At 40.9% G+C, this 115,343-nt stretch carries 98 protein-coding genes and 2 tRNA genes (2 of these 100 running past the window's edge); 63 read left to right on the top strand and 37 right to left on the bottom strand.

The features are described from left to right. Nucleotides 1–396: the 5' portion of a ribonuclease E gene (gene rne, locus H3302_RS08910; protein ID WP_182394960.1), read on the bottom strand. Its footprint begins 2,892 nt before the window's first position; 396 of the gene's 3,288 nt are visible here — the first part of the coding sequence; its start codon is at nt 394–396; the stop codon falls past the left edge of the window. A 622-nt stretch (nt 397–1,018) separates the two neighbouring features. Here rne and rluC point away from each other — a divergent pair. Together rluC and H3302_RS08900 are read left to right on the top strand one after the other, a co-directional pair. After that, the gene (gene rluC, locus H3302_RS08905) at nt 1,019–1,987 is read left to right on the top strand and encodes a 23S rRNA pseudouridine(955/2504/2580) synthase RluC (RefSeq protein ID WP_036967959.1); all 969 of its coding nucleotides are present in this window, start codon (nt 1,019–1,021) and stop codon (nt 1,985–1,987) included. Continuing rightward, on the top strand, nt 1,974–2,666 hold the full coding sequence (locus H3302_RS08900; protein ID WP_182394957.1) for an HAD family hydrolase: 693 nt from the start codon (nt 1,974–1,976) through the stop codon (nt 2,664–2,666). Before rluC ends, H3302_RS08900 begins: the two co-directional genes overlap by 14 nt. On the opposite strand, the gene H3302_RS08895 is transcribed toward H3302_RS08900, so the two are convergent. Next, a complete protein-coding gene (locus tag H3302_RS08895) occupies nt 2,602–3,210 on the bottom strand; it encodes a nucleoside triphosphate pyrophosphatase (RefSeq protein ID WP_036967964.1) in 609 nt (202 codons plus the stop codon). The genes H3302_RS08900 and H3302_RS08895 overlap by 65 nt on opposite strands. Nucleotides 3,211–3,351: 141 nt before the next feature. Between H3302_RS08895 and yceD the strand changes: the two genes are divergently transcribed. The 14 genes from yceD (at nt 3,352) to H3302_RS08825 (ending at nt 15,053) form a co-directional block, all read left to right on the top strand. Beyond that, on the top strand, nt 3,352–3,876 hold the full coding sequence (yceD, locus tag H3302_RS08890; protein ID WP_036967966.1) for a 23S rRNA accumulation protein YceD: 525 nt from the start codon (nt 3,352–3,354) through the stop codon (nt 3,874–3,876). Nucleotides 3,877–3,886: 10 nt separating this feature from the next. Continuing rightward, nucleotides 3,887–4,057: a 50S ribosomal protein L32 gene (gene rpmF, locus H3302_RS08885; protein WP_036967969.1), complete on the top strand. Its 171-nt coding sequence runs from the start codon at nt 3,887–3,889 to the stop codon at nt 4,055–4,057. Nucleotides 4,058–4,068: 11 nt separating this feature from the next. Then, nucleotides 4,069–5,097, top strand: a complete 1,029-nt coding sequence (plsX, locus tag H3302_RS08880; RefSeq protein ID WP_036967971.1) for a phosphate acyltransferase PlsX — start codon at nt 4,069–4,071, stop codon at nt 5,095–5,097. 71 nt (nt 5,098–5,168) lie between these two features. Further along, the gene (gene fabD, locus H3302_RS08875) at nt 5,169–6,095 is read left to right on the top strand and encodes an ACP S-malonyltransferase (RefSeq protein ID WP_036967973.1); all 927 of its coding nucleotides are present in this window, start codon (nt 5,169–5,171) and stop codon (nt 6,093–6,095) included. Nucleotides 6,096–6,106: 11 nt separating this feature from the next. After that, complete coding sequence (gene fabG / locus H3302_RS08870) at nt 6,107–6,853, top strand: 3-oxoacyl-ACP reductase FabG (protein WP_036967976.1); 747 nt, start codon at nt 6,107–6,109, stop codon at nt 6,851–6,853. Between the two features lie 238 nt (nt 6,854–7,091). After that, nucleotides 7,092–7,328 carry an acyl carrier protein gene (acpP, locus tag H3302_RS08865; protein WP_016707440.1) on the top strand — a complete coding sequence of 79 codons (237 nt, stop codon included), beginning with the start codon at nt 7,092–7,094 and terminating at the stop codon, nt 7,326–7,328. 117 nt (nt 7,329–7,445) lie between these two features. Continuing rightward, nucleotides 7,446–8,684 (top strand): beta-ketoacyl-ACP synthase II, encoded by a 1,239-nt coding sequence (gene fabF, locus H3302_RS08860; protein WP_036967982.1) that lies wholly within the window; start codon nt 7,446–7,448, stop codon nt 8,682–8,684. A 59-nt stretch (nt 8,685–8,743) separates the two neighbouring features. After that, on the top strand, nt 8,744–9,556 hold the full coding sequence (pabC, locus tag H3302_RS08855) for an aminodeoxychorismate lyase (RefSeq protein ID WP_182394955.1): 813 nt from the start codon (nt 8,744–8,746) through the stop codon (nt 9,554–9,556). After that, complete coding sequence (gene mltG, locus H3302_RS08850) at nt 9,553–10,533, top strand: endolytic transglycosylase MltG (RefSeq protein ID WP_182394952.1); 981 nt, start codon at nt 9,553–9,555, stop codon at nt 10,531–10,533. The genes pabC and mltG overlap by 4 nt, the downstream gene beginning before the upstream one ends. A gap of 15 nt (nt 10,534–10,548) precedes the next feature. Further along, nucleotides 10,549–11,175, top strand: a complete 627-nt coding sequence (tmk, locus tag H3302_RS08845) for a dTMP kinase (RefSeq protein ID WP_036967991.1) — start codon at nt 10,549–10,551, stop codon at nt 11,173–11,175. 1 nt (nt 11,176) lies between these two features. After that, complete coding sequence (locus H3302_RS08840) at nt 11,177–12,070, top strand: DNA polymerase III subunit (protein ID WP_118844363.1); 894 nt, start codon at nt 11,177–11,179, stop codon at nt 12,068–12,070. Between the two features lie 8 nt (nt 12,071–12,078). Beyond that, nucleotides 12,079–12,405: a PilZ domain-containing protein gene (locus tag H3302_RS08835; RefSeq protein WP_036967997.1), complete on the top strand. Its 327-nt coding sequence runs from the start codon at nt 12,079–12,081 to the stop codon at nt 12,403–12,405. Between the two features lie 12 nt (nt 12,406–12,417). Beyond that, complete coding sequence (locus H3302_RS08830) at nt 12,418–13,197, top strand: TatD family hydrolase (RefSeq protein WP_036968000.1); 780 nt, start codon at nt 12,418–12,420, stop codon at nt 13,195–13,197. A gap of 2 nt (nt 13,198–13,199) precedes the next feature. Next, entirely contained in the window at nt 13,200–15,053 is a 1,854-nt protein-coding gene (locus H3302_RS08825; RefSeq protein WP_182394950.1) for an alkaline phosphatase D family protein, read from the top strand. On the opposite strand, the gene H3302_RS08820 is transcribed toward H3302_RS08825, so the two are convergent. Then, nucleotides 15,050–15,865: a polysaccharide deacetylase family protein gene (locus H3302_RS08820; RefSeq protein WP_182394948.1), complete on the bottom strand. Its 816-nt coding sequence runs from the start codon at nt 15,863–15,865 to the stop codon at nt 15,050–15,052. The genes H3302_RS08825 and H3302_RS08820 overlap by 4 nt on opposite strands. Nucleotides 15,866–16,175: 310 nt before the next feature. After that, the gene (gene rsmF / locus H3302_RS08815; protein ID WP_182394946.1) at nt 16,176–17,615 is read right to left on the bottom strand and encodes a 16S rRNA (cytosine(1407)-C(5))-methyltransferase RsmF; all 1,440 of its coding nucleotides are present in this window, start codon (nt 17,613–17,615) and stop codon (nt 16,176–16,178) included. A gap of 281 nt (nt 17,616–17,896) precedes the next feature. On the opposite strand from rsmF, the gene H3302_RS08810 reads away from it, so the two are divergent. The 8 genes from H3302_RS08810 (at nt 17,897) to H3302_RS08775 (ending at nt 31,095) form a co-directional block, all read left to right on the top strand. Next, on the top strand, nt 17,897–18,598 hold the full coding sequence (locus H3302_RS08810) for a GntR family transcriptional regulator (protein ID WP_036968009.1): 702 nt from the start codon (nt 17,897–17,899) through the stop codon (nt 18,596–18,598). Between the two features lie 87 nt (nt 18,599–18,685). Further along, entirely contained in the window at nt 18,686–19,561 is an 876-nt protein-coding gene (gene prpB / locus H3302_RS08805) for a methylisocitrate lyase (protein ID WP_036968012.1), read from the top strand. Nucleotides 19,562–19,585: 24 nt separating this feature from the next. Next, nucleotides 19,586–20,710 (top strand): 2-methylcitrate synthase, encoded by a 1,125-nt coding sequence (prpC, locus tag H3302_RS08800; RefSeq protein ID WP_118844358.1) that lies wholly within the window; start codon nt 19,586–19,588, stop codon nt 20,708–20,710. 116 nt (nt 20,711–20,826) lie between these two features. Further along, on the top strand, nt 20,827–23,418 hold the full coding sequence (acnD, locus tag H3302_RS08795; protein ID WP_036968020.1) for a Fe/S-dependent 2-methylisocitrate dehydratase AcnD: 2,592 nt from the start codon (nt 20,827–20,829) through the stop codon (nt 23,416–23,418). Between the two features lie 2 nt (nt 23,419–23,420). Then, a complete protein-coding gene (gene prpF / locus H3302_RS08790; RefSeq protein WP_182394944.1) occupies nt 23,421–24,590 on the top strand; it encodes a 2-methylaconitate cis-trans isomerase PrpF in 1,170 nt (389 codons plus the stop codon). 362 nt (nt 24,591–24,952) lie between these two features. After that, nucleotides 24,953–28,027 carry a hypothetical protein gene (locus tag H3302_RS08785; RefSeq protein ID WP_182394942.1) on the top strand — a complete coding sequence of 1,025 codons (3,075 nt, stop codon included), beginning with the start codon at nt 24,953–24,955 and terminating at the stop codon, nt 28,025–28,027. 59 nt (nt 28,028–28,086) lie between these two features. After that, nucleotides 28,087–29,178, top strand: coding sequence for a hypothetical protein (locus H3302_RS08780; protein WP_075593509.1), 1,092 nt, complete (start codon nt 28,087–28,089; stop codon nt 29,176–29,178). A 9-nt stretch (nt 29,179–29,187) separates the two neighbouring features. Beyond that, entirely contained in the window at nt 29,188–31,095 is a 1,908-nt protein-coding gene (locus H3302_RS08775) for a hypothetical protein (protein ID WP_182394939.1), read from the top strand. Here H3302_RS08775 and H3302_RS08770 read toward each other — a convergent pair. Further along, nucleotides 31,071–31,979 carry an ABC transporter substrate-binding protein gene (locus H3302_RS08770; RefSeq protein WP_182394938.1) on the bottom strand — a complete coding sequence of 303 codons (909 nt, stop codon included), beginning with the start codon at nt 31,977–31,979 and terminating at the stop codon, nt 31,071–31,073. The genes H3302_RS08775 and H3302_RS08770 overlap by 25 nt on opposite strands. Nucleotides 31,980–32,267: 288 nt before the next feature. Here H3302_RS08770 and bla point away from each other — a divergent pair, with 288 nt between their 5' ends. From bla to H3302_RS08740, 6 genes are all read left to right on the top strand, one after another. After that, nucleotides 32,268–33,023, top strand: a complete 756-nt coding sequence (gene bla, locus H3302_RS08765) for a subclass B1 metallo-beta-lactamase (RefSeq protein ID WP_182394936.1) — start codon at nt 32,268–32,270, stop codon at nt 33,021–33,023. A 264-nt stretch (nt 33,024–33,287) separates the two neighbouring features. Further along, nucleotides 33,288–35,978 (top strand): TonB-dependent receptor, encoded by a 2,691-nt coding sequence (locus H3302_RS08760; RefSeq protein ID WP_036968029.1) that lies wholly within the window; start codon nt 33,288–33,290, stop codon nt 35,976–35,978. A 60-nt stretch (nt 35,979–36,038) separates the two neighbouring features. Then, nucleotides 36,039–36,815 (top strand): family 16 glycosylhydrolase, encoded by a 777-nt coding sequence (locus tag H3302_RS08755; protein WP_182394934.1) that lies wholly within the window; start codon nt 36,039–36,041, stop codon nt 36,813–36,815. A 35-nt stretch (nt 36,816–36,850) separates the two neighbouring features. Further along, nucleotides 36,851–39,382 (top strand): glycoside hydrolase family 3 protein, encoded by a 2,532-nt coding sequence (locus H3302_RS08750; RefSeq protein WP_182394932.1) that lies wholly within the window; start codon nt 36,851–36,853, stop codon nt 39,380–39,382. Nucleotides 39,383–39,524: 142 nt separating this feature from the next. After that, nucleotides 39,525–40,496, top strand: a complete 972-nt coding sequence (locus H3302_RS08745) for a sensor histidine kinase (protein WP_206770745.1) — start codon at nt 39,525–39,527, stop codon at nt 40,494–40,496. Further along, nucleotides 40,493–41,284 (top strand): LytTR family DNA-binding domain-containing protein, encoded by a 792-nt coding sequence (locus tag H3302_RS08740; protein WP_180310873.1) that lies wholly within the window; start codon nt 40,493–40,495, stop codon nt 41,282–41,284. Before H3302_RS08745 ends, H3302_RS08740 begins: the two co-directional genes overlap by 4 nt. Before the next feature lie 69 nt (nt 41,285–41,353). Here H3302_RS08740 and H3302_RS08735 read toward each other — a convergent pair whose 3' ends face one another. From H3302_RS08735 to H3302_RS08665, 15 genes are all read right to left on the bottom strand, one after another. Next, on the bottom strand, nt 41,354–42,010 hold the full coding sequence (locus H3302_RS08735) for a LysE family translocator (protein ID WP_182394929.1): 657 nt from the start codon (nt 42,008–42,010) through the stop codon (nt 41,354–41,356). Between the two features lie 32 nt (nt 42,011–42,042). Next, complete coding sequence (locus H3302_RS08730; RefSeq protein ID WP_074989380.1) at nt 42,043–42,813, bottom strand: bifunctional 2-polyprenyl-6-hydroxyphenol methylase/3-demethylubiquinol 3-O-methyltransferase UbiG; 771 nt, start codon at nt 42,811–42,813, stop codon at nt 42,043–42,045. 100 nt (nt 42,814–42,913) lie between these two features. Continuing rightward, complete coding sequence (locus H3302_RS08725; protein WP_220469611.1) at nt 42,914–43,345, bottom strand: NAD(P)H-dependent oxidoreductase; 432 nt, start codon at nt 43,343–43,345, stop codon at nt 42,914–42,916. Between the two features lie 166 nt (nt 43,346–43,511). Next, nucleotides 43,512–44,207 (bottom strand): DUF4336 domain-containing protein, encoded by a 696-nt coding sequence (locus H3302_RS08720; RefSeq protein ID WP_036968043.1) that lies wholly within the window; start codon nt 44,205–44,207, stop codon nt 43,512–43,514. 152 nt (nt 44,208–44,359) lie between these two features. After that, nucleotides 44,360–44,764: a MerR family transcriptional regulator gene (locus H3302_RS08715; protein ID WP_065978471.1), complete on the bottom strand. Its 405-nt coding sequence runs from the start codon at nt 44,762–44,764 to the stop codon at nt 44,360–44,362. A gap of 110 nt (nt 44,765–44,874) precedes the next feature. Next, nucleotides 44,875–45,876, bottom strand: a complete 1,002-nt coding sequence (locus H3302_RS08710) for a LacI family DNA-binding transcriptional regulator (protein ID WP_036968046.1) — start codon at nt 45,874–45,876, stop codon at nt 44,875–44,877. Between the two features lie 34 nt (nt 45,877–45,910). Further along, the gene (locus tag H3302_RS08705; protein WP_036968049.1) at nt 45,911–47,443 is read right to left on the bottom strand and encodes an MFS transporter; all 1,533 of its coding nucleotides are present in this window, start codon (nt 47,441–47,443) and stop codon (nt 45,911–45,913) included. A 17-nt stretch (nt 47,444–47,460) separates the two neighbouring features. Further along, nucleotides 47,461–48,789 carry a GH1 family beta-glucosidase gene (locus tag H3302_RS08700; protein WP_074989377.1) on the bottom strand — a complete coding sequence of 443 codons (1,329 nt, stop codon included), beginning with the start codon at nt 48,787–48,789 and terminating at the stop codon, nt 47,461–47,463. A gap of 409 nt (nt 48,790–49,198) precedes the next feature. After that, complete coding sequence (locus H3302_RS08695; RefSeq protein WP_182394928.1) at nt 49,199–50,686, bottom strand: tryptophan halogenase family protein; 1,488 nt, start codon at nt 50,684–50,686, stop codon at nt 49,199–49,201. A 9-nt stretch (nt 50,687–50,695) separates the two neighbouring features. Next, nucleotides 50,696–52,222 carry a tryptophan halogenase family protein gene (locus H3302_RS08690; RefSeq protein ID WP_182394927.1) on the bottom strand — a complete coding sequence of 509 codons (1,527 nt, stop codon included), beginning with the start codon at nt 52,220–52,222 and terminating at the stop codon, nt 50,696–50,698. A 201-nt stretch (nt 52,223–52,423) separates the two neighbouring features. After that, nucleotides 52,424–55,396 carry a TonB-dependent receptor gene (locus tag H3302_RS08685; RefSeq protein ID WP_182394926.1) on the bottom strand — a complete coding sequence of 991 codons (2,973 nt, stop codon included), beginning with the start codon at nt 55,394–55,396 and terminating at the stop codon, nt 52,424–52,426. Between the two features lie 464 nt (nt 55,397–55,860). Continuing rightward, nucleotides 55,861–55,937 (bottom strand) — tRNA-Val (locus H3302_RS08680). Nucleotides 55,938–55,963: 26 nt separating this feature from the next. Beyond that, nucleotides 55,964–56,040, bottom strand: a tRNA-Val gene (locus tag H3302_RS08675). Nucleotides 56,041–56,153: 113 nt separating this feature from the next. Beyond that, complete coding sequence (locus H3302_RS08670; protein WP_220469610.1) at nt 56,154–57,122, bottom strand: DUF3080 family protein; 969 nt, start codon at nt 57,120–57,122, stop codon at nt 56,154–56,156. 28 nt (nt 57,123–57,150) lie between these two features. Next, nucleotides 57,151–58,506, bottom strand: coding sequence for an MATE family efflux transporter (locus H3302_RS08665; RefSeq protein ID WP_182394924.1), 1,356 nt, complete (start codon nt 58,504–58,506; stop codon nt 57,151–57,153). Between the two features lie 97 nt (nt 58,507–58,603). On the opposite strand from H3302_RS08665, the gene H3302_RS08660 reads away from it, so the two are divergent. Continuing rightward, on the top strand, nt 58,604–59,233 hold the full coding sequence (locus tag H3302_RS08660; protein ID WP_065978463.1) for a riboflavin synthase: 630 nt from the start codon (nt 58,604–58,606) through the stop codon (nt 59,231–59,233). Here the strand turns inward: H3302_RS08660 and H3302_RS08655 are convergent. Further along, nucleotides 59,230–59,433, bottom strand: a complete 204-nt coding sequence (locus H3302_RS08655) for a CPXCG motif-containing cysteine-rich protein (protein WP_036968072.1) — start codon at nt 59,431–59,433, stop codon at nt 59,230–59,232. The genes H3302_RS08660 and H3302_RS08655 overlap by 4 nt on opposite strands. A gap of 212 nt (nt 59,434–59,645) precedes the next feature. Next, nucleotides 59,646–60,506 carry a fructosamine kinase family protein gene (locus H3302_RS08650; RefSeq protein WP_065978462.1) on the bottom strand — a complete coding sequence of 287 codons (861 nt, stop codon included), beginning with the start codon at nt 60,504–60,506 and terminating at the stop codon, nt 59,646–59,648. Between the two features lie 111 nt (nt 60,507–60,617). On the opposite strand from H3302_RS08650, the gene H3302_RS08645 reads away from it, so the two are divergent. Further along, complete coding sequence (locus H3302_RS08645) at nt 60,618–61,313, top strand: hypothetical protein (protein WP_036968078.1); 696 nt, start codon at nt 60,618–60,620, stop codon at nt 61,311–61,313. A gap of 47 nt (nt 61,314–61,360) precedes the next feature. Here the strand turns inward: H3302_RS08645 and H3302_RS08640 are convergent, their stop codons facing one another. Continuing rightward, nucleotides 61,361–61,723: a DUF3718 domain-containing protein gene (locus tag H3302_RS08640; RefSeq protein ID WP_065978461.1), complete on the bottom strand. Its 363-nt coding sequence runs from the start codon at nt 61,721–61,723 to the stop codon at nt 61,361–61,363. Nucleotides 61,724–62,087: 364 nt separating this feature from the next. Here H3302_RS08640 and H3302_RS08635 point away from each other — a divergent pair, with 364 nt between their 5' ends. The 3 genes from H3302_RS08635 (at nt 62,088) to H3302_RS08625 (ending at nt 65,607) form a co-directional block, all read left to right on the top strand. Further along, a complete protein-coding gene (locus tag H3302_RS08635) occupies nt 62,088–62,873 on the top strand; it encodes a hypothetical protein (protein WP_182394923.1) in 786 nt (261 codons plus the stop codon). 113 nt (nt 62,874–62,986) lie between these two features. Then, entirely contained in the window at nt 62,987–64,369 is a 1,383-nt protein-coding gene (locus H3302_RS08630) for an amidohydrolase (protein WP_036968087.1), read from the top strand. A gap of 11 nt (nt 64,370–64,380) precedes the next feature. Then, complete coding sequence (locus H3302_RS08625; RefSeq protein ID WP_065978460.1) at nt 64,381–65,607, top strand: amidohydrolase family protein; 1,227 nt, start codon at nt 64,381–64,383, stop codon at nt 65,605–65,607. Between the two features lie 302 nt (nt 65,608–65,909). Here the strand turns inward: H3302_RS08625 and H3302_RS08620 are convergent, their stop codons facing one another. Next, nucleotides 65,910–68,132 (bottom strand): NADP-dependent isocitrate dehydrogenase, encoded by a 2,223-nt coding sequence (locus H3302_RS08620; protein WP_036968093.1) that lies wholly within the window; start codon nt 68,130–68,132, stop codon nt 65,910–65,912. Between the two features lie 560 nt (nt 68,133–68,692). Beyond that, entirely contained in the window at nt 68,693–68,908 is a 216-nt protein-coding gene (cspD, locus tag H3302_RS08615) for a cold shock domain-containing protein CspD (RefSeq protein ID WP_036968098.1), read from the bottom strand. Nucleotides 68,909–69,117: 209 nt separating this feature from the next. On the opposite strand from cspD, the gene clpS reads away from it, so the two are divergent. Beyond that, the gene (clpS, locus tag H3302_RS08610; RefSeq protein WP_174403847.1) at nt 69,118–69,426 is read left to right on the top strand and encodes an ATP-dependent Clp protease adapter ClpS; all 309 of its coding nucleotides are present in this window, start codon (nt 69,118–69,120) and stop codon (nt 69,424–69,426) included. Nucleotides 69,427–69,496: 70 nt separating this feature from the next. Beyond that, nucleotides 69,497–71,761 carry an ATP-dependent Clp protease ATP-binding subunit ClpA gene (gene clpA / locus H3302_RS08605; RefSeq protein ID WP_036968105.1) on the top strand — a complete coding sequence of 755 codons (2,265 nt, stop codon included), beginning with the start codon at nt 69,497–69,499 and terminating at the stop codon, nt 71,759–71,761. 174 nt (nt 71,762–71,935) lie between these two features. Here clpA and infA read toward each other — a convergent pair whose 3' ends face one another. The 4 genes from infA to trxB form a co-directional block, all read right to left on the bottom strand. After that, a complete protein-coding gene (gene infA / locus H3302_RS08600) occupies nt 71,936–72,154 on the bottom strand; it encodes a translation initiation factor IF-1 (RefSeq protein WP_002962494.1) in 219 nt (72 codons plus the stop codon). 90 nt (nt 72,155–72,244) lie between these two features. Further along, entirely contained in the window at nt 72,245–72,949 is a 705-nt protein-coding gene (locus H3302_RS08595; protein ID WP_036968108.1) for an arginyltransferase, read from the bottom strand. Then, nucleotides 72,942–73,658 (bottom strand): leucyl/phenylalanyl-tRNA--protein transferase, encoded by a 717-nt coding sequence (aat, locus tag H3302_RS08590; protein WP_036968111.1) that lies wholly within the window; start codon nt 73,656–73,658, stop codon nt 72,942–72,944. The genes H3302_RS08595 and aat overlap by 8 nt, the downstream gene beginning before the upstream one ends. 105 nt (nt 73,659–73,763) lie before the next feature. Beyond that, nucleotides 73,764–74,714: a thioredoxin-disulfide reductase gene (gene trxB / locus H3302_RS08585; RefSeq protein WP_036968114.1), complete on the bottom strand. Its 951-nt coding sequence runs from the start codon at nt 74,712–74,714 to the stop codon at nt 73,764–73,766. 288 nt (nt 74,715–75,002) lie between these two features. Between trxB and pssA the strand changes: the two genes are divergently transcribed. Then, nucleotides 75,003–76,328, top strand: coding sequence for a CDP-diacylglycerol--serine O-phosphatidyltransferase (gene pssA, locus H3302_RS08580; RefSeq protein ID WP_182394922.1), 1,326 nt, complete (start codon nt 75,003–75,005; stop codon nt 76,326–76,328). Between the two features lie 84 nt (nt 76,329–76,412). Here pssA and ald read toward each other — a convergent pair whose 3' ends face one another. Next, entirely contained in the window at nt 76,413–77,534 is a 1,122-nt protein-coding gene (gene ald, locus H3302_RS08575) for an alanine dehydrogenase (RefSeq protein ID WP_036968120.1), read from the bottom strand. A 142-nt stretch (nt 77,535–77,676) separates the two neighbouring features. Here ald and lrp point away from each other — a divergent pair, with 142 nt between their 5' ends. The 7 genes from lrp to H3302_RS08540 all read left to right on the top strand — a co-directional run bounded on the left by lrp (nt 77,677) and on the right by H3302_RS08540 (nt 86,196). After that, a complete protein-coding gene (lrp, locus tag H3302_RS08570; RefSeq protein WP_036968123.1) occupies nt 77,677–78,156 on the top strand; it encodes a leucine-responsive transcriptional regulator Lrp in 480 nt (159 codons plus the stop codon). Between the two features lie 141 nt (nt 78,157–78,297). Continuing rightward, complete coding sequence (locus H3302_RS08565; protein WP_182394920.1) at nt 78,298–80,790, top strand: DNA translocase FtsK; 2,493 nt, start codon at nt 78,298–78,300, stop codon at nt 80,788–80,790. Continuing rightward, the gene (gene lolA / locus H3302_RS08560) at nt 80,790–81,416 is read left to right on the top strand and encodes an outer membrane lipoprotein chaperone LolA (RefSeq protein WP_036968132.1); all 627 of its coding nucleotides are present in this window, start codon (nt 80,790–80,792) and stop codon (nt 81,414–81,416) included. The genes H3302_RS08565 and lolA overlap by 1 nt, the downstream gene beginning before the upstream one ends. A 3-nt stretch (nt 81,417–81,419) precedes the next feature. Then, nucleotides 81,420–82,757 (top strand): replication-associated recombination protein A, encoded by a 1,338-nt coding sequence (locus H3302_RS08555; RefSeq protein WP_065979978.1) that lies wholly within the window; start codon nt 81,420–81,422, stop codon nt 82,755–82,757. Next, a complete protein-coding gene (gene crcB / locus H3302_RS08550; RefSeq protein WP_074989576.1) occupies nt 82,750–83,136 on the top strand; it encodes a fluoride efflux transporter CrcB in 387 nt (128 codons plus the stop codon). Before H3302_RS08555 ends, crcB begins: the two co-directional genes overlap by 8 nt. Before the next feature lie 8 nt (nt 83,137–83,144). Further along, nucleotides 83,145–84,449 (top strand): serine--tRNA ligase, encoded by a 1,305-nt coding sequence (serS, locus tag H3302_RS08545; RefSeq protein ID WP_036968138.1) that lies wholly within the window; start codon nt 83,145–83,147, stop codon nt 84,447–84,449. Nucleotides 84,450–84,651: 202 nt separating this feature from the next. Continuing rightward, on the top strand, nt 84,652–86,196 hold the full coding sequence (locus tag H3302_RS08540) for an arylsulfatase (protein WP_182394917.1): 1,545 nt from the start codon (nt 84,652–84,654) through the stop codon (nt 86,194–86,196). 139 nt (nt 86,197–86,335) lie between these two features. Here H3302_RS08540 and H3302_RS08535 read toward each other — a convergent pair whose 3' ends face one another. Next, nucleotides 86,336–87,535 (bottom strand): Nramp family divalent metal transporter, encoded by a 1,200-nt coding sequence (locus H3302_RS08535; protein ID WP_182394915.1) that lies wholly within the window; start codon nt 87,533–87,535, stop codon nt 86,336–86,338. A gap of 1,106 nt (nt 87,536–88,641) precedes the next feature. Here H3302_RS08535 and H3302_RS08530 point away from each other — a divergent pair. After that, complete coding sequence (locus H3302_RS08530; RefSeq protein ID WP_118844339.1) at nt 88,642–89,058, top strand: MAPEG family protein; 417 nt, start codon at nt 88,642–88,644, stop codon at nt 89,056–89,058. 116 nt (nt 89,059–89,174) lie between these two features. On the opposite strand, the gene H3302_RS08525 is transcribed toward H3302_RS08530, so the two are convergent. Continuing rightward, a complete protein-coding gene (locus H3302_RS08525; RefSeq protein ID WP_065979997.1) occupies nt 89,175–91,022 on the bottom strand; it encodes an ABC transporter ATP-binding protein in 1,848 nt (615 codons plus the stop codon). A gap of 158 nt (nt 91,023–91,180) precedes the next feature. Here H3302_RS08525 and H3302_RS08520 point away from each other — a divergent pair, with 158 nt between their 5' ends. The 6 genes from H3302_RS08520 to H3302_RS08495 all read left to right on the top strand — a co-directional run bounded on the left by H3302_RS08520 (nt 91,181) and on the right by H3302_RS08495 (nt 96,901). Next, on the top strand, nt 91,181–92,008 hold the full coding sequence (locus H3302_RS08520) for an alpha/beta hydrolase family protein (RefSeq protein WP_065979975.1): 828 nt from the start codon (nt 91,181–91,183) through the stop codon (nt 92,006–92,008). Nucleotides 92,009–92,012: 4 nt separating this feature from the next. After that, complete coding sequence (locus tag H3302_RS08515; protein WP_182394912.1) at nt 92,013–92,408, top strand: VanZ family protein; 396 nt, start codon at nt 92,013–92,015, stop codon at nt 92,406–92,408. Nucleotides 92,409–92,476: 68 nt separating this feature from the next. Continuing rightward, nucleotides 92,477–93,388, top strand: a complete 912-nt coding sequence (locus tag H3302_RS08510) for a diguanylate cyclase domain-containing protein (RefSeq protein WP_182394910.1) — start codon at nt 92,477–92,479, stop codon at nt 93,386–93,388. Between the two features lie 208 nt (nt 93,389–93,596). Then, nucleotides 93,597–94,991, top strand: a complete 1,395-nt coding sequence (locus H3302_RS08505) for a M28 family metallopeptidase (RefSeq protein WP_182394904.1) — start codon at nt 93,597–93,599, stop codon at nt 94,989–94,991. Nucleotides 94,992–95,088: 97 nt separating this feature from the next. Continuing rightward, nucleotides 95,089–96,441 carry an NADP-specific glutamate dehydrogenase gene (gdhA, locus tag H3302_RS08500; protein WP_182394902.1) on the top strand — a complete coding sequence of 451 codons (1,353 nt, stop codon included), beginning with the start codon at nt 95,089–95,091 and terminating at the stop codon, nt 96,439–96,441. Between the two features lie 106 nt (nt 96,442–96,547). After that, a complete protein-coding gene (locus H3302_RS08495) occupies nt 96,548–96,901 on the top strand; it encodes a DUF1428 domain-containing protein (protein ID WP_182394899.1) in 354 nt (117 codons plus the stop codon). A gap of 97 nt (nt 96,902–96,998) precedes the next feature. Here the strand turns inward: H3302_RS08495 and H3302_RS08490 are convergent, their stop codons facing one another. The 3 genes from H3302_RS08490 to H3302_RS08480 form a co-directional block, all read right to left on the bottom strand. Beyond that, nucleotides 96,999–98,714, bottom strand: coding sequence for an AMP-binding protein (locus H3302_RS08490; protein ID WP_182394897.1), 1,716 nt, complete (start codon nt 98,712–98,714; stop codon nt 96,999–97,001). 236 nt (nt 98,715–98,950) lie between these two features. Continuing rightward, nucleotides 98,951–99,397 (bottom strand): DUF3010 family protein, encoded by a 447-nt coding sequence (locus H3302_RS08485; protein ID WP_036968178.1) that lies wholly within the window; start codon nt 99,395–99,397, stop codon nt 98,951–98,953. Between the two features lie 64 nt (nt 99,398–99,461). After that, nucleotides 99,462–100,472 carry an endonuclease/exonuclease/phosphatase family protein gene (locus H3302_RS08480; RefSeq protein ID WP_182394895.1) on the bottom strand — a complete coding sequence of 337 codons (1,011 nt, stop codon included), beginning with the start codon at nt 100,470–100,472 and terminating at the stop codon, nt 99,462–99,464. Nucleotides 100,473–100,729: 257 nt separating this feature from the next. On the opposite strand from H3302_RS08480, the gene thrS reads away from it, so the two are divergent. The 10 genes from thrS to H3302_RS08430 all read left to right on the top strand — a co-directional run bounded on the left by thrS (nt 100,730) and on the right by H3302_RS08430 (nt 111,006). Then, nucleotides 100,730–102,640 (top strand): threonine--tRNA ligase, encoded by a 1,911-nt coding sequence (thrS, locus tag H3302_RS08475; RefSeq protein ID WP_036968184.1) that lies wholly within the window; start codon nt 100,730–100,732, stop codon nt 102,638–102,640. A gap of 57 nt (nt 102,641–102,697) precedes the next feature. Next, nucleotides 102,698–103,261, top strand: a complete 564-nt coding sequence (infC, locus tag H3302_RS08470; protein WP_074989585.1) for a translation initiation factor IF-3 — start codon at nt 102,698–102,700, stop codon at nt 103,259–103,261. 206 nt (nt 103,262–103,467) lie between these two features. After that, entirely contained in the window at nt 103,468–103,668 is a 201-nt protein-coding gene (gene rpmI / locus H3302_RS08465; protein ID WP_004587840.1) for a 50S ribosomal protein L35, read from the top strand. Nucleotides 103,669–103,683: 15 nt separating this feature from the next. After that, nucleotides 103,684–104,043, top strand: a complete 360-nt coding sequence (gene rplT / locus H3302_RS08460; protein WP_036968189.1) for a 50S ribosomal protein L20 — start codon at nt 103,684–103,686, stop codon at nt 104,041–104,043. Nucleotides 104,044–104,241: 198 nt separating this feature from the next. After that, nucleotides 104,242–106,032 carry a M14 family metallopeptidase gene (locus H3302_RS08455; RefSeq protein ID WP_036968192.1) on the top strand — a complete coding sequence of 597 codons (1,791 nt, stop codon included), beginning with the start codon at nt 104,242–104,244 and terminating at the stop codon, nt 106,030–106,032. 5 nt (nt 106,033–106,037) lie between these two features. After that, nucleotides 106,038–106,679, top strand: coding sequence for an MBL fold metallo-hydrolase (locus H3302_RS08450; RefSeq protein WP_036968195.1), 642 nt, complete (start codon nt 106,038–106,040; stop codon nt 106,677–106,679). Nucleotides 106,680–106,776: 97 nt separating this feature from the next. After that, nucleotides 106,777–107,235, top strand: coding sequence for an Lrp/AsnC family transcriptional regulator (locus tag H3302_RS08445; RefSeq protein ID WP_036968198.1), 459 nt, complete (start codon nt 106,777–106,779; stop codon nt 107,233–107,235). 164 nt (nt 107,236–107,399) lie between these two features. After that, nucleotides 107,400–108,956 (top strand): SulP family inorganic anion transporter, encoded by a 1,557-nt coding sequence (locus tag H3302_RS08440; RefSeq protein ID WP_036968200.1) that lies wholly within the window; start codon nt 107,400–107,402, stop codon nt 108,954–108,956. 155 nt (nt 108,957–109,111) lie between these two features. Further along, on the top strand, nt 109,112–110,185 hold the full coding sequence (locus H3302_RS08435; protein WP_036968201.1) for a sensor histidine kinase: 1,074 nt from the start codon (nt 109,112–109,114) through the stop codon (nt 110,183–110,185). Further along, entirely contained in the window at nt 110,182–111,006 is an 825-nt protein-coding gene (locus H3302_RS08430) for a LytTR family DNA-binding domain-containing protein (protein WP_036968204.1), read from the top strand. The genes H3302_RS08435 and H3302_RS08430 overlap by 4 nt, the downstream gene beginning before the upstream one ends. 63 nt (nt 111,007–111,069) lie before the next feature. On the opposite strand, the gene pyk is transcribed toward H3302_RS08430, so the two are convergent. Beyond that, on the bottom strand, nt 111,070–112,503 hold the full coding sequence (pyk, locus tag H3302_RS08425) for a pyruvate kinase (RefSeq protein ID WP_036968210.1): 1,434 nt from the start codon (nt 112,501–112,503) through the stop codon (nt 111,070–111,072). Nucleotides 112,504–112,924: 421 nt separating this feature from the next. Here pyk and gndA point away from each other — a divergent pair, with 421 nt between their 5' ends. Further along, entirely contained in the window at nt 112,925–114,298 is a 1,374-nt protein-coding gene (gndA, locus tag H3302_RS08420) for an NADP-dependent phosphogluconate dehydrogenase (RefSeq protein ID WP_075593539.1), read from the top strand. A 70-nt stretch (nt 114,299–114,368) separates the two neighbouring features. Here the strand turns inward: gndA and ansA are convergent, their stop codons facing one another. Then, on the bottom strand, nt 114,369–115,343 hold the 3' portion of the coding sequence (ansA, locus tag H3302_RS08415; protein WP_036968216.1) for an asparaginase. Its footprint extends 36 nt past the window's final position; 975 of the gene's 1,011 nt are visible here — the last part of the coding sequence; the start codon falls outside the window, past its right edge; its stop codon occupies nt 114,369–114,371.

The following is a 115,343-nucleotide window of genomic DNA, read 5'->3' as shown; positions in this document are numbered from 1 at the left end:
ATTTGGCATAAGTACTAAATAGCTGCCTGCTACGCTTATAAAGGTTGTTAGTGCCGCGCCTTTTTGGCCACGTTCTTCTTTATCAACCTGAACAATTACTTCTTGGCCTTCTTTGATTACGTCACGAATATTCGGACGACCTTGGAATGTATAGCCTTGTGGGAAGTATGTGCGTGCAATTTCTTTAAGTGGAAGGAAACCATGTCTTTCCGCGCCATAATCAACAAAGGCTGCTTCTAGTGATGGTTCGATACGGGTAATTTTACCCTTGTAAATATTGGCTTTTTTTTGTTCGTGACCTGGGCTCTCTATGTCTAAATCATACAGGCGTTGGCCATCAACCAGTGCAACGCGCATTTCTTCTTGCTGCGTCGCATTGATTAGCATACGTTTCATATTGTTACTCTACTAATTTCTGTCGCTGACATGACGATATCATTTCGTCTGTTCAGTGGTTTTTGACGGTTATTCTTGTGCAATCTCACGACTGGTTAAAATCAAAAACCGACGTTGTTCGCTTACATTGAGCGTGTCTATGGTGTGGCTGACAATAACATGTTGTCACGTTATTAAATTCTTTTTGGTGCCAAAACTGCCGCGTCTTTCACGGTTTTAATTTACGAGTTCTGTTCCGAAGTCGACCATGTTCAAATTTTAATTCAATGTCTTGCTACAACAGCTTACTCTGAATGACGTTGTTACGTCGTCACTATCAGACAATTTATCTTGTTCAATTGCTTTTTCTATTCATTAATCAGCATTCGTGCTCAAATTATGCAGGCAATATATTACGCGCATCGCCGATAATTGAACGCTCGTGTTGGCTGGGTAATTATAAAAGCTTTGGAAAACTTAGCGCGGATCTGTATGATCGGCAACCCAGAATATGCATCACGAATGTTTTAATGTGGTAAAAAGCACCGTTGTTACTTGCAAACTTTATGTTCGCAGCGGTGATTATCCCACTATTACAACCGCGTTAGCAACTAAATTATTTACTTAAATCAGTGATTAGGCAATGTCAGAAAAAACCGGCTTACAAGTATCATTTGTTACCATAGGTGAAGACCACTTAGGTCAACGCATTGATAACTTTCTTATTACTCACCTGAAGGGTGTGCCTAAAAGTGCAGTTTATAAAATTCTTCGTAAAGGTGAAGTGCGAGTAAATAAAAAGCGCATTAAACCCGTTTATAAATTACAACTTGATGATGTTATTCGTATTCCGCCCATAAAAGTGGCCGAAAAAGATGAATTTGTGCCGAAAAAGCTAGATAAGGTTAAACAGCTTGAAGAGGCCATTTTATTTGAAGATAAATACTTGATGGTGATTAATAAGCCGTCAGGAATGGCGGTGCATGGCGGCAGTGGTTTAAGTTATGGCTTAATCGAGGCACTGCGAGTACTTCGCCCAGAAGAGCGCAGCCTTGAACTGGTTCACCGTCTTGACCGTGATACTTCAGGCTGTTTACTTATTTCAAAGCGCCGTTCTGTGCTTACACACTTGCATCAGCAGTTGCGTGAAAAAACCATGGAAAAAAATTATTGGGCACTGGTTGATGGGCAATGGGATGCGAAAACTAAAAACGTCACTGAAGGCTTACGTAAAAATACTTTAAAGTCTGGTGAGCGCGTGGTGCGTGTAGACAATACCGAAGGTAAACCGTCGCACACACGTTTCCGTGTTCTAGAGCGTTATGCAGAGTGTTCACTGGTGCAAGCGTCGCCGGTGACTGGGCGTACTCACCAAATCCGTGTTCATACGCAATGCAAAGGTCACCCAATTGCGTGTGATGATAAATATGGTGTGGCTGAATTTGATCAATACGTTAATAAGTTAACGGGGTTAAATCGGTTGTTTTTACATGCGCATGATTTACGCTTTATCCACCCTAAAAACGAAACAACGATGCATGTTGAAGCGCCGTTAGATAAAGCTTTAAGTAATTGTATTAAAAAGTTACGTGCTGATAATGAACAGGTTTAAACTCGCTATTTTTGATTGGGACGGCACAGTCATGGATTCTGTGCCAAAAATTGTGACCTGCCTGCGAAATACTGCGCGAGATTTAGGTATTCCAGTTCCATCAGAGCAACAAGCGAAAGATGTGATAGGTTTGTCGCTAACCAAGGCCACTGAAGTACTTTTTCCTGCTTATTTGCATTTAAACGATGAACTCGTTGCAGGTTATAAAGCACAATATCGTGAATTAGATGTCACACCTACACCTCTATTCGCAGATGTAGAACCTGTACTAACGCAGTTAAGAGACGCAGGTATACAGCTCGCTGTGGCTACTGGTAAAGGACGTGAAGGTATTGATAGATTACTTAATGAGTCGGGCCTCGGTAAGTATTTTATGAACGTAAAATGCTCAGATGATGCTATGTCAAAGCCATCCCCTGATATGCTGGAGCAAATTTTGCGCGAGCAGGGCATAGCGAAAAGTGATGCCGTGATGATTGGCGATAGCCAATTGGATATGGCGATGGCGAATGCCGCTGGTATTGCCTGTATTGGTGTGAGCTTTGGTGCACACAGCAAGGCGCAGTTGCAACAACATGCGCCGATTACTGTCGTTGATTCTTATTGGCAGTTACTTAGCGTGTTGACATCTCATGCTGAAGAGTCAGTACATCAACACCAAACTCAGCCAGTACTTTAGTTAATGTGATCAGTGGCAGGCCAATAAGTGTATTTGGGTCATCGCCACTGAGCTTGTCAAATAAGCAAATACCTAACCCTTCACTTTTAAAGCTGCCAGCACAATTGTAAGGTTGCTCAGCATCGCAATATGCGCCAATTTGCTCAAGTGTTAGTGTTCTAAAAGTCACGTCGAATGGCACAACCGTCGTGATTGCGTTATTTGATTCTATATCGAAGACACTCAAACCCGTTAAGAATCTCACAGTATGGCCGCTAAATGCGGATAATTGCGCAACGGCGTTTTCTTTATTGTGTGGTTTACCTAGTATTTTATTGTTGAAAACGGCCACCTGATCAGAGCCTATCACTAAGCCATTGGTAAAATGTTCAACTGCGACACGCGCTTTTTGCTCACTTAGTCGCTTAACAAGTTGCGAGGGCGTTTCATTTTCTAGCGCTGATTCATCGATATCAGGTGAAAAACTTTCAAAAGGTAGATTTAATTTAGTTAATAATTGCTGTCTAAATGGTGAGCTTGACGCTAATATAAGTGTTGGTTTCATAAAATATTCTGGGTATAAAATGTCTTTTGGCAAGGATAAGCCACAATGAATCCGAAAACAAAGCAGAAGATCGTTAAAAACCGACTAAAATTGGTTTTTTACTTTGACTAACCAACTAACTATCTATATGATGCAGCCCCTATGCAAAAGGTGAAAATTCCCATCACTCTTCATCCCAGCAAAGCAGCACAACATCGTTTAACGTATGACGGTATTGTACCGCTTGAAAAACTTTCTCGTTTAGAGCAAGTTGTGCAGGAAGAAGCAGGTGAAATAGCGGTAAAGATTCATTGCAAAATTGATGACCAGGGTTTAGTAGTGATAAGTGGTAATTTATCAGTACATGTAACCGTAACTTGTCAACGCTGCAATGGTGAATTAGGGTTGGATTTGGATCAAGACTTTGTGTATTCGCCAGTCGGTTTGGATGCAGAGTCAGATCATCTTCCTGAAGGTTACGATGAAGTAGAACTGGACGAAAATGGCGAAATCAACGTGTTTGAGTTAATCGAAGACGAACTGATTTTGGCAATTCCTATAGTGCCTACACACAACGAAGCCTCGTGCAGTTATTCATCAGAGCCTACAAGCTTTGGTAAATTATCAGCAAAAGATGACAAACCAAATCCATTTGATATTTTGAAACAACTTAAGAAAGATTCTTAGGAGAAGACTAATGGCTGTACAAAAAAGCAAAAAGTCTCGTGCAAGACGCGGCATGCGCCGTTCACACGATGCGATCAGTGGTCCAACTTTAACTGTAGACCAAGTTTCTGGTGAGACTCACCGTCGTCACCACGTAACTGCTGACGGTTACTATAAAGGCGTTAAAGTAATTTCTAACTAAGAGATTGCTATATGCTGACCAATCTAACCATAGCGTTAGATATGATGGGGGGCGATTACGGCCCCCGTTCATCTATCCCCGCCGCCGTAAGAGCGGTAAATGCTAATACCAACTTAAGACTGATCTTATGTGGTAATCAGCAAGTTATTCTTAAAGAACTTGAAGCGCTTGATTCGCTTTCTCACCCGCGATTAATCATTCGTCATTGTAGTGAAGTTGTTACTAATGCGTGTGAACCCGCTTCAGCTGTTCGTTCAAAAAAAGATTCCTCAATGCGAGTTGCCCTTGATTTAGTTAAATCGGGTGAAGCGCAAGCCTGTGTAAGCTCGGGTAATACTGGCGCGTTATTTTTTATGGCGCATTATGTATTAAAGATGCTACCGGGTGTAAAACGACCAGCCCTTATTTCAGCCGTCCCTACTGAGCGAAAAGATCCCGTTTATCTATTAGATTTAGGGGCCAATGTGCATTGCGATGCGCAAACACTTTATCAGTTTGGCATTATGGGCTCTGTGGTCGCAGGACAAGCGCTTGGCTGTGATAATCCTCGCGTTAGTTTATTAAATATTGGCTCTGAAGACATCAAAGGGCATGAGGGAATAAAGCAAGCTGCACAACTAATGCAGCAATGTAAATATCTCAACTACACAGGTTACAGTGAAGGTAGCGATATTTTCAGTGGCAAAGCCGATGTGATTGTGTGCGAAGGATTCGTAGGTAATGTGGCATTAAAAACCTGTGAAGGGATTGCCAAACTTATCATGCATAAATTAACGAAAGCCTTACACAAACATTTTTTATACAAATGTTTGGCGTTTTTATTGCGTCCAGTGATAAAAAAGCTCTACAAGCGGGTGAACCCCGACCAGTATAATGGCGCAAGTCTGGTAGGATTGCGCGGTATTGTTGTTAAAAGCCATGGTAATGCCTCTGCAAAGGCGTTCCATGCTGCTATAGATGAAGCCGTGCGGGAAGTCGAACGCCAACTCCCTGAAAAAATCGCTGCGATTTTTGAGCAAACACATCCAACAATAAAGTAGTGCAGCATTTAAAAAACTTGTTATGCTGCCTACGAAAGAATTATTTTTTTGTTTAATGATAAGAGCAAAGTATGGCACATAAAATTGCACTCGTATTTCCAGGTCAAGGCTCACAAACTGTGGGCATGGTATCTGAACTTTTAGCCGATTCTGATATTGTTAAAGCAACATTTGCAGAAGCATCAGACGCGCTTGGCTATGATCTAGCTGCACTTGTACTTAATGGTCCAGAAGAAGAATTAAATCAAACCCATCGTACACAACCGGCCTTGTTAACTGCCAGTGTGGCAATTTACCGCCAATGGTTAGCAGCAAACCCTGATGCAGACGTTGTTATGGCTGGCCACAGTTTAGGCGAGTATTCAGCGCTTGTTTGTGCAGGCGTTGTTAGTTTAAGCGAAGCCGTCAAGCTTGTTGAAAACCGTGGTTTATATATGCAAGAAGCAGTACCAGCGGGTACCGGTTCTATGGCAGCTATTATCGGTTTAGGTGATGATGAAATTAAAGCCGCATGTGAAGCATCGGCTAATGGCGAAGTGGTTTCACCAGTTAATTATAATTCACCTGGTCAAGTTGTTATTGCAGGCCACAAGGCCGCGGTAGAGCGCGCATCAGAAGCGTGTAAAGAAGCAGGTGCAAAACGTGCCTTACCGCTTGCTGTAAGCGTGCCTTCACACTGTGAATTAATGAAACCTGCGGCAGAAAAATTAGCCGCTGATTTAGCCGCTTTAACATTTAATACACCTAAGTGTGATGTAATTAATAATGTTGACGTTAAAGCAGAGCAATCAAGTGAAGCAATTAAAGATGCGCTAGTACGTCAACTATACAGCCCAGTACGCTGGACCGAAACTGTACAGGCCCTTGTAGCGCAAGGCATTACACAAAGCTATGAATTTGGCCCAGGCAAAGTATTAACGGGTCTGGCTAAACGTATTGATAAAGCAATGGTATGCGCAGCGGTAAACACGCAAGCTACGATTGATGAAGCGAAATAAGTAGGAATAGAATGACAAATTTATTTTCTCTTGAGGGCAAAGTTGTCCTTATCACAGGTGCTAGCCGCGGTATAGGTAAAGCGATTGCGAATACCTTAGTGGCACAAGGTGCAAAAGTTGCGGGCACAGCGACAAGCGAATCAGGTGCTGCAAAAATCAGTGAGTACTTAGGCGATAATGGTAAAGGTTATGCGTTAAACGTGACTGATCCAGAGTCGATTGAAGCAACACTTGCTGCGATCAAAGCTGATTTAGGTGATATTGATGTATTAGTAAATAATGCGGGTATTACGCGCGATAATTTACTTATGCGAATGAAAGACGGCGAGTGGGATGACATTATTGACACCAACTTAAGCTCTGTTTTCCGTTTATCTAAGGCTGTTTTACGTCCTATGATGAAAAAGAAAAATGGCCGTATCATCAACATTGGTTCAGTTGTAGGCACGATGGGTAATGCGGGTCAAGCAAACTATGCTGCAGCAAAAGCAGGTGTGATTGGTTTTACTAAATCACTTGCACGCGAAGTGGCGTCTCGTGGTATCACGGTTAACGTTGTAGCGCCTGGATTTATCCAAACAGACATGACTGATGAGCTGACAGATGAGCAAAAAGCAGCCACGCTAGCAAATGTGCCAGCGGGTCGTTTAGGTCAGCCTGAAGAAATTGCAGCCGCAGTGTGTTATTTAGCATCTGACGCAGCTGCGTATGTATCGGGTGAAACATTGCACGTAAATGGCGCGATGTACATGGTTTAATGAATGTTAGCACCAAAGTGCTAACAAAAGATTATCGAAAAATGTTGAATTTTTTGTGATCTTGCTTTAAACATACTTGAATTCGCTATGAAAATAAGCGATAAATGAACAAATACCAATCAAGAGGTTTGACCAGATAAGTAATTATCAGCAAATCCTTGAATCACAGAATTATGCGGCGTAAACTACGCCGCAATCTGAAAATAACGCATTGGCGTATTTAATAAAGGAAAGAAGAATGAGCGACATCCAAGAACGCGTAAAGAAAATTATTATCGAGCAACTAGGTGTTAAAGAAGAAGAAGTAAAACATGAAGCTTCTTTCGTTGACGACTTAGGTGCTGATTCACTTGATACTGTAGAACTAGTAATGGCTCTTGAAGAAGAGTTCGACACTGAGATCCCAGACGAAGAAGCTGAAAAGATCACTACAGTTCAAGCTGCAATCGATTACGTTACAGCTCACGCTGAGTAATCAATCGCATTTTGATTTTAAGGGCAGCTTTAGGCTGCCCTTAGTCTATCTAAAGAATGATACTGAATATTTTGGTATACACCCCACCTAAAATAATTTCCTTATTGGAGGCAACCCGTGGCTAAACGTCGAGTCGTCGTAACTGGCTTAGGAATGTTGACACCGCTAGGTAATGATGTTGAATCTACTTGGCAAGGTTTGTTAAACGGTAAAAGTGGTATTCAAACTATCACGCATTTCGATACCTCAAGTTTCGGCACCAAATTCGCAGGTTTGCTGAATGACTTTGATGCATCAGCTTACATGTCACCGAAAGATGCAAAAAAAATGGATTTGTTTATCCAATATGGCATTGCAGCGGGTGTACAAGCACTACAAGATTCTGGCTTAGAAATCACTGACGAAAACGCGACACGCGTTGGCGTCGCAGTGGGTTCGGGCATCGGTGGTTTAACGTTAATCGAAGAAAACCACGTAAAACTATTAAACAGTGGTCCGCGTAAGCTTTCTCCGTTCTACGTACCGTCGACCATCATTAACATGATTTCGGGTCACTTATCGATCATGCATGGGCTACGTGGTCCTAATATCTCAATTGTTACGGCCTGTACAACAGGTTTGCATAACATTGGCCACGCAGCGCGTATGATTGCATACGGTGATGCTGATGCGATGGTTGCGGGTGGTGCTGAAAAAGCATCTACGCCAATTGGTATGGGCGGATTTAATGCAGCTCGTGCATTATCAACACGTAATGATGATCCACAAGCCGCATCTCGTCCGTGGGATAAAGACCGCGATGGTTTTGTTCTGGCCGATGGTGCAGGTGTTATCGTACTGGAAGAGTATGAGCATGCAAAAGCACGTGGTGCAAACATATATGCAGAGCTTGTAGGTTTTGGTATGAGTGGTGATGCTTACCACATGACCTCACCGCCAGAAGATGGCGCTGGGGCAGCACTTGCTATGGAAAATGCGTTGAAAGATGCACAAGTAAATGCTGACCAAGTGGGCTACATTAACGCGCATGGTACTTCAACGCATGCAGGTGATAAAGCTGAAACATCGGCTGTTAAATCAATTTTTGGTGATGCAGCAAAAGATGTGATGGTTAGTTCGTCTAAATCAATGATGGGTCATTTGTTAGGTGCAGCGGGCTCTGTTGAGTCTATTATTACTATTTTGTCTTTACAAGACCAAAAAGTAAGCCCAACAATTAACCTTGATAACCCTGATGAAGGGTGTGATTTAGACTATGTACCGCACACGGCACGTGACGCTAAATTGGATTATGCACTGTGTAATTCGTTTGGTTTTGGTGGTACTAATGGCTCGTTGCTATTTAAAAAGGTATAATTGCCGGTAACAACGGACTAAATTAAGAAGAGCCCAGTTGTTTAACTGGGCTTTTTTATATGAGTAAATTTAAACAAACAATAATTATAACCAACGACCACACCATGGTCAGCTTTCAAGATCGTGGTCTTAACTATGGTGATGGCTTCTTCACGACGGCTCGCATTAATGATGCCAGTATAGAGCACTGGCCATTACATAAAGCCCGTTTAATAGAATGTGCAGCGCGCTTAGCATTCCCAACTTTAGATTTCATGGCAATAGAAAATGCCTCGCTTCAGGCCATAGGCGATATGCAATCAGGCATTTTAAAAATTGTTATTACCCGCGGCAGTGGCGGCCGAGGTTACGGCTTACCTGAAGCGCCTTCGATTCAAGTTCTTATCACGGTATTACCTGCTGTTGCACATTATAAAACATGGCAAGAGCAGGGGGTTTCACTCGCTATAAGCAGTATTAAACTTGCACATCAGCCTGTGCTTGCCGGTTTAAAAACCTTAAACCGCCTCGAGCAAGTGCTCATTAAAAATCAAATGAACACACTTAATTGCGACGATGTTGTGGTGCTTGATATTAATGACAATGTAATAGAAAGCTCTGCTGCTAATTTATTTGCGATAAAAAATGAACAGATTTTTTCGCCACAATTAAATAACTGTGGGATTACTGGGGTTTACCTAAAATCGTTATGTGCTAAGTTAGCAATTGAGTTTAAACAAATTAGCGTAGAAGAGTTATTAGCGATGGATGCGGTTTTTATGTGTAATAGCTTAATGGGTGTTGTGCCTGTTGCAGCCATTACGGATACACAGTTTGACATTACTCGAAGTAAAGCATTATTAGCGACCCAGTTTGCCAAGGAGAATGTGTGATAAAAGTCATTGTTAGCGTGCTTTTATTAGCATTGCTATGTTGTGGTATTGGCTATCAACAACTTCAAGCAGCATTGAGTATGCCATTAAATGTTACTAACACCACACTGTTTAAAGTGGACCGCGGAACAGGATTTAATCAATTATGCAAACAGTGGCAAAGTAAGCAATGGCTTGACAGTTGTTTTAAATTTCAGGTGCTTGCAAAGTTAGACCCGACCTTAACGGATTTAAAAGCAGGCTTGTATGAGCTTGATTCTACCTCTGTAATCGATAATATTCGCCGCATTAATCAAGGCGCTCAAGTCAGCTTTAGTTTTACTATTATTGAAGGGCAACCACTGAGAGAAGTAATTACCAACATTGCTAAGCAAACTCATTTAAAGCAAGACCTTGATGAAGAGGATTTAGCAAAGCAAATTAGCAATAAAGATGAAAATTTAGAAGGTTGGTTATTCCCTGATACTTACCACTATCATAGTGAAGACACGGCCAGCAGTGTATTAAAGCGTGCCTACTCTAAAATGCAAACAGAGCTCGATAATGCGTGGCAAAATAGAGCACACGATTTAATCTTGAACTCACCGTATGAGGCACTGATACTTGCCTCAATTATCGAGAAAGAAACAGGGCTTGCAAGTGAAAGGCCCTTAATATCGGCTGTTTTTACGAATCGGTTAAAGAGCAATATGCGCTTACAAACAGACCCAACGGTAATTTACGGCATCGGAGCCGACTTTGATGGTGATATTAAACGTAAAGATTTAACCACTTACACACCGTATAATACGTATAAAATTAAAGGGCTGCCGCCAACGCCGATTGCCATGCCATCGCGAGCGGCATTACTTGCAGCGGTGAATCCGCCTGAGTCAGAGTATGTTTATTTTGTGGCGAAAGGCGATGGGAGCCATCAATTTTCAAAAACATTGAAAGAGCATAATCGTGCTGTGCAGCAGTACCAATTAAACAAATAACCAGAATAGAGTCATATGACAGCGAAATTTATAGTGATTGAAGGTCTTGAAGGAGCCGGAAAATCAACGGCAATCGCCGTGTGCCAAGCTTACCTACAGCACAAGCAGGTTGAATTTATTAATGTACGTGAGCCAGGTGGTACCCCTGTGGCGGAAGCACTACGTCACATTGTAAAACAGGCTCATGAAGAGCAAATAACGGGTGAGACAGAATTGCTTATTATGTACGCTGCACGGTCTCAACTTGTTGCGAATGTTATTAAACCTGCAATCGATAAAGGGACCTGGGTACTGGGAGACCGTCATGATCTCTCATCGCAAGCCTACCAAGGGGGGGGGCGTGGTATTGAGCAATCAAAACTCTCTTTTTTGGCTGATATGGTTTTAAAAGGCTTAAAGCCAGACTTAACAATATATTTAGATATTGACCCTGCTGTGGGCCTTGCACGTGCGAAGGGACGCGGAGAACTTGATCGAATTGAACAAGAAGCGCTCGGCTTTTTTGAACGTACACGTGAGCGTTATTTGGCACTTGCTGAACATGATCCCAGTATTCAAACTGTTGACGCAAATAAAGCGATGCCTGAAGTGCATGCTGCCATCACCACGGTACTTGATACCTTTTTTGAGAGTTTAAAATAATATGCCACTGCCTTGGCTTGAACCCTTACAACAACAGTTAGCACAGAGCTATTCTCAGCATCGTTTTCATCATGCGCAATTGTTTAATGGTGATAAAGGGGTTGGCAAGCAGCGCTTAGTAGAGCAGCTAGCTGATGGTTTGTTATGTGCCTCAGCCAATAATTTGGTTGCCTGTGGTCATTGTAAAAGTTGTTTGTTAAATCAAGCAGGCACGCATCCCGATAAACGGGTGGTTAAAGTAGACGGGCAAACGATCGGTGTTGATGAAATTCGTGATATTACCGATTTTATAAACCATTCAGCTGCTCAAAACGGTAATAAGGTGGTTGTACTTGAGCAGTGCCATAAAATGACCACAGCCGCTGCAAATGCGCTATTAAAAACGCTTGAAGAGCCAAGTTTACACCGCTACCTATTATTAACCTGTGAACAAATCGCGCAATTACCTGCGACCATACTCAGTCGTTGTGCTGTGCACGAAGTGAAAGTTAATATAGAAACTACGACACAATGGTTAGCCTCCTTAGATATTCCTAATTATTCTTGGTTAGGTTTGTTTTCGCAACAACCACTCCTTGTAGAACAATGGCAAAATGAACAGCAATTAGAGTCTATTGATACACTCTATAAATTTGCAACTGAGATAAAAGACAGCCATAATTTCAGTGCGTTAGTCGACATACTGAATAAAGATACAAGTTTGGTTAATGTCTTTACTTTGTTTTTAACTGAGCATCTAAAAACGCAATTAGTATTGGGAATGGATTTTTTCAGCTATCAAAAAGCGCAATCTGCAATTTCTGAGTTTATTTATAACAGCTCACATGTGCTTGGTTTGAATATGCCGCTGGCCATTTCGCAACTAGCGTTTTCTTTACGTGAAAGCCATAATTAGGACATATTGTGCAAGAATTATTAGTAGATATCGAAGATTTAGAAGAATTATATCGCTGTTACATGCCTTTCATAAAAAATGGTGGTTTGTTTGTACGTACTAATATGCGGTTTGAAATGGGGCATTCATTGGCTTTAAAAGTGACATTACCAGATGCTTTAGAAGATGACGTAATTACTGGGAAGGTTGCTTGGATAACCCCACAAGGTGCACAAAGCTCGAACCCGCCAGGTATTGGTATAAGCTTTATCGACGATAAAACCAATTTAAATGCCAAGATCGAAAAACTGCTGGGTACTATGTTAAACTCTGACAATCCGACGTATACCATGTAAAAAAGTAGTACCATGATTGTAGATTCTCATTGTCATTTAGACCGTCTTGACTTCGACAAACTCGACCTTAATTTAGACCAAGTACTTGAAAACGCACGTGCAAAGCAAGTCGAACACTTTTTATGTGTTAGTGTGACTTTGGAGCAGTTTCCAAGCATGCTTGAAAAAATTAAAGATTATCCAGATGTATCCGCTTCGTGTGGCGTACACCCTCTTGATCAAAAAGATGCACTTGATAAACACCAACTGATCAACCTTGCTACTCACGATAAAGTCGTTGCAATTGGTGAAACAGGTCTTGATTATTATTACTCAAAAGAAACGCATATCGTTCAGCAAGAGAGCTTTGTTGGGCATATAGACGTTGCTAATGAGCTTAACAAACCCCTTATCATTCACACTCGAGATGCGCGTGAGGACACAATTAACCTGATGCGCGCTCATAATGCTGAAAAATGTGGTGGTGTACTGCATTGTTTCACTGAAGATTGGGATATGGCTAAGAAAGCGATTGATATGGGCTTTTATATTTCGATTTCAGGCATTGTCACATTTAAAAATGCCGTTGAACTAAAAGACGTTGTGAAGAAAATCCCATTAGATCGGCTCTTAATCGAAACAGATTCGCCTTATTTAGCCCCTGTACCATACCGTGGAAAAACAAACCAACCCGCGTATGTAGAAGACGTTGCGTATTATATTGCTGAGTTAAAAGGGCTTACTTTTAACGAATTGTCTAACGCAACGACGGATAATTTCTATTCACTGTTTAAGCAAGCAAAAAGGGCTTAACAATGACCGGCGTATCAAATTTACCTCAACTTATTATGGGGCCTATGGTACGCCGTGCAGATCCTCATCAAGTTTGTTTTCAGTTTGTAACAACCCGAAATAGTGATTATAGAATTGAGTTTGAGGGCCTTGAATCTACCTGTCAGCATGAGGTCATTCAATTAGGCGAGGCTCTCTTTCTTTACTATGTCATTGTTTTACCAACCTCACAGCCATTTGGGGTTGATTCACTGATCTATTATTCACTTCATGATCGTGATAAAAGCCTCGATTTATCTGCATTTTGCTACGAACGTGCCGATTTTCCTGCATTTGTAATTCCTAATAGACTCGATAAAATCTTACATGGTTCGTGCCGTAACCCCCATCATCCTGCTAAAGATAGTTTGGTGGCAGCCGACACGTGGCAAAATGAGCAGCGACAATCGCTAAACGCGGGTGCTGATTTACTTTTGTTATCGGGTGATCAAGTATACGCAGATGATGTTGCAGGGCCGATGTTACTGGCGATAGAAAAAATCATAACGCTGTTTGGGATCTTTAAAGAGCCGCCGCTTAAGCTCAATTTACCCGCTTGTTTTAGCGAACAGCTTTATAGTCGCCATCTTTATTTACCTAAAGTGCCTTGGCAAAATCGCAGCAAATGGGGAGTCGGTTATTGGCTAAAAAAAGATGAGCCTCATTTTTCTAGTTTAAAAGCTGAAAATCATTTAGTACATTTTCAAGAGTTCATTGCACTTTATATACTTAACTTTAGTGCTGTTTCGTGGCAGCTAATTGATTTTGCACAGACAGATTGCCCAACACTGCCGCCTAAACACGCCACGCAATTTCAGCTTGAAAAGGATGCACTCCTTGGCTTTGCGGATGGGTTGAATAAAACACAGCGGTTGTTTGCTAATGTATCAACCCTGATGATGTTTGACGACCATGATGTCACAGATGACTGGAATTTAACGGCAGGGTGGGAGCACGCTATCTATCAACACCCAGTCAGCCGACGAATCGTTAATAACGGTTTAATAAGTTATTGGTTAATGCAAGGGGTTGGTAATGATGCGGGTGAAAAAACGCTGTCTTTGTTATCTGCGTTCACAAAAAGCTTTGATGGCCAAACATGGCAGTTCAAAGAGTTCGATAAGCTGATCCTCAATTTTAATTATTGGCATTACGAGCTCAATACCATTCCTAAAGTGGTGGTGCTTGATACGCGCACCCATCGCTGGCGTAATGAGCAAAACTTTAATGAGCCTTCAGGTTTACTCGACTGGGAACGCTTAACCGAACTTGAAGAAAGCTTACTTTCGCATGATAAGGTTATTATCGTTTCTCCAGCGCCCGTATTTGGGGTGAAATCAATAGAAGCGATTCAGGCTATGTTTAATTTTTGTGGTCAGCCTTTATTAGTTGATGTTGAAAACTGGATGGCTCACGAAGGCTCTGCTAAAAAGTTACTCGATACATTTCGGCGTGAAGATACACCGAAAGAAACATTAATTCTTTCTGGCGATGTCCATTATTCATTTTGTTTTTCTGTTCAAAAGCGCTTTGGGAAACATAAAAACCGTATTTGGCAATTAACGGCCAGTGGTATTAAAAATGAGTTCCCGAGAAAACTTATTAACGTACTCGATAAGCTTGATTCAATTTTATATGCCCCGAAAAGTCCCCTTAACTTTTTTACTAAGCGCTGGCAGATGGAAGTTGATAAACATCAAACCAAAGGCGACGGGCAAAAATACCTTGTAAGTAATGCGGCTATCAGCTTGATTGAACTTAATGACGGGTTGCTTGCAAAGTATGAGCTTATTCACGCTGATAACCAAATTACTGAGTTTGATTTAAATGATCATTAATCAATTTCTTGTCGGTTAGCTTTTACATATTTAGCCACGTTACTCACGGTATCAAGCCAAAAACCATTGTCTGGGTTTTGTAAATACACGATAAGCTTCTCAAGTGCTTCGCTGTCTGTGGTGTACTGACTGCTTTTACCCACCTCATGCCCCGCAAGAATAATCCAGCTGTTATTTGTACGGTGCTGCTCAAGCATGGCTTTTATTTGTTCAAAGGTAAGGCCATCAATCGCTAAGCTAGTAAGCTGAGTAAAATCGGTAAAATTAGGGTTGTTGGCTGTTTCATCTAGCCAAGTTCGACCTGTTTCGAAGTGCTTGGCAATAACAGGCACATAACTTTTTGTGTTAGCACTACGCCCTACAAATGTGTTTCCACACGGATATGCGAACGAGGTTGGTTCAATGCCCAACGTATGCTTGATATAGTCTTGCGCTTTTAGAATATCTTGTTCTATGCCTTTGAGCGTAATTTGCTCAAGAGAAACCCCCTGTTTACGCAACCACTCAAAATTGCCGGTGCATAAATGGCTGGTAGTGTGGTTCGCTATCTCATGCCCAGACTTTACTGCCATTTGCCATTTTTCAACGCGTTCTTTGACATTAAAAGGGGAGACATAAAAGGTGGCCTTAACCTGATACTTGTCTAATAGTGCTAACCCTGTGTCTACCTGACTGTGTCTGGCATCATCAAAGGAAATACTAATGGCGTTCTTTGCCTTATTCGGATAGCTAAAGCCTTCGTATTGGCTGTTTTTCGCAATACTTTGGAAGCTAATAAAAACGGGAAGTAATACACACAGCGGTTTTAACATGGAGGATCCTTTTTAGTTATTTTATTAATGAAATCAAAAAGGATTATGTTTGGCTATGCGACTTTTGAATAAAAAACGCCCAGAACGAATCCGCATTGTTCTGGGCTTAGGGGGTGGCTCTTGCGAGCCTGCGCTAACTTTAAAAAAACACCTTCTAAATTCAGTAGGGAGAAGTAGAAAGTACTTTTAAGTGTAGTTAATGAGATGAAAATTGCACTATAAATGTACAAATTTTATACTGGTTTAAAATCAAGTTGTTACCTTTGTTTACCCAAAGTAGAACCGTGTTTATGCAACGTTTATTCGCATGTTATACCCATGTTATCAACTGGGTATTTTGCACGAGATCGCGTGGTAAAGAGTTTTTAATTTTATTTTTTTGCCATTTACCTAAACCCACGGGACAGCCACACAGCAATAACACAACTTCACCATTGTCTTGAACCGGTTTCTCAAGACGTATATCTTTACCATTGAAGTAATCATTTGCTTGAGAAGCTGTCATTTCATAAGTGTTTTTATCGCAATCTTGGCCAAATACTGTGGCAAACTCATGCGTTAAGCGCACACCCCCTTTATGGATCACACCAATTTGGATTCCTAAGCGGGAATATTTGATTTTATCTTGAAGTGCATTAAAGGATTCAGGAAATAACCAAAGTTCTTTGTCACGCTGCATTAAGCTGCCTGGCAGTGATTTTAGACCGAACTGTTTTTTAATTGTTTGCATAAATGCTTGGCTTTGTTTTTTATCAAACGCCGTAAATGGAAATGCCCCTTTTTTGACTTTTTGATTCGGGTTATCAACTGAAGCTACTTTTTTGAATTTTGCGATAAAGAAGCCTTCGCTATCGTATGTTTGTGGCCATACGTGTAAGTAGCCCTCAGGGGTTGTCGCCTTATTTGCCCCTTCGAATAAACAATCAAGTGGCTGTACTTCAACACAGTTAGGAAATGTGTCTAATAAATACTGACAAACATGCTGGTTTTCAAGTGGGGTTAGGGTACAGGTTGAATAAACGAGTGTACCGCCAGGCTTCAATGCATAAAACGCACTTTTAATGAGTGCTTTTTGAACCGCTGCAATATCGATGTTAGATTCAATGGACCAATTTTTAAGGGCGTCTGCATCTTTACGAACGGTGCCTTCACCAGAACACGGTGCGTCGAGTAAAATGCTATCAAAGCATTCATACATGTAATCACCAAAGATCACACCATCAAAATGTGACAGCGCACAGTTACCCACGCCCATGCGTTTAAGTGTGGCAGCCAGTACTTTTAAGCGTGATGACGACAATTCATTCGCGACTAAAACCCCTTGATTATTCATCATGGCGGCAATTTGTGATGTTTTAGAACCCGGCGCCGACGCCATATCAAGTACCGCATCGCTGTGCTGTACTTCTGTTCTAAGTGCAACCGGGGGGAGCATTGAGCTTGCTTCTTGTACATACATAGCGCCACTTAAATGCAAGTCAGTATTGCCTATGGCAAGAGCGGATTCCTCTTCGCTTGGTCGTGTTAACCAAAACCCTTCTTCGCACCACGGAATGGCCTTTAACTCCCAGCCTTTGCGTGCGCATTGGCGCTGAAACTCTTCAACAGACATCTTTAAAGTATTAACGCGTACAGAGCGTCTGAGCGGGCGCCTACAGGCAGCAATAAAATCGTCTAGGGATAAATGTGCAGGAAGGTAGCTTTTTACATCATCAATAAATGAATCGGGAATAAATGTATTAGCGTCCACGAAAGGGCTCTCAAGTCACGTGATAATGTGCTGATCATATCATTTTTGATGTGTACGGGGGACTTTTTTATAGTTTTACACGTATGACTAAACTGTCGACACTTCACCCCTATAAACACTGTTTATTGTCAATATTTTCAAAAGATATCACTTTATGTCGACATTTAGCTGTTTTTTTAGCCTGTTTTCATGGTCTGAAGGTTGACAGTTTATACGATAGCGCGCATAGTGACGTTATTAATTGTCGACAATCTAAATTCAGCACGTTTAAAGAAGTGACTATGACAGAGCAAAAAGCCAACGATAACTATAACGATATCACGATAACGACAGCGTCAGACCAAGTGTTTGTCGACATGCGCCGTGAAATAGTTCAAGGCACTATTGAACAGGGTAGTAAAATTTCTGAGCCTGAACTTGCGAAGCGTTATGGCGTTAGTCGCGCTACATTACGTGAAGCACTTAATCGTTTAGAAAGTTGCTACTTAGTTGAACGTAAAGCAAACGTGGGTTGTCGTGTTGTGGCACTGACTGCTGAGCGACTTATTGAAGTGTATCAGGTTCGCAGTGCGCTTGAAGGGCTTGCGTGTCGTTTAGCTGCCGACAATATGGAGCCACAAGAAGTGCAAGGTTTAAAGCAGTTACTTAATCAACACTTGCAAACACAACGTGTCAAAGAAGGTGAATCTTACTACCAAGAAGCGGGTGACCTTGATTTTCATTATCGCATAATCAAAGGCTCTAAAAACGCACACTTAATTCATCTTTTATGTAATGAGTTGTATCAGTTAATCCGTATGTACCGTGTACAAATGGGCATGGCGGGGCCTCGCGTATCAAAGGCTTTTGATGAGCATCTTGCAATTATTAATGCCATTGAAAATCATGATGGGGAGTTAGCTGAAATGCTAATGAAGCGCCATATAAGTGCATCTCAGGCCAATATACAGACTAAGTTTGATTTACACGCGGCAAAAAAATAGCCGAGTTGTCGTCAAACCGTCACAGATTAATTTTAAAAATTAGACACAGCCAAAGAGCTGTGACCGTTCAAAGATAGGAGTTATCCAATGTCAGCAGGATTAAAGTTCAAACAGGCGATAGCCAACAATAAGCCACTGCAAGTGGTCGGCACTGTCAATGCGTATTGTGCCATGATGGCTGAAAAAACAGGCCACCAAGCGTTATACCTCTCAGGCGCTGGTGTGGCTAATGCATCATACGGCATGCCAGATTTAGGCATGACCAGCCTAGACAACGTACTTGAAGATATTCGTCGAATTACCAGCGCTACCGACTTACCGCTTCTTGTTGATGCCGATACAGGCTGGGGCGGGGCATTTAACATTGCGCGTACAGTTAAAGAAATGACGAAAGCGGGCGCGGCGGGTTTTCATATTGAAGACCAAGTAGCACAAAAGCGCTGTGGTCATCGTCCAAATAAAGAAATCGTTTCTAAAGATGAAATGGTTGACCGTATTAAAGCCGCGGTTGATGCAAAAACGGATAGCGATTTTTACATTATGGCGCGTACTGATGCATTCCAAAAAGAAGGCCTAAATGCAGCTATCGACCGTGCAGCAGCCTGTGTTGAAGCGGGCGCTGACGCAATCTTTGCTGAAGCAGTTCATGATTTAGCCGATTATCAAGCGTTTGCGAAAGCGTTAAATGTGCCAATCCTTGCGAATATCACAGAATTTGGTCAAACACCGATTTATACCAAAGAGCAGTTAAGTGAAGTGGGTGTTGAAATGGTGCTTTACCCATTAAGTGCATTCAGAGCCATGAACAAAGCAGCACTTAACGTGTATGCATCTATTCTTAACGAAGGCTCACAACAAAGCCAAATCGATAATATGCAAACACGTGCTGAGTTATATGAGTTTTTAGACTATCACTCATATGAAAATACACTTGATAACCTTTTCTCAGCTAAAAAATCATAACGACAACATTGAAGGAGAACACTCATGGTAGATAAAGCATTAGGCGGCGCAGGTTTACGTGGTCAAGTAGCAGGTGAAACAGCTCTGTGTACGGTAGGTAAGTCAGGCTCTGGTTTAACGTATTGTGGTTATGATATTAGTGAACTGGCTGATAAAGCCCAGTTTGAAGAAGTCTCTTTTTTACTATCGCGCGGTGAATTACCAACAACCGCAGAACTTACTGAATATAAAGCTAAGTTAAAAACACTTCGTGGTTTACCAGACGCACTAAAAACAGTACTAGAAAATATTCCTAAAGATGCACACCCTATGGATGTTATGCGTACGGGTTGCTCTATGCTAGGTAACCTAGAAATGGAGCAAGATTTTAGTGAAGCCAATGATGCAATCGACCGCATGGTGGCTGTATTCCCAAGCATTATTTGTTACTGGTACCGTTTTAGTCATGACGGTGTACGTATTAATACTGAAACAGATGATGATTCGGTTGGCGCACATTTCTTACATTTGTTACATGACAAAGCGCCATCGGCATTATTTGAGCAAGTAATGAATGTTTCGCTCATTTTATACGCAGAGCACGAGTTTAATGCATCGACATTCACAGCGCGTGTGTGTGCTTCAACTTTGTCTGATATTCATTCATGTGTGACAGGTGCAATTGGTAGTTTGCGTGGTCCACTGCATGGTGGTGCGAATGAAGCTGCGATGGATATGATTGAAAGCTTTACGAGTGCCGATCAAGCTGAAGAAGCATTAATGGGCATGCTTGAGCGCAAAGATAAGATTATGGGTTTTGGTCATGCCATTTACCGCGAGTCTGACCCACGTAACGTGATCATCAAAAAATGGTCTGAAAAACTGGCAGCAGAAGTGGGTGATACTGTGTTATACCCGGTATCTGTTCGTTGTGAAGAAGTTATGTGGCGCGAGAAAAAATTGTTCTGTAACGCTGATTTCTTCCATGCATCAGCGTATCACTTCATGGACATTCCAACGAAGTTATTCACGCCTATTTTCGTGATGAGCCGTGTAACAGGTTGGACTGCTCATGTTAAAGAGCAGCGTGCTAATAACCGTATTATCCGCCCAAGCGCTGATTACACGGGCCCAGAAGCACGAAGCTATACGCCAATTACTGAGCGTTAATAACACCAATCAAACCAATGACAGGGGCGGCCAAGCCGCCCTTTTATAAAAGGGCATAAAAACACTAAAAACAAGCCCAACTTCCTTCATCGTCACCAAGTACAAGTAGAGTCATCATGAATACAGAATTTAGAAAACCATTAGCAGGCACCGGCGTTGATTATTTTGATACTCGCGCTGCTGTTGATGCTATTAAGCCAGGCAGCTACGCCACACTTCCTTACACATCACGCGTATTAGCTGAAAACTTAGTTCGTCGCTGTGAACCTGAAATGTTAAACGATGCACTTTCGCAATTAATTGAACGTAAACGTGACCTAGATTTTCCGTGGTTTCCTGCACGTGTCGTGTGTCATGACATTTTAGGCCAAACAGCGCTGGTTGATTTAGCCGGTTTACGCGATGCAATTGCCGCGAAAGGCGGCGATCCTGCGAAAGTAAACCCAGTGGTACCTACTCAATTAATCGTTGACCATTCATTAGCAGTAGAACACGCAGGTTTTGAACCCGATGCGTTTGAAAAAAATCGCGCCATTGAAGATCGTCGTAACGATGATCGCTTTCACTTTATAAACTGGACAAAAACGGCATTTAAGAACATTGATGTTATTCCACCGGGTAACGGCATCATGCACCAAATCAACTTAGAGAAAATGTCGCCTGTTATTCAAAAACGTGATGGCGTTGCATTTCCAGATACCTTAGTCGGCACAGACAGCCATACTCCTATGGTTGATGCATTAGGCGTTATTGCTGTAGGCGTGGGCGGGCTTGAAGCTGAAAGCGTCATGCTTGGCCGTGCTTCGTACATGCGCTTACCTGATATTGTTGGTGTTGAACTTACCGGTAAACCACAACCAGGTATTACTGCAACCGATATCGTACTTGCGATCACGGAGTTTTTACGTAACGAGAAAGTTGTTTCAACTTACCTTGAGTTTTATGGTGAAGGGGCTGATGCACTGACGTTAGGTGACCGTGCAACGATTTCAAACATGACACCTGAATTTGGTGCCACAGCAGCTATGTTCTATATTGACGACAACACACTTGATTACTTGCGTCTAACCGGCCGCGAAGAAGAGCAAGTTAAGCTGGTGGAAACCTATGCAAAAGAAACTGGCTTGTGGAGCGATAGTTTAAAAACGGCTGAATATGAACGTGTTTTAACGTTCGATTTATCATCCGTTGGCCGTAATATTGCGGGCCCATCTAATCCACACCGTCGTGTTGCAACCAGTGACCTTGCTAAAGCAGGGATCACAGGGGTTGTTGAAAATGAAGCAGGCTTAATGCCTGATGGTGCATGTATTATCGCAGCAATTACGAGCTGTACTAATACCAGTAATCCGCGTAACGTGATTGCTGCTGGTTTACTTGCGCGCAATGCGAACGCGAAAGGTTTATCACGTAAACCGTGGGTTAAAACCTCTTTGGCACCAGGTTCTAAAGCGGTTAAATCATACCTTGAAGAAGCCAATTTATTACCAGAGCTTGAAAAGTTAGGCTTTGGCATTGTGGCATTTGCATGCACAACCTGTAATGGGATGAGTGGCGCGCTTGATCCTAAAATTCAACAAGAAATTATTGACCGTGACTTATACGCAACTGCTGTGTTGTCGGGTAACCGTAACTTCGATGGTCGTATTCACCCTTATGCCAAACAAGCGTTCCTTGCGTCACCTCCCTTAGTGGTTGCTTATGCCATTGCAGGTACTATTCGTTTTGACATCGAAAAAGACGTATTGGGAATCGATTCACACGGCAACGAAATCCGCTTAATGGATCTATGGCCATCAGATGAAGAAATTGATGCAGTGATTAAACAAAGCGTTAAACCTGAACAATTTAGAAAGGTTTACGAGCCTATGTTTGATTTAAGTGTTGATTATGGTGAAGACAACGACCCACTTTATCAATGGCGTCCGCAAAGCACTTATATTCGTCGCCCGCCATATTGGGAAGGTGCATTGGCTGGTGAGCGTAGTTTAACTGATATGCGTGCATTAGCTGTATTAGGTGACAATATTACGACTGATCACTTATCACCCTCGAATGCAATCTTAGCATCAAGTGCTGCGGGTGAGTACCTTGCTAAAATGGGCTTACCCGAAGAAGACTTTAACTCGTATGCTACTCACCGAGGGGATCACTTAACTGCTCAACGTGCAACGTTTGCAAACCCTAAACTATTGAACGAAATGGTTAAAGAAAATGGTGAAATAAAGCAAGGTTCTTATGCTCGTATTGAGCCTGAAGGTAAAGTGACCCGTATGTGGGAGGCTATCGAAACCTACATGGCGCGTAAACAACCACTCATCATTGTGGCGGGTGCTGATTATGGTCAAGGTTCATCACGTGACTGGGCTGCAAAAGGAGTTCGTCTTGCTGGTGTACAAGTTATTGCTGCAGAAGGCTTTGAGCGAATTCACCGCACAAACCTTATTGGTATGGGTGTGTTACCACTTGAATTTAAAGCGGGCACAACACGAACTACATTAGGCATTGATGGTAGTGAGACCTTTAGCGTTAAAGGCGAGCCAACACCTGGTGCGACATTAACTCTGCTCATTACACGCACAAGTGGTGAGGTGGTTGAAGTACCGATGACCTGTCGCTTAGACACAGCCGAAGAAGTATCAATATACTCAGCTGGTGGTGTACTTCAGCGCTTTGCTCAAGACTTTTTAGAGTCTGAGGAGCATTAATTATGGCCTTTAAACCACAAATTAAAGTGCCTGCTACTTATATGCGTGGCGGCACCAGTAAAGGGGTGTTCTTTAATTTAACTGATTTACCTGAACCTGCCCAAGAGGCAGGTGAAGCACGCGATAATTTACTTCTGCGTGTTATTGGTAGCCCAGATCCATACGGTAAACAAACGGATGGTATGGGGGGAGCTACATCAAGCACCAGTAAAACCGTTATTTTATCGAAGAGCAGCAAGGACGATCACGATGTTGATTATCTTTTTGGTCAAGTTGCTATCGATAAGGCATTCGTTGATTGGAGTGGTAACTGCGGTAACTTAACCTCTGCAGTGGGCGCATTTGCGGTGAGTAATGGCTTGGTTGATGCCAGCAAGATTCCAGATAACGGCGTTGTAGAAGTTAAAGTTTGGCAAGTAAATATTAGTAAAACCATCATTGTACATGTCCCCATTACCCATGGTGAAGTTCAAGAAACAGGTGATTTTGAACTAGATGGTGTGACATTCCCTGCAGCCGAAGTAAAGCTTGAGTTTATGGATCCGGCTGATGGTGAAGGCGCGTTATTCCCAACGGGTAATCTCGTTGATGAACTCGACGTTCCGGGCGTTGGGGTGCTATCTGCGACCATGATTAATGCGGGTATTCCTACTGTATTTATTAATGCCAGTGAAATCGGTTATGACGGTACTGAGCTTCAAGATGCTATCAATAGTGATGCTTCAGTCCTTGAAAAGCTAGAAACAATTCGTGCCTATGGTGCGCTAAAAATGGGTTTAATTCAGCACGTAGAGGAAGCTAAATCACGCCAGCATACACCCAAAGTTGCGTGGGTTGCACCCGCTAAAAGCTACCATGCATCCAGTGGAAAAGAAGTAACAGCCGACAGTATTGATTTACTCGTTCGTGCTATGTCGATGGGTAAACTGCATCATGCCATGATGGGCACGGCAGCGGTTGCTATTGGCACTGCAGCTGCGATACCCGGCACCTTAGTAAATCAAGCTGCAGGTGGCGGACAGCGCCATGAAGTAAATTTTGGGCACCCATCGGGTACGTTAAAAGTGGGAGCCGCAGCAGAACGAGTTGGTGAAGATTGGCAAGTAACAAAAGCCAGTATGAGCCGCAGTGCGCGAGTACTCATGGAAGGGTGGGTAAGAGTGCCAGCTTAACAGCTTTCAGTTACAAAAAGTTACATTGTAAATGTGAATAATTGTAAACAGGGATAACGCCTTATGGCACTGTTTTTAGTTATTCACATTTTTTTTTGTAATTTACGGAGGGTTTTTATGTAACCTAATGAAAATCAATGTCTTATTTTTTATTTCTTAGATGAAATACTCTGTGTATTTCTGCATTTTATATTCCATTTTCTTATGAATGTCATAAACATCCGTTATTTTGTCACGCCATAAAAAGGAATTATGCCTGCATAGTTTCTCGGTTACGTTTAATTAATGTTTGATAATAAATTGTAACCTAGTATTTTATTACTGCTAAGCTACAGAAGTAGCCATTAAGGAGAATAACGACAATGCGAATTAATAAATTTACCCCGATAGCAGCTTCTGTTGCTTTATCACTTGGGTTAACGGGTTGTAATTGGTTTGACGACGACAATAAAAAAGAAACAGTCAAGCCGGTTCAAACATTTGAAGGTTCAGCTTCTGCAAGCTTTGGAACAGAAGTAACAGGTCGAGCTGTAAAAGGCTCATTATCAAACGCAGCGGTCGTTGTCAAAACGATGAATGATGCAGGAGAGATGATACCGGTTGCATTTCGTTTAGCAGCTTCTGCAGACGAATCGTTTACAGCAACTGCTAACACACAAGCTGAAGCTGATGCGATGGCAAAAGCAAAAGTTCTTGCTGCAAACCCAGAGTCAGTTTTAACGGCAATGAATGGTGGTTACTCACTATTTGTTGAAGATGATTTTACTGGACCATTATATATCACAGTTACAACCTCATCTGAAGGTGATGACAGTATGGTCAAATGTGACTCTTTCACAGGATGTGGCGACTACGATACAGCACCAGGTGTATCAGAAGAAGCGGGCATGGAAAACAATGGTGATAGCAACATCGATTTCGGCGAGTGGTATAAAGACGATGTAACATTGCAAGTTGTTAAATTTATAAGTGCTCCTGCTGCAGCGGCATCTGTTCGTGGTATGAGTTATGCTGAAGGCGAAAATAAGTCAACTCAGTATTTTGCTAATTTAACGTTGTTTACCAGTATTGCTGCAGAGCTTCTACTTGAAGGTGCGGGTAACGGTGAAGCAATTTCTGAAGACGCAATCTCTCAAGCAAGTCTAAAAACATTAATTCAACTACTTGGTCCCGATACTGCCATTGAGGCTGCAGCCTTGTTAGCTGATATTTCAACAGGTGGTGCGGTAGATTTTACCGAACTTGAAGACGGTGATTCATTAGACGCGGGTACATTAGCGCTAATTCAAACTGCTATATCTCTACAATCAATGGCTGGCACGGGTACAAACGGTTCGCTTAATGAACTGATGTCACAGCTTGCTAAAGGTGTTTCTGATGGCAAAGTCGCCGATAATGATGATGATACTGTCAAAGCGGTTGCTGCGGCATTACAACAATCGGTAATTAATACGAGTTTAATTTTTGCAGCCCTTGTAACAGGTGAAGGTGTTGACGAAGCTTTTGCCGCGGTAGCTCAAAGCTTAGGTATAACGGATTCTGACGCTATCGCAAAACTAAAATCGAAAGCAACGAAAGCTGTTGAAAAAGTAGTAAAAGACGCTAAGAAAGCAGGCGCTGATGATGAGCTTAAAGAAACAGCTAAGAATGTAAAAGATGCGCTAAGTAAGATTGGTTGTTCTGGTGAAGAATGTGATGCTGGGGATGACTTTGATTCGAAAGCTGCACAAAAACTAAATGAAAAAGTGATTGAAGCCCAAGCTGATCTAGATGCTGTGATGGCTCTTATTGATACTGCGCAAGCGTCACTTGCCGATGTTACTGAATTAGGTGATGCAGGACTTGAGACCAATGAGCAAGTAATAGCATATAGTTCAGCGGTATATTTACTAAATGGTAATGTAGATACTTACACGGTATGGCAGAAGCAATTAAAATCAGTTAAATCTAAGATGAATGGTATTGCGAAAGCAGCTGCGGCATTTGCAGCTAAAAATAGTGATTACCAACAACTTGCAGATCAAGCTGCAAGTGTCCGTGATGCGGTAGCACAGGAATACGACAACGTTGTGTCATTGATTGCAGGTATCGAAGCTGAAGTTGTACGAGCAGATGAAGCGGTATCGGCATTAGGTTTAGAGTTTGAAGTAACGAAAGCGAATGCGGTAGCTGCAGCAGCTGCTGCACTTGAAGCCGCAACGGTTGCAATGACAGCTGATACAACTTTGGCTACTGCGATGATCGCCGTTGAAGCTGCTGATGTATCAAACCTTGAAAGTGCGACTGCGGCTTTAGAGGCAGCAGAACAAGCAATAGCGGCTGCAACAGACTCGCAAATGAAAGCTGCGGCTTCAATTTCTGCGTCTAATTTATCAACAGATGCTGCCAAAGCATTCAAGAAAGTCGCCACTGAAGCTGATGATATTGCAATGGCAGATGCGCAACTCGAAACTGCAGCAGCTGAACTTAAGTCAGCCGCTATGTATGCAGAAAACGCAGATGATGCACTATTAGCAGCACAAGCGCTTTATGATACTGCTATGGATGCAATTGCTAAGTTCACAGTATTAGTCGACGTGAAAGCGGGAACAGAGACTGTTACTCAAGCAACAATTCTTACGAAGTCAGGCGGTAAAGCACTTTTTGATAAAGCTGAAGTAATCTACGACATTCTAACAGAAGCTTGGGACTTAGGTGACGAAGCCGACAATGTACAGTCTACTCGTTTCCCTGAATGGACATACAGCTTTGATAAAGATGCGTTAGAGTTATCGTTGTCTAACGACACAACATCTGAAATGATCAGTGTTAATGGTGTTATTGAAACAGATACACTTGTGTTCGCATTTGGTGGTACAGTTACCACCGAAGATGGAGTCACCGTTATCGTTGAAACGCTTGAGGATACAGCGCAAGCAACGCAAGATTGTGTTGATGTAAAAGACGGTAAGATCGCTGCAGATTTATCTGATTCATGTTTGATTGTTAAATTTAACGATGAGATATCTTCAGATACATTAGTGGATGGTGAAGTTGAAACTATCGAAGCATGGTCTCGAGTTCAAGTAACTGATGGCGATTCTGGCTTTACGGGGATGTTAAGTTTAGAAGGCTCTGATCTAACTAGTCTTGCTAATATTAAAGCATCAGGTATGACCGGTGACACTGAATTTACGGCGATGATTGGCTTAGACAGTGCTGTTGATGAGATGGAAACATACATGGTCAGCGTAGAGCTTCATAACGATATTGCTTATATGATGTCACTCAGTGCTGTTGAAAGTGCTGACTTCTCTGGTTCTGTTGATGCATTATATTCAGGGAAAATGATGAAGTTTGGTACAGTGACTGAAATTACCAATGGTATCTCTATAGAATATATTGATGGTGAAGTTATTGACTACACTGATATTAGTTTTTTAGACATGACTAAGTAATAACGCAGTATAAAAAAGAGGGGAGCTTGCTCCCCTTTATAATAATAAGTGGATAAACTATGAAAAAAACACTACTTGTTATGGCTATAACAAGCTCTTTATTTTCTTCCTTTACAGCTGCCGCAGAGCCAACTACTTTTTTCACCACCCTAGATGCAGAAGTTTACACTGAATCTCAACCTGTAAAGTCTTTTATAGATGACTTTGATGCTCCTTTAAAAAGCGGAGATAGTGCGTTTACTTTTAATATTTTTGAGTTAGGTATTAAAACCCGAAATTATACAGTGGGTGTACAAAGTCGATTTGATTACTTGCTTGAATTTGATCCTGATACCGCACGATACTTACACACAGAAAAAAATGATCTGCCGTTTGAAGAACGTGATTATCGTTATTTTTTAGACGGCAAACAAGCAACTACTAATGGTGTTTTTGTCGCTTATGATTTTAAATTTTTAGATAATAATGCGCTGACAATTACCCCCAAAATCACCATTTTTTCAAGTGCACATTTCCAAGACGCCAAGGTCGATGGCACGGTGTTTAGTGATGAAATTCAAGGAGCTTTGGAGGTTGATTATTATTACTCTAAGGACCTACTTTTTAAGCGATTTACTTCAGATGAAAACCCGACCGGTTTAGGCTATAGCTTCGATCTAAATATTAATTGGCAAATTACACCAGAGCTAGAGTTGAATGTACAAGCTCAAGACCTCGCGTATGAAACAGAATATAAAGAGGCGGGTTTTGTTCAAGGCTATACAACCGAAGTGCCATTCACTGAAAGTGAGAGTGGTAGCATCATTACTGAGCCTACAATAAGGCTTACTACCTCAGCGAATGGTCATGAGGTTGATCATACATTTGAAATGCCAGTACGACTAAAAGCATCATTAAATTATCGTATTAACAACGCATTCTCTGCGCATTTAATGGCTAAACAAATAAAAAGTGACACGTTTACTCAAGTAACTGGACGCTATCATTTTGCAGATACATGGAAACTACTTGGTGGATATGAGAGTAACAGCCAGGCATTTTTAGTCGGAATCGAAAATGAATACATAGGGTTAACTTTGCAAACTGATAGCTTAGATTTAGACGAAGCATATTATGCAAATTTGAATTGGTTTGTTAGAGTGAATTTCTAAGGATAAAGCATGGTAAAAAGAATAGCGCCCTTAGGCATTTTTTTATTTTTGGTAGGATGCGGAAGCTCATCAGAGCAAAACATCGTACCCGAACAAGTCGTGATTAAAACTACCTCGACAGCAAACTTCTACATTGCGCCATGGCAGTCAAATGCTGGCACGCTGATACTTACAAATAACGCAAGTGGTGAACGACAAACGTTTGAAACTTCAGATCTCAATAGTTTAGATATCTCACTAACGAGTCTAGCAAATTATTCAGTTGAGTTTGTATCAAATGATGACTTTGTTTTGTGTCCAAGTTATGAAGGGTGCGGCAGAACGTATCGTGACAATCCTGATGACACAAACGTAAATCGTCAAATTGATTTTGAAGAAGTTTTACCGCTTTCGTTAGATTACAGTGCGTCATTTTTTGCAGCTCCTGGTGAAAATAGGCTATTTTTATCGCCAGTCAGTGCCGTAATTAGCGCTCAAAAGCTAGATGTTACATCACAGAGCGTTAGCGCAACTCCATTTTATCACTTAACACATAGCCAATTGAATGATTCATTAGAAGCTGAACTATTAACTAACGCGTTAAGTTTTGGAGTCATTTTAAAGCGTGCGGCTGAATTAGAAGCAAACTTATCGCAACCTGAGCTTATTGAACTTGAAAGCCAGGCGCAAATTTCACGCTTCCCTGAGTACGCGCAGTATGCAAATCGCTATATTCGTGAAAATTTATTGAATGTAAAAGGAAATCAACTTATTCAAACGGTTGTGGGGAATTTAAAGCAACGTTTAGTTGGATTAGGCAAGGTTTCTGAACTTTCAGCATTAGATGAACACCCCCCCATACTTCAATCGCGCGAATTATTGGATGATATTCGTAATGTTATCGGCGTCGTAAGGTTACAAGAACAACAATACAGCGCTGAGTTGTCGTCACATTTAAATGGCTTCACGAATGCATTGGATGATGATTCACAGTCGGTTGTAGTTGCATTAGCAAATGTACTATTTGATGTTCTCTCAAATGTATCGCCCGCAGATGATACCTTACCGGGACTTTATACTGTAAATGGTCTTACAGTGCAGTATCAACATTCCCCTTATCGATGGTCAATTTCAGGGCAATACGATGGCATCGATGTGAATATGGATATAAACGTTCCTCAATGGCGGATTAGTAGTCTACTAGGAAATCAAATAACAGGCGTTATGAGCGCCCAAATGAGCAGCAATGAGACTCAGTTATTGGTTGATATTAGTGAGTTACTGTTATCGTTTGATGGAACGGATGATCCCTTTACAATTTTAAGTGAGGACTCTACTGGTGAAGGGACTCTTAATACAGATATTACCTTAGTAAAAAAAGACAGCGAACTTGTAGGAAACCTAAACTTGACACTTAATCGCTTTGTGTCACCGTTTGAAGAGTTGCTTACTATTGTATCTGACTTTGATCTTGATGGTGAGTTTTCAACCGCATCGAAAACAACATCATTTAATCTTCAGGCTATTGAGGCTACGCCTTTTATAAATGAGGAAACTGAAAACCTTGTTTTCGCATTACATTTAGGCACGCCACTAAATGGTGCTACAGATTTTGAGTTTGGCTTTGTTGGTAAGTTAACTGCTTTAGCGCAGTTGACGAATACAGATATATTTATCAGGCAGAATAGCCGAGCACTGGATATTAACCTACGAACTGTTGGTAATAATGTAAACGCGGTTATCAAAGGTGCTGATGGCCGATGGTTAGATTTGAAACAAAAAGGACGTAATTTTAGTGGTGGACTTTATTTTGGAGATACCCAGATTGGTGATGTTACTACTGTGAGGGGGCACCCGGTATCTTGTTCCCTGATGGTACGTTTGAATCATTATTTTAAGTTAAGAAGCGGCATTCATGCCGCTTTTTCGACTCCATAGCATTGCTGTTTTATCTTTTTAATGAAGTTTTCAAATTGGCCGCTTTGTCGTTTTTGCTTGATCTCGTCATTTAAATCTTTCAGTACTTTTTGCCAGTGCGGTATTGATTTACTAATAGAAAAATAGAGGGGCTTATATTCAAGTTTTGGTTCAAGCGCAACCAATGATTCAATGATTTGTCTTTTGCCATTAATCGATAACTCTGATTTATAAACACTGGCTTTAAGCACTTCAAGATCTGCAACAATGAGACTAACGCGATTGCTTAGTAGTAGGTGGATAAGTTGGTACTCATTGTTTGCAACGATGGTGTCAATTTGTTTATTATCAATCATTTCATCAAGTTGCTGAGTGTTTTTGTAAGATCTGACAACGCCAATCACCTGGTCTTTAACAGAGTTTAGGTCGCCATTAAAACGAATTTGGTTTCCTTTCAAGGCAACAAATGAGAGATCCCCACCAGGAATCGGTTGGCTGAGAGCTAATAACTCGTTGCGTGTCTTGTCTAAAAAGTTATCTGAAATAACCGTGCTTTCAATAAAGTATTCAGGAAAAAGGATGTCTGCTTTGCCAAGCTCTGCCTCCCTCACTGCCCGTGCCCATGGGTAGAAGCCGATATAGACGCCATAGCCTTTTTTAAGCAAAGATTGAATTGTAAACTGGTAAAGCCAGCCTTTGTTACATAGGTGTTCATCGATATAGGGTGGCCAATCAAGCGTAACAAGCCTTAATACATGTTCGGCATTTACGTTGTAACCATAGCCGCCTTTGTAGCGTACCGCATTTTTGGTAATGACTTCTCCATCTTTTTCATAGGTCACGGGTGTAAGCATTGCAACCACTTGAGTAGAGAAGAAAAAAAAGAGCATTACTAATAATTTCATATTTTTTCTAAGCATTTGTTATGTATATAAAGCTTAGCCTCTTGTTGCAAATATACAACATCGAAAAGTAACCGTGTAAATAGAATATACGCTTAAACGAGTTGGCAGAATTAAAAGCAGGGAATAAAGGGCCGATGCACCCGTTTTTAATCACTGCTATCAGAGGCTGAACTAGGGCGAGCATTCGTATCGAGTAAATTGAGTCCACTTTTAAAATTAGCGTTGTTTTTGGTACAAAACGATCACGTAAAAAATTATAATATTATAACGTCAAGAAGATTAGGAATTATGATGATATTTAAAAGGATATTGGGTGTATTATTTTTTGTTGTTTGCGGTGTCTTTACTCAAAGTAGTTTAGCGAATATACACGCTGAGAATGAAGTCTTTATCACGAAAATAGATGAAGGCGTTTGGTTGCATACCTCTTTTTATGTTTATCCTAACGGGACAACATTCCCTTCGAATGGTTTGATTGTCAGGGAGGGGCAAAGTTTAACCCTGATCGACACAGCGTGGGGAGAGTTACAAACACAACAGTTATTAAGCGTCATTAACACAGAAATAAACTTGCCGATAACCAAGGCACTTGTCACTCATGCACATGCAGACCGAGCTTCAGGGGTTGATGTATTAGAAGCGCGTGGTATTAAAGTGTATTCTCACCCTTTGACGCAGCAATTGACAATTGAGCAAGGGACTGCTGTGCCAAACAATGTGATAGCCGAACTTGCAACAGTCGGTGCACAGGTGAAATTTGGCTCATTGAATGTGTTTTTCCCAGGCCCCGGTCATGCGATGGATAATATAATGGTATGGTTACCAGATAAACGTATCTTATACGCAGGCTGTGCGGTTCGTGCATTACAGTCTAACTCTGTAGGGAATATGGCCCATGGAGATATTCATTCATGGCTGAAAATTACTCAGCAGTTGAAGAATGATTACCAAAAATTACGAAGAGTGGTTCCCGGACACGGTGAAATAGGCGGGTTTGACTTATTGAGCCACACCGAAAAACTCATTCTCAATCAACTTAAGTAACGTCAAAACGTTGGGTTTTTAATAAAATTGTTAGGAATATTTCGCAATGATTAAAAGCCCAATGGCCCCCGTTTATCCCCCTTTTTTTACGCGTTAGAAAACCTAAATTCTGTCGCTAACCCTCTTTTATCTGAATCCAGTCTCGCTTTGTATTGTTTGAAACTCGCTTTGCCGAATTTGACTAGTAATGAAAAATGCTCCTTTAGATACTGTTAATTAAACGTAAAGACTTTAACACTAGAACACACATTAAAAAGGTCGAATATGCACACAATAAATAAAAAAGCTGTTGCTATCGCTGTCGCATTAGCATGCTCATTACCGGTATATGCACAAAATAATGATCAGCAAGATTCAAAATCTAAAGACGTTGAACAGCAGAATAGTGGGTTAGAAATTATCTCAGTAACGGCAACAAAACGTAAAACCAAATTGATGGAAACACCGGTGGCCATCACTGCACTTACAGAGGCTGAGCTTAAAAAAAATGGTGTAAATAACATAAAGGATATAGCGAACTTGGTGCCTAGCTTAGATATTTCTACAGCAACGGATCAATCTGCTCCTGTTATTTCAATGCGAGGCGTGCGTTCAACTAACTTAACTGAGTTAGGGGACCCTGCTGTTGGTGTTCATTTAGATGGTATTTATTCACCAAGAATGCAAGGTGCGCTTGCGCTGATGTATGATATTGACCGTGTTGAGGCGCTTCGTGGACCACAAGGTACTTTATTTGGCCGAAACTCGACGGTGGGAAGTATCAATGTGATTTCCGCCAAGCCTGAATTTGAAAACCAATATGGGCAGTTGAATATTGAAGCGGGCAAGTTTAATAGCCGCAGTATTGATGGCCTTATCAATATTCCAGTAACTGAAGAGTTTGCAGTTCGTTTTTCAGCTAAAGGCCTAAAGCGTGACTCTTACCTTGAGGGTTACTATGACCCTAACCAATATGACACGCGCCGACTTTCTGATGAGGTTTTAAATGCCCCTGTAATCTCTGAAGATTCATACCAAGGTGTTGGACAAACAGTGACACAAAGAGAAAACTGGTGGATTGATGGCGCAGGAACCGATCCTGAGGCTCAAAAAGTTCGTCAGTTAACAGCTGCAGATAAAAGTGATTTTTATAATAATGCAGATGAATATTCCTTCCGTATAAGTACACTTTGGGAGCCGTTGGATGGCAATTTTTCAAACCACACCGTTTTCCAAAAATATGTAAACGATAGCAATAATAACCTTGATTTAGTTAACTGCGATAAGTTACGTGGAAGACCCGCTGAAATGGGAGGTGATTGTACGAATTTCCTACCGAGTGATAACACGTATCAAGCCGTAGTTAATGTGCCAGGAAAGTTGAATCTAGACATAACATACCTTCGTAATACCTTTAACTACACCATAAATGATCAATATGATCTGGTGTGGTTAGTGGGATATGAAGATATGGAAAGGTCTTCAGCACAAGATAGCGAAGTTGGTTTAGACCCTTGGGATGGCGCTACTTATTTCCTAGATGGCACCGGAGCAGAATCATTTTCTACAGAATTACAACTGCAATCAGATGAATACGGCGACTTTATTTGGATTGTGGGTGCCAATTATTTTCATGAAAAAACAACCACAGTTGGTTATTACGATAATCCAATGGATGATAAAGCATTTTGGGATCAGCCAGACCGTTCAACAGATGCGTATGCTTTGTTTGGCCAAGGCACTTATAAATTAACTGAAAAGTTGCATGCGACATTTGGTTATCGCTTTAGTGATGAAACGAAGCAGGATAAAGGCGGTCGTACCTATCGTTGTTCAAATGCTGATGGCTGTGCTGTTGGTTGGTTAAATAGAACAGAGCTTAACAATCAACCTGTCGATTATTATGAAGATCCGTCTATTTATGCGTCGTACTTTGAAAACGACAATAAAGGAAGTTGGCAGCATCATGATTTTCGTGTTGGCTTAGATTATGACATCTCCGAAGAAACAATGCTCTATGCCTACCTTGCAAGCGGATTTAAAGCGGGTGGTATTGGTGATGTTTACGAAGTGGTTAATGATAGAACGGGTGAAGTAACTCGGTTTGAAACAAAGTTTGATCCCGAAGAAGTGCTGACCTGGGAATTCGGCGCAAAGTCTAGCTTTTTTGATAATTCATTGAACCTAAAAGCTGCATTTTTCTATACAGATTATACAGATATGCAATATGCGTCAGTGGGATCAATTGGTAATGTTGAGCGCTTGTCTGTTGTTGAAGATGAGGATGGGGCACCTGTAATCGGTGAAGATGGTCAGCCAATTCTTGATTATCAGAATCAGCCTGTAATTGCTTATTATACTCAAAACGTTCCGGGCTCTACGATTAAAGGTCTTGAGTTTGAATTTGACTGGAAACCCTATCCAAATGGGCGAATTACTGGTTATGTGACCTGGACTGAGGCAAAAATTACGGAAGATTGGCACACTAAATGGGATTATGATTCTGAGTATTTGTTTAATATTTCTTATGAAGAATCTAAAGACCCTGAAAATACATTGCTAACGACTAACCTTAGAGGTAATAACTTAGCAATGACGCCAAAATACACGGCTAACATTAGTTATACACATACCTTTGATTTGGGTGAATATGGATTTATTCATGGTTGGTTTAATGCCAGCTGGAAAGACAAAGCGTATACCACCGTGTGGAATCTCGATAAGCATTTGGATGATATGGATTTTGCAGTTTCAGACGAAGCAACTAAATACATAGACGATAGCCGCGATGCCTTTGCTGTATACAATGCCTCTTTAAAATATGAGCCAAAAGAGAAAAACTGGTATGCAGAAATGTTCATCAATAATGCATCAGATGAGACGATTCAATACTGGAACAATACCAGCAAGGGTATTCCTAAGGGCAGCTTTGGCATGCCTAGGTATTATGGTGTAAGAGCTGGATTTTCATTCTAACCCCTCTATTTTACGCTCCCATATTTTTAATATGGGAGCCAAATTATTTAAGGCATAACAATGAAAAAACTGTTTCTTAGTGCATTATTGGGCTGCACCACTTTAGTCGCTACCCACGCGAATGCTAATTATTTTAAAGATAATTTTTCATGGGGATATGATAGCTCTGTTTGGACTGCACGTACTGGCAGTAATGGCACACCCTTTGGTTGCGCATTTAAAACTGATTTACTAAATCCCAGTGAGCATGGTTTAACGTTGTCATTAGCACAAGGCTCATGTTCAGAACTACAAAGCAACCATTTTTATGGGTACGGTAAAGTTCAGGGAAGATTAAAATCTGGCAACGTGGCGGGCACTGTTTCATCAATTTTTACCTATACATCGTGGTGGGATAGCCCTGGCCGAGCGTGGCAAGAAATTGATATTGAATTGCTTCCTTCGTTAGGTAATGTTGTTCATACAAATGTGATTTACCAACCGCAAGGTGGTCAATACCAAAGTTGGGAAAAGGATATTGACTTAAGTCAGTATGGGCTAGATTACCGAGAAAACTTGCTGACTATTGGCTTTGATTGGTCAAGCAACGCCATTCGCTGGTACTTATTCGATGCCAATGGCCATGAGCAAACGATCCGAACGGTGTATAAAGAAAACGAAGATGGTCATTTAGCAGAGAATGAAATTCCAGCTTACGCGTGGCCCGTCGATAATAGCAAAATTATGATTAATCATTGGCATGGTGATAATTCTGTCGAGGCAAATTATTTCCCAGGTCAATATTATGGCGCTTCATCTTGGGTATATTACGATTTTATTGAATACATACCGCGTTGATTTTCTCTGTAATTAATTGTTTTTATAGGTTTTTGATGTCTAAATTTAAATTTTTAAAGTTACTGTTTTGCCCACTCTTTTTAACCGGTGTTGTTCATAGCCCATTGTCGTATGGTGTAGAAACGGGCAGTGTAAAATGGCCAAATGTTAATACGAAACTAAAACGCGATCCTGCAGTTGAAAAGCATATAGATAAACTGCTAGCCACGATGACAATTGAGCAAAAAGTAGCACAAATGGTTCAGCCAGAGATTGGCTATTTAACGGTTGAGCAAATGCGTAAGTATGGCTTCGGTTCATATTTAAATGGTGGGAACACGGCCCCTTATGGCAATAAACGTGCATCAATGGACATGTGGTTAAAGTACGCTGATGAGATGTATCTCGCTTCAATGGACGCATCTGTCGATGGTATTGCTATTCCGACTATTTGGGGTACCGATGCCATGCATGGCCACAGTAATGTTTATGGCGCAACGTTGTTTCCACATAATATTGGACTTGGCGCAGCTAGAGATACTGATTTGATTAAGCGAATCGGTCAAGCGACAGCTAAAGAAGTTGCAGCAACAGGAATTGAATGGAGCTTTGCACCAACCGTTGCTGTAGTAAGGGATGACCGTTGGGGGAGAACGTATGAAAGTTATTCTGAAAACCCAGATTTAGTAAAAGAATATGCTGCAGAGATGGTGATTGGTATCCAAGGAGAAATCGGCAACGACTTTTTGAAAAATACCAAGCGAATTGCAACAGCCAAACACTTTGTTGGTGACGGTGGTACAGAGCGCGGTATAGACCGTGGCAACACCATTATCGACGAGCAAGGATTAAAAGTGATTCATAGTCCGGGCTATTTTTCAGCCATTAATGAGGGTGTGCAATCGGTCATGGCCTCTTTTAATAGTTGGAATGGTCAACGCGTCCACGGTGATAAGTATTTATTAACAGAGGTACTGAAAAACCAAATGGGCTTTGATGGTTTCGTTGTTAGCGACTGGAATGCGCATAAATTTGTTGAAGGCTGTGATCTTGAGCAATGTGCTGCTGCCATAAATGCGGGTGTTGATGTCATAATGGTGCCTGAACACTTTGAAGCTTTTTATCATAATACGGTTAAGCAAGCGAAAGAAGGTGTGATACCAGAGGCTAGAATAAATGATGCGGTTAGACGTTTTCTGAGAGCTAAAATTAGATGGGGAGTGTTTGCAAAAGGTAAACCTTCATTACGACCTGAGTCGCAACACCCTGAATGGTTAGGTGCTCAACCACATCGAGAGTTAGCTCGAGAGGCAGTGCGAAAATCTCTTGTACTACTTAAAAATAACAATAATGTACTACCAATTAATGCTAAAAGTCGCGTTCTCGTTGCCGGAAACGGTGCCGACAATATTGCTAAGCAAGCTGGTGGATGGAGTGTCTCATGGCAGGGAACGGACAACACCAATGATGACTTCCCCAATGCAACCTCTATCTTTGCGGGTCTAAAATCACAAATTGAAAAGGCGGGTGGTGACGTTGAGTTTGCTGAATTTGGTGATTATTCTGTTAAGCCTGATGTCGCGATTGTCGTAATTGGTGAAGAACCTTATGCCGAATGGTTTGGTGACATTGAGTACCTAGAGTATCAATATGAAACCAAAAAAGATTTAGCATTATTGAAGACGCTTAAGGCAAAAGGTATTCCAGTTGTTACTGTATTTTTAACGGGTCGTCCACTTTGGGTAAATAAAGAGCTGAATGCATCAGATGCTTTTGTGGCTGCGTGGTTACCGGGGTCAGAAGGTGAAGGTATTGCTGATATTTTATTAACCAATGAAAAAGGCGCTATTCAGTATGATTTCACAGGGAAATTGAGTTTTTCTTGGCCAAAATATGATGACCAATATTCGTTAAATATTGGCGACAAAAATTACCAACCATTATTTGAGTATGGTTATGGTTTAACATACGATGATACGGTTAACTTACCTGTGTTTACCGAAAAAACGACACCGAGGAAAGTAGCAAGTACAGATTCGAAAGCGTTGTTTGTAAGAAGTTTATCTGACAACTTAGTGTGGACTCTTCAAGCTGGCCAAACTGATAAAGTCATTACCAAAAATTCATCGGCTACAAGTACTGATGGTATGAGTTTGTTGATGCAATCGGTGAATTTATCTTATCAAGAAGATGCGCGACAATTTATTTGGCGCTCTGGAACAGATGAAGCGACATTTGCTTTAGCGTATCAAAAACCAGAAAAAATGAGTGAGATGTATCAGTCAGGTTACTTAACACTGAAGATGCGAATTAATAAGTCACCCGGTGAACATACTGATTTACAGGTTATGTGTTCTCAGAAACAGTGTTTACGGAAGGTTAGTTTTTCTTCATTTGATGCGATACTGAGTGATAAAAAATGGCATACCTTAGCAATACCGTTAAGCTGTAACGTTGAGGGTATTGAGTCTAAAGCGATAACTGAGGTTTTGAAAGTTGAAGCAAACGAAGCGAGTATCGCCTTCGCAGACATTGGTTTAACGATTAAACCTAACAGTGATGCTGTTGTGGTAAAATGCAGTAATTAAATTTGGAGCAAAGCAGTGGGGTTGATAGTCCGACTGCTTTGCTTTTTGGATAAATGATTTGAATACATCGAACCCTCGTAGCCAGTTATTTTGGTTATTTCAAATTTGCGGTTGGCTAGTTTACGCGATTCTGACCGAACTCATGATCAAAGTTCCCAGTAATGAACCATGGGCTATTCACATCCCTCATCTGATAATTGATACGTGCTTTGGCTTTTTAATTACTCTTTTTCTAAGAAAGGTTTTCACCTATCTTAGTTTACTTGAATTTAAGTTAAAAGTTGCATTACATATCGTGGTCGTTATCTCTGCAACCTTAATTTGGACCCAAATAAAGTGGGTCACTTTACAATGGTTCTATGGTAACTTTTGGCTGCCAATGAGCTGGTTTGATTTTGGTACTTGGACATCCGCCTCATTGACAATGTTGTCGACATGGACTGCCTTTTATTATGGTATTAAGATTTATTTAGATAACTTAGAACAAACACAAAAAGCGGCTGAGGCAACACATTTAGCAAAAGAGTCCCAGCTAAAAATGCTTCGTTACCAGCTTAATCCTCATTTTATGTTTAATAGTATCAATGCGATTTGTACATTAATCCTAAAAAAGGAAAGCTTAGAAGCCGTTAAAATGCTTGAAAAGTTATGTGATTTATTGCGACACAGTTTGTATACCGACCCGCTTGAAAAAGTCACAATTAAAGAAGAAATCGCTATTCTTCGTACATATTTAGACATCGAGAAGTGTCGTTTTGCAGATAAACTATCTGTCAATATCTCAGTTGAAGAAGGGTGTAGTGAGCTACTTATTCCCTCTATGCTAATTCAGCCATTAGTTGAAAATGCACTCAAGCACGGTATGGCAGCTGATAAAACAATGGCTATAACAATCGTAATTGAAAAGAGTAAAAACACCCTAATAATAAAGGTTTCAGACACCGGCAAAGGCTTCACACATAATGAGAGTACTAAACGTGGAATAGGCTTGGCAAACTGCGAGCAACGTTTGAAATTAATTTATGGTAAAGCTCAGCGGATAGAAAAAGGCAATCATTCATCTGGTGGAGCTTGGGTATGTATGACATTGCCAATTAATGGTCTTATTAAATGATTCAGTTAAAAACGTTATTAGTTGACGACGAGTATAGTGCAATTGAAGGCCTACGTATTAGGTTAGAAGAATTTGCTGAGATTAACGTCATAGGCAGTGCAAGCAGTGTGGATGACGCAATTCAGTTTCTGAATGAACATGAAGTAGATTTAATTTTCTTAGATATTGAAATGCCATCAAAGTCTGGCTTTGAATTAATAAAACATTTTCAACCTGAAACCTGTCCTGCTGTTATTTTTGTCACTGCATTTCATCAACATGCAGTGCGGGCTTTTGAAGTCAGGGCAATTGATTACTTATTAAAACCAGTCAAACTCACTAGGCTAGCAGAGGCCATAGACAGAGTGGTTAATAATGTAAAGCTATACCAAAAAAGTGAATTAATAGAAGTACAACAAGAAATAGACAAAGCAGAAGAATCAACATTTGAAAAATCAGCGCAGTCAGATTATAAGTTTGACGATGAAAACTTGGTTATTAGAGATGCAAAAAGCCCAATTCAAATAATACCTTTTGCAGATATTCTATGGATTGATGCGGCGGGTGACTACATGTGTGTCCACACAGAAACGGAAACCTATGTAATGCGAGCCAGACTAAAAGAGCTTGAAAGCAATACCTTACCAGAGGCATTTTTGCGAATTCATAAATCGACGATCATCAATCTAGAGTATGTAAAACAGCTTGATCCCTTGCGTAACTCTGAGTACATGGCAACACTACACAACGGAAAAACACTAAAAGTAAGCCGTACTTATAGTAAACATCTAAAGGGCTTATTTAAATAATAACGTGATAATAGTTGCTGACACTGCGTATATTGCGAGTGGCAGCAACGATGATTAATACTTATCACATTACTGTTTTGACCATACTGATTTTACAATATTAAAACCAATCACACCGAGAACAGCACCTGTAACTTTATCTATAAAATAAGACGCTTTAACAAATTTTTCCCTGACTCTTTGTTTGGATAGCATGTAAATAATGGCAACATCCCATATAAAAACAATCAGGGTCATCCACACACCTAAAATCACCTTAAAGGTAATGCTAACCTCAGGAGTGAGCGCGACCGTAAACAAGCTCAGATAAAATAAGAGATTTTTTGGATTAAGAATACCTGAGAGGAATCCAGTCGCAAACTCTTTACAAAAGCAGGTGAACGAAAACGCAACCGAGCTGTGAGCTGCGATAACAACATTATTGTAAGCGCTCTTTGGTGCTTTCAACGCGTGAAAAGCGATATACATTAAAAACAGCCCACCAATCACTTTAAGTGCGATCATTAAGCCAACAGACGTTGATAAAATTGCCCCCACACCAATCAAACATAACCCTATATAAACTGCATTTGCTATCGCAATTCCGAGGGCGACGCCAATAGCGTTCTTTTGGTTTCCTTTTAGAGCACTTTTCACTACCAATACGAAATCTGGCCCTGGGCTGAGTAAAGCAAGGGAATGGGCTAGTGCCACAGAAATAAAAATACTCAGTAAACTTATATCCATATATACCTCTGTTAAAAATTATCTAGATTTAATTAGCGCTTACGGGCTTTGATTGAAAAAACCAATGGAACCTGTTGCCCGTTATGTAATAGTTGATAACCAGCGTGGGGAATATATTCTAGGCCATCAAAGCAATCATAAGGGCTGAAAGGGTATTCATCGTATGCTTCTATACTTAATCCCGCTTTTAGTAATGAGCTGATTACTTCACTTATTGAATGACTCCAACTGACTGTTTTGGATTTCGTGCCATCGCAGTTTTCGGTGTATGTTCCTTCCTCTTCAATATCAGGTGTTGATTTAGGAAAGTAACTGTAGCCATCAAAAAGTCCTTGAAAAGGATGAAATTCAATTAAGTAGAATTCACCACCAGCCTTCAAAGCATCGGCAATAACCTGTGCCCAGTTATCTAAATTTGGCAGCCAGCTAAGCACCCCATAAGACGTGAATACAATATCGTATTGTGTATCATTGAACTGACCGAACTGGTAAATATCACTTTCAATGAAATGCGCATTTAAAGCAAGAGAGTCTTTGAGTTTATTTGCCTGTTCGATAGCCGTTGATGATAAGTCAACGCCAGTTACATTAGCCCCCAATCTTGCCCAAGACAAAGTATCTTGGCCAAAGTGACATTGTAAATGCAGAAGTGACTTCCCTTTAACATCACCCAAAAGTGAAAGTTCTATGGGGTTTAGTGACGTTTGGCCTTCTATAAATGCGGGGAGATTGTAAAATTTTGATGCGATGTGTAATGGGGTCTTGTTGTTCCACGCCTCTTTATTAATTTTAATATAATCCATCATTATTCCGTTTAAATATATGCGAATATTTAGCGGGGCTCCCTCATAAGAGCAACGCTAAGCATAGAGTATAATAGCCTGTACTTTTTAATATAAGCCTTTAGTCACAGTGTGAACCCCGTTTTATAATATCATTAAGCCAGTGTTGTTTTTGGGCATCGTCACATAATATGACTGAGCGTATTCTGCAGCTAGCTCTGCGGGTGTGTCCATTGTAAGAATGACTCTTGCAGTTTTCCCTTGAGGAGTTGAGTCGCGAGTAAGTTGCTATTTTAAAATTTAAAAGTTGAGCCAGGTAAAAATGCGCGATCAAATAAGCCCAATGAAGAGATTTGCTAAATTCCTTTAAACATGGCGCAAGCGGTTGGTCATCATCATAACCACACATTAAATTTGGATCAAAATCCATTTCGGGTAGATTAAAAATACGAATGTTCGCGGACTTGCGTGCTGCCTGTGCATATTTATCAGTAATACTCGATGAAAAGCTGTTCTTTTTAGGATTGCCATTTACTAATATAATATTTTTCACAATTACCTCTCATGGATAGAAAATAATTGTTATTTTAAAGTCTCCCCTGTGGTGGAGAGTCAATAGGCTTTCATTATAAAGAGTATTTATTAGCAAATATTTATAATGTGAAATATTAATGTACTTGTATGGGGTCTTGGTAAAATTACATTACGGGTAGCTGCGGTTATTTATTTTTTACCAACCAGTTAAAAGATTGTCGCAAAAAGTCTGTTGCGTCTTTCTTAATTATTTCACCATGCGCCATAATTAGCATATCTGCCTCCCAGGCAAATATCTTTCTAATATGTTTACTCGCTTGTGTTTTATTAAACATAAAGCTTAAGCGCCAGTCTATCGGCGTTTTTCCCTTTGGCGCTAAAATACCTGCGCCTTTAGCCAGCCATTTTTGCCAAAAGTTAAAATCGTTACCCGAAAAGTTTTCAACCAAATCGGTGACTATTAGGGTGTTAGATTGCTTATGAAAGAAGACACATTCCTCCATTAATGCTGAACCGGTGAATAATATCTGTGCAATGTCGTGTGACCAAGGGTATGACGTTTCATTATTTAATGATGCGTTGAATGAAATGTCATTGCGTTTCTTTATAAGCTCTTGCGTGCCATAAACTTTAGCGTCGCTGTATGCATTTATCCATTGTGGTAAAAACAAATGATGAAGGTGGTTAGGTGCAATTAAAAACGTTACTTTTCCTAAGCTATCTACTTGCTGCTGCAAAGCCTCTGTTAATTCGATAGGACTGTGTACCCACAACTCATTATTTGAAAGCTTGATTATGGTCATACGCGTAGAAAAGGGTAAGCCTAAAAACGTGACACTTTTGCCATTAAAGATCCAAAGGTTTTTTGCTAAATTTTCCATGTCATTCCTTATAGTTAGAAATCACTTATAAACAACGCAGGCAAGGGCCTGAAAGAGTAGGCTACAAAGCGAATTTATCTATTCAAAAACATACCAATTCAAAAACTAACCGATTAGTAAACGGATAAGCAGTTTGTTTAAAATGGTTTGATTTATTTCGTTATCGCGACCTTTTGTCCATCATACACTCTCTCGTTAAGGGGAGAGTCAAGAGGTGTTTGCTGATTGATTATACTGATACATGAATCTATTTTGGCAATTTTTGCTGCGGTTGCGTTTATTTGCTCTGTTAGACGTTCTTTTAGTATCACTAAAAACTCACTAATTTCTGACCAGTTAGCCTTTGAATCCTTAAATTTAATTAATCCCTTAAGTTCAGACAATGTGACGCCTAGGGTTTTAGCTTCAGAAATTAGCTTTAATATTTCAACGTGATCGTCTGTGTAGACACGGTACTTTCCTTGTCTTAGAGGTACTGGTATTAGACCTTTTTCTTCATAAAATCGGATTGTTTTGACAGTTAATTGTGTCTTCTTTGATACTTCACCAATAAACACCAACATCTCCTTTATCATATTTAGATATTAGTTGAATGTAACAAGTAGAAACGAAGACGTTGTCAACGCTCTACTTATTTATATTAGATAATACTCTCAAGGGGTTACCGTTAATTTGACCTTGGCGTTGAGTCTCGCATCATAAGATTGGGCGAAAAGATATGTTCTATATCGGCACGATTTTGTTTATAAATATCTCTTAAAACTAAATTAGCGGCCATTTTCCCCATTTGTTCAACGGGATTGTCAATCGTCGTGAGAGTAGGGTACAAATAACTTGTAAAATGAACATTATCGAAGCCAATAATTGCGAGATCTTTAGGAAGTTCAAAATTATGTTCTCGCGCACATTTCATCACGCCCGACGCCATTTCGTCATTAGCACACACGATGGCAGTAAATTGCTTTTTGTTTTCAAAAAAATGCTTTAAACCATTGTATCCGCCCGTTTCCTTAAAATCGCCAACGTACAGAGATTGCTCATCAAAATGGATATTGTATTCGTTGAGAGCCTTTTTATGCCCTGTCAGACGGTCCGCTGCATCTGGCTTAAACAAGGGCCCTGCTATGTAAGTTATATCGCGGTGCCCTAAGTCTAGTAGGTGCTTGGTTGCTAAATAGCCTCCCATGACATTATCAAGGCTGATGCAGTTTTCTTTCATTTGCTCAACATATCGGCTGATTAAGAAAATAGGGGTTTTTCCTTTATTTAGCTCAACTAAATAATCATCAGTAACAGCCTCAACATGGGCAATAATGGCGTCACAGTTTCGAGAGATCAAAAATTCTAAACCATTTTTTTCTTTGTCTTCTTCACTGTGCCCCGGCGTGATTATGACATGCTTACCTGCCGCTCTTAGTTGGGCTTCAATGGCAGACATCATTTCTCCAAAGAACGGACCGTCGAGCTCTGAGACTAACACGCCAACACTATTTGAACAGTTTGAAGCAAGAGAACGAGCAATAGAGTTAGGCTGATAGCCTAGCTGTTTCATTGCATCAAGCACTTTTTGTTTTGTTTTTTTACTTACATAGTCGTTTTCATTCAACACGCGAGAGACGGTTGAAAGAGAAACACCTGCAAGCTCAGAGACCTGATAAATAGTTGCCATAATGATAATTTAATAAATACCTTTGTAGATTAATTTACAGACTTGCACGTCTAATTGCCAAGTCTTCTGTAATTTTTTCTGTCATCTCAGTGGTTAATGGATATAAGAGCATGAGTGCGGCCGCTAAAAGTGCAAACGCTGCGGGTAACCAGCTCATAAGCAATTTCATACCTTCTAAAGATTGAGCGATTGTTGTTTCATCCATACCGTTATAGCCGTAGCCCGCGAGTACGACTAAAACAAGCGCACCGGCGAATCCACCGCCTGTCTTTTGCACAAATGTACCTGCAGAATAAATAAGGCCAGTAGCACGGCGGTTATTTTTCCACTCAGAATAATCAGCACTATCACCGAGCATCGAGAAAAACAGGGTAGGCATCATGGCTGCAAAGAACTCGGCACTACAACCAAGAGCAAAGATCAGCGGGATGTTGTCACTTGGTAGCCAGAAAAAGGCAATTGTAAACAGGGCGCTTAGAATTAATGAAAGAATAAATAAAGTGCGTTTTCCAAATATTTCAGCCAGCTTCCCCGTTAGTAAAGCCCCAAAGATAGAGACAACTAACAAGGCAATAAAATATTGTCCGGCCATCAGCTCATTACCCACATAATATTTAAAGTAATAGGCAATCACACCGTACTTTATGCCATTAAACATCATGGTTAAAAAGCCCATGCCTAATAATATAAGCCACGGTTTATTGGTTAATAAGTCCACCATATCCTGCTGAGAGCCACTGAGTTTACTGTGATCTTGAGACAGCAATTTACGAATGACAATTGTCATTAAGCCCATTGTTACTGCAAAGAAAAGGCCTGAATAAAGTTCACGATAATAAAAAAACAACGTAGTTGCTAATAATGGAAGCACTATAAAAGGTAAGCTCTTACTTAAATCTAATAACTCATATTTTAATGAGGTCTGTTTTTTTAAAGCGGGTTGAACGCGCTCTTTCGTACTGGCAAAGGTGATCAGCATGAGTATTGTGAGTAAAGCAGCGAATAAATACATAGTGTATTGATAACCTTGCGCACTGTTTCCTTGGCCAAAGTAAGCAACTAAATCCGGCAAAAAACCCATTACTAATAGTCCACCAGTGAATGCTCCAGCAAAACGGAATCCAGAGAGTTTTGCCCGCTCTAGGTCATCCCCTGTCATGACTCCCATTAAAGCTGAATAAGGGACATTACTTACTGTGTAAGCTAATGTGAGTCCGATATAAGTAAAGTAGGCGTATATTAGTTTTGCGACTGGGCTAATGTTGGGGGTGGTAAAGCACAGTACCATAAATAACGCTAAAAAAGGCGTCGACCACAAAATCCAAGGACGAAATTTTCCTAATCGCGTTTGCGTGCGGTCAGCTATCATTCCCATAATGATATCAGTGACACCATCGGATAAACGTACGACTAGAAAAAGGAGGGCAGCGGCAGACGCTGAAATACCAAATGTGTCAGTATAAAAAACGGCTAAGTAGGCTAATGCGCCACGCCACACTAAGTTGGCGCCCGCATCACCCATTGCGTAGCCTATTTTTTCATGTAAGGGCAGAGTGTTTTTTATCATTATTGGTATCTTTATTATTAGCGGTTTTTAATTAAGTGACTGTATGCGTTGCCACTGTCTTTAATAACACGTTGCTGGGTTACATAGTCGACATAAACAATACCGAAACGTTTTGAGTATCCTTCTGCCCATTCAAAATTATCCATTAAGCTCCATGCAAAATACCCCGAGACAGTAACACCTTGCTCCATTGCGTCGTTCACAGCGTTTAGATGGCTATTATAATAATCAATTCTATCTTGATCATGAACCTCTGAATTAATCATCTTGTCATCCATAGCTGCCCCATTTTCAGTAATAAAAACAGGAGGTAGCTGGTATTTTTCATGCAGCGATACTAATAATTCAGTGAGCGCTTTTGGGTATATCTCCCAGCCAATATCGGTCATTGGTGCTTGGTGAGGCATTTCTTCATAATAATCAGTTTCGCTCGCTTGATAGTGTAATCGCGTGTAAAAATTGACACCCAAAAAATCAAGTGGTTGAGCAATTGTTTCCATATCCCCTGGTAATATGTCAGGTTTATGAGCCTCAGGTAACTGCTCTATAATGTCAGGGTACGCTCCGGTCATTACCGGTTTCATGTACCATTGATTTATATAGTCATCAGCAAATGCTGTGGCAGCTAAATCGGCATCACTTTGAGTAACCGGGTAACAAGGGGTGAAGTTAAGTACAATTCCATTGAGCGCGTGTGGGCTATTTTTATTCAGAACCTTCATGGCTAATCCATGGGCAAGTAATAGGTGATGCGCTGCTTTTCGGCCAAATTCACGGCCTTTTATTCCAGGAGCATGAACACCAATTTCATAGCCTAAGTATGAACTACAGAAAGGTTCATTCAATGTCGCATATGAATAAACCTTATTACCAAATGCTTTACTTATTAAATCAACATAGCGTTCAAATTCAAAGGCGGTTTCTCGATTTAACCATCCCCCTTTGTCTTCCAAGTGTTGCGGTAAATCCCAATGGTAAAGCGTCACAAAGGCTTTTATATTACGACGTGCTAACTCATCTAGTATATCGGTATAAAACTTTACACCATCATGATTTAAAGTGCCGTCTAAGGTTATGACTCGTGGCCAAGAAATTGAGAGGCGATAAGCATCCACTCCCAAAGAGTCAATGAGAGCAATATCTTCACGCCATTTTATGACATGTTCACACGCACGTTCACCATTCGAATTATCGGCGATTTTCCCCGGGGTTGCGCAAAAAGTGTCCCAGATGCAGGGGAGGCGCTTATCCGCAGAACCTTCAATTTGAAACGAAGCCGTAGCGACGCCATAGATAAAGTCTTTGCTAAGCATAGGTGAGTTTTTTGGTAACGTGAGCTGAGTCATTTAAAGAAACCTTTGGTGAACAATTGCAAGTTAAATGGTGACTAATTCTTTTCTACTGAAAGCGCTTCCATGTTTTTTCAAAAAAAACACGCAAAATACTGGGTGTTTATGGTAGCGCTTCCATATTTAGGTTAGAGACTAATTTGGTTATGGTCAATAGTTTATTTTAATAACGGGTTTAATACGGTGTTTTTTGCATTTTAAAAAACAATAAAGCAAGTGTTACTGCTTGCTTTATAAAAGAAAAAACGATTAATAATTCCACATCTCTGTTGACACTCGCTGTAATAGTATGACCTTATAAAACGCGTATACTTACCAAACATATTTAACGAGGTATGAGTACTGACACAGCATACAGACTCTATGCGATATGAGCCTAAAAAGTGCATGGCAATCAGTCAATACACTAATTGTTCTGTGAGCAATACTTACTTACAAACTCTTTATGGTTAGGCAATTGCGCAAGGCGATGTGCTATTTGCTGTTTAATACCGTGTAAAAACTGCATTAATTCTTGTTCACTCATTAAGCTGGCTACATGATGATATTGCTGTGGCTTTATTCCTTGACCAAGCATTACCTGCACCCATGAATCAACGCGAAATATGTCACCGTCATCTAAAAAAACGCGCCCTGTTTGTTTAAATAATGCAATTTTATGGCTGAGTGTTTGAGTGATCTCCATTGTTTTGCAATGACGCCAAAATTCACTATCGTCTCGGTCGGTTACACTGTAGTGCAGCACGATAAAATCACGAATGCTCTCGAGTTCAGATTTTAATTGTTTGTTGTATTCATCAATTGCATGTTGGCTGATATAGGTGAACGGGAATAATCGTATAAAGCGGATTATACCGGTCATAATAAGGTGAATACTGGTTGACTCGAGAGGCTCTAAAAAGCCACTTGCGAGACCCAAAGCGAGGCAGTTTTTATTCCAGCCTTTTAGACGACGCCCCGTTTTAAATTTTATGACTTTTGGGTCTGTTAAAATCTCGCCACTAATATTGTTGAGTAATAGGTGTGTGGCATCCGCATCAGTCAAATAGCGACTGCAATACACTAAGCCATTACCTGTACGGTTTTGTAATGGTATTTGCCACTGCCAGCCCGATTGGTGTGCGATTGAGCGTGTATACGGGAGAATTTCATCTGAGCCCGTTGTTTGTACAGCGACAGCGCTATCACACGGTAATAAGTGTGACCAGTCTTCAAAGCCTGTATGCAAGGCTTGCTCTATAAGTAAGCCTTTAAAGCCAGTGCAATCAATAAAAAAATCCCCCGAAACGGTGGTGCCATTTTTTAACGTGACACTTTCAATGAAGCCATTCGTTGCAGATTTGTTGATGTGCTCTATCTTTCCTTCTATGCGTTTTACGCTGTGTTGTTCAGCAAAGTCTCGTAAAAATAAAGCATAGCGATTGGCATCCAAATGAAAGGCATAGTTGATTGGGTTTTGCTTGTTGAAGCCAAATTTTCCGTGTTTTGCAGCCTGCAATTCGTAACAATAGTCGCCAAAATCATCTTTAACACCTTGATTTTGAGCATGTAACCAAAAGTGATGGAATTCGCCAGCCCAGCACTCTTTGCCTGTCATGCCAAACGAGTGAATATAGTCACTGTTTGGTTTGTGCCAATTCTCAAAACTGATCCCGAGTTTAAAAGTCGCCTGTGTTTGGGTCATGAAGCGCTGTTCATCTATACCCAGTAACTTATGAAAGGTACGAATAGGGGGGATTGTTGCCTCGCCGACACCGACAGTCCCAATTTCATCAGATTCAATTAAAGTGATGGTTATTTCATTGCCTAATAATTTAGCTAACGCAGCTGCGGCCATCCAACCGGCGGTACCGCCCCCAGCAATAACGACATGTTTGGTAAAGTGATTTGTCATTCTTAACCCTTACTTAGCTAATAGTTGTTGGAGTAATAAGCGGTTGCTAGGTAAATTTTTTAAGTAGTGCCCAATCCGCTCTCGATTTAGCTTACACAGTTGCTGCGCAAATTCTTGCTGTTTTATGCTCATATGAGCGGGTAAACGGGTGTGAAAACCCATGCCATAAAGCACATATTGATAACTAGCCGAAGGGAATACTTCTTCATTTTCAATTAAGTCAAACCGACTTGGCGGTTGATAACACCATAATTCGAGTAATTTCTGTAACGCGGTTGGAATTGTATTCGTTTGGCGGTTATCGAGCCAGTATGGGCTATCATTGCGTTTGCTAAGCACATAATGGAGTTTTAAGAACTCGATGACTTTTTGCCAGCGGTAGTTAAAGCGCTCATTAAAACGTGCGCTTAATAAAGTCATATGTTGGCGGTTTGACGGCATTTGCTCACTTAGCATACTAATACTTAGCTCCACCATCGCTAAAGCTGACGCTTCCAAGGGCTCAATAAAGCCTTGTGACATACCAACAGCGACACAGTTTTTATGCCAAAACTCTTTTCTGTATCCTGGTGTAAAGCGCAGCGTTCGAGTATCAAGTTGCTCCGCTAGTTTGGAGCCAATAGATTGCTCTGCATAGTGTTTTAAGGTCTTTATTGCCGTTGCTTCGTCACAATATTTATCACTGAATGTGTATCCTATGCCCCGTCGAGTAGGTAATCCAATATCCCATATCCAGCCTGCTTGTTGCGCAGTGGATAACGTTGCTGACGCGATATTATCGTGTGGATCCTGATAGGGAAGGTGGGTCGTGACGGCGCAATTATTGAATAAAATGTGATTCTGATTTAAGTACTCTATTTGGTAGTGCTTTGCAATTAATAAGCCTGCACTACCTGAGCAATCAACAAATAAATCCCCAGAAATAGCTGCGTTACTGAGCGTATTTACGCTTTGAATATAGCCATGACTATCATTATTTGCATTCAGTACATCATCAACAATGTGTTTTACATTAAGCTTGTTAACACAATGATGCGCTAAAAAGTGAGCAAACTTATGTGCATCAAGGTGGTATCCATAATTTGTAACAGCTGCATAATCAGGTGTTTGGGCTTGCTTTGGGGCGAGAGCGGCCTGACAAACAAAGCTTTGCATGTTTACAGTGTCAGCGTATTTATGCTCTGGGGATAGGTATTGCCATGCCGCATGAATATCACATTCGGTATAGCCTTGAGGCACCATAAAGGGGTGATAGTAATTATCGCCTTCTAATTCTGTTTGCCAGTTAATAAATTTAGAACCTTGTTTAAATGAGGCGTCGCAATGACGTAAAAAGTCAGTTTCTTTAATACCGATGCGTTGCAGTGTGTTTCGCATCGACGGCCATGTGCCTTCTCCAACCCCAGAGATCCCAATATTAACTGACTCGATTAACGTTATGATTTTATCAGGGTGTTCGCTTGCCAGTAATCCCGCTGTTAACCAACCTGCGGCGCCACCACCCACGATGACTATGTTATTTATGTGTGTATTCATAGCATTACTTTAAATAATAAAAGCCGCTCCAAACAAGGAACGGCTTGCGGGCATAAAAAGGGTTCAGCTAAATATGCCTCTGACAACAAAGCTAATTCTCATTACCATGAGCAATAATTAACCAGCGGTTCACACTGAAACACGTACGGTGTTTGTGCATCAAGAGACTGGCTAAAAATGCATCACGATAAGAGATAGTATCTAGAAGTTATAGCGCATACCGACATTATAACGCGCGCCATTTTGTTCTAAATTCCATAACTGTGCTTTGTAGCGACCATGCTGGCGGCTATTTTGTTCTGTGATGTTAATCCCTTCTATAAAGAAAGACATTTTTTCACTGTAGTTATATGCCACATTAAAATCGACTTGATAATATTCTTCTGTGAATGCTGGTTCGTTAACATATCGTGCAGCACTGTTTAAGAACTTATCCCTCCAGTTATAGGCAATACGCGCTTGGAATTTATCATTTTCGTACATGGCTATGATATTTGCTGTATCACTTAAACCGACTAATGCAAATTGTGTTGTTGTGGGATCTGCTGCAACGTTAAAATCAATATCGCCATTTACAATGGTGTAGTTGGCTTGAACACCAAACCCAGAGTCACCGAAGAAGTGCTGAATCGCTAATTCATACCCGTCTATTTTGGCGTCTTTATTGTTGGTTGGCACTTGAGCTGTAAATTCCATTAACGGATCGTCACCATTAGGCAATATATCATATGCGGCTTCGAATTCTTCGTAGCTCATTGAGTCAAATTCAACCCCATTTTCCATTGCAGCCACCATTTGGAATAGGTTTGAATCTGTTATTGCAAGTCCTCTGGCTTGTAATTCAGCAATGGCCGCTTGTGCACGAGGGCCAGCTGAGACATCACGTAAGTCATAGTAGTTTTGTGTCATGGGTGTTAAACCAATAAAGTTGTCGACTTTTTTATTGTAATAACCAACAGATACATAACTGACATCACTGTAATACCATTCAACAGACACATCAAAATTGTCAGACTCAAGCGGGACTAACCCCGGGTTACCTGTTGATGCTGGTGCATTCGTTGTTCCCGGAATAAGTTTTGGACCTGTAGGTACGCCGACAGTCGCTGCAGAACTTAAATTATCATAAGTAGGGCGGGCGATCGTGGTGCTGTATGATGCTCTCACTTTTACATCATCAACCACGTTTATATCGAAATCGATACTCGGTAAAAAATGGTTGTAGTCAGAACTGAGAGAGTAATCTTGTTTATCTGTACCATAACGCACATTGAAGTCATTATTGCCTTCCCATGCAACAGCATTAGGTAAATCAATATTAGCAGTTGATGTGACATCTGTGGTTTCGTAACGCGCACCCACTAATAGGTTGAATGGCATATCACCTATTTCACCTTGATGTTTATATTGTACAAAGGCTGCTTTAATTTCTTCTTTTATTGTTCGGTTGGTTGCGAATGCACCGTCAGCAGCAAAGTTAAAACCGTACTGCTGTGCAGCCCAATAACCAATTTCAGATGCGCTGCCAGTAAACCCTTGATCAAATGATCCTGAGGTATCGTAGTCATCAAATTCATTTAAAAAATTAGTCGGGTTTAAATAACCATCAGGAAGTTCCCCTGGGTTTTCGATACCCCAGTTACCCATTGTATTTCGAGTAAGAGATTGTAATGAATGACTTTCCATTGAACGAGACTCAATGCCGAAGTCAATCACGCCCGTTTCTATTTCATATTTACCGAGTAATCGGAATTCATCGACCGTTGATTCTTGACGAGCAAAGTTACTATCAAGAATAGAAGTACCTACATCGCTTTGTTCCAAAGCCCCACTGCAGTTAAGGTTAGTGCGCGAGCAATCATCAAAATTGATAACCATCGAAGGAAGATCGCGGCTAAAGTCAACTTGCTGGCCTGCAACTATATTGGCACCTAATCCCGCATTTACCCAGCTGCCGTAGGGGGCATCGGGTTCACTTGTTGCTTTTGAGCTATGTGCGTCAAAAACAAAGCTGAGTTGATCATTAAAAAAGTACTCAAGGTTTAGGCCGATAGAGTCATTTTTATTTACTTGATTTAACTCTTGTAGAGCCAAACCTATATCTCGAGTTGATAAATCACGACGCTCTTCTTGGTAATAAATAGGCGTTTTTACGGCATTATCGTCAAATATTAGGTGGGTTTTATAGTTATCCATCCATATTGACTGCTCTGCGCGTGCTTCATATAAGTCTTGTTGCGAATAGGTATAATCAAGTGTTGCTGTTAATGATTCGACGGGACTATATTGTAAAGTTAATTGAGCGTTCGTACGTGTTCTTTCGCGGTCCGCAATTGTATAGCGAAGATCAGATGGCATTGAATAATACTGGCCCATAGCAGGGGCGTTCTCAACAATAATGTCATCAGCTGCTTGTGGAATTGTTCCATCGTATGCTGTTGTGCGCCATTCGTTGACAAATGCACCCGCTGCAGAGCTATCACGTTTTTGCATACTCGCGGTGAGTGATACGCCAAATTTGGCATCGGCATCAGTCCAACTAAAAATACCTGATATCTCTGGAGTGATATCATCAGCAACACGATTTGTTGTATCGTGCATTGCTTTTACACCCACGTTTGCAATTAAACCAGGGTTATCTAATGGGCGAGTTGTATTAATGTTGATTGCTGCACCAATTCCACCTGAAGCAATGCTTGCTTTACCTGTTTTATAAACTTCGACTGATTTAACACTTTCAGAGGCTAAGTTTGCAAAGTCATAAGCTCTTGAGTTAGGTGTTCCTCCTCCCGCTGGTAAGGAAGCTGCTGGCATAGTACGGCCATTGAGGGTAACCATATTATAATCAGGACCAAAACCACGCACAGTAACCTTCGAGCCTTCACCATTACTTCTATCAATTGATACACCCGTAATGCGTTGTAATGATTCTGCTAGATTCGTGTCTGGGAATTTACCAATATCTTCAGACGATATTGCATCCACAACACCGGAAGAGTAGCGTTTTAGTTGCGTTGATTCTTTTATACTACCTTTAAAACCAGTAACTTGAATAACTTCAATGTCGCTGTTGTGTTCAGTTTGTTCTGCGAAGGCCGGTAAACAGGTACTTGCACCTAAGAGCAAAGATAAGCTAGTTGCTAACTTTGTTCTTTTAAAGTTATGGCTTGACATTAGGTTTCCCTCGTTCTTTATCATTGTTATTCACGCAGCAAGTGCATGCTATTGTTGTCTAAATATGCCTTTTCATAAATATGGAAGCGCTACCATAAATAACGAAAAAGAAAACGCTTCTGAAAGCGCTTCCAGAAAAGGGTAGTGCTAATTTTCGTTTACGTCAACAGTTGATTTAAAAAATTGATTAAAAAATAACACAAGCCATTTACCGTTATTTATTAATTCGTTTTCATTATTACCGTTTATTTCATGTAGTAATTAAATGATAAATAAGTGCGGTAACTAACAGAGTCATTGCGATTTTTTATTATTCTACGACTCGCTTAAAGCTTGCAGTATCTGGCGTGGGCTAGGAGCAGTGAGCGTGATATAACCAACAGTGCTAGGGAAGATATAATTAAGAGAGGGTGTGCTTTAAGCAACTGGGCTAATTATTTTTATGTAAAATTTTTGGAGAGAATTGGTACGACCGAGTGGATTCGAACCACCGACCCCTACCATGTCAAGGTAGTGCTCTAACCAACTGAGCTACGGTCGTACAATAAAGAAATATCAAATAAATCGTGGTACAACCGAGTGGATTCGAACCACCGACCCCTACCATGTCAAGGTAGTGCTCTAACCAACTGAGCTACGGTTGTATTTTGATTTAAGCGGTTGTTTAATTGGCTAAACAACGGTGGCTAATATATAGCGACTGGTTTCTTGAATCAAGCTGCTTTAGCTATTTTTGTGTTAAGTGCTGTTTTTTTATTCATAATGGACTAATTTCACACTGCTTATAAAAGTTTTGCCACCAAGTAACGTGTTGTTTTGCTGAAAATTTAAGCTCTGTAAGAATGTTGCCTTCATGGCTGCTATCAACATAATGACCTAACGTTGGGTCTTGCCATATTTTTTCGTACAAAGGTAGCAGTGACTCGAGTTTACCTGTTAAGAATGATTGATAAGGTTGTAACTGCTCTAAATAAAACTTTTTAAAAATATTACTGAGCTTTTGTGCTTTCTGTTTATTTTTGTTAGCAGGGCAGAGTGCGTCTATTTCATATTGCTGCAATAACGTTGTGAGTTGCTCATTATAATGAATTTGTGTTCTTACGGCAGACACTAATAAGGTGTTGTATTTAAACTTATTTAATACTTCTAACGCGTTTATAAGCGACGCTGTATCAATTTCACTAATGTCACCGGTTTTAATTTGTTCGTTTAACATCGCGAACATGCTCATAGCTTGCTCGGTTTCTGTGAAGCCTGCCGTGTGTTCATCTAAGTTAGATGACGTAAGTTGCCAAATAACTTTAAATTCTCTTTCGTTCGTTATCATTGCTTCAAAATACTGCGGGAGCGTTTGTTGTTTTTGCTCAGAAGCTTGGGCAATTTTTGTATACAGCGGATTGTCAGGCGATAGGGTATCTAAGCACTTTTCAGCGGCTTGAATAAATTCAATTTGATAGCTAAGCACACCCGCAGCAGTAGCTGTTTTACCTAATTGATTATTATGCTCTGCAATTAACGTAGCGAGTTCACATTGACGTAACTGCGCAAGTTCTAACATGCCAATGGTGTGAGCGCTGCCTGAAACGATATCAAAATGAACGGGCTCAATGCGCGCGGGTTTAGTGAGTTCAAATTCTTTAAATGTAAGAACATTATTGAGCCTTTCGGCATATGTTTTGTTTATATCACTGGCTGAGGGTGAGCAACCAAATAGCACAAGGCTCACAGCACACACTGTGAGCTTAAATAAAGACTTAGTTTTGCTGAAAAGGTGCATAGTTAAATCGCCTATGAACTGTGAACATCAACATGATGGCCGCAGCACTGAGGCCAACGATAATACCTATCCAAAACCCATGAGGCCCCATCGCTGGCACAATTAAATCTGTACGAGCAAGTACGAATCCAAGTGCAAAACCGATCAACCAATACGACACGAAGGTAATATAACCAATTGGGGCGGTATACTTTAAACCACGTAAAATTCCATTGGCAGAAACTTGTAATGCATCAGGTAATTGGTAAATACAGGCAAGTACCATGATTGATGAGGCAAGCGCTAAAACCTCAGGATTATCTGAGTACAGTTGGCTTATAATATCTCGCGCAAAGAAAGTCACACTCGCCAATAAAAAGGCAATAATAGCGGCTAAAATATAGCTTGTACTCACCGCACTTCTTAATTGTTTGAAATGCTGTTGTCCAAACAAATTACCAATACGAATACTAATAGCTATAGATAAACTCAACGGCATCATGAAAAGTAAAGTGGTTACACTTGCCGCTATTTGATGGCCTGCGACAGCAACAGCACCTAAATGTGCAATAAACAGCGGAATACAAGCAAACAGTGTCACTTCGAAAAATGTGGCCAATGAAATAGGAATGCCGACTTTAGTGATTGCCCACATAGTGGCAGGCTGTGGTAACGAGAAATTCGCTAATAACGCCTTCGCATTAATTTTTTTATCAAAATGGCAGTATATCATTTGTGTGATAGCCATCGCCGTAAAGACTAACGCGGTTGCAATACCACAGCCTGCACCGCCATACGCATTAAAACCTAAATGACCGTGTATAAACACGTAGTTAGCAGGAATATTAACGGCTAAGCCAATTAAGCTTATGTAAAAAGCAGGTTTGGTCATGCCCATACCCTCAGTGATATTGCGATAAACACTAAAGAGTAAAAAGCCAAAAATGCCCCATTTTACAAAATGTATATACTGTTCAGCGAGCGTTGTAATCGCCGCTGTTGTATTTAAATGAGAGAGAATACTGTCTGCTAAAGTAGCAAGCCCTAAGCCAATGACACTAAGCACCAGCGCTAAATATAGGCCTTGTTGAAAATAATGGCTTATGCCGTGTTTGTCATTTGAGCCCGAAAACTGCGCAATAATTCCCGTCAGTGCAAGCAGGATACCTTGAAGCGCTAACATTAAGGGGTTCCAAATACCTGTTGCGATTGATAAAGCAGCCAGATCTGTTGCACTCACTTGTCCTGCCATTACGGTATCAACAACCGTCATTAATATCAGGGTCACTTGCGCCAAAAATACAGGGATGGCTAAAGAAATTAACCGTTTGGCTTCCCAACTACAAAAAGACATAAAATACACAACTAAAAAAACAGGTTGTCATTGTAATCTATTCAAAGATCAATAAAAATCGCAGATATGTATTTTGCGAATAAAAGAAGACGCCAAGATGTTTACTGGAATTATACAAACTCAAGCCATTGTCGAACACACAAAGCACGAGGGTGGGGTACTAAGGTTAACCTTAAAAGTCGCTAATGAGTATGCGCAAAAACTGACTATGGGTGCCAGCATTGCAATTAATGGCTGTTGTTTGACTGTTGTCGAATTTAAAGCACTTCAGGACAGTGATTTTACACTTATTTATTTTGATGTGATTGATGAGACATTAAAGTTGACTAACCTTGGTCAATTGCAAAACGGACATTGGGCCAACTTTGAGCGCTCCGTAACGGTAGGCACTGAGCTTGGGGGGCATATTGTATCGGGCCATATTCACTGTATGGCAAACATAACGTCTATTATACATGAACAAAATAACTGCAAAATGCATCTTGCAATCGATCCAAAGTGGCAAAAATATGTATTGTACAAAGGGTTTGTCAGCGTAAATGGTGCAAGTTTAACCGTGGGTGAGGTTGATGAGCGTGGTTTTTGGTTACACCTCATACCTGAAACTCTCGCGATTACTAATTTAGATAAACAACGCGAAGGCAATCTACTCAATATTGAGGTTGACCAACAAACTTACACAATTATAAACACGGTTGAAAACTATTTGGCACGACAAGCAAATTAAAAAATTTGCTCGTCGTCACTGTCAACATGTAATTCTAATTTGTTGTGTGCGTAATCAATGTGCATGTTTAAATGAATAGGGTTACAGCAAGCGCTACATTCTTCGTAATAATCTTGGTCGCCTTCGCTGGCATCTAATGCCACGAATATATGATGTCCACAATGAGGGCAGGATATACGTTGAGAAAAGTTATCTTTCATCAGCTTTTACCTTAATCAGGCATGCCTGAATTCGTTAAATTGCAATCTTATAAAATCGTAATCTAATGGTGATGAACGCAAATTTAATAAGATTGATATAACTTACACACTAACCGCTAAACAAGCGGCTAGCACCTGTATATAAACGTGTTCTATTTACACTATAGTCCTGTTCTTGCGTTTATGACATTCGTTTTACAGCAATTTAAAGTTTATTTAAGCAGCAAATCAATTTGTTGTTTAGCTTCAGTCAGATAGTGTCCGGCAAAAATATTAGCGTGATTTAAAATAGGATATAGCTGATAGATCAATTTACGCTGTTCATAGCCATTTTGCAGGGGGTATTGTTGATTGTATGCAGTATAAAAAGCATCAGGAAGCGGTGCGAAAAGTTCGCTCATAGCGATATCGCATTCCCGGTCACCATAATAGCAAGCAGGGTCATACAGACTAGGAACCGCTTGTATAAAGCCCATATTTCGTCGCCAAAAGTCGCCATGCAGTAATGACGGTTCGACATTATGGCCGTGCAAGGTGTCTTTAATAAAAGCGATAAACATATCTTGATCAACGAGTTCAATGCCTTTTTCTTGCAAGAGTTGAAGTTGCCAACCAATCCGTTCTTCTGCAAAAAAAACATCCCATTTTTTGTGCCATCGGTTTGGCTGGACTGTGGGGCCTAAAAAGTTGTCGTGATCAAAACCAAACATGGCTTGCGTATGCTTTTGATGAAGTGTGGCTAAATGTTCGCCCATCGTATGCCAATTTGAGTGAGGAAGTTTGTCCAGTTCTAACCACTCTAAAACGATGAATGAAAATTCAATATTGCACCCTGTGGCAATGCAGTCGGGGATCATAAATAAGCTTTCTTGCGTTAAAAGCTTTAAATTAAAGGATTCGCACTCTAATCTTTCTAAATCACTTAAGTGAGCCACCTTGACAAAAAATCGGTGATTTTCATCGCGCAGTTCAAAGTATTTATCGCTGTTGGGCGATTGCAGTTGGCGTTTAAAGGTATGCTTAAAATCAAAGTGCATAGCTTGGCTTATCTGTTCATTCACTGAATTCCACATAATATCGCTCACCTTTTAACCATGTAGTTAAACTATGGCAAAAAGTCGGTGAATTAACAATCTCATAGCGTTAATATTATTAAATATTTTGCTGTGTGCATGAGGATTTAAATGAATAAAAGTCTTGTTACTAATTTAGTGGCTTTGGCCTTCGTGTTAGTTGGATTTTTGTTTGATCAGGCGATTGTATTATCTGTGGGATTATTTGCCTTGTCTGGCGCTGTAACAAATTGGTTAGCGATACATATGCTGTTTGAAAAAGTGCCTTTCTTGTATGGCTCAGGTGTCATTACGCTAAAGTTTGAGTCGTTTAAAGCATCCATCAGGCAGTTAGTCATGACGGAATTTTTCGCGGCAGAGAAAATAGATCAAGTGATGGCTCTTGCGAAACCTCAAATAGAATTAGAGCCTGTTATTGCTGAAGTAAACCTAAGCCCAGCCTATGACTCATTAATCGAAGTTATTGAGCAATCGCAATTTGGCAGTATGTTAGGAATGTTTGGTGGACGTGATGCCTTAGAGCCAATGCGTGAGCCGTTCATAAATAAAATGAAACAGGCCGTCATTGATATTTCTCACAGTGACGAATTTAAAACAATACTCGATGAAAAGCTGTTTGCAAACTCGCACATTGGTGGCTCGTTACATAACACGGTAGAAAGGTTAGTGGATGAGCGTTTAAACGAACTAACTCCCGTCATGGTAAAAGATATCATTCAAACAATGATTAAAGAACATTTAGGCTGGCTGGTTATTTGGGGTGGCGTGTTTGGTGGTGTATTTGGCTTAATTGCTGCGCTTTTATAAAAAGTGTGTAGCAGACCTATACAAGGTCTGCTACATCAAATCTGTCATTATTTAGAACCCGAAATGACGTAGACGGTGTTATCACTGACTTTAGCGATATCTTGAATACTTGTTTTTGTTTGTTGCTCTAAATTTAAGTAGCTTGCTGATTTATTAAAGCCATAGGTGCTGGCAAACTGTGCCGTAGACATATCATTGCACTGTAACTTGTCTGAGATGACGCGTTTGTTTAAGCGTAAATCACGCATTGTTTGAGCAAGGTTTATGGGTTTATTTGACACAATAGCCATACATGCTTGTGTCCCAGCAGAATTATCTGCAGCTACAAACTGTGCGGCGTTTGCATCTGTTGCTGTCATTGAAGAACCGACAATAAGTGCTGTACCAAATGCTAATGTTAATGTATTCATCTTTCTCTCCAGTTGTTTGTCCATGTGACATGAAAGTCGTGCAACCTCGCGTGGGATACTTCACAATTCCTATTTGCTAGGCACCATTAAAGTATTACCCTAAATTTGATTGATTGCTGTTAATGAAAACGGACAAGATGTAAGCAAGTATGTAGATGTGTACCCCAATATATAACCGTTTGATTAGACATATTTTAAAGTATGAATTTTGACACAAATAACGAGAAAATAATTTCATTTTAGAGCAAACTGAGCAGGTTTAGAGAGCGTATTTTCTATTTGTTTTACGGTATTGCTACATTTACGTTTTAACTCTAATTTAAATGTTCACTATTAGACACTGAATAAAGTGTAAGGAGTTTAAGTGACCACAAAATTATCAGGCTATTATCAACAAGCCTATGCCTCACATTCTAAGCATTTTAATCAATGCTTTTATTGTGGTTGTGAGGCAACTGAGCGCGACTATTGCCCCCCTCTTCATATGATGCAAAGTATTATTGATTTAGGTGAAGACGCTGAATTTATTTCAATACCAGCGTGTTATGAATGTTTTGCGCTACTTCATAATGAGCGAGTGTTAACGATTGATGGCCGATTCACCAAAGTAAAAAAGAAAATAGCCAATAAATATGCCAAAGCGCTGCGAGTATTTCACATGTGGCACGAAAATGAGCTTGATGATATGAGTGATGAATTTGTTCATAGCATTAAAGCGGGAATGAAATTGGGCGAAGAAGCTGCACAGCGGCTTGATTTTCAGGGCTACAGTTATTCGACTGAAGATGGCCGCGTTACTATTCGCGAAAAACGCACTGAATTTGATGTGCAAGGAATAGTCTTTTACGACTTTAAAGAGGCGCTAAATTACTGTATCAACGAGCTTAGCGTCGATAAAAGTGACTTTTATAAATTAGTCGTTGAAGATTATAACGGCGATTTTAATCGTGCCTTGAGTCAATATCGCCACCGTCATGAAAAAGTAACGGCAGCCACTGATGCCAATACTTTAATCAAAAGCTTTGCTAAACAACATAAACAAAACTCTGATTTCGTAACCCGTACCGTGACGCATTTTATTAATAAAGATCCTAGCCTCACGACCGAAGGTGCATTAGAGAAGCTCTATACGAATTACATTAAAAAATAAGTAACGGAAGAAATAACGTAATTCGTCTTACTTAAACGTCACTTACCTCGTTTGTTAGCATTGATATTAACATTTGATTAAAGTTATATAATAAAAAAAGGAGAAACAACAAAATGCATAAATTTGCACCATCCTTGATGGTTATTTCACTTGGTATCGCGCTTGCGGGTTGCCAAGATAATGGCCCACAAGATCCAAAAGTAACGATTGATAAAAACCCATACCCAAGTACTTATAAGCCACTGGCATCAACAAGTACTCTTATTACCAATGCAACGGTACTAACAGGCACCGGTGAGCGTTTAGATGAGGCTGATGTTTATTTTGTTGATGGTAAAGTACAACAAGTAGGCAAGGACTTATCTGTACAAGCAGATAACACCATTGATGCACAAGGCAAGTGGGTCACGCCCGGTATCATCGATGTGCATTCGCATTTAGGCGCATACCCAACACCGTCTGTGGCATCGCATCAAGATGGTAACGAAATGACAAGCCCAGTGACTGCTGAAGTATGGGTTGAACACTCTATTTGGCCGCAAGACCCTGGTTTTAACCGTGCTCGTGAAGGCGGCATTACGTCATTACAAATTTTACCAGGCTCAGCAAATTTAATTGGTGGCCGTGGTGTTACTTTAAAAAATGTTCCTTCACATACAATGCAAGGTATGAAATTCCCTGATGCACCCTATGGCTTAAAAATGGCTTGTGGTGAAAACCCAAAACGTGTTTATGGAAGCAAAGGGGTATTACCTTCAACACGTATGGGTAATATGGCGGGCTACAGAACAGCATGGATTGATGCAACGGAATATAAGCGTCAGTGGGAAAAATATGACAGCGATTACGCGGCAGGTAAAAATCCTGAAATTCCTCACCGTGATATTAAGCTAGACACGCTAGCTGGTGTCCTTGATGGCGATATTCTTATTCATAACCACTGTTATAAAGCAGAAGAAATGGCGATGATGATCGACCTAGGCAAAGAATTTGGTTATCACTCAGGCACTTTCCACCACGGTATTGAAGCGTACAAGATTGCCGATTTACTCGCTGAAAACGGCAACTGTGCAGCACTGTGGCCAGATTGGTGGGGCTTTAAAATGGAAGCCTATGACATGGTTCAAGAAAACGTGGCTATTGTCGATGCGGTTAAAAACTCATGCGCGATTGTCCACTCAGATTCTGATACAACTATTCAACGCTTAAACCAAGAAGCAGGTAAAGTGATGTACCGTGCAAACGATGTTGGTTTTAATATTTCAGAACAACACGCTATTAAGTGGATCACAGCAAACGCTGCTAAATCACTGGGTATCGATGATAAAACAGGCTCACTTGAATCGGGTAAACAAGCCGATGTTGTTATCTGGAATCAAAACCCTTTTAGTGTGTACGCAAAAGCTGAGCAAGTATTTATTGATGGTGCCAAGGTATACGATCGTCATGATGAAAAATATCAAGCACAAAGCGATTTCATGCTTGGTCAACAGTAGGAGTAACATTGATGACAAAATTAACTAAAACATTTTCGCTCTCTTTAGTTGCTGCTGGTTTATTTTCGTCGGTAGCGAGCGCACAATCGATTGCAATTATTAATGCAACCATTCACACATCAACAGAACAAGGTGTATTAGAAGGTGCTAGTGTCGTTATTGACGAGGGAAAAATTGTTGCAATTAATCCAGAATCAATAAATGCAGACACCACTGTTGATGCTCAAGGTCAAATCGTGACCGCAGGGTTTATCGGTACGATGAACCAACTTGGCTTAGTTGAAGTAGGGGCTGTTGCGGGTTCTCGTGACGGCGGTGATGATAAAGCGAGTATTGATTTCGATCCTAGTCTTGCTTTTAACCCACGCAGTAGCTTAATTCCTTATGCTCGAAAAGGCGGGATTACTCAAGACGTAATCGTGCCAAATGGTGGTGAAAGTATTTTTGCAGGTCTTGCCTCTGTTGTTGATTTATCGGGTTCATTCGATAGTGTAAATCAAAAACAAGTTGCCCTTGTGGTTCATTTAGGTGAAAAGCGTAAAGGCTCACGTGCAATGTCGATGAAAACACTGATCGACAAGCTTGAAGGGCACAAGTCAGCTAAAAAAGATGATAAAAAAGAACCCACCACAGAGCAAAAGATCCTTGATAAAGTACTCTCAGGTGAAATGCCACTGATTGCCAGTGTACAACGCGCGTCAGATATCTATGAATTAGTGAAATTAAAAGACACGTTTGGAATTAATTTAGTAATTCATGGTGGTGATGATGCCGTTGTTGTTGCAGATACTTTAGCAAAAGCTAATGTGCCGGTGATTATCAGTTCTATGGCAAATTTACCGGGTAGCTTTGATTCAATGCATGCTAACTTAGCCAATGCAGGCAAACTCGAAAAAGCCGGTGTTAAAGTGATTATTGGTGTTGCAGGGGACTCGAGTCACAATGTTTACCAGTTGCGTTTTGATGCGGGCAACGCTGTGTCGTATGGTATGACACAACAAGGTGCATTGAATGCGGTGACCAGTAATATTGCGGATGTTTTTGGCTTGAACTCAGGAGCAATAGCAACAGGCAAACGTGCGAACTTAGTTATGTGGTCTAATGATCCATTTGAATTGAAATCACACGTAAGCAAAATGTGGATCAATGGTGAAGAGGTTTCAACTGAAGCGCGTCAAGATAAATTGCGCGAACGTTACACAACCGAATCAGCGATGCCAAGAGCGTACACAAAGTAATTTTAATAAGAAAGGCCGCCTATGCGGCCTTTTATACCAATTAGCTTAATTAACAGGTCTTTTTTTTCACGCAATAAAACCCCGTTTATACCAAGGCAAAAATGTCGTTAGCTAGTTGTTCTCGGCAATTGCTCCTGCATTGCTCTATCTCCTGCATCCATGCTGTCGTAAATTAGACATTTTTAACGCAGGTAGCGACAGGTTTAATCACTCAAAATAATTAAGTCGTATTGCGAATTGGTATTATCGCATTCATAAAAAAAGCGCTCAATGAGCGCTTTTTTAACAGATTTCAATAACAATTAAACTAATTTAGCTAAAATGTCATTGAATGTTGTGCTTGGACGCATTGCTTTAAATGCCGCATCGTCATTTGGTTGGTAATAACCACCTACATTCATTGCTGTACCTTGTGCATCGTTCAACTCAGTAACGATTTGCTCTTTTTGTGATTCAAGGTCAGAAGCGATTTGCGTGAACTGTGCTTTTAACTCAGCGTCATCGTTTTGAGCAGCAAGTTCTTGTGCCCAGAATAATGCTAAGAAGAAGTGAGAACCACGGTTATCAATCTCTTTCACTTTACGTGAAGGTGATTTGTTTTCAGCAAGGAAAGTACCTGTTGCTTTATCTAGCGTATCAGCAAGTACTTGTGCTTTCTTATTACCAGTATTAACGCTTAAGTGCTCTAAAGAAGCCGCAAGTGCTAAAAACTCACCCAGAGAATCCCAACGTAAGTGGTTTTCTTTTTCGAATTGCTGTACATGCTTAGGAGCAGAACCACCCGCACCCGTTTCGAATAAACCACCACCATTCATAAGTGGTACGATTGACAGCATTTTAGCGCTTGTACCTAGCTCAAGAATAGGGAATAAGTCAGTTAGGTAATCACGCAGTACGTTACCTGTTACAGAAATCGTATCTTTACCTTCTTTAATACGCTCAAGTGAGAACTTAGTCGCTTCAAGGGGTGCTAAAATACGGATATCTAAACCATCAGTATCGTGATGTGGTAAATACGCATTTACTTTTTTGATTAGCTCGGCATCGTGCGCACGATTTTCATCTAACCAGAATACCGCGGGTGTATTTGTTGCGCGAGCACGATTAACAGCAAGTTTAACCCAATCTTGAATTGGTGCATCTTTTACCTGACACATACGCCAGATATCACCTTGCTCAACAGCGTGCTCAAGTAATGTTGTGCCGTTTGTATCTACCACGCGAACAGTACCTGCTGCTGATACTTCAAACGTTTTATCGTGTGAGCCGTATTCTTCCGCTTTTTGTGCCATAAGGCCTACGTTAGGTACGCTACCCATGGTTGTAGGATCGAATGCACCATTTTCTTTACAGAAATCAATAGTTGCTTGGTAAACACCAGAATAACAACGATCTGGAATGACAAAACTTGTGTCTTGTAATTTACCTTCGCTGTTCCACATTTGACCGCTTGAACGGATTGCAGCAGGCATTGATGCATCAATGATCACATCGCTTGGTACGTGAAGATTAGTAATACCACGGTCTGAGTCAACCATCGCGATAGCAGGGTTGTTGTCATAAACAGCTTGGATATCGGCTTCGATTTCAGCTTTTTTAGCAGCATCTAGTTTTTCGATTTTAGCAAATACGTCACCAAAACCGTTATTCACATCAACATCTAACTCTTTGAAAAGGTCAGCGTGTTTGGTAAATACATCTTTAAAGAATACTTTTACTGCATGACCAAAGATGATTGGGTCAGATACCTTCATCATCGTTGCTTTCATGTGTAGTGAGAACAATACACCTTTTTCTTTAGCAGTCTGAATTTCTTTCGCTAAAAAATCTTGTAATTTTGCAACGCTTAGACGAGATGCGTCAATCACTTCGCCTGCTAGAAGCGGTGTGCTTGCTTTAAGTACTGTAACGTCGCCATTTTCTGCAACGTGTTCAATACGCACATCAGTCGCTTCTGCAACAGTCACTGATTGCTCAGAACCAAAGAAATCACCTTCTTCCATACTTGCAACATACGACTCAGAATCTTTGCTCCATGCACCCATTGAATGTGGGTTATTACGAGCATACTCTTTTACAGAGCTAGGTGCACGACGGTCAGAGTTACCCTCACGAAGTACAGGGTTTACAGCACTGCCTTTGATTTTGTCGTAAGTCGCTTTAATTTTTTGCTCTTCATCAGTTTTTGGCTCTGATGGGTAGTCAGGTAGTGCGTAACCTTTTTCTTGTAGCTCTTTGATTACAGCGCGTAGCTGTGGAACCGACGCACTGATATTAGGAAGCTTGATAATATTTGCTTCAGGCGTTTTAGCCATTTGGCCTAGTTCAGCAAGTGCATCATCAATACGTTGCTCTTCTGTTAGGTACTCAGGGAAGTTAGCAATTACACGACCTGCTAATGAAATGTCGCGAGTTTCAACTTCAACACCTGCCGCGTTAGTATACGCCTGGATGATTGGTAACAATGAATACGTTGCCAGTGCTGGCGCTTCATCTGTTTTAGTGTAGATAATTTTTGATGTCATCATCATTCCTAGATAGTTGGCGTAATGTTTGGCAGTTACTGCAAGCAGCCACCCTTAATTAGCCATATTCAACAATGCAATTATATTGCTATCAAATAATACCAACTCGCCATAACATTTGCTTTATTCGAGAATAAACCGCACCTAACAGCATTGCAGCGCTTATTTAGAATCACTAAATAACGACTTTTGCTGAGTTATCGGCAAGATTTTCCTCAATATCGCTCATTTAATTAACTGAATTGGTATCATAGCAATTAGTCTGTTAGCTGTTGCAACTTAATACGGGGTATCAAAATAACCACAGCTGACAGACTGTAAAATTCTTATAGCCTAAATAGGCATAAAATGAAATTAGCCATAAGCCTTAGGTCAAAATGACGAAAAAGCTAAATTTAAGCAACAAGAGTGTAACAAGCTTGGCTCTAAAGGGCTAATAACAATTAAACAATTGGGATGAAGAAAAGGAATTTCAAGGATAAATATGAGATATATTAGTGGGAAGAGAGTAAGCGAGGAACTTAACAAGGTCGCTCGCTTGATACTCGAATAGGTAATACCTAAGAAATTTCATCGTTAGGCGCAATATTCGTTGCGTGTAACCCTTTTGGACCTTGTTGCAATTCGAATGTTACATCTTGACCAGCTTTAAGTGTTTTATAACCGTCCATTACAATCGTTGAGTAATGAGCGAATATATCAGTCTCGCTACCGTCTTCTACGATGAAACCAAAACCTTTGGCATTGTTGAACCATTTGACTTTACCACAAGCCATACTTCTACATCCTTCTATAAGTTGACTAATTTAGTTATTCTAAACCGTGTAATTTGCTAGACTGACTAAAGTTTAATCAATCTATAATTGACTGTAGTTTATTTAGGCAGTCAGTCAAGTGTTTTGAACTATTTTTTAACAATTTATTTATTTTTTTATTCAAGTTTGCTTGAGTTCTAAAGACAAGACTATATTTAATTATGAGTGGTATGAAAGATTCTGGTGTTATTGAAACGGTTCGCGATAGTGAAAAGCAAAAACTGCAACCACCGCGAAAATATAAGGTCATTTTAAATAATGATGATTACACGCCAATGGACTTTGTGATAGAAGTACTAATGACGTTTTTTAATATGGATAGCGATAGAGCAACAGATGTGATGCTTCAAGTTCATCATAATGGCAAAGCAATATGCGGCATTTATAGCGCTGATGTTGCTTACACCAAAGTTGAGCAAGTTAATCGTTACGCACGAGACAACGAGCATCCACTGCTATGTAGTTGTGAGCAGGAATAAATACCAAGGTAGGGTGAACATTTAGCCCATCACAACGGTATATAAATATTATCTCAGTAAGGGGTTGCCAATGCTAAACAAAGACTTAGAACTAACCTTGAATGCGGCGTTTCGCGAAGCAAGAACGCGCCGACATGAATTTATGACCGTCGAGCATCTTTTACTCGCGCTGCTCGATAACCCTTCTGCTGGAGAAGCGCTTAACGCCTGTGGTGTAGATATGAGCGCGTTAAAAGTTGAGTTATCAGATTTTATCGACGAAACAACGCCGGTTATTCCTGACTTAGAAGAAGACAGAGAAACACAGCCTACATTGGGTTTTCAACGTGTGCTTCAACGCGCGGTGTTTCATGTGCAATCGTCAGGTAAGAACGAAGTAACAGGCGTAAATGTACTTGTGGCTATTTTCTCTGAACAAGAAAGCCAAGCTGTTTATTTACTTAAAAAAGCGGATGTAAATCGTTTAGACATCGTTAACTTCATTTCGCATGGTATTTCGAAAGCCGATGATGATATCGGTGGCGATGACCATGATGATATTCATGAAGAAGTACAAGAGGTGCAAGGCGAAGAGCCGACTAAACTTGAAAACTTTACAACAAACCTCAATCAGCAAGCGATTGAAGGAAATATCGATCCGCTTGTTGGCCGTGATAATGAAGTCGAGCGTACGGTACAAGTATTATGCCGTCGTAAGAAAAATAATCCATTGTTGGTTGGTGAAGCAGGGGTAGGTAAAACAGCCATTGCTGAAGGCCTTGCTTATCGTATTGTGAAAAACGAAGTGCCTGATGTAATAGCCGATGCGGTTGTTTATTCACTTGATATGGGCGCATTATTAGCCGGTACAAAATACCGCGGCGACTTTGAAAAACGTTTTAAATCGTTACTAAAAGAGCTGCAAGCTAAACCGCATTCAATTTTATTTATCGATGAGATACATACCATTATTGGTGCGGGTGCTGCGTCTGGTGGTGTAATGGATGCGTCTAACTTAATTAAGCCGTTACTTTCAAGTGGTAAATTACGTTGTATGGGCTCGACCACTTACAACGAGTATAAAAATATTTTTGAGAAAGACCGTGCTCTGGTACGTCGTTTCCAAAAAATTGATGTACTTGAACCAAGTGTGGCTGATACAACGAAAATCCTCAATGGCTTAAAAGAGCGTTACGAAGAGCATCATGGTATTCGTTACACGCAAAAAGCCCTTAAGGCAGCTGCTGAGCTGAGCGCAAAATACATTAATGAGCGTCATTTACCTGACAAAGCGATTGATGTGATTGACGAAGCCGGTGCAAATCAGCGCCTACAACCGATATCAAAACGCAAAAAAACCATTGGTGTAGCTGATATCGAGTTAATTGTGTCAAAAATGGCGCGTATACCACAGCAAAGCGTTTCTTCAAGTGATAAAGAAACATTGAAGAACCTTGATCGTAACTTGAAGATGCTTGTATTTGGTCAAGATCAATCAATTGATGCATTAACTTCGGCTATTCGTTTATCTCGCTCTGGACTCGCAAATGAAGATAAACCTGTGGGGTCGTTCTTATTTGCAGGCCCAACGGGTGTTGGTAAAACAGAGGTCACTAAGCAGTTAGCTAAGTGCATGGGGGTTGAGTTTATTCGCTTTGATATGTCTGAATACGTTGAACGTCACGCAGTAAGCCGTTTGATTGGTGCGCCTCCAGGCTATGTTGGCTTTGAGCAAGGTGGATTATTAACCGAAGCCGTTATCAAAAACCCGCACGCGGTGGTGTTGCTTGATGAAATTGAAAAAGCGCATCCAGATATCTACAACATTTTATTACAAGTGATGGATCACGGCACCTTAACGGATAATAACGGCCGTAAAGCCGACTTTAGAAATGTGGTAGTGGTAATGACAACCAACGCCGGTGTACAAGAGACTGTGCGTAAATCGATAGGCTTTACAGAGCAAGATCATTCTCACGATGCCATGACTGAGATTAACAAGGTCTTTTCACCTGAATTTAGAAACCGCTTAGATAACATTATTTGGTTTAATCACCTTGAAAAAGACGTTATTTTGCAGGTTGTTGATAAATTCATTGTTGAGCTTCAAGCTCAGCTAGATAAGAAGTCTGTTAATCTTGAACTGACATCTAAAGCACGTGAATGGTTGGCTGATAAAGGTTACGACAAAGCAATGGGCGCACGGCCAATGGCGCGTGTGATTCAAGACGAGCTCAAAAAGCCGTTGGCCAATGAAATTCTATTTGGTGAGCTGGCCGCGGGTGGTTCAGTGAAAGTGTCGGTTAAGGACAAGAAAATTCACTTTGAATATGAAACAAACCTCGAAACAGCGTAAGGTTTAAAAGGCAGAAAACAAAAAGCCCAGCTAATGCTGGGCTTTTTGTTTATTAAATGGAATTGAAACTAGGGTAGTTTGAACACCATTTAATAAACGCTTTTAGCTCTTTGTAATAAACACACCTGCCCATTCAAAGCAGCAAAAAGCTAAATCTCTCGTTATCGCACTAACTTAGCGAGCACGGAATACGATGCGACCTTTCGATAAATCGTAAGGAGTCATTTCTACGGTTACTTTGTCGCCAGTTAAGATGCGGATATAGTTTTTGCGCATTTTTCCAGAGATATGAGCCACAACTACGTGACCATTTTCTAGCTCAACTCGGAACATTGTATTTGGTAAAGTATCAAGGACCGTACCTTGCATTTCGATTACGTCTTCTTTCGCCATGTTTAGCGTAACACCTCTTTAATAGTTAAACGCTGCAGATTTTGCCGAAAATACAGCAATAAGTAAAGCTACAGGGCTCAAATTTGTAAATTAAATCGCCAACCAGTGATCGCCAAGATGCTTTTCTGCGGGCAAAAATTGGGTTTTGTATTTCATTTTGTCACATTCGTCGATTTGATAGCCCAAATAGACAAATTGTTTTGCTTGTTGTTTAGCAAACTTAATTTGCTGCATGATCATGATACTACCAATGCTGTACTTCTCATAATCGGGATCAAAAAATGTGTAAATTGCGGAAACTGCATTGTGCATGCAGTCGGTGACTGCTACAGCAACGAGCTTGTCACCTTCTCGCAGTTCAATAAATGTCACAGGCAACCATTGGCAAAATAAAAAGCTTTCATATTGGTTCTGATCAGGCGGAAACATAGAGCCATCTTGATGTCGTTGCGTAATGTACTTGCAATAAAGAGGGTAATATTCTGCGCGTTCATATTCACTGTAACTAACCGTAAAAAGTTTGTCTGCTTTGTTTAGTTTACGTTTTTGTGATTTAGAAGGCGTAAATTGTTGCGCTAAGACACGCACTGAATTACAGGCGTTACAAACAGGGCAGTGAGGACGATATATTTGGTCACCACTGCGCCTAAACCCCAATGCTAACAATTGTTCAAATTTATCAGGGCAATAGCAACTTGGGTCCAATATAACGAGGAGCTGCTCTTGGCGATCCGGTAAATAACTGCAATCAAATTGCTGGCTCAAACCAAGCCTAGCGGGTAAATGCTCAGTCATAAATATTTATCAACTCTTGTGGTTGCCACATGTCTGCTGTGGGAACATAGTTTTTTGCTAACTTAAGTCTAGTTAAAAATTCACTACGTGGGATAACTTTTGCACCTAAAGTTAGCAAATAAGGGTTCTCTAACTGACAATCAATAAAATGAGCATTGTGTTTCTTTAGCCAGTTAACGAGTGCCCACATCGCTAGTTTTGAGCCGTTTGATACTTGGTGAAACATCGACTCTCCACAAAATACGCCATGTTGCATAATGCCATAGAGACCGGCGACTAACTCATTGTCATGCCAAATCTCGACACTGTGTGCAAGACCTTGTTGATGGGCTTGAATGTAAGCATCCATCATTTGCTCAGTGATCCACGTACCTTCTGCGTCTAAGCGTTGTTCACGGCAAGCTGAAATCACGTGAGAAAAAGCATGATTAATCGTGACGCGAAACGCAGAGCGCTTTAAATATTTTTTTAAGCTACGACTAACATGAAACTCGTCAAGTTCAATGATGCCTCGCAGGCTAGGTGACCACCACATAATCGGCTCATAATCACTAAACCAAGGGAATATACCGGATTGATAGGCGTTCTTTAAGCGCGCAACAGATAACCCACCGCCAATTGCTAAAAGGCCATCAGGCTCGTCAAGGGCATGCTCAGGGTTGGGGAAATCAACACCTGATTCAGGAAGTTGATAAATTTGCTTTGTCATTGCAGCGGATTCATTATTTTTTTTGATAATTTTAGCAAAATTTTTGCCTAAAAAAAGGGGCTGTATAGCCCCTTGGTATTTTAAAAAGGTGTTTTAAATCGCTGGTTACAGATTGTCTAGGAAGCGCTCTGCATCAAGTGCTGCCATACAGCCTGTACCGGCTGATGTGATGGCTTGTCGATAAATATGGTCACATACATCACCCGCAGCAAAAACACCCGGTACGCTTGTTTGTGTTGCGTTACCGTTTAAGCCAGATTCAACCACTAAGTAGCCGTCTTTCATTTCAAGCTGACCTGCAAACATATCCGTGTTTGGCTTATGACCAATTGCAATGAATACACCGGCAAGATCTAAATTCTCAGTCTCATCAGAATCCGTGGCTTTAATGCGAATACCGGTTACACCCATTTCATCACCTAATACTTCGTCTAGGGTACGGTTATAGTGTAAGACAACATTACCATTTTCAGCTTTTTCTTTAAGGCGGTCTGCTAAGATTTTTTCACTGCGGAAGCTATCACGGCGATGAACCACGTGAACTTCTGCTGCAATATTTGATAAATATAACGCTTCTTCAACAGCCGTATTACCACCGCCTACAACAGCAACCTTTTGACCACGATAAAAGAAACCATCGCACGTTGCACAGGCTGAAACACCACGACCTTGGAAGTTTGTTTCAGACTCTAAGCCTAAGTATTTAGCTGATGCGCCTGTTGCGATAATAAGTGCATCACACGTATACGTACCAGAATCACCTGTTAGAGTGAAAGGACGCTTAGATACATCTACTTTGTTAATGTGGTCGAACACAATTTCAGTTTCAAAACGTTCAGCGTGTTCTTTCATACGTTCCATTAATGCTGGGCCTGTTAGGCCGTGAGCATCACCCGGCCAGTTTTCAACTTCAGTTGTCGTTGTTAATTGACCACCTTGTTGAATACCCGTGATAAGAACAGGGTTAAGGTTTGCACGTGCAGCATATACAGCAGCAGTGTAGCCAGCAGGGCCAGAACCTAAAATTAGTAATTTACAGTGTTTTGCGTCACTCATGGTTTTTCCTAAAAACGTTTTGATACGATGTCTATGCGCCCGATTCTAAGAAAAACAAGGCGGAAGTAAACAAAAGGGCGGATTATTTTTTTAAGTAAATCGCGAAGCTGTCAAACAATCCTTACTTAATAAAATTTAAATGCCTCTTTTTGCTTATAAAACGAGCTAATAGTGAAGTATTAGCGTAGCAAAGTGCGTTAATTCATGACCAAGCAATATTTTTTTGGTATGTTTTAGCTAATTTTGATATTAGCTTAGACTTTAGGCTAGATAAACGAACAGGCAATTATGGTATTTTGGCAGGAAAAGCCCGCATTTGGGCTGACTACAGAAGACGTCCAAGTCTTAACCAATGCGAGAGAGTATCGCACTGAACTATTGCGTCTAATTCGTTCGGCGACGAAAAGAATTTATATTACTGCTTTATATTTGCAAGACGATGAAGCGGGTCAAGAGGTTTTAAAAGCCTTACATGAGGCGTCTTTAGCGAATCCTGAGTTGGAAGTAAACGTGTTAGTAGACTTTCATCGTGCTCAACGGGGCTTAATTGGTGCTGCCAAGTCTGATGGCAATGCCAGCATGTATTGTGATTTTCAAGAAAAATATCAGTCAAACGTTAAAGTGTATGGTGTACCCGTAAAAGCGAAAGAGCTTTTTGGGGTATTACATTTAAAAGGCTTCGTAATTGACGACACCTTACTTTACAGCGGTGCGAGCTTAAATAATGTTTATTTACAACAGGATGATCGTTATCGTCTTGACCGTTATTTTTTAGTTCACCAAGCAGGCTTGTGTAATTCGGTCATCGAATTTATTAACACACATTTATTGAGCTCTGCAGCTGTTCCACGCATTGATACGCGTCCGTTAACTCAATTCAATGATATCAAAGTTGCTCAAAAGCAATTAATGAGAGATCTAAAATCAGCAAGTTATGACAGTGCGGCTGAGGCAAGTGCTGGTGAGTTAGGAGTGCGTTTGTTTTTGGGTTTAGGTCGGCGTAGCAATAAGCTAAACCGCTTAATCAAATCATTGTTTGATACAACAGAGCACGAACTCATTCTTTACACGCCGTATTTTAATTTCCCTGCACCGTTGATGCGCTCGTTACGTCGCCTTTTAAAACAAGGTAAAAACGTGACCATTGTGGTGGGAGATAAAACAGCAAACGACTTTTACTTACCGCCATCTGAGCCGTTTAGTAAAATTGGTGCACTGCCATATTTATACGAAACCATTTTGTATAAATTTTTAAAATCGCAAAAGCGTCATATCGCCAATGGTAACCTTAACGTTTATCTGTGGAAACACGAGAGCAACTCATTCCATTTAAAAGGGATTTGCTCTGACAAGCGTTTGCATCTGTTAAGCGGGCATAATTTAAATCCGCGTGCATGGGGGCTTGATATTGAAAATGGTATTTTAATTGACGATCCGCAGCAGCATATACTAAAGCAAATAGAGCAAGAAAAGCAGGCGATATTAACTCATTGCCGACGCTTATCAGGCCCGCAAGATTTAGAAACGATGGATGACTACCCAGCGCCTGTAAAAAAATTACTGGGTCAGGCCAAACGTGTGAAAGTTGATTTTATAATCAAACGATTTATCTAACTATCAACCAGATAAACAGAGTCTTGTGTTTTTTGAGACGAAAAAAAGCAGCGATATCGCTGCTTTTTTGTTTCACAATGCTAATTAAGCATTTTCAACTGCTGTACGTGGGTCAACATATTCCATGTTGAATGCTTCAGCTACTTCTTTGTAAGTAACTTGGCCTTTAATCACGTTTAAGCCTTTTAAGAAGTGTGCATCGTCAAGAAGCGCTTTCTTATAGCCTTTGTTAGCAAGGTTGATGATAAACGGTAATGTTGCGTTATTAAGTGCGAACGTAGAAGTACGTGGAACAGCACCTGGCATGTTTGCAACACAGTAGTGAACAACGTCATCAACAATGTAAGTAGGATCAGCGTGTGTCGTCGCTTTTGAAGTCGCGATACAACCACCTTGGTCGATTGCAACGTCAACGATTGCAGAACCAGGCTTCATTGCTTTAATGTGTTCAGCTGTCACTAATTTAGGCGCTGCAGCACCTGGGATTAGTACGCCACCGATCACAAGGTCAGCTTCTAGTACGTGTTTCTCTAGCGCATCAGCGGTTGAGTAAATCGCTTTCACTTTGTTACCAAACTGAGCGTCTAGTGCACGTAATACATCGATGTTACGGTCTAAAACAACCACATCTGCACCTAGGCCAACTGCCATTTGTGCTGCACTACGACCAACCATGCCGCCGCCGATAACAACAACTTTAGCTGGCTCAACACCTGGTACACCACCAAGTAACATACCACGGCCGTGGTTCGACTTTTCTAGCGCTTGTGCACCAGCTTGGATTGACATACGACCAGCAACTTCACTCATCGGTGCTAGAAGTGGTAAACCGCCACGAGCGTCTGTTACTGTTTCGTAAGCGATACAGATTGCGCCACTTTTAACAAGGTCTTCAGTTTGTGGAAGATCGGGTGCTAGGTGAAGGTAAGTAAATAGAATTTGGTCTTCGCGTAACATTGCACGCTCAACCGCTTGTGGCTCTTTTACTTTTACGATCATTTCAGCTTTAGCAAAAACGTCAGCTGGGGTAGGTAAAATTTCAGCGCCTGCTGCAATATAATCTTCGTTAGTGAAGCCAATGCCCATACCTGCATCAGTTTCAACGAACACTTGGTGGCCATGGTTTACTAGTTCACGAACACTCGCAGGAACCATACCTACACGGTATTCATGGTTTTTAATTTCTTTTGGTACACCAATAATCATAGTTTTTCGCCTTAATAGAACGGGATAAAATTTTCGACTATTATATTCATGACATGGCAGTGTGTCTCACCTTTTTTAAGTTCATTTGTAGTGATATAATCTAAAAAATATATTTTAACAGTGTAAAGCTCTGGTTTGGCGTATGCATCAATTACTTGACAGAATAGACCGAAAAATTTTAATGGAATTACAGCTTGATGGAAGGCTCTCTAACGTAGAGTTAGCAAGGCGTGTAGGCTTAAGTGCGACCCCGTGTTTAGAGCGTGTAAAGAAGCTTGAAAGAGAAGGCTACATACTCGGGTACAAAGCAGTTGTTGATCCTGCAAAATTGGGTCAGGGGTTGTCGGTGTACGTTGAGGTCACGATTACGAAAACCTCACCTGATGTATTTGAAGAATTTAATGCGGCGGTAAAAAAGCACGATGAAATAATTGAGTGTCACCTTGTTTCGGGTAATTTCGACTTTTTATTGAAGACCCGCGTTAATGACATGTCAGAATACCGTAACGTACTGGGTGATATCTTACTTAAGTTACCTAATGTAAGTGAGAGCCGTACCTACGTCGTGATGGAAGAAGTAAAAGGTGAGCAAGGGGTGATTATTCGTCCTTATATTGCATAAACTGTTAAAATAAACAAAGAGTAACAAAAACTTGTTCATTATCAGTCCATCATGGTTAAGATAAAGTGCAACAAACGGCATTTCCTGCTAATGTATTTCACTGCTAATCGATGAGTAAAGAATAATAAGGAATAGGGAGCTATGCGCCTAAATGGTGTTCAAAGACTGTTAGAGACTGGGCTAATTATCAGCACCTTTGCTGCAGTATTTATTTTATGTGCATTAATCAGTTTTGATCCTGCCGACCCATCATGGTCGCAAACCGGTGAATTTGTTAATGTAAAGAATATTACCGGCACAGCAGGTGCGTGGATAGCAGATATCTTATTGCTTACATTTGGCTGGCTTGCCTATTTGGTGCCAGCGGCTATTCAGTTATTTGGTTACTTATTATTTAAGCAGCCCCATCGCATATTCCAACTTGATTACACCACGCTGGCTTTAAGAATCATTGGTTTTGCTTTATTTATTACCTCTGCAACCGCGATTAGCAGCATCAATTTTGACGATATTTATAATTTTTCATCGGGCGGGGTAGTAGGGGACGTTATTGCCTCGGCGATGATGCCGACCTTTAATTTTACTGGCACATCTATTTTATTACTGTGTTTCTTTTTCGCAGGCTTAACGCTTTTAACGGGTGTGTCATGGGTGCAATTTGTTGACTTCTTAGGTGATTGGGTAATGCGTGCCTTTTATTTTACACGCAAGCACTTGTCGGCCTGGCTTCAACGCGAAAAAGACGCAAATAAAGCTGTTCTTTCATCAGAACCCGATGCGAATTTTGTCGAGCCTGATAGTGAGCCTTCAATTGGTTTTACCGAACCCGATGTAAACCAACCTGCTCAAGAAAAAGCGGCTGCAAAACCAGCTAAAAAAACAGAGTCTGAATTTAATGGTTTTGATGAACTTGACGATATTTTAGATCAAGAAATCGGTTTTAGTGCGCTTGATGATGAATCGTTTGACACTGTATCAGCTCTCAATGCGCTTGATCAAAGCCCCGTTGTTGAACCTGAAAAGCCAACGACAACGGTTGTCTCTCCTGCACGCCCAATGCCAAAGGTAAAGCCTGCGTATCAGCCACCTCCTACTGCAAAAGAAAAATTTGAGGCCTTATTAGAAGAGCAACCGCCAGCAACCCCGTTACCGTCGCTTGAGCTGTTAGACCGCCCAGATAAAGCGAAGAACCCATTATCGCAAGAAGAGCTTGATGGCATTTCACGTTTAGTTGAAACTAAATTGCTTGATTTTAATATTCAAGCCACGGTTGTCGGCGTATACCCAGGCCCTGTTGTTACGCGTTTTGAACTCGATTTAGCACCGGGTATTAAAGTGGCGAAAATCACCGGTCTTGCAAAAGATTTAGCGCGCTCGCTGTCTGCTGTCAGTGTGCGTGTTGTTGAGGTTATTCCGGGTAAAACCTATGTAGGTATTGAGTTGCCGAATAAACACCGCGAAATCGTGCGTTTAAGCGAAGTAATCAATGCCCCTAAGTTTGAGTCAAACCCATCACCATTAACCATGGTATTAGGAAAAGATATTGCCGGTGAGCCTGTGTGTGCTGACTTGGGTAAAATGCCTCATTTACTTGTCGCTGGTACAACCGGTTCAGGTAAGTCAGTGGGCGTTAATGTAATGATATTAAGCTTACTGTACAAATCAGGGCCTGATGATGTACGTATGATTATGATAGACCCTAAAATGCTTGAACTTTCTGTGTACGAAGGTATTCCGCATTTATTGTGTGAAGTGGTCACAGACATGAAAGAAGCGGCTAATGCACTGCGTTGGTGTGTGGGGGAAATGGAGCGTCGTTATAAGCTGATGTCGGCACTGGGTGTGCGTAACTTAAAAGGTTACAACCAAAAAGTATTGGATGCGAAAGAGGCCGGTCAACCGATCCTTGATCCACTTTTTAAAGACACTGACGGCATGGCTGATGGCCCTGAAGAGCTGGGTAAACTGCCTAGTATTGTCGTGGTGATTGATGAATTTGCTGACATGATGATGATTGTCGGTAAAAAAGTAGAAGAGCTAATTGCACGTATTGCACAAAAAGCCCGTGCAGCAGGTATTCACTTAGTGCTTGCAACACAGCGCCCGTCGGTTGATGTTATAACGGGTTTAATTAAAGCGAATATTCCAACGCGTATGGCGTTCCAAGTATCAAGTAAGATTGACTCGCGCACCATTTTAGACCAACAAGGTGCTGAAAACTTACTGGGTATGGGTGATATGCTTTACTTACCGCCTGGCACCAGCGTGCCTGTGCGTGTTCACGGTGCATTTGTTGATGATCATGAAGTTCATGCCGTGGTCGACGATTGGAAGAAACGGGGCAAGCCAAATTACATTGATGAAATTTTAAATGGTGATGCCACAGAAGAAATTTTACTACCAGGAGAAACCAGTGAAGACGGTGATGAAGAGTCAGATCCGCTTTACGATGAAGCAGTATCATTTGTGATAGAAACCGGCAAAGTGTCGGTATCGAGTGTACAACGTAAGCTTCGCGTTGGTTATAACCGCGCAGCACGTTTAGTGGAACAAATGGAAACGTCAGGCATTGTCAGTGCGCCAGGTCATAATGGTGCCCGAGAAGTATTAGTGCCCAATGGTGGAGCAAATTAATGAAAAAAATTACAGTGTTAACCCTAATAGTAGGGTGTTTATTAAGCGGTCAGAGTCGTGCTGACGACAGCCAAGCATTGCAACAGCAACTTGGCACAATTAACAGTTTTAAAGCGCAATTTATACAAAAAGTAACCGATGCACAGGGCGAAGCCATTATGCAAGGTGAGGGCAATATTGCGCTCCAGCAACCTATGATGATTCGCTGGCAACAGCAAAGTCCAGATGAAACGTTATTTGTTTCTAACGGCGAAAAAACCTATTATTTTGATAGCTTCGCTGAGCAAGTTACCATAATGAATACCCATAGTCTGATAGATTCAACCCCGTTTGTGCTACTTACATCAAAAGACCCTGAGCAGTGGGCTAAATACCAAGTATTGGCCACCGATACAGGCTTTAGTGTTACACCAAATAAAGGCATAGAAAGCCAAGTTGAGCAACTTGATATTGCATTCAGTGATGATAAACAGGCTTTATCTTCATTGACCGTGATGGATACCTCGGGTCAGCAATCGTTATTTACCTTTAAAGATGCTCAGGTTAATCAACCATTGGCTACGACGACCTTTGAATTTATCATTCCTGAAGGTGTTGAAGTTGATGATCAAAGCCAAGGTGAATAGGGCTTGAGTAATCTAGGATTTAATTTTGGTCCTGATGTGCGCCCACTTGCGGCGCGCATGCGACCTGAAACATTGAATGACTACATTGGTCAGCAACATCTTTTAAGCCCTGATAAACCGCTATACCAAGCAATTTTAGCTGGGCGCTGCCACAGCCTGATTTTGTGGGGCCCGCCGGGGGTTGGCAAAACCACTCTTGCGCAAATTATTGCTAATCATGCAGATGCAAGTCTTATTCAAATGTCTGCTGTCACCGCTGGCGTAAAAGACATCCGTGAAGCGGTCAATGAAGCCAAAGCTAACCTTGCTGGGCGAGGTCAGCGTACGCTATTATTTGTCGACGAAGTACACCGTTTTAATAAATCACAACAAGATGCCTTCTTGCCTCACATAGAAGACGGCACGTTTATTTTTGTTGGCGCCACCACAGAAAATCCTTCGTTTGCACTCAATAACGCCATACTTTCACGTGCGCGTGTTTATGTACTTAAAGCGTTAGAGCAAACCGATTTACACAATGTGATTGAGCGCGCATTACGTGATGATGTAGAGCTAAGTGAAAAAAACATCGTCATTGCCGATAACGCAAAGCAGGCACTTTGCCAAGCCAGCGACGGTGATGCCCGTAAAGTACTCAATTTACTTGAACAAGCCGTTGATTTAACCACTGAAAAACAAGGTAATTACCTAATTGATCAGCATGTTTTAAGTCAAGTGCTGCCAACGCATTTAGCGAAATATGACAAAGGGGGCGATGAGTTTTACGATCTAATCTCTGCGTTTCATAAGTCTGTACGAGGCAGCTCACCCGATGGTGCTTTATATTGGTATTGCCGTATTTTAGCGGGGGGGGGCGACCCGTTATATGTTGCAAGACGTTTATTAGCCATCGCGACAGAAGATATCGGCAATGCAGACCCTCGCGCTATGGAAGTTGCACTCAATGCATGGGATATTTATCAGCGAGTGGGGCCAAGTGAAGGTGAACGTGCCATAGCGCAAGCCACGCTCTATTTAGCCAGTGCGCCTAAGAGCAATGCTGTGTATATGGCTTTTAATCAGGCCAAGCACGATGCGCAAAATGAACCTAGTTACCCTGTACCAGAGCACCTGCGTAATGCACCTACCAGCCTAATGAAAGATTTGGGCTATGGTGCTGAGTATCGTTATGCGCATAACGAAGAAGGCGCATTTGCCGCAGGCGAAAAATATTTTCCTGAAGCTATTAGCGATAGGCAGTATTACTTTCCTACGGATCGCGGGCTTGAGCAAAAAATAAAACAAAAGCTGGATTATTTAACGCAGCGAAATGAGCAAAGTGATTTTAAACGTTATGAATAGTTTAAAACTTTACATGATGATTGCATTGGGTGGCGCATCAGGCGCTTGCTTACGCTATTTTCTTAGCGAAACAATGCTAAAACTGCTGGGTAGGGGATTCCCTTTTGGCACGTTGACAGTTAATATTCTTGGTTCATTGTTAATGGGCATTTTATACGGCTTGATTGAAAAAGAAATAATCGCTGTTAGCCCTGCTAAGACCTTAATTGGTATTGGCTTTTTAGGTGCATTGACCACCTTTTCAACATTCTCAATGGATTCGTTGTTGCTGTTGCAACAAGGTCACTTTTTTAAAATGGCCCTCAATATCACCTTAAACGTGGTGGTGTGTATATTTATGGCTTGGCTGGGCCTTCAGCTGGTAATGCAAAAAGGTTAAAAACTAACATGTTAGATTCTAAATATTTACGTCAAGATATTGAACAAGCGGCTGCGCGTTTAGCAACACGCGGCTTTGAACTTGATATCGATGCAGTGACTGCACTTGAAGAAAAACGCAAAACATTACAAGTAAAAACGCAAGAACTTCAAAGCGAACGTAACGCAAGTTCCAAAGCTATCGGCCAAGCTAAAGCCAAAGGCGAGCACGATAAAGCACAAGCTTTGCTTGATTCGGTCAGTACCCTTGGTGATGAACTAGACAGCGTAAAAGCAGAACAAGACGCAGTGCTTGAAGAGCTTAAGCAAATTGCCCTTGCCATTCCAAACTTACCAGATGAGTCAGTTCCTGTTGGTGAAGATGAAGAGCAAAACGTTGAAATATCAACGTGGGGTACACCAAAATCATTTGACTTTGAAGTAAAAGATCACGTTGATGTAGGTCAAGACGTAAAGGGTCTTGATTTTGAAATGGGCGTGAAGATCAGTGGTGCACGTTTTACTGTGATGCGTGGCCAAGTTGCGCGTATGCACCGTGCATTAACTCAATTCATGCTTGATACGCACACCGATAAAAACGGTTACACAGAAATGTACGTACCTTACCTTGTTAATAGCGCAAGTTTGTACGGTACAAGCCAACTGCCTAAGTTCGCAGGTGATTTATTCCACACATTAGGTTTAGTGGATGACGAAGGTCAACAACAACCTGGTTTTAGCTTAATTCCAACAGCTGAAGTACCCCTTACGAACTGTGCCCGCGATGAAATTTATGACGAAAGTGACTTGCCAATTCGTTTAACCGCGCATACTCCATGTTTCCGCAGTGAGGCCGGCAGCTATGGTCGTGATACACGTGGTCTTATTCGTCAGCACCAATTCGACAAAGTTGAATTAGTACAGCTAGTAAAACCAGAAGACTCAATGCAAGCGCTAGAAGAGCTAACAGGTCACGCAGAGCAAATCTTACAAGCATTAGAGCTTCCTTACCGTAAAGTGATTCTTTGTACCGGCGATATGGGCTTTGGTGCTGCGAAAACTTACGATTTAGAAGTATGGTTACCTGCACAAAATACCTACCGTGAAATTTCATCGTGTTCAAACATGGTTGATTTCCAAGCACGTCGCATGCAAGCGCGTTTCCGTCGTCAAGGTGAGAAAAAACCAGAACTATTGCATACACTTAATGGTTCAGGTTTGGCTGTAGGTCGTACATTGGTTGCCATTTTAGAAAACTATCAACAAGCTGATGGTTCAATTGTTGTGCCAGAGGTATTACGCCCATACATGGGAGGCTTAGAGGTTATTAAATAAGTTTTATTAGCCTAATAAGTTAAAAATGCCGCATAGGGAAACCATGCGGCATTTTTGTTTGTTTTTTAACTAATTAATTTGCGGAAGTGTAAACATTTAGTAGACTAAAAAGGTACCTTTAGTACTCAATACCAATCTACATTAATACTTAATCATTTAGTTAAGTGGATTGTGATACTCCAAAACACGAAGGATTGCTGTTATGAAAAGATTTCTCGCCGTCGCATCTGCTGCTTTGTATTTAGTAAGCTCAGTGGCGTTCGCTAAAGATAAACCCAATATTCTTATAATATTCCCTGATGATGTAGGGTGGCAGAATCTAAGTGCCTATGGTTTGGGTACAATGGGCTATAAAACCCCAAATATTGATAAACTCGCCCATGAAGGCACGATGTTCACTGATCATTATGCTCAACCGTCATGTACTGCTGGTCGCGCGGCCCTTATTACCGGACAGTACCCAATCCGTAGTGGCATGACAACTGTTGGCAGACCCGGCGCAGAGCTTGGTTTAAAAGCGGGCTCCTATACTCTTGCTGAAGTTCTTAAAGAGCAAGGTTACGCTACGGGTCAATTCGGTAAAAACCATTTAGGTGATCGCAACGAGCACTTACCAACCGTTCATGGTTTTGATGAATTCTTTGGAAACTTATATCACTTAAATACCCAAGAAGAGTTTGAGCAAGTTGATTACCCTAAAGATCCTGAATTCTTCAAAAAATACGGTACACGCGGGGTTTTATACACTTATGCAACTAATGTAGATGACAAAACAGTTGATCCACGATTTGGTAAAGTTGGTAAGCAAAAAATTAAAGACACAGGCCAGCTTTCTCGCGAGCGAATGAAAACGGTTGATAAAGAATTCATGGATGCAAGTTTAGACTTTATCAAGCGAGCACAAAAAGAGAATAAGCCGTTCTTTGTGTGGTTTAATCCAAGCCGTATGCACATGTATACCCGTTTAAGTGATGAAAGCCGTTATTTAGCTGCCAAGCACACTACAGAGCACGATTTGTATGGTAGTGGCTTAATTGAGCATGATCAACAAGTGGGTGAATTGATGGCTGCACTTCAAGACATGGGTGTGCTAGATAATACGATCGTTGTTTACTCGACAGATAATGGTCCAGAACACAGTGCGCGTCTTCATGGTGGTACAACGCCATTCCGTGGAGAAAAAATGACAACCTACGAAGGCGGTGTACGTGTACCAATGATTGTTCGTTGGCCAGGTAAAGTACCCGCAGATAGAATTTTAAACGGTATTCAAACACACATGGATATTTACACCACTTTGGCAGCTGCTGCGGGTGAGCCTAATGTGGCCAAAAAAGCACTCAAAGAGCATAAACAGCCACTTGATGGTGTAAATAACTTAGATTACTGGTTAGGAAAAACAGATGACAGTGCACGTGACCACTTTTTCTATTATTACGAATCAAGCATTAAAGCGATTCGCTATAAACAATGGAAGCTGCATTTTGAAACAAGCGAAAACTACTATGCGCAGTATGAAAAACAAAAGTTCCCCATTTTCTACAACCTTCGCATGGATCCGTTTGAAAGCTTTGATGGTTTGACTGACCGCTCTGATATAGTTCAGGCTAAACAATGGCTTAACGAACCTGTACAACACTTATTAGGTGAGCATATTAAGTCGCTTACTGAATACCCACCGCTACAAAAAGCGGCAAGCTTTGACTTTAGCCAGCTTATGGAACAGTTAATGTCAGGTAAGCAATAAGATAAAGCGCATATACTTGAGCGCATAAAATTTAAGCCGCATAGGGAAACCATGCGGCTTTTGATTAAGTAATATTGCGCTGGTATAGACGACTAACCTGTTATAAATGGTTTTTATTTTACCATTTCGCACTATCACTCTAGAAAATCAAACTGAATAATTTATAAATACTTAAACTAAAAATGAGTAACAAGACAGGGAAAACAACAACATTAACAAAAACAGAGTTAGTGTATTCTCCCATAATTGATTTTTGATTCACCAACCAAACAAGGTAGCAAGTCACAATCGGCAGGAGTAAGCCATTGGCTGCTTGCGCAAAGATGATCACCGCAACAGGGTCAAGTCCGAGAGACGCCACAACCGCACCAAACGCTAGGATAATAATTGCCACACCTTTAAAGCGTGTATTACTCATTTTTGTTGACCAACCCAACATACCACACACGGCATATGCACCCGCTAGAGGAGCCGTTATTGCACTGGTGAGGCCCGCAGCACATAAGCCAATAGCAAAAAAGTAGTGAGCCATTCCACCCAACAAAGGCTCTAGTTGTACGGCCATATTGGCTGCAGAAATTTTACCCGCATCGGTGCCATAAAATGCCACGGAAGCTGTTGATAAAATTGCTAAGGTAATAATACCGCCAAGGGTTATTGAGATACTGGTATCTACATTAGTTTCTTTAATTACCTTTTCAATATCTTTATTTTTGTCATGTTTTTGGGCAAGAACGCCTGAATGTAAAAACAGATTATAAGGAACAATGGTGGTGCCGATTAAGGCTAATACCGTGGTAATGGAGTTATCAGGTAAACTTGGTATAAAGCCCTTTAAAACGAGAGTTAAGGGCGGCGCAGCCATTATTAATGTCGAAATAAAGACCAAGCTCATCAGCACAACTAAAACGATCAATGCACCTTCAATTACTTTATGCTTTCCGGTATACAACAGCACGGCACTTAAAATTGCAATCAAAGGTGTCCAAATCAAAAGATTAAACGAGGGCAATATTTCTTGTAAACCCAGGCTTGCTCCAGAGAGGTTGCCTGCTTCATAGGCTGCACTGCCAATTCCTATTGCGCTGATCACTAAAAACGCGGCTAATAACTTAAACACAGGCGTTTTGATGGTTGTTCTCAGTGCCGTTGCTAAGTCTTGTCCCGTTGTAACACCGAGTCTAGCAGCCATAGATTGCAGCAAAATAGTGGCGATAACCGAAAATAAGAGTGTCCAAATTAAAGCAAAACCAAAGTTTGCCCCTGCAACGCTTGCGGTGGTAATGGTGCCTGGGCCTATAAAGGCAGCAGTGACAAGAAGTCCGGGTCCTAAACGCATGTAAAACCTTTTTATTATTAGAATAGTGAATTTTAGCTAATCAACTCATCGCTAGGCAGCAAAGCCACCGTGTGAGAAGTGCTGTCTGTAAATGCTCACGATATAATGTGTGGTTCTGAGGGTAAAGTAAAAACGGTGAGATTTGAGGGGGCAAAACGAAAACTACTTCAAAAGTGCAAGTAAATTGATAGTTAACATACTTAATTACAATTATTTGATTGAATTTATTTACTCTTTTTAGTGTTTTAACGTTCTTAAATCAATATAGTAAAAATGAGCACAATAAAAAATATTCTTGTTTATTTGCGACGCTGTTTGCGGTATTGCGTCATACACATTTATTTAGCGCAGTGAGATAAATGGCAGTGAACGTTGAGTGAGTTAACTTTATCAAAGCGTGTTCAGCGCATTCCATGGTCATGTTAATTACGCACAGTCATTTGGTTTTGCAACTAAAGAACAGAACTTTAATGTCACCAACAACGCATTGTAAACTGGGTTCAATCTCTAAAGACGGCAAAGCAACAGGGATTGCCCGAGTTGCAGCACAAGCAAAGCTTACGGTGTACTACTAATATCGGACTTTTCAATTCAGTGACTACTGACAAGCGTACAATAGTATACAGCGCATCGCTTGGTGACTTAGGCAGCAAGTAGCCAGCCTGTTGGTCATTCATTACTGCAGCAAAGCGCGCTCGGCCCGCGCTGGTACACGCAGGAGCTGGGGCATTTTATCGACAACAAATGATATGTCTGATTTTACTTTATTTAGCTCTTCGAGAAAGCAAAATACTCTTTAAACAGTCTTGATAAGAAATGTTCGCGCCTTGAATAAATGAAACAGCGGGTTATCAGTGTTTTTATGGCAATGCTAGGGCACTTTATATTTTAGGGCACTTAATAAGGTAGGGCACTTAATGAAGTGGTCGCGGGAAATAAGCGTATATTGCATGTGGCACACACATTGTAAAATTTATACACAGTCCGTACTAATTATGCAGCTTTAAGATTTAAAAAATTAATCTCATTAAAAATCAGTGGGTTAATTTGGTTGGCTTTTTGCAAGGTTAAAAGAATTCGTCTTATTTTAACAAAAGGAATTAACAATGCCTGAATTAACCTTGTCTGCTTATTTTGCTGTCTATGTTTACTTAATCATGCTTATTCTTCAATGGGGAGTGGCTGCGGTTGTTAAGGCAAAACAACCCGGTGCCGTACCTGGTAAGTTTAGCGCATCTTTGGGTCATGAAAGCTTTGTATTTCGTGCGCATCGCACGTTTATGAATAGTTTAGAAAATAGCCCGTTGTTTTTAGGTGCGGTATTTTTAGGTTTTTTTCTAAATGTGAATAGTAATGTATTCGCTCTGTGTATCTGGGTGTATGTGATAGCAAGGATTATTCATATGCTGCTGTATTACGCTATTGCAACAGAAAAGAACCCAAGCCCGCGCAGCTATTTCTTTTTGATTGCAGCGATTGCCAATATAGCCCTCGTGGTATTAATAGGGTTACGTTTAGTGTAGTGGTCATCATTTTTTAAGCCTAACGTGCTTTGTTTTTAAACCACATTAGCGAAAAAAAAGAGGCATTGAATGAATTATCAATGCCTCTGCGATTAAGCGTTTAAATACGCGATTTACTACTCAACACCTATAAAGCCACCGGTTTGATGAGACCATAAGGCAGCATAAATACCGCCTTGCGCTATCAATTGTTCATGACTGCCTTGTTCAACAACACCGCCTTCATCCAGCACGATGAGTCTGTCCATTTGCGCAATGGTTGATAAGCGATGGGCAATTGCGATGACCGTTTTACCCGTCATTAAATCATCAAGGCTGGTTTGTATAGCGGCTTCGACCTCGGAGTCAAGCGCACTGGTTGCTTCGTCTAAAATGAGAATAGGTGCATCTTTGAGTAGTACGCGTGCAATCGCGATTCGCTGGCGCTGTCCCCCAGATAGTTTGACACCTCGTTCACCCACTTGAGCAGCAAACCCTTTATTGCCTTTGCTGTCTTCTAAATCTTCGATAAACTCAAGCGCTTTTGCTTGTTTTGCTGCGGCTAACATTTCATCTTCTGTTGCATCAGGTCTACCATATAAGATGTTATCTTTTACAGAGCGATGCAGTAGTGATGTGTCTTGCGTCACCATTGCGATGTGTTTACGTAAGCTCTCTTGGCTTACCGTAGCAATATTTTGGTTATCAATGGTGATATTTCCGGAATCAACATCGTAAAAGCGAAGAAGCAAATTAACCAACGTTGATTTACCGGCACCTGAGCGGCCAACTAGGCCAATTTTCTCACCTGCTTTAATGTTTAAATTTAAACCATTAATAACGGGGCCACGGTGCGTTTCATTTGCTGCTTTACCATAATTAAACTGCACGTTTTCAAAGCTGATTGCACCTTTCGATACTGCAAGCGTTGACGCGTTGGGTTGATCGTCAACCTCGATAGGCGTCGATAAAGTCTTCATTCCATCGGCAACCGTGCCAATGTTTTCAAATAGGCTGCTAATTTCCCACATGATCCACTGTGCCATCCCATTTAATCGCAATGAAAGACTGACGGCAATAGCGATTGCACCAACAGAAATAGCGCTAATCGACCACAGGTATAAAGATAAGGCAGCAATACTAAAGACCAGTAAATAATTTAAGGTATTGATCGAAAAGTTAAGGCTCGTCACTAAACGCATTTGCTTATAAACAGGTTGTAAAAACACATCCATGCTGTCTTTGGCGTATTGCTCTTCTCGCTGAGTATAAGAGAACAATTTGATTGTTGAAATGTTGGTGTAACTATCGACTACGCGGCCTGTCATTTCTGAGCGTGCATCAGCTTGCGAGCTGGCAACACGCTTTAGCTTAGGAACAAAGTAAAGTTGAATGGCTGCATATAATAGTAACCAAACTAATAGTGGGATCATTAAACGCCAGTCAGATTCTGCGACTAAAAATACCATCGCGCCAAAATACACCACAATGTACATCAAAACATCGAGCAGCTTCATCACGGCCTCGCGAACTGCAAGAGAGGTTTGCATTACTTTAGTCGCAATGCGGCCCGCAAACTCATTTTGATAAAAACTGATACTTTGCCGAAGTAAGTAGCGGTGAGCTAACCAACGTATAGACATTGGGTAGTTACCTAGGAGTGCTTGGTGTAAAACCGCAGAGTGAAAAAACACCACGATAGGCAACACAACAAGCAGTATCACAGCCATTCTGATCAACTCAGATTTTTGCTCAACAAATAAAGTCTCTGGTGTGTATTGGCCTAGCCAGTCAACTAACTGACCCATGTAACTAAAAAGAGAAACCTCTAAAATAGCTAATGCAGCTGCACTTAATGACATAAAGAATAATGACAGCTCCATGCCTCGCGTATAATGGCGGCAAAAAGCAAACAAACTATTGGGCGGCTGAGAAGGCTTTTCTTTAGGAAATGGATTGGTCATCCGTTCAAATATACGATACATAAGCGACGCTTTTATAAAATTAAGTAATGGTACTATATCATTGAGCTGGCTTTTTATCAGAGCATTTACGATAAAAATAACGTTTAAAATACAACATTTATTCATGTATTTACATGTATTTAAATTAATGAAAACATAACAGGAAAAAGGACGCCATCATGAAAAAATTACTCTGTGCATTGTCGCTATTAGTGTGTTTGCCTGTCAGTGCGTATCAGCTCGAAACCGTTACGTTTAAAGGTCAAAAAACAGCGATTGAAAAGCCGCTGACTGTCATTCTACCGCAGGGTTACAATTCGTCTGTACGTTATAACGTGGTGTACGTATTGCACGGCTTTAGCGGAAACCATACCGATTGGTCAAACCTGACAGAGATAGAAAGATTAGCAGATCACTATAACGTCATTATCGTCAATCCGGATGGTAACTATGGTTCGTGGTATGTTGATTCTGAAGTTGATAACGCATCTCAATACGAAACATACATTGCAGATGATGTCGTTAATTTTATTGATAAAACATATGCAACGAATGCCAGTAAATCAGGCAGAGCAATAACAGGCTTGTCGATGGGAGGGTTTGGTGCATTGCATATTGCAATTAATAACCCTGAACGGTTTGCTGCGGTATCGGGTATTTCAGCTGGGGTTGATGTAAGGCCGTTTTCGGCAGAATTTGACTTAGCAAATGTGCTGGGCAGTTATGCACAAAATAAAGCCCGCTGGGATGATATTGCCATTATAAACAACCTTCATAAAATAGCTGCCGGGAATACGGCTTGGAAAAAAGGCGACGACAGTTTAGCGATTATGCTCGATATAGGAGTTGATGACTTTTTTATTGAACAGAATCGTGCATTACACCACGCTATGCTCGCAATGCGAATCCGCCATGACTATATTGAGCGTGCTGGGAAACATGACTGGCATTATTGGCGTCGAGTGATCCCTTATCAGTTTTTATTCTTAACATCTCATATGGAGTAATAACATGTTACAACGCGCACTGGTCGTTTTAGCTGCTGCTTTTTTTATTTTTATCGGCTGGGTAATTTACCTCGCTAATACGGGTCAAAAAGCGGTGTTTTTTGATCTCGTTGCTGCCATTCCTTACGGTGATAAAGTAGGCCATTTTTGTCTGTTCGGGTTACTTACTTTGTTTATTAATCTTGCCTTTAAATTTAAAACGTTTGTTGTGGCCGGGTACACTATCTATTATGCCGCAGCAATCGTGACAACGTTCGTGGTGTTAGAGGAGTTGAGTCAATACTTTGTTGAAACTCGGACGTTAGATTTTATTGATTTAGTCGCTGATTTTATGGGCATTGCTTTTTTTAGTGGTATTTCTGTTTGGTTATCTAAGCGCTTATACCCGATCAAAAATTAATTTTTAGTGGTTTAGTGACTCACTTTGTTTCGGCTATACTCAGAATATGGGTTGCTTAGAAGTCGCTTATGAATACAAAAACATCTGAATATTTACCTGATATTGTTGAGCTTTTACTAGACGCTGTGTGTGTTGTAGATGTTAAAGGTTGCTTACTTTTTACAAATCCTGCCTTCGAAACTATTTTTGGTTATTCACCTGGCGAAGCAATTAATAGACAAATGCTCGATTTTGTTTACCCCGAAGACAGAGCAAAAACCATACATGCAATTAACCAAATAATGAACAACAATCAGCACCCACGGTTTGAAAATCGCTGGGTAAGAAAAGATGGCCGGATCGTGCATGTTTTGTGGTCTGTGTATTGGTCACAAGAGAAGCAAGTCAGAGTCGCCATTGCGTATGACATAACAGAGCAAAAAAACCTCGAACAAAAGCTTATCTATTTAGCAGGGCATGACCCACTCACTGACTTACCAAATCGAAGCTTTTTAATAAACCAACTTGAAGAATCACTGTCAATCGCTAATACGCTTTCGTCGGTGCTTGGGGTGTTGTTTATTGATATAGATGGATTTAAGCAAGTTAATGATCTTCATGGTCATGCAGCAGGTGATAAATTATTAAAAACCATCGCGATGCGAATTCGTCATGTGCTTAAAAAAAATGACAGTGTAGGTCGCTTAGGGGGTGATGAGTTCGTTGTCATTTTAAACAGTATAAAGAACAAGCAAGACATTCTCATGTTGGTCGACACGTTAAAGAAAGAGATAGTAAAGCCACTTGAATTTAACGATGCCGAGCTTGCTTACTCCCCTAGTATGGGGGCCGTAATGTTTCCTGAATATTATGGTGATGCAGAGTATTTGATTCAATGTGCTGATAAAGCCATGTACCGTGCCAAGCATTCGGGGGGGAATCAAGTTGTGTTTTATAACGATGATATAAAGTTACCCGGCGCTCAAAGTATTAAACCATAAGTAAAAGTTCAACTGCGACTCAGACTATCAAAATAGGTCTTTAAGTAGACACACATTACAAAAAGCAATCGCCTTTATTTAATAGAGGCGCTTAATACCTATCTGCTGTGTTAAAAGTTTTAACCTAATAATCTGTCTTCTAACTCATTACTATTGCTTGAAGCGAAATATTAGTTAGCCTTGAATGATTCATTGAAGGAGTGACACTATGTTAAAGCGAAAAACAATAACAACGAGCAGTGTTTTGTTTGGCTCATCATTACTATTAGCAACGGCTGCACACGCCACAACGCCTGAAGTTAATAATCAACGAGCATTGCATGAAATAGCGAGTGCGGTTTCAAAGACCCGTATAGAGCAAGATATTCAAACCTTGGTTGATTTTGGTACGCGACATACTTTATCAGAGACTAAATCAAATACTCGTGGTATTGGGGCTGCAAGACGCTGGATAAAAGCGGAGTTTGAAACAATTTCAAAAGCGTGTGGCCAGTGCCTTGAAATTATTGAGGTCAAAGACACTATTTCTGGCGAAAAACGTATTCCAAACCCTGTTGAAGTGGTAAATATAATTGCCATTCAGCGAGGACAGGTTGACCCTAATCGGATGGTTATGATGTCGGGTGATATCGATTCTCGTGTCAGTGATGTGATGGACTACACCTCAGATGCACCGGGTGCGAACGATAATGCCTCAGGTGTAGCGGGTGTGATTGAGTCTGCGCGGGTGTTGTCACAATACACATTTAATGGCTCAATTGTTTATGCCGCACTATCAGGTGAAGAGCAAGGATTGTTTGGTGGTAAAATATTAGCGAAATACGCGCAAGATAATAACTGGCGAGTACATGCTGTCTTAAATAACGATATGATCGGTAATTCTACCGGTATTAATGGTGTAACAGATAACACCACCGCACGTATTTTCTCTGAAGGCACACGGGTTATTGAAACCAAAGAACAAGCCCATAAGCGTCGGTTTACCGGGGGAGAAGTCGATTCTGCGAGCCGCAACCTCGCACGTTACATCGATACAATCGCAGACAAATACATAGAAAATCTTGATACCATGTTGGTGTATCGATTAGACAGGTTTGGGCGTGGAGGGCATCACCGCCCATTCAACGATGTTGGCTTTGCTGCTGTTCGTATAATGGAAACCAACGAAAATTATAATCAACAACATCAAGACTTGCGCACCGAAGATGGCATTACATATGGTGATACAATTGATCATGTTGATTTTGCATATGCTGCAAAGTTAACGTCATTAAATGCAGTGAGTCTTGCGTCAATGGCATGGGCGCCAGCACCACCAACGGGAGTCAATATTTCAGGGGCCGTTAAACCAAGCACCACCTTATCGTGGCACCACAGTGATGATCCTACAATTACAGGCTATAAAATTTACTGGCGTTATACCAGTGAACCTCAGTGGCAATTTAGTCGTGATGTTGGCAAAGTGACAACAGCGACGTTAAAAAATGTGGTGATTGATAACTACTATTTTGGTGTTGCAGCAGTAAATAAAGACGGTATTGAATCACCCGTTGTTTTTCCGGGAGATGTGGGTGCATTCGAATGGGCGAATAATGAGCCCTAAAACCTAATAACACGTCTTTATTATAAAGTGATCGATTTGTCTCATCAGTGAGTTTAAAACTAGTGAGACATTTCAATAGCTTGAAAAAGGAGCTGACATGCAATATCTAGAAAATATGCTGCAAACTGTAAAGGATTCTAACCCACACGAACAGGAATTCCATCAAGCCGTTGAAGAAGTGCTTACCTCATTAACCCCAATTCTTAAAGAAAATGACGTGTATCAACATAATGCGATTGTTGAGCGTTTAGTTGAGCCTGAAAGACAGATAATGTTTCGCGTGCCTTGGTTAGACGATAAAGGAAACGTGCAAGTTAATCGGGGATTTAGAATCGAATTTAGCTCTTCTCTTGGTCCTTACAAAGGGGGATTACGGTTTCATCCGAGTGTTAATTTAAGCGTGGTCAAATTTTTAGGCTTTGAGCAAGTTTTAAAAAATGCGTTAACAGGGCTTCCTTTAGGCGGTGCAAAAGGAGGGGCTGACTTTGATCCAAAAGGAAAGAGTGATCATGAAATTATGCGTTTTTGTCACTCTTTTATGACAGAGTTGTACCGACATATTGGTGCACAAACCGATGTGCCTGCAGGTGATATTGGTGTTGGGGAGCGAGAAATTGGCTATCTATTTGGTCAGTACAAGCGGATTACAAACCAATATAATGGGGTACTTACAGGTAAGCCCACTCTGTTAGGGGGCTCTTCATTAAGAGTCGAAGCAACGGGTTATGGTATCGCCTATTTTCTTAGTGCCATGCTTGATGCTAAAAATGATTCACTAAAAGGTAAACGTTGCTTGGTGTCAGGGGCTGGAAATGTTGCCCTGTATTTAATGGAAAAACTGTCACAATTCGATGCGATTATTTTGACCTGCAGTGACTCAAAAGGCACCTTATATTGTGAAGATGGCCTTGATGTTGAATTAATAAAACACTTAAAAAAAGAGCAGGGCGCTGCGCTGCGTGATTACTTGAACGAGCACCCACAAGCAGAGTATATCCCTGTGAGTCAGTATCCAAAAGACGGTCACCAAGTTTGGCACTTTAACGGCGATATCGCATTACCGTGCGCCACACAAAATGAAATAACTAAAAAAGATGCCCAAGCGCTTGTCGATAATGGCTGTAAAATTGTCTGTGAAGGTGCAAACATGCCAACGACCGCTGAGGCACACGCTATATTTAAAGAACACGATGTATATTTAGGTCCAAGCAAGGCTGCTAATGCTGGTGGGGTTGCAACGAGTAAATTTGAAATGGCGCAAAATGCAAGCTTGCAAACATGGCGGCCACAGCAGGTTGACGAAAAACTGCAACAAGTAATGAAAAACATTTTTGATAGAGTATCAGCAACGGCAAAACGTTATTCAAGTGAAGACGACCTGTCGCTCGGTGCAAACATTGCGGGGTTTGAACGGGTTGCTCAGGCGATGCTTAAGCAAGGCGTTGTTTAACTCACAGAACAGCTTATTAATGTTAAGAATGCGCTGTTAATGAAAATAGCTAGCCACTTTTTTGCAATTAGACTATGTTTAACATGCTTATTAAAGGAGTTAACTTATGTCTTATGCCGACGGTTTTGTAGCTGCTGTACCCACAGTAAATAAAGAAAAATACCTTGCACATGCTGAATTTGCAGCCGAAATATTCAAAGAATACGGTGCATTAAAGGTGGTCGAAACCTGGGGGAGTGATGTACCCGAGGGTGAAGTCACTTCATTTCCCATGGCTGTAAAAGCGGATGAAAATGAAACGGTGGTGTTTTCATGGGTCATCTGGCCTTCAAAAGCTGTTCGCGATAGCGGCTGGCAGAAACTAATGGAGGATCCGCGTATGAGCCTTGAAAACAACCCCATGCCATTTGATGGTAAGCGTTTGATTTATGGTGGTTTCGATATTATATTAGACAAATAAGAAGCGTGTATGTGGGCGTGTTTAAGCCCATTGAGTTTTTCTGTCTGATTGCCTATTTATGTAAAGCTCAGCCTTGCTGAGCTTTACTGTTTCTAAACTACGAAAATGCCTTTTCGTTGAGTAGTTCTTGCATCTGTTCACGCATTTTGAATTTTTGCAATTTGCCTGTAACTGTCATCGGGTATTCGTCGACAAAGCGAATGTGCTTTGGCACTTTAAAATAAGCCAGCTTGTCTTTTAAAAAATCACGAATGGCATCTTCATCAAGTACGGCATCCTCTTTTGGTTGGATCCACGCACACACTTCTTCACCATATTTTTCATCACTGATGCCAAAAATCGCTGCATCCTGAATACCTGGGTAGGTGTATAGTACTTCCTCTATTTCACGAGGGTAAATGTTTTCGCCGCCGCGAATGATCATATCTTTAATACGACCAACAATCGCTACAAAACCGTGTTCGTCCATCACACCTAAATCGCCAGAATGTAACCAGCCGTGTTCATCGATAGTGGCATTGGTTTTTTCTTCATCGTTCCAGTAACAACGCATAATACCCGCACCTCGGCTACATACTTCACCGGGCACACCAATTTTTTGGATATCGCCAAGTTCATCAATAATTTTCACCTCGGTATGGGCAAGTGCTCGTCCTACTGTTGTCACTTGTTTTTCCAGTGGTGAATCGGTTTCGGTTACATTGTTAATCGGGCTGCATTCAGTTTGTCCATAACCAATAACCACCTCTTTCATGTGCATTAAGGTCTGTACTTTGCGCATGACTTCCTCTGGGCATGTGGAGCCAGCCATAACACCTGTACGCAGGCTTGATAAGTCATAATCAGCAAAGTTTTTTAGTTCAAGTTCGGCAATAAACATAGTGGGTACGCCATGAAGTGCTGTACAGTGTTCTTTTTCAACAACATCTAACGTTGTTTTCGGATCAAAGGAATCACCCGGAAAAACGGCAGTAGCCCCTTTACTAATACACACTAAATTGCCCAGTACCATGCCAAAACAATGATATAACGGAACTGGAATGCATAATTTATCAAGATGGGTTAGTTTCATGGCTTGTGCCATTAAGAAACCATTATTGAGAATGTTTTTATGCGATAACGTTGCGCCTTTAGGGTTTCCTGTCGTACCCGAGGTAAATTGAATATTGATATCTTGATCTGCTTTTAATGTTGCACTAATCGCATCAAGCTCAAGTTTATGTGCATCAGTCGCACGTTGCATTATGTCGCTAAAACAATACATTCCCGCTGTAGGACGTTCGCCAATGCGAATGATATTTTTCAAATGGGGAAGTGCTTTAAGATCTAAATTGCCTGCATTTGCATTTTTTAGTTCAGGTGCAAGTTCATTTAGCATGTCGATATAATTACTCGATTTAAACTCATCAGCGGTGATGAGTGTTGAGCATTCGACACTGTTTAATGCGTATTTTAGCTCGCTTGGGCGGTAGGCAGGGTTAATACACACCATAATGGCACCTATTTTCGCCGTGGCAAATTGTGTTAAGCACCATTCAATGTTATTGGGTGACCAAATACCCACACGATCACCGGGTTTAACGCCAATTGACAGCAAGCCCATCGCAAGTTGGTTAATCTGTTGCTGGTATTCTTTATACGTAATGCGGATATTTTGATGATTAACAACAATCGCGGGGTGTTCTGGGTAATTGTCGACAATGTTATCTAGGTACTGACCAATGGTTTGCTCTATGAGAGGAATGTCAGTGCGACCTTTAAAATAGCTTTGTGTTAATGGGAGACTGTTATTATGTATGTTCTTTGCTTGCATTGTTTTCTCCGTGTCCTATTAAAATGTTGTCATGGACTTGATGCGAAAATAACAAAAATGAATACACTGCGTGTTCATTTAGTGTCAGCTTACAGTTTTAACTAAGCATAGATTGTCGACAAATGAAAGTCTTATAAGACTAATGTACAGTGATTGCAGCTAAATTAAGAGAAAAGAATGGTTTTTGGCAGGCATAAAAAAACGTGCCGTAGCACGTTCTTTTTAAACAAGATAAATTACGCTTGATCCTGTTTATAGGTTTTTCGCATTAAGTACACATAGGCGCTGATAAACGCGTTTTCTTGAAACTTTTTCAGTCCAGTGTCTTCAAATTCGATAGGCAGTGGATTGCGTTTAAGCTGCTCTTTAATTGTTGTTGCGCTGAAAATTTGCACATCTAACTCTTCAATAAGTTGAATGGCTGTTTCCATTTTGAAACCTTTAGCACTGCCTGCAAATTTACCTTTAGGTTGACGCTCTTTAATTGCAACAGAATCAATTTGGTAATCTTGCATCAGTTTTCTAAAATCAAACTGAAATTTGCGCATAACTTCTGTGTCATTACCATCGCCTAACGTAAAGCGAGTTTGTCTTACATCACGGATATCAAACACGTCGTTATCTTTCGTTAAAATACACAGTAGTACATCACTACCTGTAATTTCTACACCGCATGTTCTCATAGTTAATCTCTAAATAACTTAATTTGCGCAATTATAGCAAGTAACGTCCTGAAAAACAGTTGCTTTAAAAATGAATTTTAATTGCAATCGAACTATGGTCACTTACTGTAATATCTTCTACTGCTTGGTGGGGGTTTAAATGCGCATCATAGCTTTCGTATTCCAGCTTTGAGACCTTTGATAGTGCGCATTGTGGATTAAAATGCGCAGAGACCAAAATATAATCGAGCACGTTTCCCTTGCCGTGATAATAGTGGCTAAACGGCTTTGTGTTGTTCTCACTAGCAGCGCAAAATAGGTAGGCGTCTGTTAAGCCGACGACGGGTTCATTATTTGCTATACAGGGCTCGCAACGAGTCGGGTGAAAGCCTTGTGTCATAAATGATAATGTGGGACTTGTCAGCACGTCGTTAAAATCGCCCATCACCAAGGTGGCACATTGTTTTTCACGCTGTGTTTTTAACGCATCGTAATAAACAATAGACGCTTCTAATGAGCGTGATATTTGCGATTGCATTGCGCCAACTGTTTGGTGCAGCAACTGCAATAAGGGATCTTCAAGGTTATGTATGTTGAGTATGTGCGCCATAGATTGCACACGTTGTGATTTAAAATGCACAACATAACAGCACACCTCACCAAATTCAGGAAAGTTCAAGAAACACTTTATAGGCGTGCGATTAAACTTAAAATCACTTTGGTTGTTGAGGTATTCAAGCAATTCTGGGCAGGGAGTCAAAGGTTCGACACAAATGAAAGGGTATTTACTGGCGATAGCAACAATAGGATTAAACAGCACTTGAGGGTACAGCGCATCGTGCGAAGGGCAGTCAACGGTTTCAAAATAATCATAACCGGCTTCTTTACACTGTATTTCTAATGCGTGAGCACTAAAAACCTCTTGAAACGCGACCACATCGGCTTTCGAATCAAACAGAAAATCACGCACAAACTGCTGCTTTTGCTGCCACTGCGTGTTGTTGTAGCGTTCATGCTGTTGGTAAAACGAATAAGGGGGAGCAGTGTAGTTAAGTAAATTCAAACTAGCAAACTTGAGCGTATGCGTGTGTGGCATCGTGATCACCGTTAAAGTACTGACCTGTTAAGTATGAAATGACTTAAGTAATTGTCAATTTACTGACCTAAATACTTGTATTTGAGGACTCTAGCGGCGACAATGGGCGCTTGTATTTGCGAAGACTCAGTAAATACACGTCTTTTAGGCACCAAATGGCAATGCTTATTCGTAAAAGCGTTGCAGAGTTACTCAAAATTTATTTAAAAAATTACATGTGATGCATTGTAGGCATCACCACTGTATAAGGATTTATAATGCCAGTTATTACCCTTCCTGACGGCAGTCAGCGTAGTTTTGAAAACCCAGTAAGTACATATGATGTTGCCAGCGATATTGGCCCAGGTTTAGCGAAAGCAACCATAGCCGGTCGTGTAAATGGTAATCGTGTTGATGCATGTGACTTAATTACCGACGATGCGCGCTTAGAAATTATTACTGCCAAGGATGACGACGGTTTAGAAATCATCCGTCACTCTTGTGCGCACCTTATTGGTCATGCTGTTAAGCAACTTTTCCCTGACGCGAAAATGGCAATTGGTCCAACGATCGACAATGGTTTTTACTACGATATCGATATGGATCACTCATTAAGTCAAGACGATTTAGACGCCATCGAAAAGCGTATGCTTGAACTTGCAAAAACAAACTACGATGTGGTTAAAAAGACCGTAAGCTGGCAAGAAGCGCGTGATACATTCGAAGCACGTGGTGAAACATACAAAATGGAAATCTTAGACGAGAATATCGCAAAAGATGACCGCCCAGGTTTATACCACCACGAAGAATACATTGACATGTGTCGTGGCCCACACGTACCAAATATGAAATTCTGCCAACATTTTAAAATAATGAAAGTGGCGGGTGCTTATTGGCGCGGTGATTCTGAAAACAAAATGCTGCAACGTATTTACGGCACAGCATGGGCAGATAAAAAGCAACTTAAAGCGTATTTAAAACGTTTAGAAGAAGCTGAAAAACGTGACCACCGTCGCATTGGTAAAGCACTTGATTTATGGCATTGGCAAGAAGAAGCGCCGGGTATGGTGTTTTGGCATAATGACGGCTGGAGCATTTACCGTGAGCTTGAAGACTTCGTTCGTGAAAAACTACGTGAGTACGACTACGAAGAAGTGAAAGGCCCATTAATGATGGACCGAGTTTTGTGGGAAAAATCAGGGCACTGGGATAAATACGCAGATGCCATGTTCACCACAGAATCTGAAAAGCGTGAATATGCTATTAAACCAATGAACTGTCCTGGTCATGTGCAAATTTTCAACCAAGGTCTAAAATCATACCGTGACTTACCATTGCGTATGGCTGAGTTTGGTTGTTGTCATCGTAATGAGCCATCAGGTGCATTACATGGCTTAATGCGTGTTCGTGGTTTTACACAAGATGATGCACATATATTCTGTACTGAAGACCAAATTATGGATGAAGTATCAGCGTGTATCAAAATGGTTTACGACACGTATGAAACGTTCGGTTTTGAAAAGATCGTTGTAAAACTGTCTACTCGCCCAGAAAAACGTATCGGTGAAGACGAAATGTGGGACAAAGCAGAGCTTGCGTTAGCAGAAGCTCTGAAAGTAAACGACATTGAGTTTGATTACTTACCGGGTGAAGGGGCGTTTTACGGTCCGAAAATTGAATTTACATTATATGATTGTTTAGACCGTGCATGGCAATGTGGTACAGTGCAATTAGATTTTGCATTACCAGGTCGTTTAGGTGCGACATACGTTGCAGAAAATAACGAACGTCGTACACCAGTTATGATACACCGTGCTATATTAGGTTCGATTGAGCGTTTCATTGGTATTTTAACTGAAGAATACGCCGGATTGTTCCCGACATGGCTTGCACCTAAGCAAGTGGTGATCATGAATATCACGGATAAACAAGCTGACTATGTGCAAGAAATTGTACAAAAATTAAATAAACTTGGAATTAGAGCCGCTGCTGACTTGAGAAATGAGAAGATTGGCTTTAAAATCCGTGAACATACGTTAAAACGTATTCCTTACTTACTTGTTGTAGGCGACAAAGAAGTTGAACAACAAGAAGTGGCAGTACGCACTCGCACAGGTGAAGACCTAGGCAAATTTAATGTTGATGATTTCATTGCAAAAATTAGCGACGAAATAAAAAATCGACAATAAATCATGAGCGTGTAGGGCATAACAAACAGCCAACTACACGCTTTTTATTTTATATTCTTGGAGGATCGTACCATTAGAGGCGGCAAGAAAGGGCAACAAACAGCTCAAAAAAATCGTATCAACGAAGATATTACAGCTAAAGAAGTTCGTTTAATTGACATTGACGGCGAGCAAGCTGGCATCGTGTCATTAAAAGAGGCGCAAGCTATGGCTGATGATGCGGGTGTAGATCTTGTAGAAATCAGTCCTAATGCTGAGCCACCTGTTTGTAAGGTTATGGACTACGGTAAGTTCATCTTTGAGAAAAGCAAAGAACTAAAAGAACAAAAGAAAAAGCAAAAGCAAATCCAGGTGAAAGAAATCAAATTCCGTCCAGGCACGGATGAAGGTGATTACCAGGTTAAGCTTCGCAATTTGCGTAAGTTCTTAGAAGCGGGTGATAAAGCTAAAATTACTATTCGTTTCCGTGGTCGTGAAATGGCTCACCAAGAAATTGGTATTGAATTATTAAATCGTGTTAAAGCTGATTTGGAAGATGTTTCACAAGTTGAATCTTTCCCAAATCGTGTTGAAGGTCGCCAAATGGTTATGATGATGGCACCTATTGCTAAAAAGCAATAAACAAGCGATAATACGCACCGAATTTATCTCAGGTCATCAAGTAACAGCATGCTGTTCACCTGAAATAACCGGTTTAAGTAAAGTTGCAGTGCATTAGTACTGGGCTTTCACCGGATAATGGCGGTAAGTTAGGCCTTGAAAGAAGAGCTATTTATATCTCTCGCCTGCTTGCCATATTGTTGAGCAATACATTTGGAGTTATTGCAATGGCTTACAAGCTAAAATCACACAGAGGCGCAGCTAAGCGTTTCAAGAAAACTGCTTCTGGCGGTTTCAAGCGTAAACAAGCGCATCTTCGTCACATTCTGACTAAGAAAACTTCTAAGCGTAAATTACACTTACGTCCTAAGATGATGGTTCATAAGAATGACCATGGTCTAGTTTCACGTATGTTACCATTCGCTTAATAGGAGTCTTCAGAAATGGCAAGAGTTAAACGCGGTGTTATCGCACGTGCACGTCACAAAAAAGTTTTAAAACAAGCTAAAGGTTACTACGGAGCACGTTCACGTGTTTACCGCGTAGCTTTCCAGGCAGTTACTAAAGCGGGTCAATACGCTTACCGTGACCGTCGTGCTAAGAAACGTACTTTCCGTCAACTTTGGATTGCACGTATCAATGCAGCAGCTCGTCAAAACGGTCTTTCATACAGCCGTTTTATCAATGGTCTTAAAAAGACATCTGTAGAAATCGATCGTAAGATCCTTGCAGATATCGCTGTTTACGACCAAGTTGCATTCGCAGCGCTTGTTGCAAAAGCTAAAGAAGGCCTAGCGGCTTAATTTTCGCTTTTGATACAGTTTAAAAAGGAGCCTAGTGCTCCTTTTTTTGATCTTAGAACTCCTGAACCGTGAATCTTTAAATAATCACGTCCTGTCATTTGCTCCATTTTTTTGTTGAATCACCGCAGTTTACGCAATCTATTCTAATTAGTTGTTATAATTCCCATTAATAGAATAAGTACCGCACTTGAGAGTGATATGTTTGCCAGTTTAGTGTTTTTATCTACTGTAGTGACTTTAGACAGCCACCTACCTCCTTTGTTACCGTGGCAAGGTAACAGTGTGTCTTTAATGCAAGAAAAAGGGCCATTAACGACTGATTTTGAATTAAGTGATGGCACCTTATCGCCAAATTATGCAGACACAATGGCTTTTGTAGATCGACTCGTTGCGGCTAATCCTACTCAATTTAAAGTAAAAACGATTGCCACAAGTAGCAGTGGCCGCGCAATAAAAATGCTTGTTGCTAATGAGCAAGGGTTGTTTGAGCCAACACAACTTGTTGCAGATACCAAACCAACTATCTTTGTTCAAGCGGGTATTCACAGCGGGGAAATTGACGGTAAAGATGCCATGTTTATGCTATTACGTGATATTGCGACCGGAAAGCGTCGTGATATTTTAAGTAAAGTAAACATTCTGTTCATTCCAATTCTGAATGTAGATGGTCACGAACGTAGCAGCCAATTTAACCGTATAAATCAGCGTGGCCCAGCAGAAATGGGATTTAGAACTAACGGTCTAAATTTAAACTTAAATCGTGATTATACAAAGCTTGATACCCCCGAAGTACAAGGGGTTATGCAGGTTATAAATCAATTCAAACCCGACCTTTATATTGATGTACATGTAACAGATGGCGCTGATTACCAATACGATGTCACGTATGGGTACAATCCTGTGTTCTCAAGTGAGTCACCAAGTGTGTCAGAAGCGCTAGACACCCTGTTTAAACCTGTCATTGATGCCAAATTAGAAAAAGCAGGGCACATACCTGGGCCATTAGTGTTTGTTATGGACAAGCGCGATTTTAAAAAAGGCTTAGCAGGATGGGTTGCGACACCTCGTTATTCGAATGGGTGGGGTGACTTACGTTCATTGCCTAGTATTTTAGTTGAAAATCACTCTTTAAAACCTTACAAGCAGCGTGTGTTAGGCACATATGTGTTTATCGACGGCGCTATTGATGCGCTTGCAGCTAACGATAAAGCATTAAATGCCGCTGTAAAAAAAGAGCTCGATTTTAAACCGAGACAACTCGTTGTTGAGCGTAGTTACGCAAAGCAACCCGACACACTCGCATTTAAAGGCATTGCCTATTCACGCAGTGAAAGCGCGCTTACAGGGCAAGCTGAAGTTAAATACCTCGGTGAAGCTAAAAACTATGAGTCATTGCCGATTTTTTGGCAAAAAGACGTTAAGAAAACGGTTCATGTTCCTCGTGCGTTTTACATTCCACCTGCGTATAGCAATATAATCAAAAAACTTAAGTTACACGGTATCGACGTTACTCAGGTTGATAACACGCCAACGGCAGTGATGACACAGGCAAGCGTAGTCGACTATACATTTGCTAAAGCTCCCTTTGAAGGGCGTTTTCGTGTAGATGCCAAATTTGACTATGCCCCTGTGCAAGTAGATGTACAGGGCTGGTATAAAGTCTCAACGGCGCAACCCTACTCAGAATTGGCAACACATTTGCTGCACCCTGAAGCCCCTGATTCATTTTTTTCATGGGGTGAGTTTAACACCATTTTTCAACGTACTGAGTACATGGAAAATTACGCGCTCATGCCATATGCTCGTCAGATGCTAAAAGAAAAACCGGCCCTTGCATTAGAGTTTGATCAGAAAATTCGTGAAGATAAACAATTTGCGAATGATCCAGAAGCGCGTCTGAATTGGCTTTATGAGCGTACCCCATTTTATGATCAAGCGTATTTAAAATACCCAATTTTAATGACGTTTGAGACACCTGAACAAGGATAAAAACGATGAAAGTCATTACAGTCCCTGTGACGGGGTTTGCACAAAACTGCCGCATAATTATTTGCCAGCAGACGAATAAAGCAGCATTAGTTGACCCTGGCGGTGATGCTGAAAAATTATGCGCTCAGCTTGCCTCACTTGGTTGTGAATTAATTGCAATTTATCTAACCCATGGTCATTTAGATCATGTTGGTGCGGCTAAACAGCTTGCCGATAAGTTTAATGTTGACATTATTGGTCCACACATTGACGACAAGTTTTGGTTTGATTCACTGCCAATGCAAGCTCAAATGTTCGGATTTGCACCCATTTCACCTTTTTATCCAACACAGTGGTTAAACCATGGCGATGTGATTAGCGTGGGTAATAGCCAGTTATCGGTGCGCCATTGTCCAGGCCATACGCCAGGGCACGTGGTCTTTTATGATGACGAGACACAGCAGGTCATCGTCGGAGATGTTATTTTTCAAGGTTCAGTAGGGCGCACAGACTTTCCAAAAGGCGATAGTGCGCAGCTGCTTGCATCAATTAAATCAGAAATTTTATCGTTTGCAGATGAAGTTGCCATTTTACCTGGTCATGGTCCAAACACTACCGTAGGGCATGAGCGAAAAACGAATCCATTTATTAGTGGACGCTTTGGCTAAAATTGCATTTTTTTCGCATAAATAATAGAAAATAGGCAGACTGACATTCAAATCAGTTATATAATTTACTCAGTATTTTTAAAGAAAAAGAAATAAAATGTCTCTAAACCAAGTAGATCGCCAAATTTTGGCATTATTACAGCAGGATGCTAGCTTATCAACGGCAGAAATTGCCGATAAAGTTGGTTTATCTCAATCTCCTTGTTGGCGTCGTATCGCTAAACTTGAACAAGATGGTTATATCAAAGGTAAAGTTGCTTTACTTGATGAGAAAAAGCTTGGCTTTGATATGTTGGTTTATGCACATGTTCGCTTATCAAATCATGGCAGAACAAACTTAGCTGAATTTGAACGTTTAATCATGAGCTACGACGAAGTGACCGAGTGCTATAGCATGGCGGGTACTATGGACTTTATGCTGCGCATTATTTCTAAAGGAATTGAAGGGTATGAGCAGTTTGTTCGCGATAACCTTCTAAATCTTGAGTTTGTGCAAGAAGTACACTCAAATGTGACGATGACTTGTGTGAAGCGAAGTACATCTTTACCTCTTTAACTATACCTTCTTCATTTAGCTTTTTATTGACAAACGGTTAGTGCTTTTGCGTGCTAACCGTTTTGTTGTCTGTGTGTTTACGGTTGTTGCTGATTGTTAACGTAGGCAGTTTTTGCTAGAATTCTGCGCCTTGCCAAAATGCATACACTTGAAAGAGGATCTTAATGTTTAACTTACTCAGCAAAGCGCCAAGCTCTGCTAAAAACGATATATTATCGGGCCTGACAGTCGCACTGGCATTGGTGCCAGAAGCCGTTGCTTTTGCTTTCGTTGCTAATGTAGAGCCTTTAGTAGGCCTATATGCCGCATTTATTGTTGGTTTGATTACGGCTATTTTTGGTGGTCGCCCTGGAATGATATCAGGTGCAACCGGCGCATTAGCCGTCGTAATGGTAAGTTTAGTATTAGACCATGGCGTTGAATATCTATTTGCGACGGTATTATTGATGGGGATATTACAGATCCTCGCAGGTATATTTAAGCTTGGTAAGTTTATTCGCATGGTACCTCACCCCGTCATGTTAGGCTTTGTGAATGGTCTTGCTATCGTTATTTTCTTAGCCCAACTAGGTCAATTTAAAGTACCAGATGGTATGGGCGGCCAACAGTGGATGGAAGGTCAAGCGCTTTACATAATGCTTGGTTTAGTCGCGTTAACCATGGCGATTATTCACTTTTTACCTAAGCTAACTACCGCGGTACCTTCATCATTAGTTGCTATCGTGACAGTCACGGGTATTGTGATTGGGTTTGACCTTGAAGCACGCACTGTGCTTGATTTCTTAAAAGGGATGACGGGTAACGAGCAAGCAACTATCGCAGGCGGTCTGCCGCAATTCCATATTCCAATGGTGCCATTTACCCTTGAAACGTTAAAAATAATTTTTCCGTATGCATTAATTCTAGCGGCAATTGGTTTAATTGAATCATTGTTAACACTCACGCTTATAGATGAAATTACAGAAACGCGTGGCCACAGTAATAAAGAGTGTATTGGTCAAGGTGCTGCTAATGTAACCTGTGGTTTCTTTGGTGCAATGGGCGGGTGTGCAATGATTGGCCAATCAATGATTAACATTAACTCGGGTGGTCGCTCGCGTTTATCAGGTATTAGCGCAGCCTTACTCCTATTGGCTTTCATTATTTTTGCAGCAGGCTTAATCGAAATGATCCCGCTGGCGGCACTGGTTGGTGTAATGTTCATGGTGGTACTAGGCACATTTGAATGGGCAAGCTTTAAAATGATGAAGCGCGTGCCAAAGTCTGATGCATTTGTGATTGTATTAGTGTCTGGTGTGACTGTTGCCACTGACCTTGCAATTGCTGTGTGCGTAGGTGTGATTGTGTCTGCACTGGTATTTGCTTGGCAGCATGCTAAACACATTTATACAAGCAACTATATCGACCAAGAGGGCTCAAAAGTCTATGAATTGCATGGCCCACTGTTTTTTGGCTCGGTGAAAAACTTTGCCGAATTATTCGATGTAAAAAGTGATCCCCAAGACGTCATTATTGAGTTTAAACATAGCCGAGTGGCAGATCACAGTGCGATTGAAGCCATTGATAGTTTAGCCGATAAGTATGCTAAAGCGGGTAAAAAATTACATTTACGTCATTTAAGCCCAGATTGTATTCAGTTGCTTCATAAAGCACGCGATCTTGTCGAGGTTAACGTGATTGAGGATCCTAAATACAAAGTAGCCTCTGATAAATTGGCGTAATAAATTGCCGATTAAAAAGCGAAGGCCGTCAAAGTCTTCGCTTTTTTAATGCCTGTAGAATGCGGTAAGGCTATTAAAAATTAAGATAGGTGGCAGTGCTTTGCATGAGTGACTATCGGTATAATAAAAATAACGACGAAAGGTAACTTGATATTTTGAATTGGCAATCATTAGTTGATAATCGACAACGCTTCTTCTGGGTTTTGCAAATAGCAGGCTGGATAGGCTACGCGTTGGTGAATTATATCGGCTCAAAAGTATTTGAAATGCGTGATATTTACGTATTTGTTATTGTATTAAACGCCTATGCAGGGTGTTTAATGACAGTACCACTGCGTTATATGTATCGCAAAGTTTGGAATGCATCGCCATGGGTTCTTATGCTTGTTGTGTTTGGGGCATCCTATATCACGGGTACGTTATGGGCGGTCGTTCAAAAATTCAACTTATGGGAAATTTATCGACACGGTTACCGGCCGAATGAATGGTTTTATTATTTTCAGCAGGGATTAGACTCTGTCTATATTATTCTGTGCTGGAGTGGTTTGTATTTTGGTATAAAGTATTACCAACTACTGCAAAGTGAGCGTCAAAAAGCCTTAAAAGCAACAACAATGGCGCACGAAGCACAGTTAAAAATGCTGCGCTACCAACTTAATCCGCACTTTTTATTTAATACACTGAATGCAATATCAACCTTAATTTTGGTGAAAGAGAATAAAGATGCGAATTTAATGGTCTCTAAATTAAGTGACTTCTTACGCTACACACTCAATACTGATCCCATTAAAAAGGTGCCTCTAGAGCAAGAAATACACGCACTCATGCTGTATTTAGAGATTGAAAAAGTACGTTTTGATGAGCGTCTTCAGGTCAATGTTGATGTTAGCGAGCAAGCGAAAGAGGCATTAGTACCGAGTTTGATCCTCCAGCCCATTATTGAAAACTCAATCAAGTATGCGATAGCGCAGCTTAATGAGGGGGGAGTGATTGATATTAAAGCACAAGTTTTTGCAAATGAACTATTATTGGAAGTAGGCGATAATGGTCCTGGTACTGAGTTAATAGATGGTCAACTGGTTAATTCTCAAGGCGTTGGCATAGCAAATACAAAGGACCGATTAAAAACACTTTATGAGAACAACTATTCGTTTGTACTCTCTGACAATTCGCCAAGTGGATTAAAAGTTAATCTGCGTGTTCCGTTTGAAAAGGCTGTTAAGAAATGAGCAAAATTAGAACTTTGATCGTTGATGATGAACCATTAGCTAGGAAAGGCTTAGCGGTTCGACTCTCTGAGTTTGACGACATAGAAGTCATTCGTTTATGTAGCAATGGTCAAGAGGCAATAGATGAATGCCTTAGTGGTAACATCCAATTAGTTTTTTTAGATATTCAAATGCCAAATATGAATGGTTTTGAAGTAGCACGTGCGTTAAGCGAAAGTGTGAACCCTTTACCTGCAATTGTATTTGTAACGGCGTTTGATCAGTTTGCTGTAAAAGCATTCGAGATTCATGCATTGGATTATATTCTTAAACCAGTCGATGACAACAGACTAAAACAGGCGGTAGAGAAAGTGCATACCTATTTAAAGACGCAACAAGATAACGCCCATAAGAAAAAACTAGCGAGTTTTGTCGCGGGTATAACAGGCAATAATTGCGAAGAGATTTTAAAAAAGCTGGCCACAGGTGATAGCTTAGCCGACCGTCGTTATCCGGAGTCACTGGCTGTAAAAGAGCAGGGTGAAATAGTCCGTGTGCCTGTTGTTACTATTCAATGGGTTGACGCTGCTGGTGATTACATGTGTTTACATTGCCAAGATGGGCAAACACATATCTTACGCAAAACAATGAAAGAGCTTGAGCAAGAGCTTGATCCCCAGTTATTTGTGCGAGTACATCGCAGTGCGATTGTTAATACAAAACAAATCAGCAAACTTGTTACTCAAGTCAGCGGTGAGTACTTATTAGTGCTCGATAATGGCCAAGAGTTAAAAGTAAGCCGCAGTTATCGCGATAAAGTAAAAGCAGCACTGGCAAGCTGATACGCTATTTTAAACAAAAAAGGCGCAAAATTAATTTTGCGCCTTTTTTCGTTATATTGGTTTTTAAACCGTCACAATTTTCATCGTGTTAGTTGCACCAATGGTTTCCATAGCGTCACCGTGAGTTAATATTACAGTGTCACCTGTGGCTAAAGAGCCTTGCTCAACAAGCGTGTTTAACGCATCACGAACCATGTTGTCTTTTTCACATTTAGTTGAGTCAAAGTATACAGGGTAAACGCCACGATAAAGTGCTGTTTGGCCTAATGTACTTGCATGACGAGACAGCGAATAAATAGGTAAACCAGAGCTGATACGCGACATAAGTTTAGCCGTGCTACCAGATTCAGTCAGTGTGATAATCGCTTTCACTGAGTCAAGGTGGTTAGCAGCATACATGGCTGAAAGTGCAATAGATTCAGCGTTAGAAGAAAAACGGCTATCTAAACGGTGTTTAGAGACGTGCGTTTCTTTTTGTGACTCGGCACCTAAACATACACGCGCCATGGTTGCGACAGTCTCTTCCGGGTAGTCACCTGCCGCTGTTTCTGCTGATAACATAACAGCGTCAGTCCCATCAAGCACTGCGTTGGCAACGTCCATAACTTCTGCACGTGTTGGCATTGGGTTATCGATCATTGATTCCATCATTTGCGTTGCCGTTACTACTGTACGGTTTAATGAGCGAGCGCGTCTAATAATAAGCTTTTGCTTACCCACAAGGGCAGCATCACCAATTTCAACACCTAAATCACCACGCGCCACCATTACAGCATCAGAAGCTAGGACGATATCATCAATTGCTTCAACGGTTTCAACCGCTTCTGCACGCTCAATTTTAGCGAGTAACTGCGCGTTCGAACCTGCCGCTTCGGCTAGTGAACGTACATAGCGCATGTCATCACCACTGCGTGGGAAAGAAACTGCAATATAGTCAACACCAATTTCGGTTGCTGTGATTAAATCTTCTTTGTCTTTCTCGGTGAAAGCCGGGGCCGTTAGACCACCGCCTAAACGGTTGATGCCTTTATTGTTCGAAAGCACGCCACCCACAGTGACTGTGGTATGCACTAATTCACCTTCAACAGAGTCGACAGTAAGTTGAATTAAGCCATCATTTAACAGTAGCAAATCACCTGATTTTACATCGTTTGGTAATTCTTTGTAGTCAATACCCACAGCGTTTACGTCGCCTTGGCCTTTTTCCATTTTTGCGTCTAGCGTAAATTTAGCACCTACTTCTAAGTTTACTTTGCCATCTTTAAATGTAGAAACGCGAATCTTAGGACCTTGTAAATCAGCAAGTATTGCAACGTGCTTGCCTAAACGCTTTGCTATATCGCGTACAGCTTGAGCACGGTCTTTGTGATCTTGAGCAACGCCATGTGAGAAGTTCAAACGAACAACATTTGCACCTGCACGAATAATTTTTTCTAGGTTGTTATCGCGATCGGTTGCCGGTCCAAGTGTCGCAACAATTTTTGTGCGTCTTAGCATCAAATTCTCCTGTGCGCTTAATCGATGTTAAGCGAATTGATGGTTTACTATTAAAAAGTCGTGCTAAAAGCCTTGCTAATGGGCTTATACAACGGCACGGTGTAGAACTCATAGGTAAAAATGTGTTTTTTAACTATGAGTATCTGAATCCATGTATTATTGAATCATAATACAAAAATTGAATGACGATATTATGACACCGGTGTCAGGTAGCGTCAATACACTTAACTTTTAAATGGGTATTATAAAAATCTGGTCCGATGCCTGCGTTATTTTGATATAATTTGAACAACGTCGCTTTTAAACACACTGATTTTTACCAAGTTGGCTTGGATGCTCGCATTTTTGGGCTGCTTGGGTATAATGCGCGCGTATTTATTTTGATTAACTAACCAATAGTTGTTACCGAGGAGGACACTAAATGCAAGTTGCATTAGTAGGGTTAGGCGTTATGGGTAAAAATCTTGCCCTCAACCTGATTGAAAAAGGGCTGACATTAGTAGCGTACGATAAGAACCCTGATGCGGGTGCTGAGTTACTAAGCTGTGCGAAAGCACTCGGATTGGCAGACCGTTTACATATTGTGTCTGATTTAAATGATATGGTTAGACGTTTAGAGCCGCCTCGTTCAATTTTACTTTTAGTTCCTGCTGGTGAATTGGTTGATAAAGTATGTACTGAGCTTGCGGAAGCAGGCGTCGAGTGTGATGACATCATCGTCGATTGCGGCAATAGTAACTATAAAGACGGTATTAGCCGTAAACTTAAGTTCCAAAATAAATTTGAATTCGCCACAATGGGGATCTCAGGGGGTGCCGAAGGCGCACGCCATGGTCCTGCAATGATGGCCAGTGGCTCAGAAGGCGGCTGGGAGCGTGTTGAGCCGTGGTTTGAAAAAGTTGCAGCAAGTTACAAGGGTGAGTCGTGTTTTGCGCGTGTAGGGCAATCTGCAAGCGGTCACTTTGTAAAAATGGTGCACAACGGTATCGAATATGCGTTGATGCAGCTTATTGCAGAAATGTATCAACTGCTTCGTTTGGGCACTAATCGCACGCCAAAAGAAGTTGCCGACATTTTTAATGATTGGTCTGAAGGAACATTAAATAGCTACCTACTATCAATCTCTAGTCATATTCTTAGCCTTGAAACAACTGAAGGTGAGCCTTTAGTTGACTTAATTGACAATAAAGTAGGGGCCAAAGGCACTGGATTATGGACAGCACAAAATGCGCTTGAGTTAGGCATTGCAGTGCCTTCACTGGTTGCTGCGGTACAAGCTCGCCATTTAACAAATACATGTGATACGCATGCTGCAAAAGAAATGACCTATGCAGCCAAAGCAACTAACACTGTTGAGTTAGACCTAGAAGAATTAAAAGACGCGTTTACGTTGGCAAGTTTACTGGCTTACCGTCAAGGTCTTGCGCTTATCAAAGGTGCATCACGTGCGCACCAATGGAAAGTTGATCTTGCTAAAACGTTACAAACGTGGCGAGCGGGTTGTATTATTCGTGCCGATTACTTAGATAATGTTGCTGAAGGCGTAGAGTTTATTGATTCTATGCAGCGTGAATCAGCTGCACTTCGTAAAGTGACAGGGGCGGCAGTTGCTTCTGGTCTTGCATTCCCTGTGTTAACTGCAACACAAACGTATATTGCAACACTTACAACACCAAGCAATGGACATTTGGTTCAGGCACAGCGTGATTACTTCGGTGAGCACGGTATCAAAACACACAGTGGTGAAGTTTGCCATTTAACTGATTTAGTCGATATTGACGAAAAAGTCCGTTAATGAGTTGAATTACTCACCATCATGAAAAAAGGCACCGTACGGTGCCTTTTTAATATCTAAAACTTTAATTTTATCGACTCAACTCGCCACGTAGGTTGTCTTGCATAAGATGGCGCACTGTTTCAACCTCAAGCTTTTGGCTAAATAAGTAATGTAACTTTGTTAAACAGGCTTCTAAAGTCATGTCATAGCCACTGATAACACCACAGTTGAGTAATGCATTACCGGTGGCATACCCGCCCATGTTGACATGTCCTTTTAAACACTGGGTAAGATTAACAATCACCATGCCACGCTTACTAGCCTCATTAAGGATGTCTAGAAAGGCAGGGTCTTGTGGTGCATTGCCAACGCCAAAGCTTAATAATACAAGCGCTTTAATGTTATCGTTAACCAAGCTTTTTACAACCTCAGGACTGATCCCCGGATATAAATACAACACGCCAATTGGTTGTGGAGTAATGTTAGATACTTGCAGTTCGTTATCGACATACGGGCTCAATTGCCCCTTGATTAATTGTATATTGATACCTGATAACGCTAACGGTTCAAGGTTAGGTGAAGCAAACGCGTCAAAACCATCTGCGTGTGCTTTTGTTGCTCTATTACCACGGAACAGTTGGTTATTGAAAAACAGGCTGACTTCAGCAATAGGGTAATTCGCTGCTAAGTACATAGCGTTTAGTAAATTAACTTGACCATCAGAGCGAAGCTGTGACAAAGGAATTTGTGAGCCTGTGACAATCACGGGTTTGGTCAAATTTTCAAACATAAACGATAAAGCCGATGCCGTGTAGGCCATTGTGTCAGTGCCATGTAATACGACAAAGCCATCATAGTCTTGGTATTTACTTTTGATATCGTCAGCAATAAGTTGCCAATGTGCCGGTGACATATCGGATGAATCAATCAAAGGGCAGTATTCGTGAATATCAAATAAAGGCATTTCATCACGATTAAACTCAGCATTGTTGACCACTGTTTCGGTTAAAAAGCCTTCAGCAGGAACATAGCCTCGGCTCGATTTTTTCATCCCGATTGTGCC

It is taken from the genome of Pseudoalteromonas sp. MT33b, from assembly GCF_014117385.1.
Taxonomy (GTDB): domain Bacteria; phylum Pseudomonadota; class Gammaproteobacteria; order Enterobacterales; family Alteromonadaceae; genus Pseudoalteromonas; species Pseudoalteromonas lipolytica.
Note: the sequence above shows the minus strand (reverse complement) of the source record. Positions and strands in the feature narration are given on the sequence as shown.

Coding starts and splice junctions, on each gene's coding strand:
- H3302_RS08665 (WP_182394924.1), bottom strand. CDS start 58,506: ATGTCTTTTTGTAGTTGGGAAGCCAAACGGTTAATTTCTTTAGCCATC.
- H3302_RS08895 (WP_036967964.1), bottom strand. CDS start 3,210: ATGAAACCAACACTTATATTAGCGTCAAGCTCACCATTTAGACAGCAA.
- fabD (WP_036967973.1), top strand. CDS start 5,169: ATGGCACATAAAATTGCACTCGTATTTCCAGGTCAAGGCTCACAAACT.
- H3302_RS08780 (WP_075593509.1), top strand. CDS start 28,087: ATGAAAAAAACACTACTTGTTATGGCTATAACAAGCTCTTTATTTTCT.
- H3302_RS08900 (WP_182394957.1), top strand. CDS start 1,974: ATGAACAGGTTTAAACTCGCTATTTTTGATTGGGACGGCACAGTCATG.
- H3302_RS08625 (WP_065978460.1), top strand. CDS start 64,381: ATGACAAAATTAACTAAAACATTTTCGCTCTCTTTAGTTGCTGCTGGT.
- H3302_RS08480 (WP_182394895.1), bottom strand. CDS start 100,472: ATGCCACACACGCATACGCTCAAGTTTGCTAGTTTGAATTTACTTAAC.
- H3302_RS08660 (WP_065978463.1), top strand. CDS start 58,604: ATGTTTACTGGAATTATACAAACTCAAGCCATTGTCGAACACACAAAG.
- H3302_RS08430 (WP_036968204.1), top strand. CDS start 110,182: ATGAGCAAAATTAGAACTTTGATCGTTGATGATGAACCATTAGCTAGG.
- H3302_RS08755 (WP_182394934.1), top strand. CDS start 36,039: ATGAAAAAACTGTTTCTTAGTGCATTATTGGGCTGCACCACTTTAGTC.
- thrS (WP_036968184.1), top strand. CDS start 100,730: ATGCCAGTTATTACCCTTCCTGACGGCAGTCAGCGTAGTTTTGAAAAC.
- H3302_RS08640 (WP_065978461.1), bottom strand. CDS start 61,723: ATGAATACATTAACATTAGCATTTGGTACAGCACTTATTGTCGGTTCT.
- H3302_RS08535 (WP_182394915.1), bottom strand. CDS start 87,535: ATGCGTTTAGGACCCGGACTTCTTGTCACTGCTGCCTTTATAGGCCCA.
- H3302_RS08530 (WP_118844339.1), top strand. CDS start 88,642: ATGCCTGAATTAACCTTGTCTGCTTATTTTGCTGTCTATGTTTACTTA.
- cspD (WP_036968098.1), bottom strand. CDS start 68,908: ATGGCTTGTGGTAAAGTCAAATGGTTCAACAATGCCAAAGGTTTTGGT.
- H3302_RS08820 (WP_182394948.1), bottom strand. CDS start 15,865: ATGTTAAAACCGCTGTGTGTATTACTTCCCGTTTTTATTAGCTTCCAA.
- H3302_RS08455 (WP_036968192.1), top strand. CDS start 104,242: ATGTTTGCCAGTTTAGTGTTTTTATCTACTGTAGTGACTTTAGACAGC.
- H3302_RS08650 (WP_065978462.1), bottom strand. CDS start 60,506: ATGTGGAATTCAGTGAATGAACAGATAAGCCAAGCTATGCACTTTGAT.
- trxB (WP_036968114.1), bottom strand. CDS start 74,714: ATGAGTGACGCAAAACACTGTAAATTACTAATTTTAGGTTCTGGCCCT.
- prpF (WP_182394944.1), top strand. CDS start 23,421: ATGGCCTTTAAACCACAAATTAAAGTGCCTGCTACTTATATGCGTGGC.
- plsX (WP_036967971.1), top strand. CDS start 4,069: ATGCTGACCAATCTAACCATAGCGTTAGATATGATGGGGGGCGATTAC.
- tmk (WP_036967991.1), top strand. CDS start 10,549: ATGACAGCGAAATTTATAGTGATTGAAGGTCTTGAAGGAGCCGGAAAA.
- acnD (WP_036968020.1), top strand. CDS start 20,827: ATGAATACAGAATTTAGAAAACCATTAGCAGGCACCGGCGTTGATTAT.
- H3302_RS08710 (WP_036968046.1), bottom strand. CDS start 45,876: ATGGCAACTATTTATCAGGTCTCTGAGCTTGCAGGTGTTTCTCTTTCA.
- H3302_RS08830 (WP_036968000.1), top strand. CDS start 12,418: ATGATTGTAGATTCTCATTGTCATTTAGACCGTCTTGACTTCGACAAA.
- fabG (WP_036967976.1), top strand. CDS start 6,107: ATGACAAATTTATTTTCTCTTGAGGGCAAAGTTGTCCTTATCACAGGT.
- pabC (WP_182394955.1), top strand. CDS start 8,744: ATGAGTAAATTTAAACAAACAATAATTATAACCAACGACCACACCATG.
- prpC (WP_118844358.1), top strand. CDS start 19,586: ATGGTAGATAAAGCATTAGGCGGCGCAGGTTTACGTGGTCAAGTAGCA.
- rluC (WP_036967959.1), top strand. CDS start 1,019: ATGTCAGAAAAAACCGGCTTACAAGTATCATTTGTTACCATAGGTGAA.
- H3302_RS08705 (WP_036968049.1), bottom strand. CDS start 47,443: ATGATAAAAAACACTCTGCCCTTACATGAAAAAATAGGCTACGCAATG.
- H3302_RS08630 (WP_036968087.1), top strand. CDS start 62,987: ATGCATAAATTTGCACCATCCTTGATGGTTATTTCACTTGGTATCGCG.
- H3302_RS08730 (WP_074989380.1), bottom strand. CDS start 42,813: ATGGATTATATTAAAATTAATAAAGAGGCGTGGAACAACAAGACCCCA.
- H3302_RS08520 (WP_065979975.1), top strand. CDS start 91,181: ATGAAAAAATTACTCTGTGCATTGTCGCTATTAGTGTGTTTGCCTGTC.
- infA (WP_002962494.1), bottom strand. CDS start 72,154: ATGGCGAAAGAAGACGTAATCGAAATGCAAGGTACGGTCCTTGATACT.
- pssA (WP_182394922.1), top strand. CDS start 75,003: ATGGTATTTTGGCAGGAAAAGCCCGCATTTGGGCTGACTACAGAAGAC.
- H3302_RS08565 (WP_182394920.1), top strand. CDS start 78,298: ATGCGCCTAAATGGTGTTCAAAGACTGTTAGAGACTGGGCTAATTATC.
- clpS (WP_174403847.1), top strand. CDS start 69,118: ATGAAAGATTCTGGTGTTATTGAAACGGTTCGCGATAGTGAAAAGCAA.
- H3302_RS08485 (WP_036968178.1), bottom strand. CDS start 99,397: ATGAGAACATGCGGTGTAGAAATTACAGGTAGTGATGTACTACTGTGT.
- ald (WP_036968120.1), bottom strand. CDS start 77,534: ATGATTATTGGTGTACCAAAAGAAATTAAAAACCATGAATACCGTGTA.
- H3302_RS08735 (WP_182394929.1), bottom strand. CDS start 42,010: ATGGATATAAGTTTACTGAGTATTTTTATTTCTGTGGCACTAGCCCAT.
- H3302_RS08720 (WP_036968043.1), bottom strand. CDS start 44,207: ATGGAAAATTTAGCAAAAAACCTTTGGATCTTTAATGGCAAAAGTGTC.
- H3302_RS08825 (WP_182394950.1), top strand. CDS start 13,200: ATGACCGGCGTATCAAATTTACCTCAACTTATTATGGGGCCTATGGTA.
- serS (WP_036968138.1), top strand. CDS start 83,145: ATGTTAGATTCTAAATATTTACGTCAAGATATTGAACAAGCGGCTGCG.
- yceD (WP_036967966.1), top strand. CDS start 3,352: ATGCAAAAGGTGAAAATTCCCATCACTCTTCATCCCAGCAAAGCAGCA.
- aat (WP_036968111.1), bottom strand. CDS start 73,658: ATGACAAAGCAAATTTATCAACTTCCTGAATCAGGTGTTGATTTCCCC.
- H3302_RS08490 (WP_182394897.1), bottom strand. CDS start 98,714: ATGCAAGCAAAGAACATACATAATAACAGTCTCCCATTAACACAAAGC.
- H3302_RS08745 (WP_206770745.1), top strand. CDS start 39,525: ATGATCAAAGTTCCCAGTAATGAACCATGGGCTATTCACATCCCTCAT.
- pyk (WP_036968210.1), bottom strand. CDS start 112,503: ATGCTAAGACGCACAAAAATTGTTGCGACACTTGGACCGGCAACCGAT.
- rplT (WP_036968189.1), top strand. CDS start 103,684: ATGGCAAGAGTTAAACGCGGTGTTATCGCACGTGCACGTCACAAAAAA.
- H3302_RS08785 (WP_182394942.1), top strand. CDS start 24,953: ATGCGAATTAATAAATTTACCCCGATAGCAGCTTCTGTTGCTTTATCA.
- H3302_RS08740 (WP_180310873.1), top strand. CDS start 40,493: ATGATTCAGTTAAAAACGTTATTAGTTGACGACGAGTATAGTGCAATT.
- H3302_RS08620 (WP_036968093.1), bottom strand. CDS start 68,132: ATGACATCAAAAATTATCTACACTAAAACAGATGAAGCGCCAGCACTG.
- H3302_RS08840 (WP_118844363.1), top strand. CDS start 11,177: ATGCCACTGCCTTGGCTTGAACCCTTACAACAACAGTTAGCACAGAGC.
- H3302_RS08440 (WP_036968200.1), top strand. CDS start 107,400: ATGTTTAACTTACTCAGCAAAGCGCCAAGCTCTGCTAAAAACGATATA.
- prpB (WP_036968012.1), top strand. CDS start 18,686: ATGTCAGCAGGATTAAAGTTCAAACAGGCGATAGCCAACAATAAGCCA.
- H3302_RS08700 (WP_074989377.1), bottom strand. CDS start 48,789: ATGACTCAGCTCACGTTACCAAAAAACTCACCTATGCTTAGCAAAGAC.
- H3302_RS08695 (WP_182394928.1), bottom strand. CDS start 50,686: ATGACAAATCACTTTACCAAACATGTCGTTATTGCTGGGGGCGGTACC.
- H3302_RS08775 (WP_182394939.1), top strand. CDS start 29,188: ATGGTAAAAAGAATAGCGCCCTTAGGCATTTTTTTATTTTTGGTAGGA.
- lolA (WP_036968132.1), top strand. CDS start 80,790: ATGAAAAAAATTACAGTGTTAACCCTAATAGTAGGGTGTTTATTAAGC.
- H3302_RS08810 (WP_036968009.1), top strand. CDS start 17,897: ATGACAGAGCAAAAAGCCAACGATAACTATAACGATATCACGATAACG.
- gdhA (WP_182394902.1), top strand. CDS start 95,089: ATGCAATATCTAGAAAATATGCTGCAAACTGTAAAGGATTCTAACCCA.
- H3302_RS08515 (WP_182394912.1), top strand. CDS start 92,013: ATGTTACAACGCGCACTGGTCGTTTTAGCTGCTGCTTTTTTTATTTTT.
- lrp (WP_036968123.1), top strand. CDS start 77,677: ATGCATCAATTACTTGACAGAATAGACCGAAAAATTTTAATGGAATTA.
- H3302_RS08595 (WP_036968108.1), bottom strand. CDS start 72,949: ATGACTGAGCATTTACCCGCTAGGCTTGGTTTGAGCCAGCAATTTGAT.
- H3302_RS08645 (WP_036968078.1), top strand. CDS start 60,618: ATGAATAAAAGTCTTGTTACTAATTTAGTGGCTTTGGCCTTCGTGTTA.
- gndA (WP_075593539.1), top strand. CDS start 112,925: ATGCAAGTTGCATTAGTAGGGTTAGGCGTTATGGGTAAAAATCTTGCC.
- H3302_RS08505 (WP_182394904.1), top strand. CDS start 93,597: ATGTTAAAGCGAAAAACAATAACAACGAGCAGTGTTTTGTTTGGCTCA.
- H3302_RS08760 (WP_036968029.1), top strand. CDS start 33,288: ATGCACACAATAAATAAAAAAGCTGTTGCTATCGCTGTCGCATTAGCA.
- H3302_RS08540 (WP_182394917.1), top strand. CDS start 84,652: ATGAAAAGATTTCTCGCCGTCGCATCTGCTGCTTTGTATTTAGTAAGC.
- H3302_RS08495 (WP_182394899.1), top strand. CDS start 96,548: ATGTCTTATGCCGACGGTTTTGTAGCTGCTGTACCCACAGTAAATAAA.
- rpmF (WP_036967969.1), top strand. CDS start 3,887: ATGGCTGTACAAAAAAGCAAAAAGTCTCGTGCAAGACGCGGCATGCGC.
- H3302_RS08685 (WP_182394926.1), bottom strand. CDS start 55,396: ATGTCAAGCCATAACTTTAAAAGAACAAAGTTAGCAACTAGCTTATCT.
- H3302_RS08655 (WP_036968072.1), bottom strand. CDS start 59,433: ATGAAAGATAACTTTTCTCAACGTATATCCTGCCCTCATTGTGGACAT.
- H3302_RS08445 (WP_036968198.1), top strand. CDS start 106,777: ATGTCTCTAAACCAAGTAGATCGCCAAATTTTGGCATTATTACAGCAG.
- H3302_RS08690 (WP_182394927.1), bottom strand. CDS start 52,222: ATGAATACACACATAAATAACATAGTCATCGTGGGTGGTGGCGCCGCA.
- bla (WP_182394936.1), top strand. CDS start 32,268: ATGATGATATTTAAAAGGATATTGGGTGTATTATTTTTTGTTGTTTGC.
- H3302_RS08770 (WP_182394938.1), bottom strand. CDS start 31,979: ATGAAATTATTAGTAATGCTCTTTTTTTTCTTCTCTACTCAAGTGGTT.
- rpmI (WP_004587840.1), top strand. CDS start 103,468: ATGGCTTACAAGCTAAAATCACACAGAGGCGCAGCTAAGCGTTTCAAG.
- H3302_RS08510 (WP_182394910.1), top strand. CDS start 92,477: ATGAATACAAAAACATCTGAATATTTACCTGATATTGTTGAGCTTTTA.
- clpA (WP_036968105.1), top strand. CDS start 69,497: ATGCTAAACAAAGACTTAGAACTAACCTTGAATGCGGCGTTTCGCGAA.
- H3302_RS08450 (WP_036968195.1), top strand. CDS start 106,038: ATGAAAGTCATTACAGTCCCTGTGACGGGGTTTGCACAAAACTGCCGC.
- H3302_RS08525 (WP_065979997.1), bottom strand. CDS start 91,022: ATGTATCGTATATTTGAACGGATGACCAATCCATTTCCTAAAGAAAAG.
- crcB (WP_074989576.1), top strand. CDS start 82,750: ATGAATAGTTTAAAACTTTACATGATGATTGCATTGGGTGGCGCATCA.
- H3302_RS08750 (WP_182394932.1), top strand. CDS start 36,851: ATGTCTAAATTTAAATTTTTAAAGTTACTGTTTTGCCCACTCTTTTTA.
- acpP (WP_016707440.1), top strand. CDS start 7,092: ATGAGCGACATCCAAGAACGCGTAAAGAAAATTATTATCGAGCAACTA.